This is a genomic window from Phaeodactylibacter xiamenensis, from assembly GCF_000759025.1.
GTDB lineage: Bacteria > Bacteroidota > Bacteroidia > Chitinophagales > Saprospiraceae > Phaeodactylibacter > Phaeodactylibacter xiamenensis.
This window is the reverse complement of the sequence record NZ_JPOS01000020.1, coordinates 1-115,343: the sequence shown is the minus strand read 5'-3', so window position 1 is coordinate 115,343 and position 115,343 is coordinate 1. Positions and strand designations below refer to the sequence as shown.

The window sequence follows — 115,343 nt, the reverse complement described above, 5'->3', positions numbered from 1 at the left end:
AATGATCCGGCTACTCGGGTAGTTGGTGTTGAACAGTAATTCCGGATTGGCCGCTACGAATTCCCCTGCATGCCGGATACTACTACGCAGCAGCAGCTGACCCCAGTTGATGAGCGCTTCCTGATCCTCAAAGCTCAGTTCGACCGAGCGTTGATAAAGATCCTCAGCAATATGCCGGGTGGTGGTGCGAATGAACAGCTGCACTTTCTCATCCTCACTGACTTCAGGTGCCAGCTCGCCGACCGTTTCCGCAGCAGCGGCAAAAAGCCGGGGCAGCAACATGGCATTGAACTGCTCGTACAAAGGCTGCCCTTCCGCAAATTGGATATCATCAAACGCGCTAAGGAAGTGGCGGAGAATGCGCCCTTTGGAAGAGTGCTGATTCAATGCGCCGGGCACATCCAGAAAATAGTCAATCCCAATTTCCACCAGGCTGCCAACCACGAGCTTCAGCGCACTGTCGCGTTCCAGGTAGCCCTCCTGCCACTGCCGGACCCGAAAAAGGTTCCACAGGTCCTGCGACTGCAACTCCAGTACCTTGCCTTCGCCTACCTGTTTGAAGCCCAGATAGTACTGCCGGTAACGCTTTAGGTCTTGTCCCGGGAGCTGTAAGTCCTGCATCGCCTGCTGGTGCAGGCGTTTGAGGTCATCAAAATTGTCCAGGAGCTCCGGCGACCATTCGAAGTAGGCGATCATGGTAGCCAGGTCGATATTTGTATCAAAATCGGGCAGTGGAAGGACCAGAATACGCCCCTGCAGGCTTTGTGCGTAAGCCCGCTGCACATTACGGCTGAGTTTGATGGCCGAATTAATCGCAAAAAGGACAGCCTCAGCGGCCAGAGTGGGTGTGAAAATGGGCATTTGGGGTTGTTTTTTTGGTAATAATTGGTAATTGCAACCGTGATTAGATGCCTAAATATTCAGAACGGGTCAGCCCGAAGAGCATAGTATCGATCAGCTCACCACTGAGCTTTCGGAAGTCACCCCGAAGGTCTCCCTCCCGGCGAAAGCCACACTTTCGTGCCAGCCGCTGGCTCGCTACATTTTCCATAGCCGTACGCAACAGCAGCTTTTCCAGTACCAATTGCCTGAAAGCGAACTGCTGCACGATCCGCAGCGCCTCGGTCATCAGCCCCTGCCCCATGTATTCCCGGTCAATAAAATAGCCGACTTCCCCCTTTGGTGTTTCCCAATCGATATGAAACAGGCGGACCAGCCCAATCAGCTCAGTGGTTTGGTTGTGCCAAATGCCAAAGCAATAGCCTTTCTGCAGATGCCAGTCCGACAGCCTGCGCCGTACAAAAAACTCAGCATGCTCAGGGTCACTGATTTCCCGTAGTGTCCTTGGGAAAGCATCGTACAGCAAGCTGTAATTATCCTCCACCAGTTCGTAAAGCGTAGCCCCATCCCCTTCCTGAAAGCGGCGGACGAGGACATGCTGGCTAAGAAGGGCAGTATCAATATGGAGCAAACGCGCCTGCATAGTGCTGTTTTTCCGAAAGGTACAGCTTTTCAGCCAATGCTCAGGCGGGCTGCTGACCAAAATTCGCAGGAATAGCCCCCTCGCATTTATTAACTTAGCGACGATTGTTTGAACATCAAAAATGAAATACTCGTATGAAAAAACTGTTATTTATTTTATCCTGCCTGATACTAACATCTGGGCTTTGGGCACAGGAACCGGTCAATGAAGAGCTCGTAGAGGCCATCCGCAAGCACGGCCTCGATCAAAGCCAGGCCATGAAGACTGCCCAGCTGATGATGGATGTCTACGGCCCACGCCTGACTGGTTCTCCCATGCTGGAAAAAGCAACTGAATGGGCTGTCAGTCAGCTGGAAGAATGGGGCCTGGAAAATGTGCACACTGAAGAATGGGGCCCCTTTGGCCGCAGCTGGGAACTACAGCACTTTGAGATGCATGCCCACACCCCAACCTACTGGTCCGTTATTGGTGTACCCAAAGCCTGGTCGCCTTCTGTTAAAGCCGATGAAGCCGAGGTCATCTACCTGGAAGCCAACACTAAGGAAGAACTTGATGCCTACAAAGGCAAGCTGAAGGGCAAAATTGTGCTGGTGGATACGCTGCGCTCCATTGAGGAGTGGTTTGATGCGCCGGCCCGCCGGTACGAAAGCGATGACCTGCTCGATATGGCCAATGCCGATATGCCGACCCCGCGCCCGCGCCGGAACTACAACACGACTGGCGGATTTTCCTTCAACAAATACCTGTGGGAAACCCTGGCAGAAGAAGACCCGATCGCAGTGCTTGACCGCAGCTACAAAGGCGATCTGGGTACGGTGTTCGTATCGGGTGCGCGCACCGGCGAGTGGGGCAGCTACCGGGAGGAAGGCACTAAGGTTGTCCCTCAGATCACACTGGCCGTGGAGCACTACAACCGCATTTTCCGACTGTTGCAGCAAGGTATCCCTGTGAAGCTCAGCCTCGACCTGAAGGCCCGCTATTACAACCCGGACGATGGCATGGAGCGCAATATCATTGCCGAGATCCCCGGTACAGACCTCAAGGACGAAGTGGTCATTTTTGGTGCCCACTTCGACAGCTGGCATGCGGCCACCGGCGCTACGGATAACGGCGCAGGCTCCACGGTTATGATGGAAGCCGCACGCATCCTGCAGGAAGTCATCAAAGAAACCGGCGTTAAGCCCCGCCGTACGCTGCGCCTGGCACTATGGACCGGCGAGGAGCAGGGACTGTACGGCAGCCGGGGCTATGTGGGCGAGCATTATGCGGAATTTCCGGAAGGCACCTACAATCCGCAGTCGATCAAACCGGCTCAGGAAAAAGTATCTGCTTACTACAATCTTGACAATGGCACCGGCAAGATCCGCGGCGTTTATCTGCAGGGCAATCAGGCCGTTAGCCCTATCTTCCGTTCCTGGCTGGAGCCTTTCAAGGACCTTGAAGCAGGCACTCTCACGCTATCCAATACCGGTGGTACCGATCACCTGGCATTTGATGCCGTAGGCATTCCGGGTTTCCAGTTTATTCAGGATCCCATGGCGTACTTCACTCGCACCCACCACAGTAATATGGATAATCTGGACCACCTGGTGGAAGACGACCTCAAGCAAGCCGCTACTATCATTGCTTCCTTTGTAATGCACACGGCCATGCGCGATGAACTGCTGCCTCGTAAGCCTTTGGACCTCGAAGAGGCTAAAAGCGAAGAATAAGCTTAGCGCAGCTTATTATCCTACCAAATTAATAGGCATTTAGGCCAAAAAATAGTGGCTTTTCCCAAGGTAACTTTATCTTTAGGGAAAGGCCACTATTTTATTTAGTGAGCAACATTACTGAAGCCGCATGAAGTTACCGCTAACTTGCCTGCCCGGTAATGCCTATACTGAAAGCCAATTTCATTCACCAACTACTACTGACATGCTGCAACGAAAATTTGACCAAATTGTAAAGGCTGTTTTCCCTAACGCTACTGACGCCAAAGACACTTCCGTCCGCTATATGGGCCGGATGCAAGACGAATACGGCCTGGATGTGTCTAAAGTCCTCATGGCCACTTCGCTTTGTTCGGATGACATCAACGTTCCCTCCACCACCTTTTTCAACGTCCTGTTTGGCCCCTTCATCATGGGCGGGCTGGGCGGCATCCCCTTTGCCGGGCAAACCGGTATGACCGCATTCGCCCATCATATTCCGGACGATGGCTCTGCCTTTATTTTTTATGGCCCGCACATTGGAATAACCCTGGAGGGCGAAACGGGTAGAATGTACCGGCCACGTCAGGATAACCCGGGTAACTCCTGTGGTGCACTTATGCTGGCGCTGGACCGGTTCCGGAAGAATGACAACTACAGCCCACAGGTACACGACGATGACTATCAGCAGATGACGCTGGAGAAAAGCCTGCTGCCCTACCGGGAGGAAATACTGGCGGCTGACAATCAGGAGGTCGCTATTACCGAAGCCACCTACAAAATTATTGACCAGAAGATCCATCAGTACATCAACGACACCAAAAAGGAGTTCCACGGCGACCACGTTGCGCTGCTGGGCGGTATTATTATCAATACAGACTACGGGCTTGATGACTACTTTGCCGTTCGGAATTTTGAGGTCATAAACCTGAAAGAATTGTAGGCAAAATCTGCGATGGTGTTGTTATTGGATTGAGGCATACCCAAAACCAACAGCACTATGGCGAACAGTTTGCGCGACATCTTTCACAAGAAACTCATCCCGGTCACCTTTGAGCGGACGGTGGGCCTGTTTGGAGCTACTACGATTGGCGTGGGCGCACTAATGGGCGCCGGGGTTTATGTGCTCATTGGCCTGGCAGCGGGCGTAGCAGGCCCTTCGGTCTGGATATCCTATATCCTGTGCGGAGGGCTTGCTTTTTTGACCACCCTGCTGTTTGCGGAGATGGCAAAGCTCGTCCCCATTTCGGGAGGCGGATACGCCTATGCCTATCAGTCACTGGGTAGTCTGGGCGGCTTTGTGACGGGCTGGTTCCTTGCCCTTGGTAGCATCTTTGCCTGTAGTCTATATGCCATTGGTTTTGCGGAATACTTCACTGCGCTCTTTGGCTATCAGGTGCCTGCGTTTGGGGTTAAAGCTACTGCCGGAGGGCTGGTCCTGCTCTCTTCCTACCTCAATGCCAAAGGTACAGAAGGGGCTGACCGCATTCAAAACCTGCTGACCTGGGGTAACCTGGCAATCCTAATCATTTTACTGCTGGGGGCCGCACTGTTCCTGCAGCCCGAGCTGGCTGTACCTACCTTCCAAACCGGTTACAGCGGCACTTTTAGCGCCATCGGCATCATCTACATTTCTTTCTTCGGTTATCAGTTAATTGCCAATAATGCGGATGAAATCCGGGACCCTACTGTAACCATCCCCAAGGCGATGAAGCTTTCCATGGGAATTGCATTCATCTTTTATCTTTTGGTGGCCGTGGTCAGTATTATGGTCGTGCCCTGGCAGGAGCTGGCGAAAAGCAGTGCTCCTCTGGCAGACGTGGCCACAGCCGTTTTTGGAGGCTTTGGATGGCTGCTGATTTCACTGGGTGGTATTCTGGCGGCTGCGGGAGCGCTAAACAGCACTTTGCTCTCTCAGGGCAGGCAGATTTACGCGATGGGACGAGACCGGTTTGTGCCGGACCTCCTGGGCAAAGTGCACGAAGGGGCGAAGACACCCAGAGCAGCAATTCTGGCCGGAGGTATCCTGATTCTTGTTTTTTTGCTGCTCTTCGACCTTGCTTTTATCGCCAAAGCCGCCAACTTCTGCCTGCTGGTCTCCCTGTTGCCCGTATCGCTGGCCTTACGGCAAATTTACCGCACGCAACCGGAGCGGCGCCCAAAGGCTCTATGGAAACGCATACTGCCGGAACTCACTTTTATCGCCAACCTGGGCCTCCTGTTTACGCTCGACTGGTTGTCCCTGTTCTTTGGGCTGCAGCTCACCCTGATTGGCGCAGGGGTATACTTTTTCTACGCACGCAAGCGGGTGTTCCGGCAGGAGACCGGCTTTCAGCTAACGCTTGCGGATGAAGGGCGGCGGATTCACTTACGCAGTACCGAGCGGATTCTCATGCCGGTAGCGAACCCCAACACCCAGCAAAGTATTTTTGAGCTCTGCCATGCCTTACTGGCCACCAAAGGCGGGGAAATTATAGCCCTGCACGTAGTAAATACGCCGGAGCAGGTCGACTTTCGCACGGCACTTTCTGAATCCGATCAGTCGCTGGAACTCCTCGAACGCACTGCGCTCTGGCCTACTGCGAAAGGCGTAAAAGTCAAACCCGTTATCCGTGCTTCCCATAAGCTGGGCATGGGCATCGTGCATGCGGCTGAAGAGGAAAATTGCGATATTACGGTCATGGGCTACGCGGGCAAGTCTGCCAAACCCGCTACCCTCAACCTACTCGAACAAGTACTCAATAAAGCGCCTACGGACTTCATTTTCTTCCGCCTGCAGGGTTCGGGAACTGCCTTCCAGCCCAAGCGCATCGCGGTCTCCCTGGGTAGTCGGCTGAACCTCAACCTGATGGTGCGACTGGCCGGAGCATTAGCCACGCAGTTTGGGGGAACGGTTACTTTTCTCAATATTCTGCCAAAGGACTTTACCGCTGCACAACAGGCAGAGTCCGGCAAGATTTTCATCGAAGCCATTCAGCGGCACTCCGCACGGGCGCTGTACAACACGCAGGTCATGGCTTCTGACAACCCCATTGATACGCTGGTGGAAAAGTCGGGTGAATTTGACATCCTGATCGTGGGCACTACTAAAGTAGGCTTTCTGCAACGTATGGTAGTGGGCAATTTCACGACCCAACTGACCGAACGGGCACACTGCAGCGTTGCTATTGTCAGGGTCAAACCAATAGCAAGGCGGGTTAGTATCTGAAGCAGCGAAGCTATACGCATTACGAAGTGGTGTGCTACCCCAGGGTATACCGCTTAATCATCGGTATAAAACAGGGGTCTATGTATAAATCAGTATCTCCAAGGGTGAAAATCTGTTGCATCAGCAATGTCCAGGAGGCTCAACTCGCCGTACAGTACGGAGCCGATGCACTCGGCCTGGTAGGTCCTATGCCAAGCGGCCCGGGTACGCTAACGAACAATGCCATTGCTCAAATTGTACTTGACATACCTCCACCAGTTGCTAGTTTTCTGCTGACCAGCGAGACCAGAGCGGAAGCGATCATCGCCCACCACAAAAAGGTCCACACCAATACGCTGCAATTGGTTGATGCCCTGTCTGAAGGCACCTACGCGGACATCCGGGCGGCACTGCCGGCGGTTAAGCTCGTTCAGGTTATTCATGTTCTTGATGAGGGCTCCGTTGAGGAAGCGGTCCGGGTATCGGAATCGGTGGATGCACTGCTGCTCGACAGCGGCAACCCTAGCCTCAAAATCAAGGAACTGGGGGGCACCGGGCGTACGCACGACTGGTCACTTAGCCGCCGGATTGTGGAACAAGCCCGGGCTCCGGTTTTTCTCGCCGGCGGCCTGAATGCTCAAAACGTCCGGCAGGCCATTGAGGCAGTACAGCCATTTGGCATTGACCTGTGCAGCGGAGTCCGCACCGATGGCCAACTTGACGAGGCGAAGTTGGCGGCTTTTTTCCATGCAGTTGCCTGACAGACGTACCTATTTCTTTTCGAACGTCAGTTCGTCATCCTTTTCAGCTACCACGATGGTGTCGCCCGCAACAAAAGTGCCCGCCAGTACATGCTTGGACAGCTCATTGACCACCTCCTTTTGAAGGACCCGCTTCATGGGCCGGGCACCAAACTGCGGGTCGTAGCCCATCTCGGCCAGCAGGTCTTCGGCAGCCGGTGTCAGTTCGATGGACATACCCTGATCGCCAAGCATTTTTTTCACCTTTCGTAGTAGCAAGTGGAGAATCTGCTTGATTTCCTCCCGGGTTAACGGCAGGAACATGATGCGCTCATCAATGCGGTTCAGAAATTCCGGGCGCAGCTCTTCTTCCAGCAAGTCGAAAACTTCATCTTTGGTAGCATCCAGCACTTCCGGCTGTTTGTCTTCAGGCAACTCGATCAGATCCTCAAAATTTTCCAGGATAACCTCGGCGCCCATGTTGGAAGTCATGATGATGAGGGTATTCCGGAAATTAGCTACCCGCCCCTTATTATCTGTCAGGCGGCCATCATCAAGGACTTGCAGCAGGACATTAAAGGTATCGGGGTGTGCCTTTTCGATCTCATCCAGCAGTACAATGGAATAGGGCCGGCGGCGCACCGCTTCAGTCAGTTGCCCGCCTTCATCGTAGCCCACGTAGCCCGGAGGCGCACCCACAAGGCGGGAAACCGCATGCCGCTCCTGATACTCGCTCATATCGATACGGGTGATGGCCTTTTCGTCATTAAACAGGACTTCAGCAAGAGCCTTGGCGAGTTCGGTTTTGCCCACGCCGGTGGGCCCGAGGAAGATAAAGGAGCCAATCGGGCGGTCCACATCCTGTAATCCAGCCCGGCTGCGGCGCACTGCATCGGCTACTGCGCGTACCGCTTCATCCTGACCGATCAGGCGCTTATGCAGCTCATCCTCGAGGCGCAGGAGTTTGTCCTTTTCACTTTGCAGCATCTTGGTCACGGGAATGCCCGTCCAGCGGGAGACAATCTCGGCAATATCATCGCCGGAAACCTCGTCGTTGGTGAAGCGCTTCTCTTCGGAGAGCTCGCCCAACTTTTCCTCAGCTGCTTTGAGCATGGCTTCCTGTTCCTGCATCTGGCCGTAGCGGATTTTGGCCACCAGCTCAAAATCACTGTTGCGTTCGGCTTTAGCGGCTTCCGTTTCCAGTTCCTCCAGGCGCTTTTTAATGCCCTGAATGGTGTCCACGATTTCCTTTTCGTTCTTCCAGGTGGCGCGGATGCCATCCCGTTTTTCCCGTGCATTGGCAATTTGCTCATTGATGGCTTCCACTTTGCGGTCGTTGCCTTCCCGCTTGAGGGCTTCCCGCTCAATTTCCAGCTGACGCACCCGTCGGTCCCACTCGTCTATTTCTTCCGGTACGGAGTCCAGTTCAAGACGGAGTTTAGCAGCCGCCTCATCAATCAGGTCAATGGCTTTATCCGGCAAGTGGCGGTCGGCGATGTACCGGTGGGACAACTCCGCAGCGGCGATAAGCGCACTGTCCAGTATCTCGATTTTGTGATAGACCTCATACCTCTCCTGCAGCCCGCGGAGGATGGAGATGGTATCCTCCACGCTAGGCTCTTCGATTAGGACGGTTTGGAAGCGGCGCACCAGGGCTTTGTCTTTCTCAAAGTACTTTTGGTATTCGTCCAAAGTAGTCGCGCCAATGGTCCGCAGCTCTCCCCGCGCCAGGGCAGGCTTTAGGATATTGGCCGCATCCATAGCACCATTGCCCCCGCCTGCTCCGATAAGCGTATGGATCTCATCTACAAACAGGATGACTTCGCCATTGGAGTCCGCGACTTCCTTAATCACTGCTTTCAGGCGTTCTTCGAACTCCCCCTTGTATTTCGCACCCGCGATCAGGGCAGCGATATCGAGGGTCAGGATTTTCTTTTCGCGGAGGTTTTCGGGCACATCGCCCTGTACGATCCGCCAGGCAATGCCTTCCACGATGGCGGTTTTCCCTACGCCTGCTTCGCCGATCAGGATAGGGTTGTTTTTCTTACGTCGGCTCAGGATATGGAGTACGCGGCGGATTTCCTCATCCCGCCCGATGATGGGGTCGAGCTTGCCGGATTCTGCCCGCTCGTTGAGGTTGATGGCGAATTTCTTTAGAGAATTGTAGCCACTTTCTGCGCTTTGGTCAGTGACTTTTCGCCCCTTGCGCAGCTCTTCGATGGCGGCGCTAAGGGCTTCCTCCGTAGCGCCCTCTGCCTGCAACAATTTACCCGTTTCATCATCACCAAGGGCGATGCCCATAAGCATGAGCTCAATAGAGATATACTCATCACCAAAATCAGGCAGGAGTTTTTTTGCACGGCTGAGTGCTTTATTGGCAGGCTTGGTTAGAAATTGCTTTTCGGTACCTTTCACCTTCGGGGTAGCCACGATGGATTTTTCCAGCCCCTTGCGCAGGGTGGTCATGCTCACACCGCATTTGCTGAAGAGAAAAGTGGCAACATCTTCTTCTATTTCCAGAATCCCCCGGACGAGGTGGGCGGTGCCGACCTGTTGCTGGTCTAAACTACCGGCGATTTGCTGGGCTTTCTGAATGGCTTCCTGGGATTTTGTCGTGAAATTATCGTAGGTCATTTAAGCCTTTTTGGTTTTGAGGGTGAAAAAACACAGAAATTCAAAGATGGGCAATTTTGATCGACCAGTTTCCAAAGAATTCGGATTATTCAGGTAGATAAGTGAAGGTACCGCAAGTCTCTCCGACGGCAGGCTCAAAAGCCCAGGAATTCAGGCTGCGGGCTACCTGTGCTACCCATTGCCGGTCAGCGGCACTCTGCGGAACCGGCATTACTTTCACTACTTCACCGGATGCGGCCACGCAGACTTCGAACACCACAGGTGCAGCAGGCCTTGCCGGCAGTGGGTCCGACCGGAGGATCCTCCGGTTGCTTAAGGCGGCAGACCACCTCACACCTGATGGTAAAGCAACGGGGCGCTCAGTAGGTTCCACCACTTTGCCGGGTACCTCATTAGCCGGATACTGTTCCTCTGCAGCGCTTTTCTCGCCGGTGGAGAGCAGGTACAGCCCGCCAAAGCCAACAATCAGCACTACACTGGCCGCGATGGAGAGCCGGCGGACCAGGCTTCGCCCTTTAGCATTTGCAGGAGCTGGTTGTGGCTGCTGCTGTTGTTGCGCCGTACTCCGTTTTGGTGTGCCTGTCCCTGCTGAAGGCCGGGTTGTCTGCTCTTCTTTTGCAGCCGGGGAAAACGGGTCGGTACGCCGGGGCGCGGAGGGTGCTCCGGGAAATGCACCGCCGCCTGTCATTGTGGGGCTGAGCGGAGGTACGCTGGGTGCAGATAAGGCGACTCCGGCAGCACGGAATGTAGCCGGTTCCGTTATATCAGATTCTGTGACGATCTGTACCTGTTCTTCCCAAGTGATATTTCGGCGTTCGCGGGCGCCCATTACTTCTTCGATGACGGTCAGTTTGAGCAACAGCCGAAAGGTGCCTTCCCGTATGGGCTCCACATAAAACTTCCACTCCGTGTAGGCCCCTACCTCCAGAAACTGCCGCTCATCGTGATAGGTGCGGATGCGGAACGCTGGTTCGCTGTTGGCATCAATCAGCTCCGCTTCCATGACTTCCGAAACAGTTACTTCCTTAACCTCTACGGCTTCTGTCAGCTCCAGATTATCCGCGATGACGGCGCGGTCGTAGGCCAGGCGAATGACACAGACTTCTTCCCTGCCTACTTCCATCTGCCGGGGGATTTTGTGCAGCAGCACACCTCTTCCTTTGGGCTTTAGCCCGGATGCAGCGGCATTAAAATCTGTAATTTCTAATCCGTCAATCCATTCCAGCAAGTGCAAACGGATGCGGTTGTAGTCCAGTTGCAGGTCTTCACTGGATTTGACGCCCATGACTTTAGCCCGGTTGGCCTCATTAAGCTGGGCTTTCAGCAAGAGCAACTCGTCTGCCTTTTCGCTGCCTGCTGGCAAGCGCTCTTCAATCGCATCGAAGACCCTGCCCAGGCTTTCGCTCAGTAAGTGGCGCCAGGCACGTTTCCATTCTGCAAGTTGTGCTTCCGTAGTCATCCTCCAAATATACATTTTTGGCAGCTCAAAAGCGTGGGATCAGGTACGAAAAAGAGGGCAAAACCTCGCGGCCCGGCCCTCTGCATTACACTTAAACAATAAAACGAATTCTTGCTACGGCATCCGGACCAAACGCCCCTGATGCTGCAGGCTTTCTGAAGACAACCGGTAGAAGTAGGTGCCGGGTACCTGCAGCTGGTAAGCGGGGAGGTTCCATTGGTTGACACCTCTGAAGCCCGGCCGGAATTGTGTCAGTACGACTTGACCTTTCGCATTCCAGATTTGAAGTTTTACTTCTTCTGAGGCGGGCAGTGTATACTGCAGCAATAATGTTTCCCGGAAGGGGTTAGGCTGCACCTTAACCTGTGTGTCGAAAGCGGGTGCTCCAAAACCCAGAGCAAGCCCGTAGTCTTCCGCATTTTTCATGGCGCGGCTTTGGGCAGACAACGATAAAGCCTGGCTTACCGGGACCGTTTGCTTTGCCCTGACACTAAGCGTGAAAGCCGGCTGTCCTTGCCCGGCATCTCCCAACCAGCTTAGTGTGGTGGAACCATCGGGAGCAGCGTGAAGGAATACAGCCTCAACGGAAGCGGCTTCCGCGCCAATCACTTCCAAATCCGGATGCGAAAGCTGTAATACTCCCCCAGTCAGATGGGCGCTAATGGAAACTGACAGCTGGTATTCCTGACCCGGCTGAAGCACTTCGTCCCGAATGACGATGTCAGCGGTTTTAATGCTCCGGTTCTCCAGGGATTGGAATGTGGAAGACGTATCCTCCATCGAGCTGCCATTGACATCCCCCAGCTTGATGCCGACGAAGTGCCCATTCATGAAGTCTGCCCCAAGGGTATCAATCAGGATGGCTTCAGGATAGCCCACCGTCACCAAAGTATCATTGGGAAAAACAAAGGACTCCGGGATGAACCGCCACCCTAAGCCTTCAGCCAGATCGGGCTGAACCCCCAGCAGGATGAAGTGGAGCATCATAATATCGTCTGAATCCAGGGTTCCGGACTGGTCCACATCTGCAGCGGCCAGTTGGTAAGGGCTGGTGATGGTGTCTACGCCCATCAGGTAACGGGCGATGGCCAGCAAATCGCCGGTAGTAATGCCTGCTCTTGGGTCATCCGATTTTTGAGCCGTGATTTCGTAACTGCCGCCCATGGGCATTCCGCTAAACCGATAATCGCCCAGGATATCCGTCATTGCCATATCCAGATCATTCAGCCGTACTTCTGTATCCGGTATTTTGTCGCCCTGAAAATCATAAACATGCCCGGCGATTGCCGCCATTGGATCAGTAGAAGTGGTATCAGGATCGCAAACGCCGACGTTGTCCTGCACCACAGCGCTCGTCAGGCAATAGCCCCAGTTCCCTGATTTATCGCCCACCCAGAGAGCAATCACATTCATACCGAGGTTGTCGCAGGTAAAGGTCAGAGCATCGGTTGCAGGTGGTGTGGTTTGCCCCGGGCCAGGCTCGAAGCCAAGGCGCAGTTCGAGGTTTTCGTAATCAGTACAGTTGTCATAGCTGCTGCCTATTTCGATGGCGGATGCAGAAAGTTCATTCATCCCGCCCTGCATCAGGGTTATGGACACCCCTTCGAGGCAGACCGGAGTGGGTGCGGTGCCGTCCTCTACGGTAACAGTGATTTCGCAACTGCTGGTGTTGTTGCAACCGTCCTTCAGTACGTACTTCATTTCATAAACGCCAACGGGCACGCCGGAATACTGGAAGCCGCTGCCAAGGTCACCAAATGCACTCACCTCCACGCCCGGCAGGCAGTCCTGAATGTCTGTTGGCTGGGGCAATGTAAAGCTCGCGGTGCAAGTTGTAAAAGAGGTGGGAACAAGCAGATCGTCCGGGCAGGTAAAAACCGGTGGAAGTGTATCCTGGATTTTCAGGATTTGAGTTTCGCTCCAGATCCCGGTGCTGCCGCCGTATTCGTAGGTACACCAATCAATTACCCGCCATTCGCGGAGGATTTTAACACAGGATTCGGAAGCAGCGGTAAAGACCCAATCCTCGTAGTTGGTAGCGATCAGCTCGCAATCTTCGTATAGGATTTCCGGACGGGCAAAGGGCGCGGGAAGGTTTTCCGGTGCCAGGTCGTCTACTGTAGTGCAATCATAGGTAACGTAATCGGGTGGGAAGTGGACTTCAATTGGGGTATTATCGTAGAGATAAATCGTCTGTGTACAAGTGCTGGTATTACCGTAGTTGTCCGTTGCGGTCCAAATGCGGACGATCTGACCGGAACCACAGGAATTTGTGCTTTCCTGATCGTTGAATACCAGATTGGCAACACCGCAATTGTCAAAGGCATTAGGCGTTCCGACGTAATCCCAATCCGCCGACTGATGGCAGGCTACAGATTGTGTAGGCGGGCAATGCAGGCTTGGGGTCAGTTTATCCTCCACCGTTACTGCGGACCAACAGCTGTTGGAATTGCCAGCGCAGTCGATGGCCAGCAATTCCACCATAACTGTTTGCCCTATATCGGCACAATCAAAAGTAACGAAGGGGCCGAAAGCGGCATAACTCTGCCCCATACGCCGGACCTTCACACCGGCAAAGCAAACGTTATCGTTGCTACCCTCATCAAAAGTGCCGGCGAAAACAATAGCCTCCCCATTCCCCGTCAGGGATACGTTAACCTCGTCATCGCAAATTGCAGTAGGAGCGATGGGATCGTCGGAGGAATGGGTATCAGGTAGTGCAAACATGGAGTGCCCCCAGGAAAGAAGTACGCACAAAAAAAACAGGGTTCGGTTTTTAAGTTTCATATGGGTTTATGATTGTGAACAGGTAAATCAAGTAGTCCTAAGCGGCCATCCGATAGCAGCATGGTGGGGGGAGGCAACCTATGTGTTATCAGCAACCGCGAAGCGTATTCTAAGTTAAGTTAATCGTAAGGGGAAGGCATTGTAAAGCCCGGGTAGACGACCTAAGCGGACGCTAAAAAGTAGCGTTTGCACGTTTTTGAGGCGATTTCCTCAGGTATGGATGCGGGAAGAAATAGGAAGACGGCAGCGAACTGCCATCTTCCTTGTTTTTGGCTTGGTTAAGCTGTAACCTAGCCTCTCAAAGCTCGTGGAGAAATTGAATACTGCGGGGGGGGAACTGCATTCATCGTTTCTCCGAAATAAACAGAAAATACGGGGGGATGAATTTTCGATCACAATATATGAATTAATGCTAAGCCTTGCAAAAAAAATTGCCCCCGCTGGGAAAACGGGGGCGAATTGGGAACATTTTGGGAATGTTGTCAAACGGATCCGGTAGAACAGCCCGTTTGTGCACCCGCCGTACCAGTTGGGAAGTCTGGCGTTTGGGCGGTTGCACAAAGGGTGTTTTGCCGGAATTATTAATTCATAAGAATCATTTTCCTGGTAGCGGCATAGTCAGCGGTTTGCAACTGATAGTAAAGTAACCCTGAGGCCCCCAGTTCGGTGCCTCTGATGATGAGCTCGTGAGCCCCGGCATCGTAATAGCCTTCCTGATGAAAGAGTACCTTGCCTGCCATATCGTATACCGTCACTTTTGCTTCACCTGCAATCGGCAACCTGAAGCCAATCACCGTTTTGGTGCTGAAGGGGTTGGGGCGGTTTTGGTACAATTCATAGCCTTCCACCCGGACACTGCCTGAGGAGGAAATGGCTTCACCAAAGTTGAGCCCCACATCCATAATATTGCCTTCCATATCGTAGGCTTCCTTTGAAGTCGGCACGCTCGTGAAGCTGACCAGCTCTTCCAGCGACTCAATGGGCTGCCGGGCGCGGAAGGTAATCGCGAAGAGTTCTGACTGCCCTTCCCCAGGAAGGGTACTGGTTTGGTTCCAGCTTGTGGTGATCCAGCCGTCGTTCGTTTTCTGCAGGTTGAAATTGGACCCTGACATACCGGGAACCGGGCCAGCCACGAGCTCCATGTACTCTAGGGCTTCGGTATTGAAGCGCAGAGTAAACTGATAGCCCAGTACAGCATGTAGCCCCGTGGTGGTGAATGGAATGGTAAATTCCTGCCCTTCGTTGACGCTCACATCCGGTATATGGACCATCATGCTGCCTTCCGGGTCACGTTCTTCAACTCCGCTAAGGTCGTTGGGTGCAGCCGAAAGGTCTACATCGCCTACCTTAATCGCTACGAAGTTGGCATCCATATGGTCCTGGTCAAAACCATTGATATTGACCACTTCGGGAATCGGGGTGGCGAAGGGGTTGTTCGGGTTTAGGAAGATATGGTTGGCATCTACAAACCGCCAGGAGGTGTTGCCGTTGGGCAGCTCGCTTTCCAGGCCCAGGATCATTTTGCGCAGGGCAATGATATCCAGTGTGGAAATGGAACCGGAACGGTTAACATCCGCAGCAATCATTTTGTAGGGCGTATTCAAAGGCTGCACACCCAGTATATGACGGCTGATAAACATCAGGTCTAGTGTGGAAACGCCATTCAGAGGGTCAGCATTCCGCTCGGGGCGGACCGTGTAGCTACCGCCAAAGGGCACGCCCAGCAGCTCGAAGAAACCATCGTTAGTGGTGTATGCCATCATCGGGTCGCTGCTCATGACTTCTACCATGACCCCTTCCACATACTGTCCTGACTCCGTAGTGACTTCCCCTGCAATCATACCGCTGGCGGCCTGCGGGCATACGCCGTTGTTATCTTGTACCGCAATGACCGTGAGGCAATGCGCACTGTTGCCGGAAGCATCCTCTGCCCAGAATTCAATCATCTGATTGCCCACATCTTCGCAGGTGAACGTCAGCTGTGGTGTGGTAGGCTGCCCGGTGCCTGCGCGGCGGATGGTAAGGTCGATTTCATTGGCGGGGGTACAATTGTCTATGGTACTGCCATCAAAGGCACCAGCGTTGATCATCGCCATAGGCTCTCCATTCATCATAGCCAGATTGATGGACAGACCGACAATACAGACGGGCTGTGGGGCGGTCTGATCTTCCACCGTTACTTCCACGGAGCAGGTCGATACATTGCCACAGCGGTCGTTAGCATAGAAATTTACAACGGTTGTGCCCTCCGGGTAAATGCCGCTGCCATTCGCGCCACCCACATCTGCATAGGGGGAGTCATTGGTAATAAGAATATTGGTACTGCAATCATCTGCAGTCACATCAGGAAGCACCACCGGGCCCTGCCCGCACATGGAGCCCATCGCGACAGTCACATCATCCGGGCAAACCATAACCGGAGGATTAAGATCCTCCACTTTAATAACCTGCACGTCTGAGAAGCGCCCCCCAGCTGATGGATTTTCCGGATCGTACTGACACCAGTCCAGCACTACCCACTCCCTAAGTATTTTGTAGCAGGCCGGGAAGGACACATCGTAGAACTCATCCGTATGGTTGATTCCAATCATTGAACAACCAGGGTCCATAACCACAGGCTCATCAAAACCGGGCGGCAGGTCGTCCGGGTCAGTAGGCGCACCGCAAATGGTGATGGTGTAATCATCCGGGAAATCGATAAGGCCCAGGGTGAGTGGATTTTGATTCACCACTTGTATGGTTTGAATACAGCCTCCTATATTACCGGAAGGGTCCACAGCGGAGAAGGTCCGGGTGATTGTCCCCTCTCCGCAATTATCCACATCAACGGTTTCTTCCAGAGTCGTCTCGGCAGAGCAGTTGTCCATGACCGTAGCGTTCCCAAAAATGCTCAGGTCACTGTAGTCGTCGGTACAGTCTATCGTCTGATTTTGCGGGCAGACGACCACCGGAGCGATCTTATCCTGTACTTCCACATTGACCATGCACTCTGTAAAATGCCCAAAGAGGTCACCACCAGGTAGCTCCCGGGTGGGCTCAACAGGGCCAATACCAGGGTCAATTTCGTAGACCCGCAGAATGACTCTGATATCAGTGGAGTCAATCTCCTCACAACAGAAGCTGACATTATCATCAAACCATTCCTGATAGCCTGGTATGTTCGAATCATCACCATTGAGCCCGTTACAGCTTCCGGTCGTCATACGCCGGGCTTTGAAGAAAAGCTGCTGCGCGCAGTTGTCATTGCTCCCGTCGTTAAAGGTAGCGGCGAATACCGTCCCCTGTCCGTTGTTGGACACGCTGACAACGGTGGTTTCTTCGCATACCGCTGTGGGCGGTTCCTGGTCTACCACATTCAGTGTAGTGGTGCAACTCTGGGAATTGCCACAAAAATCGATGGAAGAGTACTGAATCGTGTGGGTACCTACCGGCACAAAATTATGTGGCCCTACGCCTACAGCACCGAAGGAGGTACTGACAAAGAAGGTAGCATCAGGGTCGCAGTTATCCACTACCGTAGGCGGCGGGAGGGTAACCGTAGCCCAGCAAGCGCCTGTATTTGTGGATACGGTGATGGGCCCGGGACAGGTAATGTCCGGCGCCACGGTATCCACCACTGTTATTAGCTGCAGATCGGTGGCCATAGTGCCTGAACAGGACTCGGTCACCGTCCAGGTACGCTGTATCTGGTATTCGATATTACCGCAAAGGTTGAGGGTGTCGTCATTGAAGGTCACATTGAGGTCGCACTCATTGGTGTTCTCAATGATGATACCAAACAGTTCCGGCTGCCCGGTCATATTCAGGGTTGGGTCCCCCACCTCGCAACTGAGCAGAGTATCCAGTGGGAATTCAATATCCGTATTGAGGTCTGGCCGCTCCAGCAGGATAAACTGGGAGCAGGAAGAGGTGTTGCCCTGTTCGTCGGCAGCACTCCAGACCCGTTCCAGTATTGCTTTGTTGTCGTTAGCACAGGTAAAGTTGGTGAAGTTGTCGAAGTAAGACAGGGAAATATCGTCTGAGCAGTTATCGCTCACGGCAGGTGCACCGAGGACCACCGCCGAAGTATCCGCAATACAACTGATGGTATCGTTTACACAGCTAATTACCGGGGGGCTGATGTCTACTGCACGTATGAAGCTGTTGCAGAAAATTCCGGTTGTGGCATCGGTTACCGTTACCGACAGCACCTGCCCTTCGTAGGGCGCCGGGTCAAATAGGACGAGGTTGGTACCAGACACGATGATGCTGTTCATCGTATCCCGTATGGTGAGGATTTTATCTCCGGGGCAGATGATCGGAACTTCTAGCACATCCTCCGGGGCAAGCTCGACATTGCAATCGCCATTAACCGGGATGTTTAAGGGGAAGTTGGGGTTGCCTCCGTTGCAGGCCAGGTCACACTGAGCGTACAAAGCCGGGCCTGTGAATAAGGTAAAAGCCAACATACCGATGGTTTGCAGTATTCGGGCGTATGTGGCGCGTGGCCAGCCCGAATGTTGGTTGCTTTTTAATAAGTGTTTCATTTTTGATGTAGTTTATGAGTGATACTGAAATACTTTGTTTTGGGGCATAGCACTGCCAGGCTGCATTATGGCAGCTTATGCCGCTGACTAACTATTAGGGGGCTCCGGCTCATGCCGGGCACGTAAAAAGACGGCTTGATTTTGGATGCCCCGGTTGGTACGGTAGCGCATCCAACGAAAGCTCCTGCTCACAGAAGTTAGGAAGGGTTACAAACGGCTACCGTAAGCCCGTTCTCATTCGTTCAGCTATCTCTTTGCAGAAGTGGCATTCAGAGGCAACCTGGCCCCGCTGCGGGTTGCGTGCAGAAGGTACGCTGCATGCGCCTTTACTACTCAGCCCTTTGAAGGGAAGCCTGCCCAACTGAAGGTATACTTCTCCAAAGCCCGTCTTGTCTTCTTATCAATGTGCCATATTATCCTGATTTGGGGTAAAAGTGGCCGGCCCCATGCAGAGCCGGCATCACCAATAACCGTATTGATTGATCGTTTTGCATTTTTCTCCCTCCGTCTCATCGACCGGAAAAAACGTTTTGCCTGTCCAGTCCTTTTGAAACCTGGACCGCATCTGCTTCCCGGACAGGAAGGATATGCTCGCACCGCATACTTCTCAACGTACTCCAACCGATGCTTAAAAAGCCACTACAGTCCCGATGCGGGCAGACCAACACAACTGGACAGACTGCCAGCGCTCTGCTTTCTGCAGCTTCGCATGGAGATAGCCCACCGCCGGCCATTCGCATTGGCTTTCCTTTTTCATGGCATCACAATTTATTCAGGTGCCCGTTACAGTTGATAGCGTGGGGTGCCTGTTTTCAGGTGACGGGGGGCTGACACCTTGTTTAAGTTGCTTACTAAGCCTGCCAAATTTTACTTGCAGTCAGGCCATGTATTGACTGCAGACCAAAGGGCCTTACAGCAATTTCATACCAGAACCTTCACTGGTGCGCAATCCCAGACTACCAGGCATTAACAGCCATTCTAGCACAGTGCTCTCCTATTGACTGCTGTTTTGTTTTACCTGTATCAATAGGGGCTTTAGCATTACGCCAGCCTGCAGGATTATGCAGCTCAGGCAAATGCAGGCTACGCCCGTTATCCCTGGGTTGCCGCGTATGCGCTGTGGCTTTTCGCCTGCTACGGGACAAGGTGTGAACCTGTCCAAACATCCACGGGCCTACTACGTCATTTTCAATAACCCACAGTTACTGAACCTGAGCTCCTATCAGGCAGGTACGGCACAGCAGTACCTGCGCGGCCCGATTCAAAAAACCTGCCCACCAGTCGAAGGCAGAATCCATAAAAATTCCCATTTGGAATATGCCTGGTCTTCTTCACAGGTGGATCCGGGGCTATTCTTTTACGGAACATTCGTACTCGAATCAACTTGTCCGGTGGATGCCAAAGCGAGGCCAGCGGGCAGGCACAAGCCTGCCCTGACCTGAAAAACAATGTTTGAAGGTTTTGCATATTTACTCTTGTTGACCTCAAATAGCACTTCATCTGCTACAGCCCCTTTGATGCATGTATCCCTACATGGCATGAACTGGCAAAACAAATCGGGACAAACGACAAAAGCCCAGGCACTGTCTCTACAGTATCCGGGCTTTGAAGCTGACGCCATGATGGATGGATGCAGTCAGCCTTTCCCAGACACCTGAGACCTTTGCTGATACCCGGATTATGGAAGTTCCAATCTCCGGATACCGGACTACTCCATAGCGCTTTGTGACAGGCAGGCAATCCGCCCAACTGTCAAACTATAGGAGTAGGCACAACTCCACTATTGCTGCATGCACCCTCTTCATCTACGGACGAGGAGCTGTCGGGGCCTGGATCAGGTACCGGAATGACGTAAGCATTCGGGCGTCTCTACCGGGTTACCAAACAACTGATGCACTGTTGCTGCCCGCAAAGGCAGCCCGCAATAGAATCGTTGTACCATAGCACTTTGTACAGTATGGAAAAACGGAGTATCAGGGAATGCACCAGATGCGTCCCTGACTGACCAGGGGCAACATGCACTTTACCGAATCACACCGGGCAGACAGCCGCTCCGAAGCCTTACAGCCTCTAAGAGTACCTGTCCTTTCCTGCTTTACAAAGCACAAGCATACCTAAACGTATGCCGTCTCTAATTTTGTTTTGCCTGTTTGAAGGCTACTGACTCAAACCTATAACTGCGAAAAGCGTGCCAAAAATCAAAAATGGAAGAAAAAAGAAGAGAAAACCGAGAGAAAGTAGAAAAGAGGAGGTGCAAAGAAAAAAGCCCCCCTTCTAATGTTAGAAGAGAGGCCATCCCAAAAACCGATTTAAGTATAAACTTGAAAAACGGTTCTTGTGAATCACATACAATCCAATCGCCTAAATCTTTGCAGCTGATTATGCGCTGCGTATATAGGTTTACGGAATCAAATTTTAAAAGTTTCAATTTGTTTCAGGAAAAGTTTCCCTGATTTCCGAAAACCTACTTCCTCCCCCGGCCCGGATATTCCACGGAAGATTCCGGACGGGGGAGGATGCGGGAAGCAGAAGGCTTAGCCCGCACGCAGGCGAATAAATAACTACATCAAAATTCGTTTTAGGCAATCATTTGCCCGGCAGCATAACATGTTACACGGCCTGTCTTTTTGAAGTGTTTCACTAATATCACCGAATTAAGATGTAGTAGCAAGACGGAGCCACAGCCCAATGACCGGGGCGATCTTAACCTATTCAGTGATTGTATAGCAAACACCTTGCCAAACATTCAACCCTCAGCAGTAAATGCCATTAGTAACGGCGGCGCTTCTTGTTATCCCGCTCAAAACCGAGGATCAGGCTGATTTCGTGGGAGCCGTTATTGTAGCTCTGAAACTGCTGAAAGAAGACGTCGTAGCTGTAGTAAATCTGAATGTTGCTGGTCTCCCCCATAGATAGCTGAGTGCCCAGAAGAATACCCAATGCACCTAGCGAACGGTAAGACAGACCTGTTGTCAGCTGATTGTCCATGAACCGGGCCATCAGATTGATATCAATTTGGGAAGGCACGTCCCGAACGTTCCGCAGCATAACAGATGGCTCAAAGGAGAAATCCAGATCTTCCACCTCCATCCTGTGGCTGGCAAAGAAGGTGTAATACTCCAGAATAGACTCGTCTGTGCCCTGAGAAATGCGGGACCGGACCAGATTAGTGAAAGAGAGCCCTACCCGTGTGTTTTCACCAAACGAGCTGAAGAACCCTAAGGCGGCGTCGAACTCGCCTTCGCCATTCATAAAGTCTTGTACCAGCTGATCGTTAAAATCAACAAAGTTGTTGGTCATAACGCTGTTGTCAAGCGTCATTTGCTGGTATTCTGCCTGGAATCCAGCTGCCAGTTTGATATTATCGCTGATATCAAACCGGAAGGCATAGTTCAGGTGTGCACGCAGGCGCTGCAATTGCGCAGCAGACTCGGTTAGGACGCCTACACCCAGGCCAAAGTTATCTCCCAGCGGACCATTGTACTGCGCTGCATAGGTGGTAGGGGCATCTGAAAAACCCGACCACTGTGCCCGGGCGTTCAGCTGCAGCTGGTAGGAATTGTCGAAACCTACTGCACTGGGGTTGATCAAAACCGGCGTCAGGTTGTAATGCCCGAAAATGGCTTCATCCTGAGCCGTTGCCAACTGCCAGGTCGCCAGGCAGCAAAAAAGGAGGAGTAGAAATTTACTTTTCATCGTCAAATCGGTTGAGGGTTGAAGAATGGAGCAGGGGCAGGAAGCCACCTGCTCCGTATATCTTATTAATCTTCACGAAGAATAGTCAGTGAACCTCGCTGCTGACGAGGGTTGCCTTCCGGGTCGGTATAGTCCAGTACGTAGTAGTACGGCCCTTCCGGCAGTGGTGCACCATCCTGAGTGACACCGTTCCAGGTGTTGTCGTAGTTATTCGCTTCAAATACCAACTGTCCCCAGCGGTTGAAAATCTGCAGGTGGTTATCCGGGAATTCATTGACACAGAGGATGATGAACTCTTCGTTGGCACCGTCATTGTCTGGTGTAAGGATAATGCGGTCTGAGAAACATGGGAAGCGCCGGTCTTCCACCCGAACAGAGGTATTCTCAGAGAGGCAGCCATTACGGTCGCGCACCTGAAGGAAATACTCGCCGAAGCAAAGATCAAGCAGCTGTGCATCCTGTAGGTCAGACTGTCCCCAGTTGAAAGTGTAAGGGCCAGTACCGCCGTCCACGATAGCCTCCACGGAACCGTTACAGCCCTCTGTCGCGGGTTCCGTCTCAAAGGTTACAGTGATCGGTTCCGGATTTTCGACCTCGAAAGTAGCGGTCTGCTGGCAATTATTGCCGTCGAGTACGGTCACGGAGTAGGCGGCCGGCTCCAGTTGAGTAATGCGGTTTCCAAAACCACCATTGCTCCAGAAGTAATCCAGTGGCTCAATACCGCCATCGACATTTGCCGTAATAGCACCGTTTCTGCCGTCGTGGCAAAGCACATCCTGAATGAAGGCTTCTACCTCAATAGTATCGGGTGCAGTGAGCTCGATCTGATTGGTTGATGTACAGCCTACTTCATCTTGTACCATCAGCTGGTAAGTACCTGCAGGCAGGTCTTCAATATTTTGTCCGGTACCGACCAGCATACTGGTTTCCACATTGGTCCACTCGTACAAATAGCCGCTGCTGCCTGTGGCTGTAGCACTTAGTGCTCCGTCCGCAGCATCCGGACAGCTAACATCAAAACCATTGTAGTTCTCCTCAGAAGTGATCGCCACGGCCAGAGCAGACTCTGTCTCGATGACTACCTGACGGGTCAGCATATTACCTGATGCCTCGGTGATGATCAATGTATAGGTCCCTGCGATGAGCCCTGTTGGGTCCTCCATGTTAGAAACCTGATTACCGTTGGCATCATTCCAGACAAAAGTATAGTTCGGATCACCACCAACTACGTCTATGTCAATAGCGCCGTTGGTGTCATCCGGACAGCTTGTAAATTCTACGTCGCCAACCTGCACGTCAAAGTTGTTGATGAATATAGAATCCACTTCGATAATACAGCCATTGGCATCGGTCACTGTTGGCACGTACCACTGATCAGCACAAAGCCCGCCAATACTTGCCCCTATGCTGCCGTTGTTCCAGTTGACTGTATACTGAGGTGTACCACCGGAGATGCTTACGGAAATCTGTCCATTACAGTTCCCCTCTGTTGCATGCCGGTAGTCTGGTGCCTGAACCTGAAGCGGTGCCGGGCTCGGAATCGAAATCGTTGTAGTCGTTTCACTGCCCAGCAAATCAGTAATCACAATCATGGTAGACCCCGGAGGCAGATCATTGACGGTAAAGGTATTATCAGTGGCAGTGTAGGGCGTCACCTGCCCTTCTGAATCCGTGATTTCAATCGTATAGTTTGGTACGCCACCATTGATCTGGATCTCCAGCGAACCGTCCTCTGTGTTAGAACAGGTCGTGCCTACCGCAGTTATCTCTGGCGCTCCCATTGGATCAGCGAAGTACACATTGAAGCAGGTATCCTTGCTACAAATATTGTTGAAGTTATTATCGGTGATTGTCACGCAGTACTCACCAGTTCCCAGGTTTGTAATACTGGGGTCGTTTGCGCTAAAGCCGTTGGGGCCGCTCCATTGGTATGTCAGCGGGCTTGTACCGCCAGTGGCATTCAGTGTTATGGAACCATTGGTATTGGTTGATGAGCCAGTGACCGGGATCAGAGTTGGGTTGAAGTTGATCTCAGGCGACTCGTCCACGATGAAGGTCATACTCGCCGTTTCGTTATTGCTGTCCGTTACAGTAACGGAATAGCTACCTGCAGTAAGCCCGGTTGCCGTTGCTCCGGTTGCCGTTGTGCCCGTCCAGGCATAGGTATACGGAGGCACCCCTCCGTCTGCGTTCAGCTCAATTGCACCTGTAGCTTCACCAAAGCAGGCATCGGTAATGTTGCTGTTGATCCGAAGCACTTGTTCAACCGCAACACAAGCAGTTGTCGTACAATCGTTCGCATCTGTGATGGTGACGCAGTACTCGCCCTGCTCATTGAGGTTGACAAGGCTGGAAGCGGAAGAGTTGAAGTTGCCCGGGCCTGTCCAGCTGTAAGTGTACGGCATAGTACCGCCATTTACCTGCAGGTTTACCGCACCATCCAGTCCCTGATCAATCGGTGTTGCATCAATATTCTGGACGGCGAGCGCAGCGTTCGGTTCATCTATGGTATATACTTCCGATGCGGTACAGTTATTCACATCTGTGACAACAACCGTGTATTGGCCTGCGACCAGGTTGGCCACCAGGCTTTGGTTGCTGGAGAAGTTGTTGGGCCCGGACCAGCTATAGCTGAACCCACCGTTGCCGCCGGAAACAGCCAGGTTAATCACACCTGTTGCTTCTCCTGCGCAGCTTACATCGGTTACTCCTTCAAGCAAGTTGATAGGGCTGGCGTCGTCTATCTGAAAGCTGGCTGTACTCTGGCAGCTCGCGTCATCTAGTACCGTTACGGAGTAAGTGCCGGGAGAGAGGTTGTTCAGGGTTGAAGCCCCCGGAACACCAGGTGCCGTGCTCCAGAAGTAGTTAGCTGTGCCTACCGCACCACTGACAGAAAGTGCAATAGAGCCATCATTTTCGCCGGCACAGCTCTCGTCCTCCACAGTTGAGTTTATGGTGCCGCCCTGACCTGTGCCGTTAGGCACGTTGTAGCAATTTTCAGCAGTACAGCCATTCTCATCGGTAACGGTAACACAGTAGGTGCCGCCCGGAAGGTTACTTGGATTGGTCTGCCCGGATTGAATGCCGCTATCCCATGAGATGGTGTAGCCCGGGTTGCCACCGGAAATATTCAGGTTAATCGCACCATTAGTTCCATTTAAACAAGTGGGTGCGGTAACACCGCCGCTCAAGGAAACCGCGCTGGATGGACCATCTACCGTGTAGGTAGCAGTTGTTGTCAAGCCTCCGCTGCCCATATCGGTAACAGTAACTGTGTAATTACCGGCAGCAAGGTTGTTAATTGTAGCTGTTGTGGCGTTGTTATTCCAATTGTAGCTGTAGGGGCCGCCTGTACCACCATTAACGGTCAGCGCAATGGCACCTGTGTTCTCTCCGAAACAGTCTACATCAGTAATATTCACCTGTGCAATACTTGGAGGTTGCACGGCAGATATCGTAATCGTACCAGGCAGGCTGTTGAATGGGATGACATCGCCGTTGCTGTCTGATATCTCAATGGGGGTCACGCTACTGGAGAATGTAATGTCGGACATATCGCCGTCATCGCCAATAGCGGTGAAACAGATTTCAAACAGTGCCGCGCCATTTGGCAGGTTGACCGGTGTGATAGACTGGCTAAACCAGTTCACCGAGATATTGCCTGCTCCGATTTGGGTGGGCGTACCGAAGTTGCCCGCCAGTGAGAAATCCGGAATTGAGGGGTTAAGGTTGCTTATGTTTTGGAAACTCAGCTGGGTTTGATCGTAGTTGATCGTAAAGGCAAAACCAACCACATCCAGGAAATTCAGCACGTTGACCGGCACGCATACCTGATCGCCGGGCTGTACGGTCTGATCCGGGATAGAAAGCCGGAAACCATCAAAGGCAGAGTTGATACAAATCGTGCCCTCTTCCCCACTAAAGCTGAGGCTACCCAGCGTACTGCTGGTAAAGTTGATAGGCTCGGCCGAGCCTGTTATGACGACGTCTGAGCAAGTATCTTCTGTGCCAATTGCCGTGAAGCACAAATCGAAGAGTACAGTGCCATTGGCTAATGTAGCAGCAGCACCACTCCAGGATATTGAAATGACACCAGGTGTTGACGTGTTGATATTGGCTGCTGTGAAGTTAGGCAGCATGGAGGTAATGGCATTGAGGTTATCGAACTGCAGCTCGTTTGCATCATACTCCAGTGTGAAGCCAAAATCTGTAATATCCGTAAAGGCATCCACTGAAACCGGGACACAAACGGCGGCATCAAGATCTACGGAGGCGTCTCCAACTTCAACCTGCACTTGTCCTGGCACACCATCCTCGATGCAAACGGTGCCATCTTCGAAGAAAGCAGGAATGACATTCTCGTCAGCGTCAGAAAACTCAATAGCTGCAACATCCGAGGTGAATTCCAGGTCCGAACACGACCCGTCTACTCCAAGTGCTGTGAAGCAAACCTCAAAGAGTACTTCGTTGTCGGGGAGGGAAGTGGGGATCAAGCTATTCTCAAACCAGTTGACGGTAATGAAGCCAGCGCTTGGATTACCGATGTTGCCGGCAGTCGTAAAACCAGTCAGATTGGTGGTCAGGTTAGTGACCTGATCAAAAGACAAGTGCGTCTCATCATAATTGAGTGTGAAAGACATACCGACGATGTCCTCGAAATTCTGGACCGTAACCGGAACGCAGAAAGACTCAGCAGGCCCTACATCAATGCTACCTGCGGTGAGCGTCAGGTCCGTTGTTACACCCGTAAAGGTGATGGTACCAGGGTCACTGCCAAAAGGAATAATATCTTCGTTCGCATCCGAGAACTCGATAGCGGCTACATCTGAAGTAAACTCAATATCAGAAGTAATGCCGCTACCGGTTGCGGTGAAGCAAATATCAAAAAGTACTTCCCCGTCCGGAAGGTCCGTGGGAGTCAGGCTGTTCTCAAACCAGTTGACTGTGATAAACCCGGCACTTGGCGTACCTATGTTGGCCGCTTCTGTGAAGCCGGGCAAATTAGAAGTGAGGCTGGTAATATCGTCCAACGCCAGTACATTGGGGTTGTAACTGATCGTAAAGGACATACCGACCACATCTTCAAAATTGAACGCCTTCACGGAAGTACAAAACTGATCGCCGGGGTCAACGGTTTGATCGTCAATTGTCAGGAATAGCCCCGTTGGTGCAGGGTCACCTGAAATAGTAATGGTCCCGTTGTCAATAACCGGAGGAATTACATTTTCATCGGCATCTGAAAACTCAATGGCAGCGACTTCAGAAGTGATATCCACTGCAGCTGAACCACCGCCCAATGCTTCAAAGCACACTTCGAAGAGCACTGTCCCATTTGGCAATGAAGTAGGCGTGAGGCTATTCTCAAACCAATTGACCGTGACTTGCCCGGGCCCGGGGTTGCCAATATTACCAGCTACGCTAAAGCCTGGAAGGTTACCAGTCAGGTTTTGGACATTCGTGTAGGTCAGCAGTGACTCATCATAGCTTACGGTGAAGGACATACCGACCAGATCTGTGAAGTTGTCTACTGTAACAGGCACGCATACTGTTTGGCCTTGATTGGCAGAAGCATTACCAACTGTCAGGGTGAGGTCGCCGGTTGGAGGCGCCCCGCCGTTGATCGTCACGGTGCCATCGTTTGAAACCAGCGGGATCACATTCTCATTGATATCGGAAAACTCGATCGCCGCTACATCTGAAGTAATCTCCACATCAGTTGTACCAGAGCCAATCGCGTCAAAGCATACTTCCAGCAACACACTGCCATTGGGCAGGGTGATGGGCGTCAGGCTGTTCTCGAACCAGTTGATGGTGACAAAACCAGGGCTTGGGTTCGCAATATTACCTGCCACACTGAAGCCCGGAAGGTTGCTGTTCAGGTTGCTCACGCCGGTATAGCTCAGCTGTGATGCGTTGTAGCTCACGGTGAAGGACATCCCAATGAGATCCTCAAAGTTATCGATCTCCAGTGCAAGGCATACGTTGTCGCCCTGGTTGACGGTCGCGTCCTCGACTGTCAGGGTGAGGTCACCGGTTGGAGGCGGCCCACCGTTGATCGTCACGGTGCCATCGTTTGAAACCAGCGGGATCACATTCTCATTGATATCGGAAAACTCGATCGCCGCTACATCTGAAGTAATCTCCACATCAGTTGTACCAGAGCCAATCGCGTCAAAGCATACTTCCAGCAACACACTTCCATTGGGCAGGGTGATGGGCGTCAGGCTGTTCTCGAACCAGTTGATGGTGACAAAACCAGGGCTTGGGTTCGCAATATTACCTGCCACACTGAAGCCCGGAAGGTTGCTGTTCAGGTTGCTCACGCCGGTATAGCTCAACTGTGATGCGTTGTAGCTCACGGTGAAGGACATCCCAATGAGATCCTCAAAGTTATCGATCTCCAGTGCAAGGCATACGTTGTCGCCCTGGTTGACGGTCGCGTCCTCGACTGTCAGGGTGAGGTCACCGGTTGGAGGCGGCCCGCCGTTGATCGTCACGGTGCCATCGTTTGAAACCAGCGGGATCACATTCTCATTGATATCGGAAAACTCGATCGCCGCTACATCTGAGGTAATCTCCACATCAGTTGTACCAGAGCCAATCGCGTCAAAGCATACTTCCAGTAACACACTTCCATTAGGCAGGGTGATGGGCGTCAGGCTGTTCTCGAACCAGTTGATGGTGACAAAACCAGGGCTTGGGTTCGCAATATTACCTGCCACACTGAAGCCCGGAAGTGTTCAGGTTGCTCACGCCGGTATAGCTCAACTGTGATGCGTTGTAGCTCACGGTAAAGGACATTCCAATGAGGTCCTCAAAGTTATCGATCTCCAGTGCAAGGCATACGTTGTCGCCCTGGTTGACGGTCGCGTCCTCGACTGTCAGGGTAAGGTCCGTATTTACCGAGTTAACGTTGATCGTCCCTCCCTGTCCATTGAAGTCGATAGCGGTACCGTTTGCCGTTTGGGCACTTGAAGCGCCACCAAAGGATAGGCTGGCAGTGCCGGCAGCGGTGCCGGTAAAGCAGAGTTCAAATATTGTCGTGCCATCAGGCTCTGTTACGCCCGTTCCGTTTGACCAACTTAGTGTGATCACACCAGGCGTAGACGTATTGAAGTCTGATGCCTGCAAGCCCGGAAGATTGATTCCGGTGATTGAGCCGAAGTCCAGCCGTGCATCATTATAATTAATGGTTAGTTGCAGGGCACCGATGTTTTCGAAGTCAGATACGCGGACATCCACGCAACCTGTCTGGCCTACATTGACTGTGGTGTTGGTCAAATCCAGTGTCACCTGAACGTCCTGCACCACAACCGCGCCGTTTTGTCCTATGAAATCAACATTTTCCCCATCTCCATTTGTAACAGCAATAGCTACGGGGTTGTCAGAAAAAGCAAGGTTTGCTGTTCCCGCCTGTACACCAGTGAAGCATAATTCGAATATGGCTGCTCCATCGATCAGGGAAATACCAGTGGCGTTGGACCAGTCAAGGGTAATCACTCCGGGAGTAGTGGTAGTAAAATCACTTGCATCCAAACCTGCCAGGCTAAAGCCACCGACCGAGCTAAAATTCAGTAAGCTTGCGTTGTAGGTAATGCTGAATGCAACATCTGTGATATTTTCGAAATCCTGTACTTCTACTTCCAGGCAACCTGTTTCGCCAACGTCTAACGTTATGTTATTAATGCTAAAGGTTGTTTCAGGTGTAACAGTGCCGCAGTTGCCGCCGCTAACGGTGACGGTCGCATTTTCGGGGTTGAGGCTAACATTTGTAAAGCTCCCGTTAAGTAATTCAATACCTGGGGTCGGTGGGCCGGAAAACTGTATATCTGAAGTACCACAGCCCACTGCCTGAAATTCGAGGGTAAACAAAACCGTCCCATCGGGAAGGTCAAGGGTTATAAAAGAAGGATGGAACCAGGAAACGCCCATACCATTAGCAGGTACGTTGCTGGAGCCACCGGGGTTTGGTGTACTAAATGCCGCAGCCAGGGTAAATCCCGGGATTGTGGAGTTGACATTTTTCACCTGTTGGAACTCAATAATTGTAGAGTCCCAGGTAACGCCGTACTGCATGCTCAGGATGTTTGTGAAGTCTGACACGGTAATGTCTACTTCAAAAATATCATCCGGTTGTACATCATTAGAGGTTGGTGAGATTGTAAAGGTAGGCTGCTGTGCAGACATTGACACTACACAGAATAATAAGCCCGCCAGAAGGCTGGTAAATACTTTGTCCATCGGTGCTCGGAATTTGGGATGTTAGGAAAATGGCGAATCGGTTTTACGCCAACTTCAAAAAAACTAGAGGACAATCAGTTTATAGGTAACTAAAAAATCGGTTGACTTAATTTCAAGGTAGTAATTGCCTGACTGGCCAAAAACTGTTCGGTCCAGATCAAGCGTGTGTAAGCCCGGGTCAAAGGACTGCTCGCGCTGCATGACCACCTGCCCCTGTGCATTGATGATACGCAGAGTACCGCGATCTACGCGCTGCTTAAAGTCCAGGCTAACCTGAGTTTGCTTTTCAAAAGGATTAGGAGCACAGGTAATTGCTACGGTTTCTCTTCCTTTCCGGTCCAGCAAGTCCGAAATACCTTCGATGCTTATTGCCCCTGAGATGAAGTCGACTTCGAGCTGCTCTTCCTCTGCATTGGCAAATTCCACGATCACTGGAAATCCGGAAAAACGAATAGAATCAATAGTTGATTCTTCTTCAACCACTTCAAGCTCTATGGAAAACAAGGTGGCATCATCCTCAAGTGAGACGGGCTGAATAGCCGGGTCGAACCACAAAAAGCCCAGATAGCCACTATCGACCTGGGCATAGCTGAAGTTTTCTATAGAACTTGTCAGTTCTGCGCCCAGCACAGCACTATCTCCTTTGATTCTAAACAGCTTGGTGTCCCAGTTAACACTGAACTGACAACCTACGACTGAATCGAAGTTCTGCACTTTTATTTCAACAGTAAATTCTTCATCAGGAGTTACCGTGTGGCTGGTAGCATAAACAGCTACTTGTGCAGACACACAGAATGGCAGGAGTAAGAGGAAAGGAACCGCAAGGAGGGTCCTTACAGGAGGTATTGTTTTTGTCATGGGATCATGAGATTATTAATTCCAGTGCAAGGTAGCAATTTTTAAGTACAAAGGAAAGTGACACCTTTAAGTATTTAGTTTGTACGGATTAAATCTCAAAAAGGTTTCACTAAAACCAGAAAGGCCGGGCGCCCTTTCGGATGCCCGGCCTCCCGGTCTGCCCACTGCGGGCGCCGCCTAAGCAGCGCCCGCCGGGCTATATCTCAAAGAGATGGTTACTTGATGATTACCATCTTCTTCGTTGCTGTGTAGTCACCAGTTTCAACAGTGTAAGATACTACGCCTGTCGCCGCCAGCTCAGAAGACTTAACCGTGATGTGGTTGTAGCCCTTAGAGCCGTCCTGGCGGTACAGTTTCAGTAACTTGCCGGTTACGTCGCTGATGGTGATCGTCACCTGTGCTGCCTCTGGCAGGTTGAAGCCGATCACAGTCTCGCCCTTGAATGGGTTCGGCTGGTTCTGGTACAGCTCGAAGCCTGCGCCCGCCACAGTACCGGTGCTGAACTCGATCGCTACGTCCTGGAAGCTGCCGTCTTTGCCGTAAGCTTCTGCCTTCGTAACTGCTGAGCTTACGCCCAGTACTTCGCTCAGCATCACGTCGCTGTTTGCGCGCAATACCAGTGTGAACAGCTCTGCATCAGATGCTTCGCCGTTCCAGCTTGTCGTGATCATGCCTTCGCCCAGGTAAGACAGGCCGAAGTTGTCTTCAGTAGCTACACCGCTTACGATGTCTACCAGCTCTACGCCGTTGCTCAGCGTCAGCGTCGCCTGGTAGCCCTCGATGCGTGCCAGCTCAGCAGCTGTGAAGCTTACGCGGTACTCATTGCCCGCCTTCAGCTCCTGCTCGTCTGTCTGCAGTGCAAAGGTGCCTTCGTAGCTGCGCTCGTCAACTACTGCAAAGCTGTTTGCTGCCGCATCACCGTTCACATCACCAATCTTCACGGCTACGAAGTCCGCATCCATGATGCTTGTCGCAGGCAGGTCGTTGATGTTGATCACTTCAGGGAACTGCTCTGCCCATGGGTTAGATGGGTCTGGGAAGACGTAAGCTTCCTCTACAAAGCGCCAGCTGGTGTTGTTAGAGAACTCTGTATCGATAGACAGGATCAGCTTGCGCAGCTGGATCAGGTCCAGAGTTGTGATAGAGCCAGAGTTGTTAACGTCCGCTGCGATACGCTGGTATGGCGTGCTCAGCGGGCCAACGCCCAGGATGTGCTTGCTGATCAGTACCAGGTCGAACGTAGACACACCGTTGAGGTAGTCGCCGTCGCGCTGTGGCGTGATCGTGTAGTCAAGGCCTGCTGTCAGGTTCGTGAATACGTAAGCGCCGTCGTTCTCTGTTGTCATCTCATCAGATGCCTGGCCGGAAAGGCTGACCTGTACATCTTCTACCGGCTCGTTGTCCTCGGTATTGACCGCACCGGCTGCCATTGGTGCTGCTGCACCGCATACGCCCATGTTGTCCTGTACCAGGATGTAAGTCTCGCAGAAGTCGCTGTTGCCAGCTGCGTCGTACGCCCAGATCTCGATCACCAGCGTGCCTTCGTCGTCGCAAGTCAGCACAAGGCCGGCCTGGTCAGGGTCGTTAGGCTCGCCTACACGGTTGATAGAGTACTTGATCGGCTCAGAGCAGTCAGTGATCGGAGAAGCGATGAAGTCGCTCGCCCAGATCTCAGCCATGCCTGCACCCGGGTCCGGCAGGTTGTCGCCGTCCTCGTCTACTGGCATCAGCTCGATCGCAATGCCGTTCAGGCAGAATGGCGCTGGCGCCTTGCAGTCGATGATGTCGAATGGCAGGATCGCAAGGTCTGAGTTGCCACAGCCGTCCAGTACGTGCACTTCGAACGCGTGGCTGCCGATTGGCAGGTCGTTCACTGTGATCGTGTAGTCTGGGTAAGAACCAGATACCACGCCTGTCAGCTCCACAAGGTCGCCGCTCAGGAATGGGTCAAGGAACACCTTGATCGTCAGGTCGTCTGGCGTACAGTCCTCATCGATGCTGAACGGATAAGTCACGTTCGCATCACAGTTCACGTTGTCCAGTGAGCAGAATGCGTCTGCCTGCGTGAAGCTGATCTCAGGAGCGGTGTCGTCGTATACCTTGATGATCTGAGTGTACTGGTAGTAGCCAGTCTCGTCATACTCGAAGCTGTAGTAGTCGTTCGATACGCCACAGAAGTTGATGCCTGGTACGTTGTTGTCAGGTGTCTCGTCTGTGTCCTGGTCGAAGTAGATCTTGCCGTTCGGGCGTGCAAGCAGCCAGAAGCCGTTGCCGTTGTTCGCAATACGGTCGCCATCGCCTGGAACACCGTTGCAGTCCTCGTCGCGGCCCACGATGTAAGGGTCGCTCTCGCCGTCGTACTGGCACCAGTTGATCACCTTCCACGTACGGAAGATCTTGTAGCACTCGTCGCCGGATGCAGAGAACTGCTCGTCGTTGCTTGTCACTGCAAGCAGGTCGCAGCCAAGCTCGTTGTACTCAACGGTGTCTGGCGTTGGCGTGCCACAGTTCGCCTCAGCGTCCTCTGGGAAGTAGATCTCGTAGTTGTGCACCTCATTGATCGTGATCACCTGCACACAGCTGTTCGTGCTGCTCAGGCCGTTCACGTCAGTGACGCGGAAGATACGAGTGATGGAGCCGTAGCCGCACTCCAGGTCAGCGTTCGATGCTACCTGCTGTACAGATGCTACGCCGCAGTTGTCTGCGCCCGTCGCCATGCCGAACAGGTCTTCCAGCTGGCCTGCGTCAGATGCGTCGAAGCCGTATGGCAGGTCGTCGCAATCCACAACTACGTTGTCTGGCGCGTCACAGAATGGGTTGATCTTGTCCTCTGGCGTAACGCTCAGCCAGCAGGAGTTCTGGTTGCCGTACTGGTCGGTTACAACCAGTGTGATATCAGATGTAACGCCTACGTCACAGCAGAAGAAGTCGACGAAATCGCCGGTTACGCTGTTCTGCGTGCCGCAAGTGTAAGTGATCGGGTTGAAGTTGTTGCGGAAGATCGCGATAGATACATCACCGCAGTTGTCCCATGAGCCTTCGTCCACGTCAGATGCGAACACCCGTGCAAGCGCTGGCTGGCCAGGCACGATGTTGCCGCCGCCGATGCTTACGTTCAGCTGGTCGTCGCATACTGCCACTGGCTCGATCTGGTCGATCACTGAGAATGGGCAGTAAAGCTCTGTCTCATTGCCGCAGTCGTCTTCTGCCACATAGCGGAAGAAGTGGTCGCCGAATGGGATAGAGGATACGAAACGGTTCGCGCCAGGCTGGATTGTGCGCACCACTACGGTGTCGATCACAAACTGTCCGGTTGGCAGGCCGTACTGGTTGATCACCTCTTCCTCTGTTGTCGTCACGATCTCAGTGTATACCGTTACGTTAGAGCAGTTGTCGCTCACGCCTGGCATTGGCACCTCGAAAGACGCACCGCAAGAGAATGGGCTTGTAGAGTAAGCAATTGGTGTGCCTGAAGGGCAGGTTACCGTAGGAGCAGTGTAGTCGCCAACTTTGATCAGCTGGTCGATGATCACTGTGCTGCCTGGGTCGCACCAGTCAAATACGGTCCACTCACGGCGGAACTTGAAGCGGCCTTCGCACTCGTCTACTGTTGGCAGGTCTTCGTAAGAAGCGCCGATGTTGCAGTAATTCGGAGCAATGTCAAAGATGCCGAACGCTGTGAAGATGAACGGATAGCCCGTCAGCTCTGGAGCCGGGTTGCCGTTCGCCAGCGCTGGGTAGTCCTCGTCGCACTCTACCACTACCGTGATCGGCGGGTTCGTCACGTCAGCAAGCGTTGGCTTGCGGAAAGTGATCTGCTGCTGGCACTCGTCTGTCAGGCCCTGGTCGTCAGTAGCCGTGAAGGAGCGCGTGATTACTACGTCGCCGCAGTCGCCGGAAGCTGTGAAGCTGTCCGTCGCTGTGATGCCTACGTTGTTGTCGCAGTTGTCCGTCGCACTTGGCGCGCCTACCCACTGGTAAGTACCGCTGATGAATGCAGTCTCCTGTGCTACAGAACCTGCGTCGCCGCCGTAGATCTGGCCGAAGTCATTGCAGAACAATGGCAGTACCAGCTGCTCGGTAGTCGATGGCAGGGCAGAGAACGTCGTGTCAAACTGGGTCGTCCAGTCTGGCAGTGTCGTCTGCGTGAAGTTCCACGAGCCTACAAGGCCGTTGCCGTCGCTGAAGATCGTGTGCGTGTAAGGGCCTACCTGCTCCGCATCTACTGAAGATACCAGTACAGTGTAAGTCTCGTATGGGCGCAGTGGCAGCGTCATACGGATTGTCGGGTTGATACCGCCGCCCACAGGGCCGAGGTTCGCGCTGTTCAGGTCCGCTGTTGACGCCGTGAGGATATTCTCACATGGGCTGTCAGGGTTGAAGCCGCCCTGGAATACCGCTGTCGCTGCTCCGCCGTTCCAGCCGGCTGGCGCAGTCAGGTAAATTGTATATACATCCTCTTCACTAACCTGGAATTCGATCAGGTCGTAGTACTGTGGGCCCGCCAGTGGCGTGGTTATAGGGCCGAAGATGTTAAACAGGTAGTCGAGGAAGCAAGAGTAGTCCGCCAGCTCGATCTGTGGGTCAGACGCTGTCAGCTCGCCGTCGATCGTTTGTACAGGCACACTGACAGTCGCTACGTCTGTGTCGTCCGGGCACTCAACAACTGGTGCTGTCTTGTCTTCGCCGGTAACAAAGCCCCAGCATGGCTCGAAGCCTGCTACTGGTTGTGTTGACGGCTCAAAAGTGAAGTTAGAAACTGTTGCTTCTGCCCCAAGAGGGAATAAGCCATCAACCTGCAGGATGAAGACAAGTACGTCACCCGCATTCAGGTCGAAAGATTCTGAACCTTCTGCTGTACCATCTGGGCCAACAGTACCAACAGTACCATCGCTAGCTAAGATAGTCTCAGTAATATTACCGTTTGCATCAATTACGTAACCAAACAGCTCAAACAGTGCACCCCCTGGGAACTCATTTGTGAAGAACGTCCAGTCGAAGGATACAGTCCCTGACTCTGGCATGGCGATAGCTGCATTAGCTACACTGGTAGTAACGGGGTCGCCAGGAGAACCAAGCTCAAGTACATCACCGTTGAAGCCAACAGTCATCGCAGGATCGTTAACAATCAGGTCCCAATTGCCTGGCGCAAAATCACCAGTGAAGCCAATCGTTGGCTGAGCCTGGTCAGCAAGTGCAATCTCATAAATGAACTGGCCGTGGCCGTCCAGGATATTGCCGTTCGCAGGGTTGTCGTCGTTTACGATGGTAACCGTAAAGTCAGACTCCTCAAAGCAGCCGAAGTTGCCTTCCAGTACCATATCCGCAGTGATTACGCGTGAGCAGTTGTCGTCAAGCGTAACGTTAATATCATCGTTGCAAGCCAGGTTCTCCTGTGGTGCAGGCGCCTGAGTTACGTTGATAGCGAAGGACTCCGTGCGGCTGTTGCCAGCTGCATCAGTCGCTGTAATTGTAATTGTGTGCACGCCAGGGCCGCCCATGAATACATAGCCGCCTGGGATTGTAGCCACAGAACCTGTACCTGAAGAAACAGTTACAGTCGGGGCAAGATCGCCATCGCAGTTGTCAATCGCTGTGATCTGGAAAACCTGAGAAGCTACTGCGTTCTCAACACATGGGTCCAGTGCAATATTGATATTCTGAGATGGGTATACGATAATTGGAGCAGAGTTGTCAGGCTGGTCTGTTACCGTGAAGGTAGCAGTGCCTTCTGATACTGCACCGTTGCTATCTTCAAATGTAGCAACCAATGTGTAAGAGCCCGCTGGGATACCAGACAGGTTCCATACATACAGACCTGCTTCCGGATCAGATGCACCTGCATCGATTGCTGGAGCAGTCGCACCGTTCAGCGTGAATGTAGCACCGGAAAGGTCAAAGTCACAATCATCTGTGATCTGCACCTGGAAGCTCAAATCAGCACCAGCAGTACATGCAGGCTCCAGGAAGCTCAGGTTACCAGGCATTGTGATTTCTGCAGGCTGGTTGGCATCCTGTACAACAGATACAGAATGATCAACAGATACATCGCGGTAAGAGAATACAACGAAATAATCACCAGGAGTCATCACACCCGCTACCTCAAAGTAAGCGAAATCTTCCTCTGCCTCAACATAAGTCACGAAGAGATCAGCCTGAGCATCAGCGGTCAGACCAACTGCATTAATTTGAATATCTCCAAGTGTTAGACCACCTGGCACAATATCGCAATCATAGATGTTACCAGAGAAAGTAGCCAACACATCATCAGCACAAGCAGGTACTGAGAACTGCCCATTGCCAGAAATGTCTACAATTGGAGCAGGGCTGGCAGCCTGAGTTACATCTACTACAAAGCTGTAGTTAGAGCTGTTGCCGTAGTCGTCAGTAGCTGTGTAAGCTACGTCATAGCTACCCACACCGAGTACACCACCGCTACCTGTGATAGCAGGATCTGTGTTTCCAGCATCGATAACCAGGTCTACGTCAAGGTCACAATCGTCAACAGCAGAAACAGTCCAGTTTACCGGAACGCCGCCATCCTGACAAGCAGGAATTTCCACGCTGATATTGCCTGGGCCGTAAATTTCAGGTGCAAGTACGTCAAGTACTTCGATAGTGAAAGTCAGGGTCGTGTTGTTGCCATTCTCATCGGTTGCGCTAAGCGTAACAACGTTCGTGCCCACTGCAGCGAAGATATTCACAGCATAAGCCACGTCTACTGCATCCTGAGTTACTGAAGCCGTTGGGAATACGCTAGGGTTGTCATTGGTCACACTCGCTGTGAAGTCAATATCAGATGGCCCACCGCAGTTGTCGAATGGGAACACAGACCAAAGCAGCTGTACGCCGCACTCGCCCTCTGGCGGAGTGTACGTAAGCGTCGCGCCTGAGCCCAGATCAACACCACCGGCTGCAGTCACGTCCATACCTGGTGCCTGGCTGTCGGATGGCGTCAGCGTCTGAGTTGCTGAAACAGAAGAAACACAGCCCGTCTGGTCTGTGTTAAACTGGCAGCCGCCTGCTGAAGCCAAGGAAAGGTTCACCGTGTAGACTGTACCACCTACTGCGGCGTTCAGCCCACCGAAGGTTATGGTATTGCCCGCTGGCACGTTGAAGAAAGTGGTCCCGCCTACAGAGATATTGTAGGAAGCGCTACAACCATCATCATTCACCGTAACATCAAAGCTGCCGGAGAACTCGTCGCCTGGGCAAACTGGGTTGTTCACGTTGGTGATAGAAATCGTTGGCTGACGGTTCTGAATGTCCGCGCCATCGATTTGGCCAGTTGCAGATGAAACATTAGAAGCTGCACAGTTCGCAGTAATTGCGTAGTTGTAGGTCGTGCCTGGTGTCAGGGTACCTGCAACAATAGTCAGCTCAGTGGAAGTCATGTTGACAAAGTCGACAACCGGCTGGTTGCCATTCTCGATGTCAACGGTGTAAGATTGTACCAGGCCGCTTGGGTCCGTAATGTCCCAGTCCAGTACAACGACTCCATCACAGTTATAGCTCACATCTACGTTCGACGGTGTTGGACAATCCTGCGCAAAAGCCTGTGGAAGGCCCAGGAAAGTCAACAGCGCGAATGCAAATGCGCCTGCTAGCTGAGATGGAGAAACGAATGTAAACTTCGTTTTTTCCATAAGATCACGATTTGTTTGAAAAAATTAGGTTAAAAAAAAGGTCGTTAAAAATTATTGTGCGACACTTGCAGCAGTGCACCGTTGTACACTTGGCAGGCATCATCAAATGCTTAGGTCTGTTTTTAAAAACGGGGTCGTCGTATCTTGAATATTGAAACGCGGATAAAACCACCGCGGAATCATCTTTAAACAAACAAAGCTTATCGCCCGGAACTGATTAGGGCATAAGCGTCGTTCAATATTTAATAACATCTAGAATGTCAGATGTTTCGTAAGATTAATTGTCTTTTCGTTTGGGCATGAAACATAAAGAGGGAAACCAGTAGAATTACCGATATACTCTTGATTCATGGGATTCTTATATTATTAGGCAAATGTAAAAAGACAAAACAGAAAACCAAACTAAATACCACACTCTTTTAAAATGTAAAATATCCGATTAGTCTTTTGTCTTTCTTTCTAAATATGGCTTAATACGGTACAAATATAAAGCTTTGACCAGAAACTTTTATACCCTAAACAGGGTAAATCTCAAATCAATGCATGATCATGTGCAGCCTTGATTAACCCGGCAGTGTTTGTCACTCCTAATTTGCGCATAATATTTTTTCTGTGCACACCTACCGTTTGGTCACTAATGAACAGCCGTTTACCGATTTCTTTATTGCTGAGTGCTTCTGCGATCAGGTTTAGAATTTCAAGCTCTCTTTTGGTGAGCATATGCTGGCTGACAAACTGATCTGAGCGTTCATAAGAAGCCCCTGCCGTTTTAAACCGTTTGCGCCGGCCAGTCTCATTGAGGAATACGCCGCTTCCAAAATAAGTTTCTTTTTTCCGGAGCGCTGAAATGGCTTTTTTTAACTCTCCCGGTGCCCGGTTTTTAAGCAGGTAGGCATCTGCGCCGGCTTTGAATGCGGTTCGGACCAATCTGGGCTGATCATACATGCTCAGGACTAAAATTTGTATCTCCGTGCCTTCTTTTCTCAGCCGTTTGATCACGTCCGGACCATCCATCTCCGGCATGTTCATGTCTATGAGTAACAGGTCAGGATTTTGCTGCTTTACTTTTTGATAGGCCTCAACTCCATTGGTCGCTACATCAACGACTTCAAGAAAGCTAAATGCCTCTTGCCGAAGTAGGCACTTTAAGCCTTCCAGAAAGATAGGATGGTCATCGGCTATGAGTGTCTTAATACTCATAATAGCATTTTTTTTTAGAGCCTGAAGCGGGCATTAGGCCCTTTTCAAACTCGCTGTTCATGGGAAATTTTACAACGCTAACACCGCAACAACTTCGCACATTCAAGTGCTGCGGGTAGCTCTTGTTTATCGAGATTACTCAAAGGGGGGCTTATAAACAGGCTGTCGAAAATGTTTATAAAAGGCAGATGTGAAATAAATGTACGCAAAAATACAAGTTTTTCCAAGTCCTCAGCCCTGACTTCAGTGGAAGCAGCCAGGACGTGGTGTCATTGATACCCGAGGGTGAACAGCTTATTTTTGAGATACCTGTGGGGAAAAGCGGCCGCTTAGGGGTGAGGGCTTACCAAGTGAGCCAGCAGTGGTTAAGGCGAAAACGCACGGTAGCAAGCCCCTTTTTTGCCGACATTACGCCAGTGCCTTCCTTCTGTCAGGGTTTTGAATGGCTTGTTCGTGGCTCGGCAATGGCATAAACCAAAATATACGAACCAACAGACTGGTAAGTAATGGAAAACTGCCGCTGATATGCCGCTTTGCTGACCTGCCCCCTTACCTTTCCTTCCCGGCCTTCGCCATCTATAGGCCCAATCGCCATATGCTGGCAGAAGTCAAGCTGCCGGCGGCCATAAGCCTTGTACAAAGACTCCTTAGCCCCCCAAAGTACGTGCAACTGAAACAAGCGCTCCTCAGGGTCTGTGGCAAGGTGGTCTAATTCAGAGGCATTCAAGAAACGCTTGGCCAAGCGTTCTATCTTGGGCACCCAATGTTGTATATCTATCCCTACCACCTCTGGGGCTGCAATTGCGGCAGCTTTGTCATGAGAATGGCTGATGGAGATTTGAAAAGGCGAATCTTCTAAATAAGGTTTGCCGTGTTCATCTTTTTGGAATAGTGCCCGTTTATCCCTGCCCGACATCTGATGGACCAATTGCCGGGCGGCCAGCCATTCCAGCCTTCTGCGCCCTTTTAAATTCTTAAACTGAGCTGCTTCCGGAGCACGCAAATCAAGGCGCCCAAGAAACCAATCTTCGGGTTCTTCAATATCCCAGATTCCGATCTCACCAACCGGCTCGATAGCATGATGCAAACTTAGGGGCATATTTTAATAAACTGTGCTTTATCAACTTTACAGCAACAAAAAAAGTACGTATTCTGTTTTTTTTATTCAAAACCCAGCTGATCTATGCCTCGTCTTAAAGTTGCAAAAATTGCTCAACTCACTGGTCACAATGCTTCTGTTTTTGCCCTTGGCGAGGACCAATCGCCAAATACCTTCCTGTCTGGAGCCGGCGACGGATGGATCGTGCGCTGGAATTTAGACGAGCCGGAAAATGGCAGGCTTATCGCAAAGGTGGAAACGCAGGTCTTCTCTATTCTCCATCTTCCGGAACGCAATATGCTGATTGCAGGCAATATGAACGGGGGCGTACATTGGGTAGACCTTGAAAATCCAGAAAAAACCCGGAATATCGCTCACCACCAAAAGGGTGTTTTCGCTATTGAAGCCCTTGGAGACCACATCCTCACCGCAGGCGGACAGGGTATGCTGACCAAATGGGACCGGGCTACGGGTAAGGCCCTGGAAAGCTTACAACTCTCCAATCAGAGTCTCAGGAGTCTTGCGGTCTCCCCTAATCAAAAAGAAATCGCAGTAGGGTCCAGCGATAATAGTATTTATCTTTTAGATGCTCAGACCCTGTCCATCCGCCACCGTATCAAAAATGCCCATAGCAACTCTGTGTTTGCGCTGGCCTACCGGCCTGACGGCGCCTATCTCCTCAGCGGTGGCCGCGATGCCCACCTGAAGGTCTGGCAGTTAACGGATGTACCCAAATGTGTGGAGGAAAAGCCTGCCCATTGGTTTACAATCAACAGCATCGTGTTCAGCCCCTGTGGCCGTTGGTTCGCAACCGGCAGCCGGGACAAAACTCTGAAAATCTGGGATGCCGAATCTTTCGAGCTGCTCAAAGTACTGGAGACCATTAGGGACAAGGGGCACCTCAATTCCGTCAACCGGCTGTTCTGGACACCTTATCAAAACTACCTGATTTCTGCGAGTGATGATCGTAGCCTGATTATATGGAAGGTCAGCCCTGCTAACGACACCAACGTATGAAACGACTTAGTGCCCTGGCGTACTGTAGCCTTATCATAGCTCTATGCTTGCATTGCTCCGATCATAAGCAAATGGCGGCAAAAGCTTCCGTTGCCAACCTGCCACACCTGGATACCCTCAGGCAGCATTTGTGGCAGTCCAGAGCGATCACGGTAGTCTACCCGGCTTCCATGGATTCTACCCTGAAATCACTTTCCACCGCACTGCACCCTTTTAAAGTCCGCATGATAAGTGCGGAACAAGCACAACCGGAAGACCTGAAAGGCAGCCTTTTTCTGATCGGCACCCCGGAAAATAACCCCTGGATTTGTAACACACCCCTCCGCCCGGCGATTCACTTTCAGCCTCCATCCATACTGCTCAATAGCCAGATTATCCCGGAAGACGCTGTAGCCTTCCTCTCTTTTTACCCCAACCCGCACGCGCCTTACTTTCCGCTATTCCTGGCCACTGCAAATGACGAAAGGCAGCTCAGGGAGGCTCTCGCCCGACGAATGAGAGAAGGCTTTTCGGCTTTTGGCTGGGGGGGCTGGCAGTATGAGGTCTACCAGGGGCCTTACCGCATCCGGTGTGGAAAGTACCACCCTACAGACTGGACACTGTTGGCTGAACGACAGTTTCAGGCCGCTTCAACTGTGGTAGCACCACCTTCCGCTGCCTGTTTTGAATACCACTGGCATGGCGACAGCACGAATAGGTCTGATTTTCGGTCGTTTGTGATGGCATGCGATCAGCAGGCAGCTGCTGTTCTGGCATTTTGTGACACGATTTGGCATGAGGCTTCAATTCCGGTTCACGGCTTCCCGGATATGGAAGCCAAAGGGCTTGCCCTAAACAACACGTCCCCCTTACAATTCAGTATTCAGGCCAACAGAATAGATGCTATTGCCAATTCGGTTTACAGTACCTCATGGCTGGGGCCCCAAAATCAATTTCTACTTCGGAGAATATTGGGAGCTCCCCGGTTCCCATTGCTTGAAGCAGGGCTTGCGCTTACTTTTAATCCAAGCTGGCAGAAACACGGGCTATCATACTGGAAAGACCGTTTGGCCCATACCGGGCTATTGCCCGGGCTGGCTGACCTGGAAGCATTCTGGGCCGACGAATACCAGTCGCCTTTTCTCAGGCAGCTCGCCGCAGCGGCCTTTTGCGACTTCCTGCTCCGGCACTGGGGAAAAGCCGCTTTTCTGGAAAACTATGCCAATTGGGCGCCCGATGTGGCGGCACTCCTTTCCATGGAGCCTCAGTGGCAGAGCTACCTTTCGGAAAATGCAATCATGCCTGAACCCCGGGAGGCAGGCACAGTCCCCTACCTGAAAGGCTTCAACTTCGCGCACGAGGGTTATGCCATTTACAACGGCTACGGCTCTAAACTCGCCGCCGGGATGCTACAGGAACAGTTCAGCCTCGGTGCCAATGCTGTGGCGATCGTCCCCTATTCGTATATGCGCTCCCCCAACGCGCCCCAGCCCCTGTCTATCATGAACCGAGCAGGGACTGAAAACGACGAGAGTGTCATCCGCGACCTCGTCTACGCCCGCCGGCTGGGCCTGCAAACCGTCCTTAAGCCACAAATATGGATGGGCGGTGGCCATTGGCCAGGAGATGTAAGGATGGACAACAAAGCGGACTGGGAGGCTTTCTTCAGGCACTACACCCGCTGGATTGTACACTATGCGCTAATGGCGGAACTTTATAATGCTGACGTTTTTTGTGTCGGTGTGGAGTTTGCACAGGCAACGCTCATAGAGCCTGATGCCTGGCGGGAAGTCATCAGAACCGTCCGGGCGGTTTACAGCGGCCGCCTGACCTATGCCGCCAACTGGGGGCCTGAGTTTGAAGAGCTGGCTTTTTGGGATGAGCTTGACCTGATCGGCCTGAATTGCTACTACCCGCTGAGTGAAGCCAAGCAGCCATCAGAGGCTGAGTTATCTGAACGTTTTGAACAGGTGCTTCAAAAGGCCCGGGCGGTTTCCAATACCTTTGGGCGCCCTCTGATTCTTACCGAAATCGGGTTCACAAGCACAGCAACCCCCTGGCAGCAGCCTCACCTTGATGGAGAAGGCGAAGCTTACTTAGGTTCAGCCCAGCTCCGGTGCTACCATATCGTCACACAAGCGCTCGCCAGATCTACTGACTGGTGCCGTGGCGTGCTTTGGTGGAAATACCCCAGCTACCCTACCCTCGGCGGTGAAGGGCATACTGGTTTCACACCGAACGACAAACCAACCGAAGAGCAGTTGCCTGAGCTCTTCGGCCGACTGCCTGAATAAAGCGGTTTACTGCTCCACTTCCGTCACCAGCCACCACAGGTACTCGCTGACCTGATTGAATGGGCCGGGCGCATTGGGGAAACTTGCGTTGCGGCGGTAAATCAGATTGCGCTTCTGTCCATCCACTTCTACCCGGATAATATGATCCTCTCCGTTTTGATGGCCAGGGGCACCGAAGGCGTTCCCATTCAAGGCCAGCAGTCCGGTATTTTTGATCTGGTCCTTGAGTGCCAGCAACTGATTGCCGTTCAATGGTATGCCTTCAAGTACGGTTTGAGCGCTGTACTGTACAGGCTGAGCGTTATAGCCTCCCGGCGTGCTTTCGTGGTAAATTTTGGACTGATGAGAAATGAAGCCATCGCGGACAACAATCAGGTCATGTGGGGTTTCAAAATAAATTTTAAGGTCTGTGCCCGGCTTCTGCTCTGGCCGGGATAGCTCCTGATAGGGAATGACCTGCGCGGCCAGATGCAGGCATGCTGCGAGAAGTGTAAAAAGCAAAACTGCCTTTTTCATAGCGTCGTCAAATTTTGGGTGTTCGAAAAGAAAACGCAATTAGGTTTTCCAAAAAGTCGTGTTTTGAGGTACCATAACGCAGCAGGCTATAGTGCAAATTGTATAAATTGATATTTTTTCCATACGTCCTGCTAATTTTGGTGCTCTTCTCAATAAATACAAAGAACCGCTGCCTATGCCGGAAAAATCCAATACCTTTACGGGCTAACTATCGAGACCACAGCAGGCTATGATCTTATCTGATACGAGTATTCTGGAGAGTATTGAGCAGGGCGAGATTGTCATCGAGCCATTCCGCCCCGATTGCCTGGGCACCAATTCCTATGATGTGCACCTGGGCAAAACACTGGCCATTTACAAAGATCATATCCTTGATGCACGGCGGCACAACCGGATTGAGTACCTGGAAATACCGGAGTCCGGCTTTGTACTTCACCCTAACACCCTTTACCTGGGCGTTACTGAAGAGTACACCGAGACGCACAACTCCGTCCCTTTCCTGGAAGGCAAGTCCAGTGTCGGCCGACTCGGCATTGACATCCACGCCACGGCAGGAAAAGGGGATGTTGGCTTTTGCAATACCTGGACACTCGAAATTTCCTGCACTCACCCGGTCAGGGTCTATGCGGGCATGCCTATCGGGCAACTGATTTATTTTCAGGTGGAAGGCACCATCCAAAACTATTACAACAAGAAAGAAAACGCCAAGTACACAGAACGCACTGAAAAGCCCGTTGAAAGCATGATGTGGCGCAACAAGTTTTAACCCTTAGAGCGAGCACTACATTCATAGTTTTCGTATTTTTAGGCCCTTAAGTACAATTTTCTCTACAATAACGGCTACCCTGAATACCCTCAGCACACCGTTTGCTACTGCCTCAGCACACCCTTTTTGAGAATCGGATTCGAAAAACACCTCCCCCCATTCCGGTAAGCAACTGTTGGTTGCCTGCCTTTTCTATCATTTGTCCCTTCGGGGATGAATGAATAATTGTGAACAACAAACATAATCCCAATGGTATATCGAATCCTCTGCCTGGCACTCGCCGGCATTCTGCTGCAATTTTCAGCTGCAGCACAAATCATTGACGCTGACTTTTCCCCTCTGATCACGCGGCCTGGTGATGTAGAGAAGCTTCGGCTCCTTCCCGATGGCAAATTTATTGCTGCCGGTTCATTCACCATGGCTAACCGAATTGAAGAGTCAAGCGTAGCCCGTTTCAATCCGGATGGCACACTAGACCAGTCCTTTCAGTCCGGCATTCCTTTTTCCGTTACAGCCCTGGCGATTCAGCCCGACGGCAAAGTCATTATCGGCGGCTCCTATACAGACCCCGATACGGATGGGCTCCACATCCTAAGGTTAAATACCGATGGCAGCCAGGACCTGAGCTTCCAGGCCGGAACCATACCAGCTGGCACCATCAACGATATTGAAGTGGAGTTTAATGGCACCATTCTCGTGGGCGGTGCCTTTACGATTTTTGATGGCATGCAGGCTCAGGGGCTGGTACGCCTGAACACGAACGGCAGCCTTAGCCAGATCATACCGCTGAACCCCGGCACCACCATTTTCGTGAGTGACCTGATCACGCAGGTGAACGGGCGCTTTGCCATTGGCGGCACGATTATCGGTGGCCCCAACGGACCGGAAGGGTACATCAGCTACCGGACGTATAACGGGCAGCCTGTTAACAATTTCACCTTCTCCTCTAACCTGCCCGGCGTCAACAATTTCATGACATCTATCCGTGATATCGCCCTGGACAACCTGGGGCGCATTGTACTGACTTCAAGCACCTTCCTGGTCCGGTATGCAGTGGTAGTCTTAAATGTGGATGGCAGCATTAACAACTGGAGCGACATCTTCGGTATCCCCATGGCTCTCGCGCTTTCTCCAGATGGCGACATTATGGTGGCCGGTGAGTTTAACAACACCAATGCCGTACACCGGTATGTACCCAATGCAGGTTTAGACTACTACGATTTTGGTGCTGGTGCAGATGGTGTAATACGGCAGTTGGCCTTTTATCAGGATGGCAGCTACGTTATCGGTGGCAACTTCAGCGCATTCAACGGGCAGCCAACGCTGGGCCTGGCACATTTTGATGAGCAGGGCATTCCGGACCTCGCTTTTGACGCCATGCTTGAGCGCCCGGGCCGCATCAACTCCATCGCCCGCTATGATGACAACCGTGTCTGTATAGGCGGCGATTTTGCGATGGTCGGAGACCTGCACAGCGTCAACGTTGCCCGTCTGATGCTGAGTAATGGCAGTATGGACCCTGCCTTTAACAGCCCGAATATCAGCTACCGAAATACCATTAATACCGTAGCAGTTGATGCTGAAGGGCGTATGCTACTGGGCGGCACTAATAATGCCACAGGCAACAGCATGGGGCAATCCCCCCTGCTCCGGCTTACTTCAACCGGAGCCATCGACCCCGCCTTCACCGTCAGCCCACTCCCCCTGGGCGACATTCTGCACATCTTACCGCTGCCCGGCGGACAAGTTCTGACCGGTGGCGACTTTACGGTATTCGATCCGGGTATCGTTGCACAAAATTTTGCCCTGTATAACTTTAACGGCACGCTTAACGAAAACTTTTCTGACCGGATCAGCGGGGAAGCCGGTGGGCTATTCCGGCGGGCTGATGGCCGCATTCTGGTCGCCGGGGAAAATATCAGCCTGGACGGAGGGCCTGCCTCTACCCTCCTGCAACTCAGCACTAACTTACAGCCTGATCCTGCTTTCAATGCCCCCGCTAACCTGGTTTGCACCGGCGATTGCCAAATCAGCTTTGCAGAGCAGCCCGATGGAGCGTTGCTGCTTGCCGGGCAGTTTGCGGTTGGGCCAGACTCCTGCCTCACACGGCTGTTGCCGAATGGTCAGCTTGACCCTGCCTTCGACCTGCCTGGATTCTTTAGCGCAGCTGACGAAGAAGATGAGGGAGCCCCGGCCTTTGTCGGGCTGCTCGCCAATGAAAGCATTCTAACAGTTGGCCCTGTGGATTCAATCGGGAATACGCCCATCCCGCAAATGGTCCTGCTCGAAAACAATGGCCTGCTCCTGGAAACGCTCGATGAGGAAGGCTTTGAAACGCAGCGCATCCGCACTGCCCTGGTGCTGGATGAGAACACCTTCCTGATCGGCGGCCAGCTGGAAGATGCTGCACGGCCTAACCATTACGGGCTGGCCCGGGTGAGTGTTCCGATTGTCATCGAAGGACTGATTCGCGGGCAGGTCCGCACGAAGACCGGCGAACCCATCGTCGGAGCATTTGTGACCCTAAGCGGCAGTGCAAACGGCAGCACCATAACGGACAACAACGGGGAGTTTGGCTTTATTCACCTCGAAGCCGGGCTGCCTTACACGGTTACGGTCAGCTTGGATGAAGCCCCCTTCAATGGTGTGTCCACTTTTGACCTTATTCTTATCAATCAACATATACTGGGGGTTCAGCCCTTTGATGACCCGTATGATTACCTGGCAGCAGATATCAACAACACCAGCTCGATAACCATACTGGATATGATTGGCATTCGGCGGGCAATACTAGGCCAGGTCAGCACCCTGGGCAACAGCCCAAGCTGGAAGTTCGTAACGGCTGGCTACAATTTTCCTGACCCTCAGAACCCGTGGCTGGAAGATTTCTCAACTGCTATAGAAGTCAATGAATTACCTTCAACCGGTGTTACGGATGCGGACTTCATAGGAATAAAGATGGGGGACATCAACGGCGATGCCGACCCCGGAAACTAAAACACAGCCCAATCACGAGCTTACCGGGCAGGAAATCACGATGTTTTCCTGCCCGGTTTTTAATTTCTCTCCGATCGCGCTATCTTGATCCCGCACAGGCATAAAGCAGCAGGCAAACGAATTTTTATGAATTTACGCATTATCTCCGCCGGCGCAGGCAGTGGCAAGACCTACCGCCTCACACAGGAAATGACAGAACTTCTGGAAAAAGATGTTCGCGCCAGTGGCATCATCGCTACGACCTTCACCAACAAGGCCGCTGCAGAGTTGCAGGAACGGGTACGCGTCAGCCTGCTCGCCAAAGGCCGTACTGCCGAAGCAGATCAGCTGAGCAATGCCATGATCGGGACCGTCCACAGCCTGGGCGTCCGGTTGTTGCAACGGTTTGCTTTTGAAGCGGGCGTTTCCCCACAGGTAGATATTATCGCCGATGAGGACCAGCAGCAGCTTTTCAATCAATCGCTGGCAACAGTACTGACGGAGGAGCGGGTAGACCAGATGGAAGCCCTGAGCGAACGGCTCGGCCTGACTGCCCAAAGCTACAGCGACTGGCGTCATGTGCTCAAACAGCTCACCGAGATCATCCGCTCCAATAATTTCCCGGTGACAGTTATATCGGAAAGCAAAGCCAAATCCGTAGAGACTTTCCTTGCACTCCTTGGCGACCCCAAACCGCTGCAGGGTGAAAGCTATGAGGACCGGTTGCGCACCTTGCTTCAGGCTACCATTTCCAGGCTGGAGCACAACGAGGACCATACCAAGAAGACCCAGGGGGCTGTAAGTACCCTCAAAGGTATGCAACGCACTCTGGAGAACCGCGGGCACCTGTTTTGGCATGAGTGGGCCAAAATATCGAAGCTCGGCGTGGGCGCCAAAAGCCGGGAGGATGCTGAAGACCTTCTCGAATTTGCTTACCAACACTATCAGCACCCGGATTTCCACCGTGACATACAGAACTTTACCTACCTCCTATTTGACCTGGCGCAGGCCGCTATTGAAGAGTTTGACCAATACAAGAAAAAACGGGGGCTGATCGACTACACAGACATGGAGACGCTGGTCAATCAGCTCCTGGACCAGCCCACCATCAAAGAAGTCCTGAAAGCTGAAATTGACCTTTTGATGGTCGACGAATTTCAGGACACCAGTCCCATTCAGCTCGAAATTTTCCTAAAACTTTCCCGCATTGCCCGCTACTCTGTATGGGTGGGCGACCCTAAGCAGTCGATCTACGGCTTTAGAGGTGCAGACCCGGAGCTAATGCAAGCCATCATTCAGCAACAGGGCGGTATTGACCCCAAAGACATTCAGGAATTCTCCTGGCGCTCCCGCGAATTGATTGTCAATACGACCAACGCCCTGTTCACCAAAGCCTTCCCCGACCTCCCTCAGGAGCAGGTAGCCCTGAAAGCCAAGCGCTGCCGGGATGGCAAGAACAACCCTGACTGCAAAAACGACGGCCCGGAACCTGCCGAATTGGGTTATCCGTTGATACACTGGCATTTTATGCAGGAGGAAGGCAAACGCGCGCCCGGCCGCCCCTGGATGGAAAACTGCCTGGCCGACACGCTGCGGCAGTGGCTGGAAAAAGGGCACTACACCGAGCCTAAATCAGGCGGTACGCCCCGACAGGTACGCCCCGGCGATGTAGCCATCCTTTGCCGGTCTAACAACAATTGCCAGGCCATGGCGGAAGCCCTGCACAAGGCCGGGCTCAAAGCGGCGATCTCAAGAGCAGGGCTGTTGCGTACAGCGGAGGCGCGTTATATTCTGGCCTGCCTGAAATACCTGATCAACCCTTATGATGACTTATCGGTAGCAGAGATTTTAATGCTTTACGGAAGCCATGACCTGGAAGCAATAGTGGAAAGCCGGCTCAGTTACGTCGCGGCCCGGGAAGCCCGTGAGAAAGGGCTCCAACCCTGGGAGTCTGAAGCTGATATCATCCGGCAGTTAAAGCTACTGCGCAAAAATACGCTGGAGCTATCCAGCGCAGAAACCCTGGACTTGCTCATGGAACGGCTGCAGATCAGGCGTACCATTGCCCGATGGGGGAACACCCGGCAGCGCCTGAGCAATGTAGACGTGCTGCGGAAGTACGCGCTACAGTACGAATCTGCCTGCAACCGGATGCACTCAGCGGCCTCTACCGGTGGATTTCTGCTTTGGCTCAATGCCCTTGAAAAAGATGGCAAGGACCTGCAGGGTTCCGGCGAAGGGCCTGATGCGGTCAATGTGCTGACTTACCACCGCAGCAAAGGGTTGGAGTGGCCTGTTGTCATCTGCCATGACCTGGAAAACAACCTCAGAGCCGATCCCTGGGGCATTGACATCATCTCAGAGACTGATCATGTGGACCTCGGCAACGTACTCGGAGGACGGTGGCTCCGATACTGGGTCAATCCTTACGACAAACAGTACAAAAATACCTACTGGGAGGAGCAGCTGCAAAGTAGCCCGGCCAGTATCAGAGCCCGAAAGCAGGCACTGGCAGAAGAAGCCCGGCTGCTCTACGTGGGCATTACCCGGGCCCGGGACTACCTGATTTTCCCTACCCGTGAAAGCCCGGCCAAATGGCTCAACCGCACCTGGCATGCCGGAGAGGAAGCCCACCCTACCCTTGAGCCCGGCAACGTGGAAACCCCGTGGAGCTGGGCAGATGAATTCATTAATATCGAAGCAGAGATTTTCACTTACGAAAGGAGCTTTGAACCAGCCGGAGCAGACGCTGCTGAAGCGATAACTTTCCTCAGCCAGCCTGCCGGTCCGTCCAGGCATGAGTATTTTGATTACCTCTTCCCGCAGGATCAGGTGGAAGACGCCCGCGTGCATCCGCTCCCGGCTTATGCCTACGCTACGCCCATGGCGTTGTCAGAGGGAGAAGACCGTATAGCTGCACTGCGCGCGGTTACCGCCTTTTTATTCGCCGATCAGCCGCACCACGATACCGATCGCCGAACGGGCGTTGCACTCCGTTTTCTGCAACGCTACGAACTCGAGCACCTGCCTGCACGCACAATATTGCAACAAGCCGATGCCTGGCATAAAGGGCTGGACCGGCAATTACAGCCCCGGGACCACTACCGGCAGTATCCCTTACATTTCTTCTATAAAGGCCGGCTTTTTCAGGACTACCTGCACCATTTAATAGTAAAGCCTGATGAGGCCATCATCATACAACACCTTCGGCATGACCAGAATGACGGCAGAAAACTGGGTGCTGTGGCACAGCGCAAAATGGGCGGCTGGGCATTTCTCGCTATGCGTGGCATTAAGGCCGTACTTGGGCTGCCCCGGGTCCGCTGCCTCATCCACTTTCCACTGAGTGGCCAATGGGTGGAACTGGAGTAAGCAAAGACCTGAAAACGCCTCTTTTTCTACCAATGAACGCCATATCCCGACAAACAATATTGGTATCTTCTTTACAGGAATAGGTGAATACTAGTAAATTTGTGTCTATTCATTAGAAAGCCGCCCGCTGATTGCCAAACTTTATTGCTTAAAACCGGGACTTTTCCGATGAGCCGTACTCCGTTGAGCCCGGCATATGAGGAGAATTCTTTTAATAAAGCCCTCAAAACAACCCACTGAAAGTAAGACTAAACTGCGCCAGAAAAAGTGCAGCAATTATATCATCAGGCCGGGCCCTGAATTTATGGATCAAGGTCATTACAGAACAACTGTAGAATTATGAAATCACTTTTTACTTTTCTCCTTAGTTTATTTGTCCTCAGCTTTGCCGGGGCACAGTCTGGTTTATGGACAGATGTTAGCGAACAGCGCATCATGCTCCCTGTGGAGTCTGAAGTCGCGATTACTGCAACTCAATACCGTACCCTGGCGCTGGAATACGAGCCTTTTGTTCAACAGATTGCCAATGCACCACTTGCCTTCACAGCAGCAGCTCAGAATGCACCTGCCGAAATTGAACTCCCGCTTCCGGATGGCACTACAGAGAAGTTTGAAGTTGTGGAGTCAAGAATTATGGCGCCGGAGCTTGCTGCAAAATACCCTTACATCAAGGCCTATACCGCCATCAGCAAGGACCGCCCGCTCGTTACGGCACGCTTCGAGGTAACGACCAAAGGGATAAGCGCAGGGATTAATACCCCTGAGGGCCGTGTGCATGTGGAGCCTTATGCTTCTCATCAGAACCGGTACTTTATCAGCTACTACAAACGCCATCAGCAGCTGGAAGAAATGCCCGAGCTTACGTGTGGTTTTGACAATCATGCTGAAGAGATGCTGGCCGAAGTCCATCAGGAGCGCACCCGGGAGTCAGAAGAACTGTCCTTTCGCAGTACAGCTGGTGCGGCTTTACCCTTGCGTACCTACCGCATGGCGCTGGTCTGTACGGGTGAGTTTGCACAGGGACAGGGCGGTACCATGGATGACGTCATGAGTGCCTATGCTGTGGCCCTCAACCGGATGAATGAGGTCTTCCAGTCGGAAGTCTCTGTTACCATGGAGCTCATTCCCGATAACGATGAGTTGATCCACCTTGATCCCGGCACAGACCCTTTCAATAATGCGAACATGGGAGGCGCTCTGCTTGGACAGAATCAGGATTTCCTCAATGGCGCAGTTGGGTTGAACAACTTTGATATTGGCCACATTTTTACCGGTGGCTGTACAGACGTAGGCGGCGTAGTGAGTGGCGCAGTATGTACCCCCGGCAAAGGACGGGGCGTAACCTGTTTTTCCTTCAGCAACGTAGTCGCTATTGTGGACCGGATTGTTACGCATGAGGTCGGTCATCAGTTTTCCGCTGGCCATAGCTGGAATAACTGCCCGGGGATTCTGGAGCAGTTGTCCAGCTCGAACGCCTACGAGCCCGGCAGCGGTAGCACCATCATGTCTTACGCCGGCTCTTGTGGCAACCAGAATATTGTCACCAACAACGACGACTACTACAACATCGGCTCTCTGGAAGACTTCATTGGTTTTTCCCGGGTAGGCACCGGATCCAGCTGTGGAACAGAAACCATTACGGACAACCACGAGCCAGTCATACAGATGGACTATGAAGATGGTTTCTTTATTCCCATCTCCACACCGTTCAGATTAAGTGCGTCAGCTACTGATGAAGACGGGGACAACCTGACCTATGTATGGGAGCAGTTTGACCTCGGACCGGTATCTCCAATTGGCGAGCCTTTTGGCAATGCGCCCCTTTTCCGGACTTTCGCACCTTCACCCTCCGGCCACACCAGGACCTTCCCTCGCCTCAATAAAATTATCAATAACAACTATGATGTTTCGGAGGTACTCCCCACCTACAGCCGGGATATGACCTTCCAGTTTGTGGTTCGCGACAACAACGTCAACCATGGTTCTGCCGTTTGGCAACCTGTTGCATTCAAAGCGGACGAAACGGCCGGCCCTTTTGTGGTGCTGACCGGCAATGAAAACGGGTTTAGCTGGACCGGAGGAGACTATCGCGAGGTAACCTGGGATGTAGCCAACACCACCAACGCACGCGTCAACTGCCAGTATGTGGATGTGCTGCTCTCTGTGGATGGTGGGTTCACCTATCCGTACACCCTGCTGGAAGCAACGCCAAACGATGGCTCGGCTTTTGTAGATGTACCGGATATAGCCACCGAAGATGCCCGTATCCGTATACAGGCCTCTGATAATATTTTCTTCGACATCAATGACTTTGACTTTACGATTGAGGCAGCTACCGAGCCGGGCTACGCCATGAGTGTGGCACCTGCTACTTTCCCATTGGTATGCCTGCCAAGCGAAGCTTTGAGTATCGAAATCAGTACCAGCGCCATCCTGGGCTTAGACACCACATTGATGCTGAGCCTTGTAGGCGAACTGCCGGCGGGTTCTTCTGCTACTTTCACCTCAGATACACTAGCCATAGGCGCATCAACCTTCCTGAACCTCAATATCGCCCCCAACCAGGGCAGAGATACCCTTGACCTTCTTGTGCAGGCAATGATTCCCGGTGTGGATACTTCTTTGCGGGAGATCCGGATCATCACTTTGTCCAGCGATTACTCAGAGCTGGAAATGCTTACGCCCGTTGATGGAGAATCCGGCATCGTCTTCAGTACAGATTTCAGCTGGCTGGACGTATCCAGCGCTGACCGTTATGATATTCAGATTGCTACCAGCCCGACTTTTGAGGAAGGGACGATCTTTGAAGAGGCTTTTGGGCTCACCGAAGCAGCCTACCAGCCGGAAGGTTTCTTTGATCAGAACCAACTCTACTTCTGGAGGATACGCCCGGAGAATGACTGCGGATTGGGAGAGTACCTGGAACCTATTGCTTTCCGGACTTCCAGTGTAGACTGTGAAAACAACCTGCCGGTAGACTTGCCTGTCAACCTCTCCAACAACCCAGGGGTACGGACTTCCAAGATTTTTGTTACTGAAAGTGGCACCATCAGTGATATCAATATAGATGAGCTGGAGATCCCCTACCAAACGGTCAATGGCCTTCGGGTAACCATCATCAGCCCTGCGGGTACCCGCGTAGTCCTGTTTGACCAGTCCTGCTTCGGCTCTCCACTGCTTCGGGCTTCCTTCGACGACGAAGCCCCGAACCCGATTGCCTGCCCTCCTATCACCACTATTCCCGTGAAGCCCCACGAGCCTTTATCTGCCTTTGACGGAGAAGATACCTTTGGGGAATGGACGCTGGAAATTGAAATCCTTCAGCAAGGTACGGGCGGTGGCGCGCTGGAGAAATGGGGGCTGGAATTCTGTGCGGCCATCACGCCATCTTCACCAAGCATTATCAGGAACGAAGTCCTGGCGGTGCCTCCCGGTGGTGGCAATACCATCACAGTGAATGAGCTGGAAGTAGAGGATAGTGAAAGTGCTCCGCAGGATATCGAATATACTATTGTTACCCTGCCTGAAAACGGTCAGCTTTTCCGCGGTGGCGACCTGCTGGGCGTAGGGGACGAGTTTACCCAGCAAACCATCAATCTGTTCAACCTGACCTACGTACACGACGGCAGCGATACGGAATCGGATGCGTTTACCTTCATTGTGGAAAACCCTGAGGGCGGATGGATCCCCACTCAGACCTTCAGCATTCAGATTGACGAAGATGCGACGGTTAGCACTTCAGACCTGGGGCTGGATAAAACACTCAAGGTATTCCCGAACCCTACTCAGGATGTATTGAATGTGACATTCGGGCAAGCTATCGACGGCAGCGTATCGTTGCAACTGATCAATTTGCAGGGACAGGTCGTCAATCAACAGGCATACAACAGTATTAGTGGTACCGTTACGTTAAATGTTGATCAACTTCCAAAGGGCATTTATCTCCTTACCGTTCAGACGAAGAAGGGGTTGGTCAGCAGACAAGTAGCTGTACAGTAAAACAAATTCAAATGTACCGGGCGGCTGACCGTTGCCCGGTACTTCTTTCAAGGCTATACCCTATGTTTTTGATATCGGCCATGACAGCATAACTGTAAAAGTATGAAACCCATTTTCACGATTCTTCTTTGCTTTTTTGCACTCCCTTTTTTGAACGCACAGTCCAGCTTGTGGACTGATATCAGTGAACAAAGCATCATGCTCGCCCCGGGAGCTGAAGTTGCGATCCCGGCAAAGCAATACCGCACGCTGGCTTTAGATTATGCGTCTTTTATTCAGCAGGTTGCTAATGCACCACTTGCCTTCACCGCAGCTGCACAGCACAATCCGGCGGAAGTGGAACTGCCCCTTCCGGATGGTACAGTAGAGCCATTTGAGGTAGTGGAATCCCGGATCATGGCGCCCGAACTGGCTGAAAAGTACCCTCACATCAAAGCTTACACCGCCATAAGTAAGATCCATCCCTTTGTTTCTGCCCGTTTTGAGGTCACGAACAAAGGGCTTACAGTTGGCATCAGAACCCCGGAGGGCAGATTTTACATTGAGCCTTATGCATCCGGGCAGGTTCGGCATTATGCCTTCTACAGCAAAAAGGATGTAGCTCCTGATGCCTTTACAGATGCTTCATGCGGGTTTAATGATCAAATGCACGAGGAACACTTTGGCGAAGAACCCCGCAACAGCAATCCGGAAGCTTTATCCTTCCGCAGCTTCTCCGGTGCCAGCCTCCCGCTTCGGACCTACCGCCTGGCAGCGGCCTGTACCGGTGAGTTCGCTCAGAATCAGGGCGGCACAATGGATGATGTGCTTGGCGCCTATGCCACCATCATCAACCGGTTGAATGAAGTCCTCCAAACCGAGGGCTCAGTCAGTATGGAGCTCGTACCTAATAATGACCAGCTGATCCACCTTAACCCGGGCACGGACCCCTTCCAAAACGCTAATGAAGGCCTGGTGCTTCTGGGACAAATCGCCGGGTATCTGAATGGAGCGATTGGGCTTAACAGCTACGACATTGGTCATATTTTTACCGGTGGCTGCACGGATGTTGGTGGCGTAGCCGGTGGGGGCGTTTGTACTCTCAATAAAGGCAGGGCCGTAACCTGCTTTTCTTCCAGCAACCTCGTATTCACTGCACAGGGCACCCTGGCTCACGAAGTCGGCCACCAATTCTCTGTAGGCCATAGCTGGAGCAATTGCCCCGGGAACATGGATCAGCTATCCTCTGCCAACGCTTACGAGCCGGGCAGCGGAACCACCATCATGTCTTACGCTGGTGCTTGTGGCAACCAGAATATTGCTTTCCGTGATCCTTACTATAATGTGGGTTCCCTTGAAGATCTGATCGGGTATTCAAGAATGGGTACCGGTGCCACCTGTGGTACGGAAACCATTACTGAAAACCATGAACCGGAAATACAAATGCCTTATGAGAGCGGGTTTTTCATCCCCATTTCCACCCCCTTTGAGCTCCGTGCGACGGCTACCGATGAAGACGGAGATAACCTCACTTACATCTGGGAGCAATTTGACCTTGGCCCGGTTTCACCTATAGGCGAACCAATTGGCAATGCGCCGCTTTTCCGTTCCTTCCCCCCTTCTGCAAATGGAAATACCCGGGTGTTCCCCAGAATAGACAAGATTATCAACAACGATCCCGATAACACCGAAGTATTGCCGACCTATAGCCGTGACCTGACTTTTCAATTCGTCGTACGCGACAATAATGTTAATCATGGATCGACTATTTGGCAGCCTGTGGCATTCCGGTCAGACGAAACAGCCGGGCCATTTGTAGTGCTGACGGGCAATGAGACAGGACTGAGTTGGACCGGTGGCGAGTACCGGGAAGTGACCTGGGATGTCGCCAATACCACTAACCCAAGGGTAAACTGCCAGTATGTGGATGTGCTGCTGTCTGTGGACGGTGGATTTACTTATCCATACACCCTACTGGAAGCTACGCCAAATGATGGCTCGGCTTTTGTAGATGTCCCAGACCTGTCAACCAACGATGCACGGATCAAAATCAAAGCTTCCGACAATATTTTCTTCGACATCAACGACTTCGATTTTGCGATCGAGCCGGCTACAGAACCAGGCTATGCGATGAATGTATCGCCTGCCACCTTCCCGTTGGTCTGCCTGCCCAGCGAGGCACTGAGCATAGAGGTAAGTACCACTTCCATCCTTGGTTTTGACAGCACCCTGACGCTGAGCCTTATCGGCGAGCTCCCCGCTGGTTCTTCAGCAAGCTTTACGTCAAATACAGTTACGGCGGGCGAATCTGCCTTCCTGAATCTGGATATCGCACCAAACCAGGGAAGAGATACGATCAACCTGATGGTTCAGGCTGTGATACCGGGTGTCGATACCTCTTTGCGGGAGATTCGCGTGATCACTTTGTCCAGCGATTATTCGGCACTGGAAATGCTCACGCCTGTGGACGGTCAATCCGGTATTGTTTTCAGTACAGATTTTAGCTGGCAGGATGTACCGAGCGCCGACCGGTATGATATTCAGATTGCGACCAGCCCCACTTTTGAGGAGTCGACCATATTTGAAGAGGCTTCCGGACTGACCGATGCAGCATATCAGCCAGCTGGCTTTTTTGAACAAAACGAGCTCTACTTCTGGCGGATACGCCCGGAGAACGATTGTGGCCCGGGCGATTATCTTGAACCTTCCGCGTTTCGGACTTCCACCGTGGACTGTGTAAACAACTTACCGGTTGACTTACCTGTAACCCTTTCCAACAACCCCGGGGTACGGACTTCAAAAATTTTCATCACAGAGAGCGGCACGATCAGCGACATTAATATTGACAACCTGGAGATTCCTTACCAAACCGTCAACGTGCTTCGGGTAACGGTTATCAGTCCGGCTGGTACCCGCGTGGTCCTGTTTGACCAGTCCTGCTTCGGTTCACCACTGCTCCGGGCTTCTTTTGACGATGAAGCCCCGAACTCCATCGCCTGTCCACCGATTACTACAATCCCCGTGAAGCCGCACGAGCCCCTCACTGCCTTTGACGGAGAGGACACCTTTGGGGAATGGACGCTCGAGATTGAGATCCTGCAGCAAGGTACGGGTGGGGGTGCACTGGAAAAATGGGGGCTGGAGTTCTGTGCCGCAGTAACGCCATCTTCACCTACCGTGATCCGGAACGAAATCCTGGCAGTGCCTCCCGGTGGCGGAAATACCATCACGATAAACGAGCTCGAAGTACAGGATAGTGTAAATACTCCTCAAGACATTGAGTACACTATTGTTACTCTGCCCGAAAACGGCCAGCTTTTCCGTGGTGGCGACCTGCTCAGCGTTGGCGACAAATTTACCCAGCAGACCATCAACCTGTTCAACCTGACTTACGTCCATGATGGCAGCGATACCGACACGGATGGGTTCACCTTCATTGTGGAAAACCCTGAGGGCGGATGGATTCCCACCCAGGCCTTTAGCATTCAAATTGATGAGGATGCCACAGTGGGCACTTTTGATCAGCAACTGGACCAAACGCTCAAAGTCTTCCCTAACCCGGCAACCGACCGGCTGAATGTCGCATTCGGGCAAGCGGTGGAAGGGCCGGTGGCACTACGGTTAATCAACCTGCAGGGCCAAATGCTTACACAACAGGCTTTCAATAGTGTCAGCCGCACCTTAGAACTGGACATCAGCCAGCTGCCTGGCGGGATTTACTTTCTCAACGTACAAACGCAGCAAGGCACGGTCAGCCGCAAAATAGCGGTACAGTAGGCTCTAAAAACAAACACCGGGCAGTAGCGTATGCACTGCCCGGTGTAATGATATACAGCCCCGGCCAAAAGAACAAATAAGGTTACTTTCCACTCCGCTGAGAACTGCTACGCTTTGAATTTGTCTATCAATTGAAAAAACATTAAAAATGAGATTTACGCTTACTTATCTGCTTCTGCTTTCTGTGCTTTTTCCAGCCATTGGGCAGCAGAACTTCTGGACCGCCCTTGAATCGCGGTCAGCACTGCAGCAACCCCTGCAGGAACGGCAATACAAAGTTGACAGCTATGAGGCTTTTGACCTCAATTTACAGGGTATCAGAACGGCACTGCGGGCAGCGCCAGCTGAGTTCACGGATGAATCGCCTCTTGAACTCCTGATGCCAATGCCAGACGGCACCCTGAAGGCATTCAGTATAGTGAAAACTCCAGTTATGGCAGCAGGGCTTGCACAACGCTACCCTGCCATCAAGACGTTCCGGGGATGGAACCCTGAAAATCCACGCGAGTCTATTCGGTTGGGCTTTGGCCCGAATAAGGGCTTTTATGCTACCATTTTTTCGGATAATGGCCGCGTTTACATTGATCAGGCTGGCCCGGCTTACATCACCTACGCCACCCGGGAAAACCCTAATACTGAACTGTATCAGGGTTTCACCTGTGAAGTGAAAGACCACACTGCGGAAGCGGGGTTTGCTGAGGATAGCCAGGTGAGCGAACGGGGTTTGCTGGCACAAGCGACCCTGCGCACCTACCGGTTTGCGGTGGCTGCTACCGGTGAGTACACGCAGTACCACGGGGGGACTGTAGAGGATGCCCTGGAAGCCATCGTTCTTAAAGTCAACCGGTTGAATCAAGTTTTGGAACGGGACGCCTCTATCCGGTTGGAACTTGTAGAAAATAACGACCTAATCATCTTTACCGACCCTGAAACAGACAACCTTTCCAACGGAAATACTTCAGAGCTGCTGAGCCAGGTGGGCATAGCCATCAATTCCAACATAGGTCTGCCCAATTACGATATCGGGCACGTACTCAATGTACACAATGATTTTGTAGGCAATGGTGTAGCTTCTCTGAGCTCTGCCTGTAATACCAACAAAGCCAACGGTGTATCCGGCATTACCCTGCCAGAAGGCGACCCGTTTGTGATTGATATCATCGCGCATGAGGTTGGGCACCAATTTAGTGCAACCCACACCATGAACAGCTGTCAGAACGTAACTGCTGCCACCGCATTCGAACCCGGTAGTGGCAGCACAATCATGGCTTATGCGGGCATTTGTGCTCCGGATGATAACATCACCGATATGACCGATGACCACTATCATACCGGATCATTGGAGCAGATATTCAACTACACCCGTCAGGGCAACGGAGATAATTGCCCCACAAAAACCCCAACTACCAATGCAGAGCCTACTGTGGAAATCCCACTGGAAGATGGATTCTGGATCCCTCTGAGTACTCCTTTTGAATTAACCGCAGCAGGTTCAGACCCCGATGGAGATGCGATCACCTACTGTTGGGAACAGTACAACCTGGGCCCTAATGATGTAGGCCTGGGTAACCCTCAGGGGGACAGCCCGCTCTTCCGGTCCTTCTCCCCGGTGGAATCTCCAACCCGGGTTTTTCCACGGCTCAATAAAATCATTAGCAACAACTTCGATAACACCGAAATCCTGCCTGATTACGGGCGTAACCTGACCTTCCGCTGCACCGTTCGGGACAACAACCCTCAGGGCGGAAATGCCGTATGGGATGCCGTAGCCTTCAAATCGGACGAAACCTCCGGGCCATTCCGCGTTCAGATTCCTAACTCCGATACGGTAGTCTGGACTGTAGGCGATTATCAGGAAGTACGCTGGGATGTAGCCAATACCGACAACAACCGGGTGCGCTGCTACCACGTCGATATCAAGCTATCCGTAGATGGCGGGCAGACCTATCCTTTCACTTTGCTGGAAGGCACACCTAACGATGGCAGCGCTTTCATTACCGTTCCCGATGCCGTTTCTACGGACGCACGCATCCGTGTAGAAGCCGCTGACAATATTTTCTTTGATATCTCCAATGCAGACTTCGAAATCGCGCCTGCAACGGTACCGGGTTTCGCATTGACACTCACCCCTGAGTCTGTAAGCCCGATATGCCTGCCTGAGGTGACGTCCATTGATATCAGTACCGAAGCCTTCCTTGGCTTTGATCAGCCGATCACGCTATCCTTAGATGGCGACCTGCCTGCTGAAGCCATCGTAACCTTTAGCGAAAATCCGGTGGCGCCAGGTAACGCCACAACCCTGACGATTGACTGGGGAACTTTTGTGGAAGACACCTTCTCTTTGGAAATCACGGGGATAACAGATAGCCTGCCCCCCGCCGTACGTTTCCTGAATTTGTCTACGATTTCCAACGACTTCTCCGAACTTGAAATGCTGTCACCTGCCAATGGCTCGGCAGATATAGTTTTGTCCACGCCTTTTAGCTGGAATGAGGTCCCGGATGCCGACCTTTATGATTTCGAGCTGGCTACAAGCCCGGCTTTCGGCGATGCCGTCATCTACACCGAAAGCAATATCGTGGAAACGACTGACTTCGTACCTGACGATATTATTTTCGAAAACAATCAGTTTTTCTACTGGCGTATTCGCCCGTTAAGCGAAGAGTGTGGCCCCGGCGAATGGCTTGACCCTTTTGTCTTCCGTACAGCCAGCATTTCCTGTGAAGACTACGCGGCTTCAGACCTGCCGATTAACATCAGCTCTAATGCCAATGTGAAAATCTCACGGTTGGATATACTCGAAAACGGGACCATTAGTGACATCAACCTTTCTGATGTGGAGATTTCCTATCAGCCGGTCAATAACCTGAAGGTATCGCTGATCAGCCCGGAAAACACGGAGGTCCTCCTCTTTGATCAGAACTGCCTGAGTACGGGACTGATCCGCCTTGGCTTTGACGACGAAGCGCCCTTTGGCATCAACTGCCCTCCACTAACAGGCCAGATTGCTCAGCCGGAAGGCAGCCTCTCCGACTTTGACGGACAAGGCACTGCCGGCGAATGGCAACTAAAAGTAGAAGCTGTTGGCAGCGGCGGCGGTGGCGCTATCGAAAGCTGGTCCATCGAATTCTGTGCTACAGCGGAACCTGCTAAGCCGAGCCTGCTGACCAATGAACCACTCAACGTACCTCCGGGGGGTGGCAATACCGTTACCACCGCTGAGCTCAGCGCTTCAGACGAAACCTATGGCGCCGCACAGCTCAAGTACAGAATCATTACGCTTCCGGAGCACGGGCAACTGTTCCGCGGTGGCTTTGAGCTGGCCGTCAATGATCATTTCACACAGGAGACCATCGAGTCGCTCAACCTTGTTTATGTACACGATGGCAGCGATACGCAAGCCGATGAGTTTGTCTTTGTCCTGGAGAATCCGGACGGAGGATTTATCGGTACCGAAACCTTCAATATCGTCATTGACGAAGGCGCTGTAGTGAATACCCGTGAAGAAGGGCTGAACAACGATTTGTCGCTCTTCCCCAACCCTACCCGGGATGAGGTGACGCTTCAACTGGACCGCCCGGTAGAACAGCAGGCGGACGTCATGCTCTTCAACCTGCAGGGGCAACTGCTGCAGCAGGTACGTTTCCCCAGTGGTGCCCGTCAGATGCGCCTGGAAACCGCAGACCTGCCAGGTGGCATCTATGCCGTAAGCCTGCGCACAGCTAACGGACAGCTGACAAAGAAGCTGATTATCCGCAAATAATCCATTTGATAAGGTTGACACCTTGATTTGAAAAATAGTGAAGGGCAATCCCGCCGGGGTTGCCCTTCACTGTTTTCAGACCCCGCGCATATTGCCATAGATAAAGATGTGCAGCCGGCTTGTGAAGTTAAACCCGTGCGCTTTGCAAGCCTCCACCAGCCACGCCTGCTTTTCGGCCAGCCGGTCTGTATTCGTCCCTTCCGGCATCAGATAGACCCGGGAGGGCTTGATGGCGTAGCGATCGATCAAATCCTGCACCTCCTCCAACTCTGCCGGGGTGGCCACTACGAACTTGAAGTGGGCTTTGTCGCTTTGAGCGAAATACCGGTATACCTTTGGCCGCTCCCGAAGCTTTTGACTGTTATTGGAGTTCGACAGTTTAGGTGAAACATTATACTGATGGATTGCCGCTTCGAAGGCAGGGTCCGGCAGTAAAGTCCCGTTGGTTTCCACCTCAAACCAGTAGTTTCTGCCAAGCGCCTGCATCAGCGCGGCAAGCGCAGGTTGTTGCAGCATAGGCTCGCCGCCGGTGAGGATTACGTTTTTGCAGGGATACTGTTGTATCGCCTCCACTACTTCCTCCAGCTTCATCTCTGCAATGACATCCTCCTTTTTGAACTTCCGGTAGCCGGGCAGCACATCGTTATCGTGGGTAAAACGGGTACCCTCCCAGTTCCAGGTGTAATCGGTATCGCACCAGCTGCAATGCAGGTTGCACAAAGAGGTACGGACGAAAATACTGGGCTGACCCATATTTTTTCCCTCGCCCTGAATAGAGTAAAAAATCTCCGGTTCCTTATCCGGTTTCGCTATCTTAATCGTCATGATGAATCAGTTCAGTGTCAGTCCTTTGCGGTGGTAAAGCCAATACTGGAATCCGCCCCGTGCCACCAGGAAGACCAACATCGCCAGCCAGAGGCCATGATTGCCATACCCGCGTGCCGCCGCGTACGCCAGCAGGAAAGTAACAAACGCCAGCAGCATACTGTTCCGCATAGCTTTGGAAGCCGTGAGCCCGATGTATACGCCATCCCAAATGTAACTCGGCGTACCCAGCAGCGGGAAGAGCACCATCCAAAAAAGAAAAGGTTGAGCAGCGAGGATCACATCCGCCTGATTGGTGAATAACCGGAGCAGCCCATTTCCGCCCAGCCCGTATCCCAGGCTGAATAAAGCCGCCAGCCCCATACCCCAGGCAAAGGAAAGCTTGATCGCCCGGCGGGTTTTGGGGTGGTCTGCTGCACCTTTATATTTGCCCACCAGGCTTTCCGACGCGTACGCAAAGCCATCTACGCCGTACGACATCCAGTTGAGGTATTGCAGCAGGATGGTATTTACCGCCAGCACCATTTCGCCCTGCCCGGAAGATTGAGAGTAGAAGAATCCGAAGACACCAGTCAGGCAAAGCGTGCGAATGAAAATATCGGCATTGATACGCAGAAAACCGAGCAGCTTTTCCCACTGACTAATCGCCCGCAACCGAAAGTGCCCCAGCAGATGCCCATAGCGGTAAAACGCCAGCCCAAAAGCCGCAGTCAGCCCGATGTACTGAGCAATCAGTGTGCCGTAAGCCACACCAGCTACGCCCATTTCCCGATATTCTACGAGGTAAACACTTAGCAGGATATTAGCAGCGTTGATGATGATGGTCAGCACCAGCGGAAAGATAGCATTCTGCAAACCAAAGAACCAGCCCATGAGGGCGTAGAGCCCGAGGGTAGCCGGGGCCGCCCAAATCCGGATGAAAAAGTATTGCCGGACCAGGCCAGCCTGCCGGTCTTCCGTATTCATCAGCTGTATACCGGCTTCACCCAAAGGCCATTGCAACAGCAACAGCAAGGTCGCCACAGCAAATACTACCAACAGTGCCCGCCCCAGGGTGTGCGCCACTTCTTCATCCGACTGCTGCCCGTACGCCTGAGCTGTCAGGCCCGTTGTGCCCATGCGCAGAAAACCGAAATTCCAGTAGATGAAATTGAACAGCATCGCTCCGATGCCCACTGCTCCGATATGCAGTTCTGACATGCGCCCCATCAGTGCTGTATCCACGCTGCTCAGGAGCGGCACCGATATGTTGCTGATGATATTGGGAATGGCCAGCCGTAGGATTTCTCGGTTCATAAATGCCCGTTTGAGCTGCAAACATACGCATTCTACGCCTGAGCTACACACCCGATATTCTGACAGACTTCCTTACCTTTACAGCCGAAAACCCACAACGCCGTATGAAAATAGGCATTCTGTTTGGTGGCCCCTCCCGCGAGCGTGATCGTTCCCTGCCGAACGCCCGGTCGGTTTATGCCCTGCTGGACCGTTCCCTTTTTGAACCGGTCCCCTTGCTGATCGATGCCCGGGGGCAACTACTGCAGATGCAGCCTGCTGCGCTCAACGCAACGAGTATAAAGGCTTTGCTTGCAGCCAATCAGGCGCTGCCCGACGGCTTTTCCCTTAGCCAGGAATCTCTGCCGGCCCACCCCGAGTGGCTGCATCTGGAAAAGCCCCTGGATTGGTCTGATTTACCAGCCAGCGTTGACTTCGCCTGGATTGCCATGCAAGGCGCTTTTGCGGAAGACGGGCAGCTTCAGGAGCAACTCGAAGAACTGGGCGTCCCCTACAACGGCTTTACCCCAGCGGCCTGCCGTTACACTGCTGACCGGACCCGCCTGCGGGATTTGCTCGACCTTCACGATTTCTCCACCACCCCGGCGATTGCTATAAACCGGGAAGAATGGACCGGGCACACTTCCGGCACCTTGCCCCAGCGCGTAAACACCGAACTCCAACACCCTGTTTGGGTCCGCCCTGGCGATATTCCCACCCTAGCCGGGCAGACCCAGCTCCAGCACCCCGATGACCTTGAGCGGTTTGAACTCGCCATTAACCGGGCCTTTTTTGAAGAAATTCTGCCAGCTGCAGAATGGCGCGACAGCAACAGTTTTGAACGCCGGGAGACCATTCGCCTGCTGGGTGACTTAGAGGACGGAACGGGCTTTCCGGTAGAAGTGCAGACCACGGAGGAAAAAGTCGTCATTGACGCCCCTCAGCAACTTTTTGAGTACCTCAATACGGCGGCAAGCCACCCGTCAGTTACCGAATTCCGTCTGCGCAGCCACCGGAAGAGCTTGCAGGAAAAAGTCCTCATTGAGCAAGTGCCTCAGGGCATACCTTTCACCTGCAGCGTCCTGGCTGCTCCCGAAAGCGGGCTGCTGGTATTGCCCCCCCAGGTCCCCGAAGTATATGCCAACGCGGGATTTACGGACCATATCCCTCAGCTGGTCACCGAAGTATTTCAGCGCCTGCAACTCCGGGCTTTCGCCCAAATTAGTGGCTATAGCCTGCCGGACGGGCAGTTCATTATCGATCGCGTCAGTAGTCAGCCGGACTGGAATCTTGAAGCTCCGGTTTGGGCGGGGTTCGGACAACTGGGACTCCCCCCAGCTCAGGCACTGACGCTCCTCATACAAGCAGCTCTTAAGTCTGCCAATGATACGGAAGGGCTGCCACCCGCAGAGCCTGTTGAAGAAACCGGTATCGCCCTGGTCTGTGGCGGCTTTGGCTACGGAGGCGGGCTGTCGCTGGAAAGTGCGCGGGAGGTCTTTCAATGGCTGGACGGGATGCAGGGCTTTCGACCTATTCCCATTTGGCAGACGGTTACGGATACCGGCATTCATTACTTTCGGCTGCCGCTCCATCCTTTTCTAACCGCATCGATGCCGGAACTTCACCAGCTATGCAGCCATCCGGGCACACCCCCCCAATTTGACGATGCGCTACAGGCATTCATTGCAAAACACAGCAACCGGGCCTACCCCAAAATGGCAGAGCCCTGCCCGGTCAATCAATGGCCTGCCATAGCCGGGTATGTTTGGCTTACGCTGCCTGCAGCTACCGACGCCCCTATTGCCCTGTTGGACCAATTGGCAAAAGTAAAGCTGCCTCACAACGGGGCAACGGAGCAGGCCGCCCGGCTTTGCGCAGATAAATACCAATTACTGCAGACGCTGGACAGAAATGGTATTGCGGTCCCTAACCAGCTAAGGCTAACCCGGACGGAATACGAAAAAGACGTTGCGGGAGCGCTAAACCGCCTCGAAAGCCAGGTTGGCTACCCTATGATCGTTCGCCCCCTCAACGGACAATACAGCTCAGGGGTACAGTTTTTGTCCACCCGTGCAGAACTGCAGGCCTACACGCGCCTGCTTTTCAGGACGAGCCCGGAGGATGGCCAGGAAGCCCGTCGGATACTACGGCTCTCTCCGGGGACCCTTTTCCCGCAAAAGCCAGCAATGGTCGCAGCTCCGCAAATTTCGCGCAAAGCCGGGTACTACCTTATGGAGATCAGTGCGCATGTTTGCCCGTTATCATCTCCTGAAGGTACCCTATCATATAGCTGGCTGCCCATTTCCGAAGTACGGTCCGGCGGGCACATTATGCGTTCGGCAGAAAAGTATGAGCAGGCTACAAAATACAGCTATACTCCGGCACGTTTTGCCTCCGATGAAGGGCTGAGGTGGAGTATTCAGCAACAGCTGGAAAAAGCCGTACGCCTCCTCGACCTGAAAAGCCCTGCCAATCTCGATGCTTTTGTACATTTGCAGGATGGCAAAGCACCTGAGGTTTGTATTTTTGATGTCAATTTGCAACCACCGGTCACCCCGCACAGCTTATTTGGCGTGCAGCTTGCTGCGGCAGGACAGACCCCGGCCGGCATGCTACACCAGGTGATTAGCAGCGCTTTGCATATACCTGACACCGATATTCAACACGTACCGGCTGAAGCCAAGGCCTCAGCTCAACCGATTCACAATCCGATCACTATGAATGAGGATACCAAGTCTGCCTCTCCGGACCACTCCAACAGCCAACGCCCGGGCTCCGGGCCACCCAGCCCGCTGGCAGAACAGGTAAAGGCTAAGGCTAAAATGTTTATGGCGGAAACCTGGCAGTTTTTGAAGTCCCCCGTTTTTCTCCGCAACTTTGCCGGTATCCTGCTGATGGTCTTTGGTTCCATTTACATCGTGCGTTGGTCCCTCAAAATTTATACCCGCCACGGGGAGTCTATTCAGGTCCCTGACTATACCGGTATGGATATGCGGGACGCGATGCGCAAAGCTGAAAAACAAAACTTTCGGATTGTCGCTATTGATTCCTTTTTCGATAGCAATAAACGCCCCAATACGATTTACCAGCAGGACCCTATGCCCAATCAGCGGGCTAAGGAAGGCCGGACCATTTACGTGAGTAAGTACCGGGCTCAGGCTGATTCCGTGCTGTTGCCCACACTAATGCGTGCCGGGTATAACTTTGATCAATACCGGACCAAGCTTAAACGCATTGACGTGAAGACCCGCATACAAGAGCGGATATTTGACAATAAACAGGAGGAAAACACAGTGCTGCACTTTTTCCACAACGGGCTCAAAATCACGGATGATATGCTGCGCCGGGGCGTCAAAGTCCCACGAGGCTCGACACTTGAGTTCGTGATCACAGAACGTATTACCAATGAAGTAGCCCTGCCGGACCTGATTTGCAAGCGTTTTGACGAAGCAAAATTCCTGCTGACCACATCCAATCTTGCTCTCGGACAAACTTCCGGGGCAGAAGGTGCGGAAAGCAGCGCCTTTGTCTACCGGCAGGAGCCGGAGTTTGTTCCCGGACAGATGGTCGTCAAAGGGTCCTCTATTGATTTATACCTGACCACCTCACGGCCGGACGGCTGCCCTGAGCCGGCAGATGTTTTACAGGAAGGAGAAGAAGATTTCAATTAACAATCTTATGCATACCATGAACCTTACACGAATTTCTTTTTTACTGGCACTTATCGCCATTGCATTTACAGCCTGCACCAATGAGCAGGAGGTTAAGTTTGAAGAGCTGAAAAAGCAGTACGAAGAGGCACGCACCTCCCTGAAGTACTACCGCAACAGCTTCGATCAGACCAAGGGGGAATACACAGCGCTACGGGAGCAGTATGACAGTCAGCCCAACAAAATCGGCACCGACTCCCTGCATAGCCAGCTTCGGGAAAACCACGAAAGGCTGTTGGAAAAGCACGAGGGCTTCTTCGGGCATCAGGCGGAAGTCCTGAAAAAGCACGATGACCTGCTGGAACGGCTTAAAGTGGAAGGATACCCTGTGGAAAACCGTATCGCGGACTTCGAAGAAATGAATGCGGACATTCAAAAGCTGATCCAAGAGTACGAGTATATGAACAACGAGCATAACGTGATGATCGAGGAACAGCGCGGCATGCTCCGGACCATCAAGACACCCAATCTGCCCACACGCCCTACAGAGCGCTAGTAATTAACCTTAATATGCAGTTTTCCATACGGATCGCCCGCCGCTACCTGCTTGCTAAAAAATCAACCAACGCTATCAATATCATCACCGGTATTGCGGTGCTTGGTATTGCAGTAGGGTCAGCGGCGCTCATCCTTGTGCTTTCCGTATTTAATGGGTTTGAAGACCTGATCGCGACGATGTACAGCAACTTCAACCCGGATGTGAAGGTCACTCCTGCGCAAGGCAAGACCTTCGCAGCAGATACGGTGATGCTGGAAGAACTGCTGGCACTGGAGGAGGTCGCCGCCGTCACCACTTCCCTTGAGGAAGTCGCCTTTTTCGAGTACAAAGACAACCAGGATTTCGGCACCCTCAAGGGTGTGGCCCCCAACTACGAAAAGGTGGTGGGTATTGACACTACCGTCCGTGAAGGTATATACCGGTTGAAAGACGGCGAAAAAGACTTTGCCATACTCGGCCTGGGCATGCGGGACAAACTCAACGTCAACGTTGGCGACCCTTTCACTGAGCTGGGCGTGTACATGCCCCGGAGAAGCCAAAGCCGGGGAATGTTCAGCCGGCAGCTTCAGCCTTTCCGCCGCCGGTACATTTATCCGGGCGGCACCTTTGTCATTCAGCACGAGTTCAACAACGAATATGTCCTCGCTCCCATCAGCTTTGCACGCGGGCTGCTTGAAGCGGATGCCAATGAGGTCAGCGCTATTGAAATTCGCTTGCAGGAGGGCGTGGATTCCAGAGATGCAGTCACCCAAATCGGTACTTTGCTTGGCGAAGACTATGAGGTCAAAGACCGTTTTGAGCAGGAGGCGGCTTTCCTAAAGCTTATGCAGATAGAGAAGTGGCTCAGCTACGCCATTGCCAGCCTGATGTTGCTTCTGGTTTCCTTCAACATGATCGGGGCCCTGTGGATGATCGTGCTGGAAAAGCAGCCGGATATTGCTATTCTTCGATCTATGGGGGCGCTGAAAACGACTATCCGCGATATTTTTCTGGCCGAAGGTGTGCTGCTGAGCCTGCTGGGGCTGGGTATAGGTATCGTTTTGGCACTCGGGCTTTATGCCGCCCAAAAGTACATCGGGCTTATTACCGTGCCCGGCAACTTCATTGTCGAAGCTTATCCAATCAGCCTGCGTTTTACAGACTTTGTGACCGTTTCGATTACAGTAATCGCCATTGGTTTTCTGGCTGCTCTGCCGCCCGCGCTTCGTTCGATGCGAGTTTCAGCCCTGATCCGGGAAGAATAAGCCGTCTTTCTGCAAGCCTTTTGTCCAAATCAGGTTTTCCAACCAACCAGAGTGCCAGAATTTTGTCTTATGTTCGTTTCGGATTAATATTGAAACAACGAACCCATGAGGCAACTGCTACTACCCTTCGCCCTTCTCCTCTTTGGAGCACAATTCATTTCAGCACAAACCACTTACCACCGGGTACGTGTCGACCTGTCCCGCCACGGCATTCAGGAAGTGGGCGCACTCGGGCTGGAGACCGACCACGGCATTATCCGCCCGGGCGCCTTCCTCGTGAATGATTTTTCCGAAAGGGAAGTGCAACTGCTGGAAGCCGCGGGCATTCCCTACCAAATTGCCATTGAAGATGTAGGCGCTTATTATCAGCAGCAGCCTCAGCAAACCGGGTTCCGCAATGGTGATTGTACCACTGATGACCCCTTCGCGGATATCCCTACGCCCGAAAACTACGTAGACGGCACGATGGGTGGCTACTTTACCTACGATGAGATGCTAACCGAACTGGAGCGTATGCATGATCTCTTCCCCGAGCTCATCACACCTGTCACACCAATTGATACATTCACGACCTTTGAAGGGCGCCCCATCTACTGGCTCCGCATCTCCGATAATGCAGCTACAGACGAGCCTGCCGAGCCCAAGGTGCTTTACACCGCCCTCCATCATGCGCGGGAACCCAACAGCCTTTCTCAGCTGATTTTCTACATGTGGCATCTCCTGGAGAATTATCACTCCGACCCTCAGGTGCAGTTTCTGCTCAACAACACCGCCATGTACTTCATCCCCTGCCTCAACCCGGATGGCTACGTGTACAATGAACAAATTATGCCGCAGGGAGGCGGGCTTTGGCGTAAAAACCGCCGCCCCTTTGGTGGCAATGTTTTTGGAGTTGACCTCAACCGTAACTATGGCTTCGAGTGGGGTTTTGACAACAGCGGCTCCTCTCCTGACCCTAACAGTCAGGTCTTTAGGGGGGATGCACCTTTCTCCGAACCCGAAACACAAGCGGCAAAAGCCTTCTGTGAGCTGCATAACTTCAAAATTATACTGAACTACCACACCTTTGGCAATCTCCTTATCCACCCCTGGGGCTACAACGATGTGCCCACCAGCGAGGATGCCCTTTTCAAAGGCATGGGCAATGTGATGAACCGTTTCAACGACTTCAGGCTGGGCACCGGCACCGAAACCGTAGGCTACGTGGTCAATGGGGGCAGCGACGACTGGATGTACGGCGAAATGGAAACTAAGGATAAGGCCTATTCCTACACCCCGGAAGTCGGCCCCGGCACTTTCGGTTTCTGGCCCCCTGCCTCAGCCATAGACCGGTTGAATAAGGGCGTGCTTTGGCAAAACCTGGCCATGGCAAACCTCGTCCATTATTACCTTGAAGTCCGGGACGAAACGCCGGAAACCCTCAGCAGTTTGCAGGGTACCATCCCGCTGGAAATACAGCGGTTTGGGCTGGAGGATGGCAGCGCCACCCTGAGCGTTACCGCCGGTAGCTCAAATGTAGTAGTGGCTTCCGCCCCGCAGGTGCTCACCCTTGATCTGTTGGAAAGCACAGGCTACTCCTTCGACTATATGGTGATGCCGGGATCAGCCATTATTGAAGAGTTGCGCTTCGCTATTGCATTGGATTATGGCGGATACATTTACCGCGACACCCTGGAAAAAACCTACCTCAATGGCGAAACCAATACAGTCTTCGCAGACCCTATGGATAGCCCGTCCAACTGGACAACCAGTGGCTCCTGGGCGCTGACCACAGAGGCTTTTGTCTCCGCCCCCAATTCCTTCACCGACAGCCCTTTCAGCAATTACCCTGCCGGAACAACCAACCTGCTGACGCTGAATGAAAACCTGGCCCTGAATGAAGAAGCCGGCAAAGCCTTCCTGCGCTTTCAGGCCCGATGGGCAACCGAAGAAGACTACGACTACGCTCAGGTGCAGCTTTCCACTGATGCCGGCAATAGCTGGACCCCACTCTGCGGCCGCTATACCGTGACCGGCAACGGAGGCTTTCAACCAGCAGAGCCGCTCTATCAGGGCATTCAAAATGAGTGGGTACAGGAAGAGATTGACCTGACCGAATACCTCGGCGAGTCCGTTTCCATCCGCTTCCTGATGGCCTCTGACAACTTCATACAGCTCGATGGCTTTTATGTGGATGACCTGGAAGTGGTTACGTTGGACTCCATCATGGTCAATGCCACAGACTTCCAACCCATAGCAGCTGCGTTGCACGCCTTTCCTAACCCGGTGCAGGAAGAGCTGACCGTGCAAGTGGAGGGCTTGTCAGAAGTCCGAAACTCACAGCTGGTACTCCGCAATGCCCTTGGGCAAACCGTATACCGCAGGGCACTCCCTCCTACACAAAAGCATACCCTTGCTTTGGACATGAAGCCTTACGAAACCGGGCTTTATATCCTTTCATTAGAGTCTGGAAACACCGTATTTCAAAGACAGAAAATCATCAAATAGAAGGAACTGTTCCTTTGCGATAGAGGGGCTAATGATTTTAAGGCCCGGCGAAAACAGGGACCTGAAAATTTCCAGGTATACCTTTAATGGGAATGAGTAGGCTCTGGTCGGGCCTATTCTGATTTTCGAAAATTATGCTTTCCTGTTGTAATTCGCCCATCCGGCTCCATGGCAGTGAAAGTAAGGGTGTGCACACCCGGTTTTAGGTGGTCCGGGAGTGGGGCTTTCCACAGATGGGCACAATCCCTGGCTTTCATCCAATGCGAGTATTCTTCCGGATATTGCTCCAGCATATGCAGAACGAGTGGGTCTTTTTCCACTGTACGCTTCATGGGCACAGGTACGCCATCATCAACCTGACAGGTGACCGCCGCTTCGTAGCTGGCTGCATAAATATTGGCAATAATCTCCTGGCCATCCGTGCAGATAGCTATCGGGCCTGACATGGGCGACCGAACTCCCACCTGCTCATGCGAGGGTTGGCCTGCCGCCTGAAAGCGATAGGTATAAGCCGCCCCATCAAAATCGAAAATCCAGAAGCCATTGGGTGTACCATCCATGCCCAGGCGAACGGGCAACCCCGTCCAGTCTCTGGGGCCCTTCCACCATGCCCCGCAAGCTGCACCACATACCAGATGCTGAAAGGTGCCCTCTCCAGACCAGCCACCTTCGCGCAAATCAACATGCTCTACAAAGTGGGTATGTGCAGCCAGCGCCAGCACTTGCCTGCGGTGGTCCAAAATATCAAACAGATCGTCCCGGTTTTGAATATTGCGGTAGGTATCAGCCGGTAGGATATCGGTATAGATAGGAATGTGCATGAGCAGCACCACCAGTTTTTCCTCGGGGATGGTTTCCAGGTCATTGCGGAGCCATCGGAGTTGTTGCGGGGAGAGGTAACCCTGGGTAATACCGAAGGTATCGTACTCGGTATCCCAGCCGGTGTAGCCGATATCATCGAGCACCACAAAGTGTACCTGTCCGTAGTCGAAGGCATAGTAGGTCGGCACAAAGTAGCGCTGAAAAGTCTCCCGGCTGAATGCCGGGTCTGAAGCCCGCAGGTTGATATCGTGGTTGCCGCAGACCGTGTAGTAAGGCTTTCCAATCCCGGCAAGTGCTTCCCTGATCTCCGGATAGAGCGCAAGTCCGTCCCAGGCAATGTCCCCCAGCGGCACAAAAAAGTCCATGGGCTGATGGAGAAGGTGCTGTACCATAAGCTGCCGGAAAAACCCTACTTCCTCCTCCGTCTTAGGCTGAATATCGCCAAAAAAGACCGCCCGGAACTGCTCCTGCCGCCGGCCCGGCAGCAATTCAAAATCAATGGTTTCGGGCAGGGGTGCAGGTTTGAAGCCCTCGTATTCCAGCTCGGCATTATTGGGGCTGCCCGCTGGCCGGATAAAATGGAAAAACTGTGGTTGATTGTGGGCATTGAGCGGCAGCTCGTACCCGGCGGGCTTGGTAATAAAAATGACACCTTCCGCTTTAGGCCTTGGCAAGGTGTAATACCCATCTGCATCCGTTTCCACCACTACTTTGCCATCGGAAACGCCTACGCCGACGATACCTTTTTGAAGATCGTTTTGCTGTACATATACCCTGCCTGTTATGGTCGCTCGCTCCATGTTCTGATGTTTCGGTATTGGTCAGGGCAACGCAAAGATGGGTATTAAGTTGAAACTTCCAGCTTGTGCGGAAATTAAGTAACAGTTAACTTTTGCTTAAAATACCTTTTCATATCCCTATCCACTCATCTGCCCAAACCCGCGTGCCATTAGCGTGGCACAAAGCGGGATGAAGAACAGCAACGCCAGTTCCAGGCGGATCATGAGCCGGATGCGGGCCGGAATCTCCACCCAGTCTGTTTCTTCTCCCTTCCGGTTTTTAAAGAAAAATACGGTTGGAAAGATCGACAAAAGCCCTAAGGCAGTGAAGAGCCCCAGCTTTAAATGAAAAAGCCAGTTGGATGTGTAGTACTCCGCAGGTTTGCCTACCCCAAACCATAGCAGCAGACCGACGCCCACAATAGCCAGGGCACTTAATCCGTATACACCATCCAGTACAAATAGCTGCTGTACCGTGCGGCGTTGCAGGCGCGGCCGGATGAGCCAGGCTTCTCCGGCAATCGCAAAGGACATGGTCAGAATGCTAATAAAGTGAAAATAGCGGGCAAAGGCTTCAGCTATCATGGCAATGATTTTGGCAACAGGAATGAAACACGATTCCTCCCGAAGTGTTAACTGATTTTGTAATTTCCCCTTCAAAACCAGCATATGCCGGCACGCATTTTATCCATCCCCTTTGTACTCGGGGCCATTCTGTTTCTGTTCCTGGCCTGGGAAGCCCATTCCAGCTACAGTATTTACGTCGTGCCCTTTGTGATTGCGCTGGCCTTTATCTACATCCTGAGCCCACAGATCAACTGGTGGTGGTGGACCCGCCGGCCACCGGATATGCCCCCCAAGCTGCGTGGGTTGCTGGAACGCCATCTGCCTTATTATCAACACCTGGCTGATCCTGAAAAGCTGCGCTTCCGCCGCCGGGTACGCCTGTACATGGAAGCCAATGACTTTATGGCAAAAGGCATGGATGAGGTCACAGAAGACCTCAAGGCTGTCGCTGCCATCTGTGCGGTACAGCTCACCTTTGGCCGCAAAGACTTCTTATTGTCAAAATTTGAGCACCTCATCTTTTTCCCGCAGCCTTTCCCTTCTCCGCAATACCCCAAAAACTACCACGCTTCCGAAATCTACGAAGAAGACGGTGCCATTCTCTTCTCCGCTGAGCAGCTGATGAAAGGCTTTCTGGAGCCTCATAATTTCTACAATATCGGGCTACACGAGTACGCTAAAGTCTTCGAGCGCTCCTACCCGGAATTCGGCTTTCCGCCTCTGACCGAAGACCACTGGCTCGAGCTACAGCAAATCAGCGGCTTTAGCCAGGCCTGGATACAGCAATGGATCAACCTAGACCCCATTCCGCTCCGCCCGGTAAGCATAGTCCACTTCTTCACCTGGCCTGCCGCTTTTCAGGCACAGTTACCGGAGCTTTATGCAGCTTATGCCCGGTTGTTTAATCAGTCGCCGGGGAAGGCAGGCACGCCGGTGCTGGGGGAGCTGGTGTGAAGGATGGGGGGCTGTACCTTTTTTGTCCAGGTAGATCCGGTGCAGTAGTATGCAGCGCGCACAATGGATTGGTGCAAGTGATGAAGCGTTAATGTGAACGGGTAAAATCAGGTCTTTGAGTAGGTGGAGGTAGCACAAGGGCAATAAACGCCCTTTTGCTACAAACAAGGGCAAAAAAAACCTATATTTGCCCTTGTTTTTAAAACGGGTGTAAAGAACGCCCTCGTTATAAAATACATGGATATGGCATATAGCCCTGACCTACCGTACAACGAACTGCCGCTCTTACCGCCCAAAGCGGAAATAGAAACTACAGTCATTCTCAAAAAAACCATTACTGCCAGCCGTGCTCTTTCAGAGCTGAAAGGTGCCATCACTAAGTTACCCAACACTACGCTTTTTATAGATACCATTCAATTGCAAGAGGCGCAGGCCAGCTCGGCTATAGAAAACATCATCACCACCCATGACGAGTTATTCAAGCAATCCATAGCCGATAAAAAAACAGACAATCCGGCTATAAAAGAAGTATTGCATTACAAAAATGCCTTGTGGTATGGGCTGGAAGTAATGAAACGAAAGCCCCTGCTCACCACCAACTTGTTTATCAAGCTGGTGCAGGTGATCAAAGAAAACAATGCCGGCATTCGCAATGCACCCGGCACCCAGCTGAAAAATCCGGCTAACGGCATGGTGGTTTACACCCCACCAGAAGGCGAAGAGGTGATCCGGCAAAAACTTAAAAACCTGGAAGATTTTATTCATGCCGAAGATGAGATAGACCCGTTGGTAAAAATGGCTATCATCCATTATCAGTTTGAAGCTATTCACCCGTTTTTTGACGGCAATGGCCGGGCGGGAAGAATTATTCTTTTGCTCTACTTGAAATTAACCGGCTTGCTGGATTTACCGGCCCTGTTCCTCAGTGGTTATATCATGGAAAACAAAGCGGCCTATTATGAAAAGCTTCGAGCGGTAACCGAACAAAGTGAATGGCAGGGCTGGATTCTCTACATGCTTGACATGGTAGAAACCACTGCAAAAAAAGACCGCCAACGTATTGCGCAGATTGAAACGCTAATGAGTGAAATGGGTGCTGAAATACACGCCAAACTTCCTAAAGTGTACTCCAAAGACCTAATGGAAGTACTGTTTAGGTTACCCTATACCAAGAGACAATTTTTGGAAAAAGCGGGTTTGGGGAATTTAAAAACGGCAGGTAACTATTTAAAAGAACTAGAAAAAGCGGGATTTCTAAAGAGCGAACAAGTAGGTAAAGAGAAATTGTATTTGAACTATCAGTTATTGGAAATACTTAAAAGATGATGCCGGGTATTTAGGATAAATGATTTCAAAAGGGAGTATCCAATTGCCAAGCATACAAGCATATTAGCTGGTCGCTATGGCAACTACTCAAACTAAACCCGGTCAATGAGTTTGCCTATTTTGACCCTGAAGAGATTTAATGAACGTGTCTCTTTATTTGCGTTGCAGAGCACGCAAAAGATGGTATTAAGATTCGATATCGACCGTTGTAAAAAACCTTAGTATTTGCCCACGTATCAGAGCCGACGAACCAGCACTACTTCGCCCGCACTCATTTCCAGCTTCAACAATGCGCTATCCTGAGCCACCCCATCCACCTGACAGCCGTTGAGAAACGGCGTTTGCACAACCAGTGGCTTTCCAAATTTGCTCTCTATTTCGATGCGCTCCACTTGCCCGTTTTTCACCTGGCCGGCGATGACGAAGCCACCTGCGGTGTGCAAGCCTTCAAACTCAAAATCCCGCCACCTCACCGGCAGGTACGGTAGGATGTGCAGGACGGAATCCCGCTGCTGGAAAAACAGGTTATGCAGGGCATCAAGCACCCCAAAGCCGCCGTCCAGCTGCATGACTTCATTATGGGGTGCCATGAATTCCACATTATTCCAGTCCATTGGCTTAGAGGCATCGGGGCGTATGTCAGGCCCAATACCGGGTTTGATCAGGGAAAGGCCTTTGTAATTGGCATCGTGCAGGGTGCCCCGCCCCAGGTTAGTATAGTTTTCCTCCCAATAGTGCAACCAGGAGATCGCGCCATCCGGATTGCCCAAACGGGCGTGGAGGGCAGCCGCCCAGGGCACACACCAGCCCGACCATCTGCCCGCGCCTTCCGCTATCCACTGATTGATGGAATGACGGACGATGGTGGCATGCTTTTCATCAAAAGGATCAAAGGACTGAAAGGGGTATATGCCTGCCAGGTGAGAATGGTGGCGGTGGCTCTCCACCAAGTCCATACCCTCCCAGAGGGCAATACGCTGGTTGACATATTCCGGGTGTTCCTGACTTCCCGGCCCTTCAATGATGGCGTAATCGGGGAGCTTTTCCAGAACCTCCGTCCAGCGCTCATCCATCGGCTGATTGAGAAGAGCACTTGCTTCAATCAAATTCTTTGCCGTCATCTTGTAGGCCGCCAGCTGGAAGGAAGCATTCCGCCCCCACGCATCAGGCCTGGCGCCCTTAAATTCCGGGCTTACGGAAACGGGGAGGCTCAGGGTGCCATCTGCTGTTTTTTCGGTCATCGCGTAGTAGCCTTCGAAGGTGCCCTGCATGAGAGGAAAGGCGACTTCCGCCAGTAGTTGCTCGTCCAGGGTGTGCTGATACTGCAGCCACGCCAGCTGCGCCATCCAGGCCGCACAGGCCTGATCGATCATACCGGTCCAAAAGTTACCCACCACGTGTCCGCGGTTGTCTACGGCGTGGGGCATAAGCAGGGCTTTGTCATTTTCGTAAAAGTATTGGTCGGCGGCCTCCAGCGTAGGCATCCACTCCTCCAGCATGGCCCAAAGCGGATCGAGGTGTTCGTATTTACCGGATGCCAGGACGGGCCAGTAGATCATCTCAATATTGATGTTGAAGTGGTAATCGTTGCTCCACGGAGGGATGCGCTGTGTTTCCATAAAGGGGCCCTGCAAGGTGGCCGCTACGCCATGCGGCGGGTGTACACACCCCATTTTGTAGAGGCCATAATCATAGGCTTCCTGAAGCTTCGGATCCGGAATGGTTACCTTTGGAAGATCTTTGGAAAAGTTGGTCCACCAGGCAGTGGATTGTTTATCCAGCGCTTTCAGGTCGACCGACCGAAAGGAGGCGATCAGCGCAGGCTCCGGCTGTTCGCCCAGTACGGTCTGAAGCACCAGATGGTCTTTGTTTTTCTGATAGGCTACCGAAAGCGGAGCGTCCGCCGGCAGGGACTGCGTAAAACCGGCTACGGATTGGGCAGCATCGGAAAACCGGGTGGGGGGCGCAACGCCAATTTCAGCCAGTTCTTTCCGGACCTTTGGGTGGTCATAGCTCGCGACCAGCTTGATCTCCACCTTCGCCAGCAGGGCTTCTTCCATCTTTATCCAGGCCACTTCATCGGGTACTGCCTGACCGATATCTATCGTTCTTAGCGAGCCATCTGGCAATTGGATCACCACTTCCAACTTGCCAGTCTGTAGATTTAATTCCCCCGTCTGTAGCACGAAGCCTTTGGGAAAATGTAGTTCCAGCCTGCCCCCGCCCAACTGATAGGGCCGGTTGGGTAAACCCTCCTGTTTTTCATTTTTGAAAATGAGCTTCAGGGAATCCTGCTGCCCGGCTTCCAACAATCGCTTCACAGTCTTGAAGTTGGTGGTGGCACCAAACGGCCGGCCTCCCCTGTGGTCCCAGAATCCAGCCCGGCTTACCGTCACATTCAGCTGATTGTCCTGCCCCCAGACCATGAGCCCCTGAATACCGTTGCCGATCAGAATCCCAGTGTGCGTCCTTGGGAGAGGAAAAGTCCAGGTGAGGGTTTTATCGGCTGCCAGGGACGCACATGGCGTCCATCCGAACCATAAAAGGATTAGGAAAAGGGAAATCTGCGAAGTCTTCATCGGAAAAAATTAAGGCCAACAAACGTTGCTCACTCTATGGTAGCCTGAAAGATAAGGATGTAAGGACATACTACGTAGCTGATTTGAGAGCAGACCGGCCATCTGATGCAAAACGCAACGCGAACGCAACTTTCAAAAATGGATGCTATTGCTACTTTATTAGAGTTTATTAACGCAAATTTTGTATGTCTGTGAATGGTCTTTTTTCACCAGCTCTGCATCTCGCCTGCCTGCCGAAGTATCGACACGCAGGCAGGTCCTCACCTTCGTAGCTTAGGCTACGAGGTTCCGGGCGTTCTTTGATCTGGCAAAAAATACTCATCCATACCCTATACAAAACTTACCTTAATAAACTCTATTGTTAAAATGGTTTGCTTTGGTTGTGCAAATTCAAAATCCAAGCTTTGTATTTTTAAAAATTATTTTATGCAAATTCAAAATTTATAGTTTGTATTTTCAAAATTCATTATCTTGTCACTATGAGTATAATCAACCGGCAGCTGACCACTGCTATTCGCAGACAGGTAGAGAAATATCCCATTCTTGCAGTGACTGGGCCAAGACAATCCGGGAAAACCACACTGCTCAAACATTTATTCCCGGAATACCAGTATGTAAGTCTGGAAAACACAGACCTCCGGAGCTTTGCCACAGAGGACCCGGTGGGGTTTCTCACAACTTATGACGGGCAGACCATATTTGATGAAGTTCAACGCGCGCCAGAGTTGTTTCCTTATCTACAGACCAAAGTGGACAAGCAGAGCATCATGGGGCAGTACATCCTCTCGGGTTCTCAGAACTTTCACCTACTGGAGCATATAACCCAAAGTTTGGCTGGCAGAGTAGCCCTATTCAAGTTGCTGCCGTTCGATATTCAGGAGTTAAAGTCTTCGGATCTACTGGCTGAGAATTGGGAGACTATGCTATTCAGAGGATTCTACCCGGCGATTTACGACCGGGGGATAGAGCCTCCTGTATTTTACGCTAATTACCTGCAAACCTATATTGACCGGGATGTATCACAGCTTACCAAAGTGCAGGACTTAAGGCGTTTCCGCAATTTTGTCAGTCTTTGTGCAGCCCGTACCGGTCAGTTGCTAAATATAAGTGCACTGGCGAATGCGGCTGGGATATCTCAGCCTACCGCCAAGTCCTGGCTTACTATACTGGAGCTCAGCTTCATTATTTTTCTGCTTCCGCCTTATTTCGAAAACTTCAGTAAGCGGGTTGTCAAATCACCTAAACTTTACTTTTTTGATCCAGGCCTGGCCGCTTTCCTGTTAGGGCTCAGAACACTGGAGGACCTGACTGACCGCACCCTTGCCGGCGCATTATTCGAAACACTTATCATTTCGAATATCATCAAGCAAAATTACCATACTTATCGACTCAGGGAGTACTGGTTTTGGCGGGATGCCGCCGGGCACGAAATTGACCTCCTCACCCAGCGTGGAGGCAGCTTCGATATTTTTGAAGTGAAAGCGGCCCGCACACTCAAACCCAGGCTATTCAAAGGCTTGCAGGACTTCGTCAAAATCGCCGAAGGGCGTGTGCAATCTCAAACGCTGATATACGGCGGAGCAGACACACAGCACAGAACAGAGGTGAAGGTCTTACCCTGGAACCACTAATCCCGCTCAAATAACCCATCAAACCGTAAACCACTATTGCCCTGCCCCCGGCCATTCTGCTTGCGGAAACCACTCCAAAGGGCGGTCCGGCCGTTGTGCCAACGGGCGCGCTGCCAGGTTCGGGAAACCCTAATACCTGACTTAGGCACTTCTTCTTCCGGAATAAAAAAGGGCTGATAAGCTGATTTATCCAGGCCATATCGCAGCAGGCTCGTGCGGGGGCGGATCCGCTCAATGGGCAGTCCGGGATACACCCGGGGCATCGCCGCCCGCTGTAACCGGATGGTCCCGCCACCATCCGGTACAGGTGCTGCTTTAAAAGGAATCCAATGCTCTGGCACATCCGTTGCCAACCGGTAACGGACCAGGGCTTCATTTTCAAGGGGCGGAGCGGGCGGGGCTCCTCCGATGACTTCCTCCGACAGGGCGCGCAAATAGGTGGCGGTATTCAGGGCGGCAGCATTGCCTTCCCGTCGGCCATCAATGCCATCTGAAAGATAATACTCAATACCCCAAACCATATTCGCCATTTCGTCGCGGGCCAGGTAGACTTCTTCCTGTGCCGGGCTTTCCTTCAGATCGACCACACCGGGCGGCAGCAACAGGTATTTATCGTAAGCACTCTGCGGGTCAGGAATGCCAGTGAGCCCAAAGAAGTTCCAATGGTTGCTGCCGGAACTATCCCGATAGTGATTGGCCTCGGACCACTGCCCAAAGACATCACGGATTTCCACCCCTTCCACCTCAAGCAGCCCTCCGCCGGGAACACGCAGCGGCAGCAAAAACCAATCATTGCTGTACATGAGCCCAAACTCCATAAGCGCCAGCCGCCCGGACTGCGTGGCACCAGCTTCCATAGCCAGTAGGTTGACCTTACCATCTTCCATCTCCCACCATCGGGCAGCAGGCATACCGGGGTAGTCCACTTCTGTGGGGATCAAATGCCGGACCTGAGGCGCTTGCACATCGTCCCGGCTGCCCCGTCCGGATTCAGTAACCTCAAAGCTGTACCAGTCGAGGCGCCCTTCGTAGTACTCCTCGGCTCCCAATTGCATGGGGGCACCGTTTTTGCCCTTGAAATGGGCCTGAAAACGATACTCCATACGTTCAGGCCGCCAGGCATCTTTTGTTTCATCAACCGGCTGATTGTATTGACGGTCAAACCAGTCGACCCATTGCCCACCTACTGTATCCGCTTGAGGATTAGGGCCAGGCAGAAAGTCCGTAAGGGATTGCCCCCCGCGCAGTTTTTTGTACAACGCCCCTCCATCGAGAGCACCGGTCTGCACCGCTGCGTGTACCCAGGTTTGAAGGCTCCTGTTGCTAAGTTCATGTGCATTTTGCATACGGTCTTCCGTAGTCGCTGCAGCGGGGATCTGAAATTGCAGCTCCGGCCTGGCTTTCAAAGTTTGCACCACTCCACCTGCGGCATCACCCAACGCACGGTGTAGCATTCGCTCCAGTTGCCGCCCCATCTCAATGCGAAGGGGGATACCCGGCTCTACCGCCACACGTTCCACTTCCGCTTCCATCGGCTGATGATTGGTATAGTCCACAGGGTGGTTGCCATCGGCCGATAACTGTCGGAAAGGGTACTGCTGCCATTTCACGCGGACCTCCGCCGGGGAACCATTGTCCGTTCCTTCGAATTCGCCGGTTTGCCACTGCCGGCAAAGCATCCAATAGGGGTCATAAAGCTGATTGCCCAGATTCTCGTCAAACCGCTCGCTGCGCGCACGGATCTCCAACCGGTTCCAAAGTATTGAGTCTGCCATAATTTGTTCTGTTATTCAATGGTGTTGCCCAGGTCCAGTCCTGCTAAATCGTCATCCGTAACTTCTGTAGGTGGTGCCTCTACGATACGTTGTTCCCCCGGAGGCGCACCAAACAGTAAGCCGCCGTACGCCCGTTCGCCCCCCTCTTCTGTGATAGACACTTCTCCTAAAACCAGCGGTAAAAACTGATCAAGAAAGCTGTTCTTAAGGATATCCGGGTCCACCCCGCGGAGCTTAGCCAGGTGCAGATTATCGAGAACCGTATTTTGCAAAACGGGCCAGTCCCATGCGGCGCCGCGCCGGGGTGTCATCGCCAACAGTACAGCATTGGGCGGCTCGGTATCGGGCTGATCGTATTGCAGGGCAATGCCTGCGTTCACCTCCGGATCGGGTATCAGCTCCTGCCAGTCATCAATCAGTAGCCCGGAAAAAGTACCGTTGCTGAAGGAAAAGTCTTCCTGAAGCTCAAGTGTCATCGCCATCGTATCGCCGTGGGGAATAAAACTGCCATATTCCTGCCCTACCCATGGCCCGGGCTTGCCTTCCCGCAACGGCAATTGCAGCAGTGACATCCCGTCGCCTTCTTTTGTCCCACCGAAGAGCCCCGTCAGCATCTGGCAACGGAAGTACAAGTCCATTTTGGAGCGCAAGGGGGCTTGTGTCTGAAGCCAGCGCTCAATGGCAAAATCATCAGCAGAGCTCTTCAGTTCAGGGTCTGTCATGGACTGTTGCAGCTGAGCAGCTGCCGGAAGCCGAAAATCAGGGTATATCCGGTAAAACCGGCCAAACAGCAGCTCCGTAAGGGTTTCCAAAAGCGCAACTTCCCCGGCAGTATCCTGACCGGGCGGTGGCTGCCTGAGCATTGCCGAGAGCAGCTGCGTACTTCCCTCCTGCCAGGTATCTATTGCCTGTGCCATACGCTTTCGGGCATCCTCAAGTATATTGCGGCAACGCCGGATTTCCTGTTCCAGCGTAAGCTTGTCCAGACGGTCAATCGCCGGTGGAACCGCTTTCACCCAGCCCAGTCCTGCATAGAAAAAAGTATCTTCCCGGATAGACCGAAGGCGTTGCTCCAGTTGCGGATGCGTACCGTTGCCGGAAATGCTGTTCGCCAGCTCCTGTGCCGTATCCAGTGCATTGGCCAAAGTGGTGTCCATGTCTTCCCACTCCAATGCCACATTCCGCAATTGCCGGCGCAGGAACTCCGGTTCCCAAAATTGCCCGGCAGCTTCCACCGACTCGTCGTTGGCCCTCAGAAAATCCTCAGGGCGCAGGCTGCGGGTTTCCATTAACAGCTTGCCAAGACCGGCGGCAAGAGGCTCTACTGCAAAAAGGGTGTAATCTGATGGATCAAACCCTGTGCGGTCTTGTTCCAGAATCTGAATTCTGGAAGTCAGAGGCAGGCTCCGTTGCCGGCGTACCACCCGCTCGATACGGTACTGAAGCTCACTCGTATCCGGATTTTCGCGCTGCAGGTGCATCATATACACCAGGTCTATTGGTTCAATCGTAATGTTCCGGAGAGGCATAGTCATTGCTTCAAAGACCGGATTGCCATCACTATCCACCCCGCTTTGCCAACGCACCCGCACCTTTATGAAGCTGAGGTCAGGCAACTGATCTTTTAACCAGCGGTTGAGCTTTGGGCTGACTACCGCCCGGGGCGAAAGAGGCCCGCCCCCAGTCACAAACGGGCGGTCCTGCAGCAGTACGCCGATACGAAAAGTCAGGGGCACGCTGCTCTTAGGCTGGTCTACAATTTCCGGACGGGTAGGCTGTTCCCCATCGGTCATAGCATCGAGAGCAGCTTTGGCACGGTCTGCCTGCCCGTCCACCAGCTGGTAGACTCCTTCCGCAGCGAGCAGGTCTTTCACACTGTCAAGTTGCTCTGCCAACCCGGTTACGATGGGCTCCATGTCAGCCACTACAGCCGCGCTAACCACTGATCGCCAACCTTCTGTTTCATCTTCGACGAGGGCCACAGCATCGATCACCCGTTGCGAGAAGTCTTCCTCTGTATCCGGGGCACTGCCCTGATTTTCTCCGATGACCGGGATCACTTCGAAGCGGTACTTCTCGCGCAGGTCCTGTATGAAAGGGGCAAGTGTGGGCACTCCACCACTGCGGAATTCCTGCATGGCGCGCTCCAGCTGGTAGCCCAGCAAAGCGGATAAGTCCTGCCCGTTGCGGACACCTTCCAGCAGGAAAAGAGCGTTTTTCATCCGCCCGGAGCTCAGCCCCACGGCAAAAAGATTATCTCCTGTGCCACTTGATCGGTTGTTTTGATACCCACTGCGCAAGACAGCTGCTGTAGTAGCATGGCGCAGGGAAGGCGCAGGAATGTACTCCGGTTGCACGGCCCGTTGTTCCGGCTTGAGGTGCTCCAGGTAGCCCCAGGCCCCGATGTAAATACCTTCGGCGTTTTCCTGCCGGATTTCCTGGAGCCTGAATGCGGCATAACTGCTCAGCCAGGCATCGAGGCGATACGTACAGCAGTCGAGGTGCTCCTGTACCATGCGTCTCAGGTAGGGCGCAGACCAGTCTTTAATCTCATTAAGCAGGGCCTGAGGAGAAGCAGCTCCCGGTTGGGAAGAAGATGGCAACTGCAACCGCCGCTTAAGCAAATGATATAAAATGGCCGTTGGGGGCGCTCCGTCGGGAAGGGCAGTATCCGGCCCATGCTCCGCCAGCCATTGCAGGTAATTTTGGTCTGAATCGGGCAATGGTGGGATCATGCCGCCTTCCATGCCCAGGAGCGGGTCTTCATCAGTGGCTTCAATCAATCTGCCATCATCGCCGGTCTCCCATAGCAAAGGACGGGCCTGGGTTTCGAAAAGCAACTTTTCGGTATTCTCTACACCGGGCATGCCATTGGTACTAAGCTGGGCTGAGATGCTATCTCCCTCACGGTCAGCTCTGGCATCGCCTTCCGGAATGAGAAACAGGTTGCGCAGTGCTTCATCGCCAGCCACTTCCGGGCGAAGTGCAAACCGTTGCCGGTAGGCCACACTTGTAGGATGAAGCTGAAGTACCGATAACAATTGCAATTGCGCCTGCCGGGGGCTGACCCCTCTTTCGATGTGCGCCACCTGATCCAATTGAGCGCTGTACCAACGGTGCAGCGGCCAAAGGATATGGTCCCAAAGCTGCCGCAGCAAACTGCCTTCCGGATGGGCATGATTGCTATTCAGGGCAGACCATGAAAGCGCAGGAAGTATGCCATAGGGCTGATCATCAATTTGCAAAGCAGGCAGATGCCCGCGCCCGCTTACCCAACTCACAAAATGTTGCCTGATCTGACTGCGGGTGGCAGCGCTCAGGCTCGGCTGCCAGAATTCCAAAGCCTGTCCAAGGGTTACATCAAAGAGTAACTCATGTACTTTACGGGCATCCGCAATACTGCTCAGGCCACTGTTGTCAAGGCCTGCGAAGGTATCTACAGGCAAGCCTAATGCCAGGGCTAACTGCTCCGCATCGCTACCGGTACTACCATCTCGTACGGGCACATCAGAGTCCCGGTCTTCGGGTGCGAGGGTGGAATCCGATTCCCTGGTATTGTTCGTAGGGGTTCCTACACCTGCCAGGTCCATGCCTCCAACTTTATACCGGTGGTTTTCCAACAGGCGGCCGAGTACAGCTGTACCTGATGCGGGTGCTGCTCCGCCCTTCCAACCCAGCACCGTCAGACGGTCAATTTGGTCTTCAGCCCCCCAACTTCCGAGTGGAATACGCAGCGCCATGCCCACTTCCACTGCCTTGGGAAAGTCTGTCATCCACTTCAAATCTTCGGGCACCTGCCGGCCTTCCGGGGTGTCTTCAAACTCATCGGGGCTACCGGGATCGAGCCCCAGCCGTAATGCTCCATCTTCGGTTTTATCAATTGGGGCGCCTTGGTAGTGGCGATGAGCGCCGGCTTGTTCTATGCTTACTACAAAGCGGTCGGGCAGGAGGTACGTGCGTGGTGCATTTGCCCAGCTCTCCTCGGTAGTTTCAAGATCCGGCAGTTGGGGGGCCGATTGTGGGAACCCCTCTGCATCCAATCCCCCTACAGGGCGGGTTTCCCGCAAAATGTAGCGGGCGCGTATTGGGCCGTAATCCTCTGACAGGGAGCGCCAGGCTCCGGCTTGCTGATCCTGCCGGTCGGTCTGACCTGCTGCCGCCCAAAGTGCCGCCCAGTAGTCCCCGGCAGCCGAGCGCTCATCTTCTGTAAGCCGATCTTCGTGGGTATGGACGAAAATATCATCAGGGTAAATCCGAACCCAGAGTTCTACCGGAGCAGCAGCAGGGTCAGGTGCGGGGACGGGCCCATTGCCCAAGGCATCCACCATAGGTTGTGTCGCAAACCGGGTTTGTACCTTAACCGGGAACAAAGCGATAGGTATAGCGCCATTCAGAGCCGACAGGGCATTGTTCAGTTGGTCTGCATTGGTTTCAGGCATCGGTTGGGAGTTTGATCATATCGGTAGCGTGCACGGCTGCCCGAAATGGAAGTTGTAGCAATATGCCCGCCATGTGGGCGCTGTTTTTGCCCCAGGTATAGGTATGAGGCTCTCCTGATTCTGGTGGCAACGGTTCTCTGCTGAGGCCATTTATGCGCAGAAAATCATGGGGTGCTACCCCAACATGAGGCCAGGCCAGGTCATTCCACTCATTGATTGAATCGAAACTACTGCCTGCATCCTCAGCCGTAATATCAAGCCCGAAGCGGGGCTCGCCGGGGCGTTCCTGTACCACAAAGAACCAGCCGGGATCGGTATCGCTGCCCAGTGCTTCCTCAGCAGAAATGGGAAAGCCGAAGAAGGAAATTTCCGGATCGATTTTAGCTTGAAAAACGGGCATTTTGCGTTGATTAGCCGTTGTGCCAGTAGTCAACCCTCTTGGCGCCTTCACATTTTTAGCCTTCTGCATGTACACGAGGGCATTCGGAAACTTCTTCAGCAATTCACTGCGAATGACGAATACCACATTGGGATTGTCCGGATCTGGTGGCGGAATGGGGCGGTCAGCCGGGAGGTTTTGCCCGAGCGGTTGGTCCATTTTGGTCAACAGTTCGATATCGGGAGGCGGAAAAGTAGTGTCCAGATTATCAGTATCGTCCCAAAAGCTGCGGAAATAGCTGCCGCGCTGATCCGTAGGGAACTCCCGCCACAGGAGTTCCCGCGCCATCTCGTGGTTGAGCCCGACCAGGTAAGCTTCAATGAAGCGTTGATTGACCTCAAGCAGGGAGAAGGTGTCCATGGGAATGCGCTGCACATTGGGCAGCATAAGCTCAGAGGAGATTTTTGCGAGTGCCTCGTAGGTAGCCTCCCTGAATTCCGGATAGGCGAGCAAGGGGCGCGTGCGGGTATCGGCTCCAGGCACCATGGTTTCAGGGGGCACCTGGACTAATTGGCGCAGGCGCTGATTCAGTCCCTGATAGGCCTCCATAAATTTTTGGATTTGTGAGCGGACCAGCCCGGGTGTCGTCACTGCAAACCCTTCCACGGTAACCAGCTCCATTTTGCGGAAAGTATCAGCCCCCCATTGCAGGTCTTCCCAATCTTTGCTCACTGATGTATTAGCCACTGCGGTACCCGTAGAAGTCTCATCAACCTGAAGGGAAATTTCCACCATCGGGTCCTGAGCAACCTCGCCTATATCGGCGCGCCGGAGCAAAGGCCCGTTCACCCGCGCCATTTTACGGTAATCCTGCCGCAAAGTGGAGGTGGGCAAGTGCAGGCGGGACAGCCGCAGAATTTCCTGCTCAAGGCTGGCGATTTCGTTTTTAAGCGTTTGAATCTCGTCCCGTTTATCTTCCTCATCATTTCGCAGCCCCACCAACTGATTGTTCAGAACGTTTAACTCATTCTGGGCGGTGATTCGGGCGTTTACTTTGTCATTGCGTGTGGCTTCTTTTTGATCCTTGTCCGCTTCCAGCCCATCCCGTTGGGTTACCAAGGCATCGCGTTCAGCTATGAGCCCATCGCGCTGTGTCACCCGTTGATTGCGCTGTGTTGTAACGGTATTCAACTGAGTCGTAATCGCTGCTGCCTCACTGCTGTTACTGGCATTGGCCAGGTCCTGCTCAAGTGCAGCGATTTCACCATTCAGGGTAGCGATTTCGCTATTTAAAGTGTCAATGGACGTAGTCTTCTCGCTGATTTGGCTATTCAGTGCAGCGATTTGGCCAGTCAGGGAGGTAATATCCTCTTCTAAAGCATCGATTTCTTCATTGAGGCTGTCGATTTGTGCTTCCTTGGCGGTAATGTCCGCTTCTTTCGCTGTAATGGCTTGCAGGATGCCCTGCAGTTCTGTTTCTGCGTTCTCCTTTTCGTTTATTTTTTGTTGCCGCGCATTGCGTTCTGTTGTGAGGCGTGCAGACAACTCTCCGGTTTGGAGTACTCGCTTACGGACAACTTGTGCCACAGCTTTATCCCCGGCATCGCTTTCCGGGAATAACGAGCGGGCATGCATGGATGACGAAAAAGCGGAGTACGTTGCCTCGTCCATATCATTAAAGTAGGAGCGCTGCAATTGCCGGGCCGTTTCCGCCGAAAAGCGAGCCAGCCGAATCCGTCGCTGGGCTTCCAGGATTTCCGCAGCCTGCTCCCAGGCACGGTCCATGTAATCATCCTGGTTTTTGCGGACCACCAAAATACCAAAGCCTGCTGCCACCCGGTTGCGTGGGTCAAGGTTAAGCGAATAAAACCAGGGCTTATCGCCACCTTCTTCCACACGCGTCTTTCCGGCATGCCACTGCCCGTAGAGGGGCGGCAGAACGAAAGGATCGTCCGATTCCCCATCGATATCAAGTGAGGTATCCACCGGAGGGCCACTGCCAGAAGGGTCGTTCAGGTTGAGGATTTGCCGGAGCTTACCTACAAAGCCCTGTGCTTCATCCTGAGCGAGAAAATCAAGGCGGCTTTCATCTGCATCAATAATTTGCAGGGCGCCCTCCACCAGCAACACCCCATCATCAACACCGGTATAACTCAGGTTGTAACCGGCGTCCTGCATATCCATTGGCCGGCGGCCCACGGGGTCTTCCATCACCCGTGCTTCGATGCGGCGCACAAGGTATTCGAAATCGGCCTGATCGCTGGTTTGAAATTCCCATTCGAAATAAACCGGCCAGAGTTGTTGGTATTCGTCATTTTGATGCGCCCCCCAGGAGGGTTGCTGTATGTCTTCATTCAGGATGCGCTCAGGCGGAGCGCCCAGGCCCGATAGCCGCCCCTGCTCAAAAGCAGGGAGGAGAAAAGCGGTGTAGCGGGTGTTGGGCTTGAGCCGGCGGGGGCAAATCAGACGGGAGGAGGCCAGGTTGGGGTCTTTTTCCACCAATTGCTGAAGAGCTACCGTCTCATTACCGGCAGGAAAGGGTTCATTGGCCTGCACATGTGCCCAGGCCCAGGTTTCGGAGGCTGGTGGAAAAGCAATCGGCAACTGCCCGTTGGTAATGGCAGAGAGGGCCGCCCCGGGCAGGAACCGGCGTTCAAATTCGGCTTCTTCCAGTACAACAAGTACCAACCACGGACGCAGCTTGCCATCTACACTACGGGCCGGAGTATAGCGCCAGGGAAAGTCCTCTTCGTAAAATTCGATGTACGGAAAGTAGTTGGGTTCAAAATTGCCCACATTAGCCCGTGGTTCTGTCCGGACCACCGCGTTGGCTTTGATGCCAGTGACATCGCCCGGGCCTACCAGCTGTACTTTTTTGTATACGGGTTTGCCGGGGCGGGCAGGGTCTTCCGTTGCCTCCGTGATGGGCTGCATGGACCAGCCGCCTACGGGTATGCCCTGCAAAGCCAGGCTCACATCAATGGTCGCCCGCCCGGTTCGCCCGGCAGTCCCGCCGAGCGTATCCTGTTCGTTGATATCCCTGCTGATGCCTTGCCGGGCCCAGGGTAAAAAGGTGTATTGTGCTATGCTCATAGTGTTTCGGTTTCAGTGGCCGGGGCAACGCGCAGGCGGTGGCCCAGCTGGGGTTTACGGAATTGAAGGGTCCGGAGGGCTTGCAGTGCCTCTGCCTCAGATTCGTACTTCAGGGCTGTGCCATTTAACTTGAAAGGCCGAAGGTTGCTTTGGTCCACGAGGCTGAAGGCCACAGCACGGGCCTGCACAGCCTGCTGGTTTTCCCTGCGCTTCAGCTCTTGTTGCCGCCCCTGCACAGAACGGCCCACTGCATTCCCTTTCACAAAAGTGTCATAGTCAGCCTGCTCCATGCCTGCTCTGGCCCGGTCTGCCGGACGGACGAAAAAGTCGGGCCCGTCGATGATCATCTGCTCAAAACGGTAACTGCGTTGTACTGCGGCATCAGGCTGCTCAGCGGTAAAGAGGTCCATGTTCCCCTCTACTTTCCTGCCGGACTGCATACGCTCGAAAGCATTGCGGCTCAACCGCTGGCTATCGGACAGCTTAATGAACTCCGCCGGCGCAAAGAAGTCCTTGATAGACGATGCGGCGCCGTATTGTTCTATAGAGAACTGAAAAGCGGTATAGTCATTAGGTTGTTCGTTGCCAATTTTATCAAAGCGCATCCCCAATGGCAGGCGGTCCTGACGTATGGCCAGCTGACCGGCAGGGTGTACAATGAGCTCCTCTTCGGGCAGCTCGCGCAGGGTCACTTGCAGGGATTTGGCTTTGGGCAGGGTGGCTTCCCAATTGCGGGTATCGCGTAAGGCTTCCAAAAGTAGCGGCAGTGCCGGGCGGGGCGGCAGCATTTCCTTTTGCTGTTTTCCGAAGCGCTTGTTGACCCGAACTTTGACTTTGATAAACAGGATTTTGAAACTGGCGGTGCCTTTGATATGCCAGGGTGTAGGGCCCGACAGCGAGCCGCGCAGGTGGATGCCCAACAGCTCCCGGTTGCCCAGCATTACCGAAAGGCCTGCTCCCACTTCCACAATAAAATAGAAGGGGCTAAAGCGGAATAGCGCATCCAGGTACAGGTAGCCAACCACCTTGAACTTACTCACCTTGAAATAAAAGTCGACACTCGCTCCAAACTGTACCGTATTGGAGGTAACCGCGAAGTAAGCCTGAATGGTCAGTCGGGGGTTATCGGTAGGCAGCAGGTTAATGGTAATCCGCTTGAGGTTGCCGTTGATGGCCCGCAGTGGGGGTGGCCTGAATGCCGGGTGGAAACCACCTACCGTAAACAGGAAGTTGGGCGCACTGCCCCAGTTGAGGGCGAAGTACATTTCCCCGGAAATACGGTATTGTGCCAGGTTAGATTCAAAGAGGGCCGCGAAGAAAAACATCTCCCCTTTTTCAAAGTCCACTCCACCGATAAAATTAGCCTGTAGGTTGATAATCGGCGCCCGCTTGTCTGGTAATTGCACCCGCACCACACCAATAATCGCCAGTTGCACGGGGTCAGGCACCTGTATGATCAGCCCCAGTTCCACCGCAATAAGCGTAGGCGTACCCCAGCCGATGATGCCCATCAGCCCGAAGGTGTAGAGCCCTTCCGCTACCGGGAAAAACTGGTTCAAGTCAGCAATAATGCGTGGGGCTTCCGCAATGGGATCATCAGGGAACATGACTGCGTCAATGGCATTGGTGCGTACCCCGGCGGCCAGCGCATCCAGGTTCATGCCCCGGTTGATAGCAATGAGGCCCCCAACACCATTCAGTGTAAAGCCGAAGCCTAATTGGATCGGCTTGAATTCGGCAGTAATCAGCAGCAGGAAGGAAAAGCCCGGGCTGCCGTCCGGTTTTTTGGTTTGGATAATACCGATGGCTTTGACCGCCACCATTTGCTTGATGGTCAGTTCAGCCACACCGGCATACTCTCCCTTTTCAAAATCCAGGAAGAGGTAACCGCCACCTTGTATAGCAGGCGTCTCCAGCGACAGGCCAATGCCTTTGGGTGGTTTGAAATCCATCCCAAAATCCAGCACGCCGAGGTTACCCCCTGAGGGCTGGTAGTTGATCAGGGCTTTGATACCCATCTCCTGCACTACTGCCGTAAACGGACCGAGGAGCAGTTGCACATCCGTGCCCAGTGGAATTTCAAAAGCCGGGGGGGTGCCCGCTTCCAGCTTAGGCTTTAGCCCCAGGCTGATACCTTGTATTTCTATAGCCCCCAATTCAATATGGGCGGGAATTTTCACTTCGAGCCCGGCACTGCCCCGGAAGTAGATCCCCTGTTTGCTGGACCAGCCGATGGTCAGATCGAATAAAGCGGCTATGCCATCTTTAGGAAGGAGGTTATTGAGAAAACCATCACTGCCTGCATTGAGAATCAGGATACGGCCATCTTCAAGGCTCAGCTCCGTGAGCAACTCCAGCGTATCTCCGGTGGCGATACGCAGCCCGGCTTTGGCAGAAAATGCCTGGAGGTCCAGCCGGTTCCCTTCAGCAGTGCCCAGCAGCGTCAAACGCCCCGAGGGCCGGGAGGCTTGGATACCTGCCAGGACTTCACCGGACAGGTTCGTATCTGTTTGTTTTAGTGCAGCCCCATCAGGTGTTACTTCTATGTGAAAGCCGCCCTCCAGCGCGACCGTAGCCTGAAGGAGGAGCTCCAGCAAAAGGGAGGCGGTTTGCGTAAGCGTAACGGTCTGTTCTGCAGCGGCTTCTCCCTGTGGCGTAGCCCTGATACCCTGTTGCCCCAGAAGAGAAAGTTCAAAGCCAAAATTAGTAGCAACCCCTCCGGTGCCAGCTGCCCACATCGGAACGTACAGCTTTTCGCCATCATCCCTCAGTTCAGCATCAGCCGGAGGGAAACCTTTAGAGCGCTGCGCATTCAGCCACTCGCCCAAATGATAGAAAAGAAATGGGTACTGTGCTTCGAAGCCCGCAGTGCCCCAGCCATGCCCTGCTTCAGAAAAGACAGCAGCAGGATCAGAAAAGAACCGCGGCAGACTCTCCCAGTCGATAGGCACTTCGCCATACACCGGTGCATCTTCGAAGAACCGATTCGCTTCATCCAGTTCAAACCGGATCCAGCCCAGCAGGCTGCCTAGCTGATAAAACCCGGACCAGTGATCCCGCAGGTAATCGGCCAGCAAATAATCGTTGAACCGGCGCGCGAAGACCGCCACATCATCAATCAGGCTGCCGGGGTCGATGCTGCGGGCATCCTCCACCCACTGCCGGAGTGCCTGAAGCTGGGCAGGCAATTCCTGTTCCGTAAAGTTGACAGGTAAAGCAGGAAGTTGGTTTTGGATTTCCGCAATTGGACCGCCGGGAAACATGCGTTGCAGTACGCCCTGATATTTGGCAGGGTCATAAACCTTGCCCAGTTCCTGAGCAAGCTGCTGCAATGTGGAAGGAGGATTGTTAGAATTGGTAGGCATAGCAGGGAAAGTCAGAAGTTGTGAAGAGGAATGGTTACATCATTCGACTGTACTTCTGAGTGCTATACTCTCAGGCATAGGTGAGCCCATTTCGGGCCATGGTTTTTGGGCATGGGTGGGTTTTTAGGTGTTGTTCAAATAATACACGAATGCACATTTGGGTTTTAACGCCTACAATTTACTTTTTATTTGGCTAAATATCAACAGATCAGTATTTTTCATCAAATCCTTTAGCTACCTCACAGCTCAGACCTTTTCTTTATATTTTTGAAAAAAAGGGAACATGACCATCGCCATAGGAAGTGACATGGACGCCGCCATCCTCAAAGTAGCCGTTGAAGAACTGCAAAAACGCGGGCACGAAGTGCTGCCCTTCGGTAGGCTGCTCACCGCCGAAGCCCCCTGGCCTAAAGTTGGAATGGAAGTGGCGGAAGCCGTAGTGAGGGGACATGCGGATCAGGGCATTGTATTTTGCTGGACGGGCACCGGTGTCAGCATGGCCGCCAATAAAGTCAAAGGTGCCCGGGCTGCGCTGTGTTGGGATGCGCCCACCGCTGCTGGTGCCCGACAGTGGAATGATGCTAACATACTCGCTATGAGCCTGCGCTATACCTCTGAAGAAATGCTAAAAGAGATACTGAACGCCTGGTTCAGCAACGCCACCAGCACAGAGGAGGAAGACCAGGCCTGTATCCGCTATCTGAAGGAAATGGATGCCTAAAGTTTGTAGTGTAGAATCTACGGTCTGATGACAGGTAAGTTCCTGATGTTGCCTATTTTTGTTTTTTAATAAAAAGTAAGCCTAAACAGGTACAGCACATGTTGATGATCGGGGATATATTGATAAGTGACGATGTGGTCAGTGAGCAGTTCATCTGCAACCTGGATGCCTGTAAGGGCGCCTGCTGCTGGGAAGGTGACTATGGTGCGCCTCTTGAGCAGGAAGAGCTCCGGACTCTGGAGCGTATTTACGATGACATTCGCCCTTTCCTCAGCCCTGCCGGACGAGCAGTCATTGAATCCGAAGGGCCATATACCTATTATGAAGGGGATGCTCAGGAATTTGGCACACCGCTCATTAACAATGGGCCGTGCGCGTACATGACCTACGATGAAAACGGTGTGGCCCAGTGTGGCATTGAACGTGCGTATAAAGCCGGGGCCACTGACTTCAAAAAGCCGATATCCTGCCACCTCTATCCCATTCGGGTGGAACGCCACGGAGCCACAGGAATGGAAGCCCTGAATTACGACCGCTGGGACATCTGTTCCGCCGCCTGCACACTGGGCAAAAAGCACCAAATGCCTGTCTACCAGTTCCTCAAAGAAGCGCTAATCCGAAAATACGGCGAGGGCTTCTACCATCAACTTGATGCCGCCGCCAAAGAATTACCACAGCTAAAAAAATGAATAGTTTGACTATTCCCTCAAAAATACCTACCTTTATCTACTGAAATAGCACCTTAAAATAGGAAACAGCGAATTTTGGCTGTATCTCCACAACAACTTATAGCAGCACTACTACATACCCCCCTGTTAACAGACAATACCTTTGGTATTTCCTAGCCAAAGCTATTACTCAGATGAATCGTATAGATTTTTGGGTAAGTCAGTACTGTTATCCCTGATTATTGATAGTCCGCATCCGGAGTAATCCGTCATATTCCCAAACAGACACTCACAGGACCGAAGACCGCCGGGGTTAAGGGCTTAGGCCTGTGATACCATTCCATAAGATTCACGTTTAACCCCCCTTTTGAAGTTGGTTTTTTGGGCAGCCCCGGAGCTTTATTCGGGGCTGCGCTTTTTTTATCTTCGCACAAAAACCAACTGCATGCGCTTTTTGCTTCCATTCATTATCACTATTTCGCTCGCTACAAGACTGGGCGCTCAGCCCACTGTACCCCTGTTTTCCAACCTGGAGGGCAATGACCTGCTACAGGCCGTGCAGAAACGGTATACCCCAGCTCAGGTACTGGGCTACGGCCCTGCCCGCGACCTGATGTATGGCAAAATTGACAACTACCGCGATACCGTCTGCGGCATCTATTCCGGTCATTGCCTTTACCTGCCACCGGGAGAAGACCCCTCTCAGGCGCTTTATCAGGAAGGCAGTGCAGATGGCATCAATTGCGAGCATGTATACCCACGCAGCAAGGGCGCCAAATCCGGGAATGCGAAGTCAGATATGCACCACCTCTTCCCCACCCGGCTGGCGGTAAATGCCGCCCGCGGCAATGCCCCCTTTGCCGAAATACCGGATGAACTTACGGAGCACTGGTACTACATGGATACAGAGCAAAGCAATGCCCCTGACCAACAGATTGACCACTACAGCGAATCAACCGGCGAGCAATTCGAGCCCCGTGAGGACCGCAAAGGTGACATTGCCAGGGCTGTGTTTTATTTCTACACCATCTACCGGCAAGAGGCCCTGGAAGCGGACCCGCTATTCTTCCAGATACAACGCGAAACGCTACTGCTCTGGCATCAGCTCGACCCGGCTGATGAGCGGGAAATCGCCCGCACTCAGGCCATCGCCCGACATCAGGACGGGAAGCCCAATCCTTTTGTCATTGACCCCACACTGGCGGAGCGGCTTTATCGTACGGAGTAGGTTAGATTTGTCATTGACAGCCAGAACTACTGCTCTTAATTTGAGGGCTAAAAATGCGGGTTTTATACTTTTTTGCCGGTTGTTTATGGCCATTATGCCTGTCAGCGCAGATATGGGGTGCACACCTGATGGCTGCTCATACGCAATGGAAGGACCCTCAGCTCACCCCTCTGATCCTATCAGGATACAGCATAGCCGGCGGGCTCAGCTACGCCCGGCACACCCCCAATCATTACCAGCGATTTCAGTTGCTCTATACCGCCTCAGCGCTGAGCAGTAGCAATAGCAGTACATTCACAGCGTCTTCCAATACGGCCCGCCACAACTACGGGCAGATGAACCACGTTGAACTTTGGGCAATAGGTCCGTCCGGTTCCCTGCAAACACTAGCCGGCATAATGGGGCACCTGACAGTCAGCTACCGGCAGCATCACTACATCGGCGGCATCACAGAGGATCAGTTTGAGGGTGCTCTGGGATTCGGGCCCGCGCTGGGGGCACACTGGCAGCCGCAGGGAGACTTAAGCTACCGGATAGTGCTGGGGACGCCCTTATGGCACTATGCCATTACCAAGCGGCACAGCCCAAGGTACTTTTCCAGAGATTGGATTTGGGACCACCGGAACCTGTACGGCCCAGCCCGCTTTGCCCTCCTGCATGCTGAAGCTGGTACCTCCTGGACAGTTAGCAAAAAAACCAGCCTCTCCCTTGATTATCAGGCTCAGCTCACCTCTGTACACATTGTCCAACCACAACGGTCTTTGCAGCACCGTTTGCTATTGGGCGTTCACCTAAAATGGGCGGAATTATGAGCAAAAAAACTTTCCTGATACTCCTTCTAGTCAGCGTTTGGGCAGGCTGCCTCAAGCCGGATATTGAAAGCAGCAGCACAGGGGTTTTTCAGTCCTTTTGGACCGAAATGGACCGGCACTATGCCTACTTTGACTATAAGGGAACCGACTGGGATGCCATTCACACCCAATACGCCCCACAAGCCGCGCAAGCAGATGAAGAAGCCCTGGGTGACCTGCTTTGCACCATCATTCAGGACCTGGAAGACGGCCATGTCAATCTCTACACTCCGGCAGGCATCTGTGGCTACCCCTTTTGGGAGCGTGGCCCCTCAGATCCGCCTGACCTGGAGCGAATCTCCCTGACAGCGGCGGTTGACTTTAGTACGGTGCTCTACGGTGGCTATCTGCAGCAGCAGCCGGAGCTCGGCTATATCTGGATTAAAAACTTCAGCAGTGAAATTGGTGAATATGCTGCAATCGGGGAGGCTCTGGATTACTTTTCCGGCTCCCGGGGCCTGATTATAGACCTTCGCGGCAATGGAGGCGGCTCCGACCGCAACAGCGAGCTCGTTGCCCGTCACTTCGCTACAAAAGAAACCCTCTACCGGCGATTTCGCTACCGCAATGGCCCCAATCACGATGACTTTACTCCATGGATTGAAGACAATATCGCACCGCTTGGGAATACTTATACCAAACCGGTACTGTTGCTAACCAACCGGAGCTGTTTCAGCAGCACAGAAGACTTTATTTTAGCAATGAAACGCTTTGACCATGTACAAACAGTAGGAGACACTACAGGCGGTGGCTCAGGCAATCCCATTTTCCGGGAACTGCCCAACGGCTGGATATACCGGTTTTCTCACTGGCAGATGCAAACGGCGGACAGGCGCTTTTTTGAAGGCATTGGACTGCCGCCGGACTACTATCAGCCCTCCTCAGCAGAAGACAATACTGACCGGATACTGGAACGAAGCATAGAGCTGCTGAATTAAAATCAACTGACCCGCTTCACCGCCCACTCCAACTTGCCGGAAAGTGGCTCCGGTGCCGGATAGTCTGTTCCGATGCGTACTCCATATTTATTTTGTGTGGCCTCGTCCATCAAAAACGGGGCGTAGCAGTAAGGGGGCGGTACCTTTTCCAACTCAGGCAGCCAATGCCGCACAAATTCGCCTTTTTTATCGTATTTGCGGCTCTGCCAGATGGCGTTGGTAAAGCGCTGTTCAGTAGCCTGTACATTCCAGTTGAGCCAGTTGCTGCACACATCGTAGTCGATGAGCTGCACCTCAAACCAGGCGGCGCCCCAGGTCCAGTCAATACCATACTCCTGTGCCAAAAAGCTGGCATGATTGACCCGGCCACGGTTGCTCATAAAGCCGGTTTGGTTCAATTGCCGCATGTGGGCATCGAGGAAAGGGATACCGGTACGCCCCTCCTGCCATCGGCGGAACAACTCCTCGTCCTTCTTCCAGCTGTGCGCTCTTTCCTTAATCCCTCCCGGGAAAAACATACGGTTGCCGTGCTTCATGCCCAGGTACTGGAAGAACTCCCGCCACTTCAATTCGAAGATCAGCCAGTAGGTGGATACATTTTTTTTGACCTCCCGCTCGTACTTTTTATTTTCCCAGTACACCCGGCGGGGCGAGAGGCAGCCATGGGCAAGGTAGGGCGAGAACTTGGAGCTGTAATCGCTGCCCAGCGACTGATTGCGGGTCCATTTGTACCGGGTCAGCAACTGGCTGTCGAAAAAGTAATACTGCAGGCGCTCCAGTGCCGCCGTTTCTCCACCGGGATAGGCAGGCTGTCCGGCAGTGGCCTTAAAACCGACATCCTCCATGGACGGCACCGGTGCGTAAGTGTATTCCAATAACGGAAAAGTAACCGGCGTTGGCAGTAATGGCCGGACCTTACTCCCCTGCCTCAGGTGTTTGCGGAAGGTTTTGAATGTAGCGGCAGTGTCCTCCGGTGCAAAGGACACATCATCCGGATGGTATAACAAATGGCTCCACTCCCTTTCAAAATTACATCCCAATGGCGCCAGGGCATGTTGTACCGCTTGCTCGTCCTGTTGTTCCTCCCAGGTGATGTCCCGCTGTGCATACACGGTTTGAACGCCATGTGCCCGGACCAGCTTAGGAATAACCTCCTCCGGCTGCCCAATGACGATATGCAAATCGCCACCAATCCCCTTCAGGCGCTTCTTCAGGTCCGTCAGACTTTGGAGCAAAAAAGCCAGCCGGTGGGCACCCGTTTTCCGGAAGCCCAGCGGCAGCTCCCGGAACCAGCGCGGATCCAGGCAGAAGACCGGCAGCAGCGTATCGCTTTCCGCTAAAGCACGGTGCAGGACGGGGTTATCATGCAGGCGTAAGTCTTTTCGGAACCACAGGAGGCCGGGCTTAGACATAGAATGAAGTGTTTTCTTGCCCAACAGGCTGGCTCCCCCAAGGTTTAATTACCCATGATATTGAAGGAAATGCCCAGGAAAAAGCCCAACTCGTAAATCGACTTAGTGGGCAGTATCGTTGCATCGTACACATCGCCAGGTTGATACCCTTGTGCGAGGCGCTCTACCTTCCCGCCGGTAAGGCCAGTGGTGAAGACCACCCGCTGCCCCTGCCCCAGGATCAGGCTGGGGCCGAAAAAGTAAGTTTGCAGCCCCGCGTTATCTCCTCCGATCCCAATACCAAGGCCAAAGGCCCCCCCGACGGAAACCTGCCGCCGGCTCTGCGGGTAGAAATGGAAAAAACTGGAAATAATCGGCAAAAAGGCATCCTGGTCATCCGCAACGATGAAAGAGTCCCGAACGCTATACGACTGCGGGCGGTCAAAGAAGCGGACGAAGCTCACGCCAACACTCGCATTGACCTTTAGCCCACCGTAGGTATTTAGCTTGATAGGGTTCAGCTGCTTGGGCCTTACGCCCTGCTGCAAGGCAGAATCTACCGGATTGAGCCGGATGCGGAAGGTGGTCAGGTCAGCATCCGGGCTATAGACGAACTTTTGTTCGAACCGGTGCTCCTGCATTTCTTCATAGAGATAACCCAATTCGGTCAGTTCCCTGAGCTGAAGGCTCTCCAGCCCAGTGAGCTGTTCCCGGACCGACTGGGCTTTTTCCTCGTACCCTGCCACACGGAGGGCAGCAGATTCATAGGCTACCGCCAGTGCGAGGCGGTCGGTATCGGGCAGGTCAGGAGCTTCGAAGAGGACACTACGGGAAGCCTCCAGTTTTTCCAGTTCCATCTGAAGCTGCCCCACTTCCTGCTCGTAGTCTTCAACCGTCTTTTGAATGGCACTGGACTGATCGGTGCGACGAACCACTTCCCCGATGTTCAAAGGCTCATCCCGGCGGACACCCAGCACGGGCTTGAGGTAGTCCATGGAAAGGGCTTTGATCTTTTTAGGCGATAGTCCGGGATGCTGCCGGAGCTGTCGTACTTCGTCCAGTGCTATCTGTTGAAAAGCCTGGCTCTGCAACTCTTTGTTCAGATAGCCATTAAGCTCCTGAATCTCGCTTTCGATATCCTCCATCGCCTGCAGGTGGCTGGCAAACCGCCTGGCCATAGCTTTAGTAGCGGTAGACACATTCGCCTGGTCCACCATGCCACTGCCCTGATCAACGATGCGGGTACTGTCTAATCCAAAACCCGTGCCCCCCATCCCTCCGGTCAGGCTTCTAAACTGTGCCAGTGCAGAACCGCTGCTGCCACCGCCAAATAAAGGGCTGCCTGAGGCGGGCACATTGAAGTCCTCTGCTTCGGTTTCCAGTTCCAGGTCATAAATATAATCGTTGTAATTAAGCACATGCAGTATGACCTGCTGCCCTTTTTTGACGGCTGGCTGTGCTACAGCTTTCCCGTCAATCTGATAGTAAACCGTATCCTCAAATACGTCGTAAAAAATATGCAGGTCCTGGGCGTAAAGCCAGGCTGTGTTCAGTAACATCAACATAGCTAAACAATACTTAGGTGCGTTCATCGGTAGGTAGATTAAAGATGGAGAAAAAGGGCTGTCGACCGCTCATTAGGGTCTCGTGGCAGGAATAGAATCCCTAAATATAGTGATTTGGCAAGATGAAGAGAGGTTACCCTATCCAAAAACTTTCTATTGAAAGGTAACCAAAAGACAGGCATTCAAATCAACCCAGGGAAAGGCAACCTGGCTTTCCCCGTTGTATTAATTCAAGATTTCCTATTTTGTGAATGTGACCCATGTTTGCAAGCCTTAAATATCATCTAAACCCAACCCGCCATGAAAGCCCCTAGTTTGATCCTTATTGTTTGCCTGGTCTTTGCGCTCAATCTTACAGGGCAGCCCCGTAACGCTTTTAGCTACATCAGTAAGCCTGACCAACTGGAGCAAGAAATGGAAGCACTGGTGGGCCCGAAGTATGAGAAAGCCCTGGCCATATACAACCGGCTTGTGGAGGCCAAAGGCGACCGGCGCTTTCCGGTCCCGGCTTTCGCTATGACAAAGGCCGCAAATAATGCTGCGTTTTTGGTTTACGGCGGCACACAGATTGGGCTGGAAGAAAAAGCCTACGATATCTGCATGTCACTGGGGGAGCAGGAAGGTGAAGCGGCTATCGCCGGGCTGCTCGGGCATGAACTAGTCCACTTTTACGAGAAACACCAGTGGCGGTCAAGTTTCGCACAGGCTTACCGCGAGCTGGAAATCGGCAGGACGCTGGAGGGCATGGTGGACCAGGACAAGATTAACAACGAAACTCAGGCGGACTACCTGGGTGGCTTTCTCGCCTACTCTGCAGGCTATCCCGTTTTTGACAACCGGGCCGCCCTCCTGGATAAAATATACAAGACTTACCCTTTCCCCGAAGTCGATACCACGGGCGCTTACCCCAGCCTAAACGACCGCAAGGCGCTGGCCCAAAAGTCAGAAGAGAAGCTCAAAGACCTGGTCCGGGTATTTGAGGTGGGGAATTTGCTTGCTGCAATCGGCCAGTACGATGATGCCCGGGTATTTTTCAAACACATCCTGATCGACTACCAGGGGCGGGAAATTTACAACAACCTGGGAGTTGTCACCGTATTGGAAGCGCTGGAGTACTTTCCGGAATCCGAACGTAAGTACCGCTTGCCACTGGAACTGGATATGACTTTTGGGGCAGGCAGTAAAGATGGTTTTGGAGATAAAGTGGAACGGCGCAACAAACTGCTGCGCGAAGCTATTTCCTACTTCAACAACGCCATCAGCATGGATCCGGGCTATGCGCCGGCTTACCTAAATAAAGCCTGTGCCTACTACATGTTGGGCGACAACGACCGGGCTGCTTTTTACGCTGGCGTGGAAGCAAAGCGCAATCCGGGGCAATTCCCCAAAACCAAAACCGACGCCCAGGTATTGATGGCTATGCTGACCGCCCGCGGGGGCAACCTGGAAACCGCCATTCAGCAACTGGAAAAGCTGGAAGCGCCCTCGGCTGTGGCCCTTTACAACCTGAGCCAGATGAAGCAAACCCCAATCCCGGACGGTCAAAAACCCAATGGCCCGGATGCCTATGATATCGACAGCGTGGAACCTTACAACCTGACCAACTTTGACCGGCAGTACCGGCGGGAGCGTAAGGAAATTGAGCTGTTTGAAGCCCTCGACTTCAGAATTTGGACCCCTGAACAGGTCGAAGGCCTTAGCGCTTCAACCGTTTATATGGTGAAGTCGCCTAACAATCCCAGCCTCTATCTGCAACTGACCGACGCCGGGCATCCCGGAGAGCTTTACGACGGCTTCAAAGCCGGTACCCCCCGCTCAGAGCTGACGGATCTTTACGGAGAGCCCAAAACTTCACTCGAACTGCCCACCGGAGAGATCATGGTTTACAAGGAAGTGCTACTTTTACTCGACCAAAATGGACAGCTCAGCCGCTGGGCCAATTACCGATTCAAATAAACCTATGCTCAACCGCATTATTCAGCCACACAGCATCATCATTACGGTGCTGATTTTTCTGTTTATCTGGTTTCTCAACCTGATACGGCTGAACATGCACTACATCGACCCTTTCAACAACGGGCTCAAAAACTACGAGATTACGGACATCGTCTATGCCTATCTGAGCGATTCCTCCCGGCAACAACCACTCCGGACCCAGGATTTACTGCTCGTGGACATTGGCAGGCCGGACCGCGGGCGTATAGCACTGCTGATTGACCGGTTAAGGGAGGCCGGTGCGGCTGCCATCGGGGTGGATGTGCTTTTTGAATCATCGACAGTCTCTCCTGCAGACTCCTTCCTGCAAGCCGTCATTCGGCGGACGCCCAACTTAGTCCTTGCCTGTGAAGTCGATCAGGTCAACGCAAAGGGGACAAGGTTTGAGCAGTGGAAAGGCGTGGACACCGCTTTTGCCAATTACAGCACACTCGGCTACGTCAACTTCCCGGCTAATCAGACGCGGGTCATCCGACATTTCAGCCCGCAGGAGCAAGTGGGACAGGATACACTACCCGCCTTTACGACCGCGCTATTGCAAATTTATGCGCCCGAAAAAGCCGCAAAATTACTCGAACGGAACAAACCAGTAGAGCGTATCCACTATACCGGTCCTCAGTATGCCTTCCCGAGGCAGGAACAGGACCGGCTTTTGGACAGCATGAGCCTTGAGGAGGTCCGCTCGGTTGTCCATGGCAAAATAGTGCTCCTGGGCTACCTGCCTGCTCCCTATGAGGGCGACCTGCTGAAAGACCGGCACTACACTCCTCTCAATCAATCTTACACCAACCGGGCCATACCCGACATGTACGGCCTTGCCATACACGCGAATGTGCTCAATATGGCACTGGAAGAACAATTCATCCGTGAGCTCCCCAACTGGCTCAACGTCATTCTACTCGCCATTTTCGGATACCTGAATGTGTTGTTAATCCACTGGGTGTATGATGATTTCAATGAAGTATTCCATGGCATCACGCGGGCTCTGCAGCTTGTTGAGTTTATTCTTCTGTTTTTTCTAATTGCCCTGCTTTTTCATTATTTCCGAATAAAACTCGATTTTGGGGTAGGCATATTGGCCCTATTGCTGGCCTACGACCTCATCATGATCTACGAAAGCCTCATCCGGCGGCGGCTGCCCTGGCTCGACCGGATTCCGGAGGCGATTCCACTACGGCCTACACCTGCTGCTATTGAGGAAGAAGAATAATCCTTGTGCGATTTCTGTATATTGGAAGGTAACCCTTTGAAGGCTGATCAAATTGACTAATAAAGCCTGAGCATACTATGAGAAACAAATGGCTATTTCTGATTTTACTGACTTGCGGCGTGGCAGGCCTCACTGCTCAGCAAGATCTTTTTATTGTTTTGGACGTCAGTTCGGGCAGTGGCCTGACCTACAGTCAGGAAGGCGGTAATGAACGGCGGGTATTTGCCGGCACAACGGTCAAAGCTCCAGGGCGGCTGCGGCTGCTACAGGGCGTGAGTGCCGTTATCGTTTTTGAAGACACCCGGACAACGCTAAAAGGCCCGGCCATGTATGACCTTGAACAGCTGGGCGCTGATATCCGCAGCCAAAATAGTTCTACTTTCTTGAGCCGGTTCTGGTCTTTTATCAGTAATGCCATTAAAGATACCGATACGCCACAGCAGGTGGAACAGTCCCATCGCCGCTACCTGACCAACGCCCGGGCGGGTGTCAGTGGATTCGGCAGTTCGTCCTACGGTATTGAGGCACCGGGTTACCTGACCGGTTTGCTCACCCACCCTGAGGTGACATTTCGCTGGGATTCCGTTACCCACCCATACGGTTATCGTTTTGAGCTACGACAAGAAGGGGCTACGGACCCGATTATTACTGCTACTTTGTCCGGACAACAACTGACCACTGACCTCCGCCAACTCCGCTTCGAGGGCAAAACGCCTGCCTATTGGCAAGTAAGTGCCCTGCAGGCCGATAGCAGTTGGTTAAAGACCGCCCGCATACCAGTGTATTTCGATCAGGAGGCGCTACAAATCTTCGATGCTCAGCTGGAAGCCGACGACGATTTCCAAAGCCTGTCCGAAGCCATACAGCCTATCTACCGGCTTTACGAGCTGGAGGAAGCCGGGCTTCTCCAGGCCGCTTACCACACCTACGCTGCACAACTCCAATCGGATGCCCCCTCCGCAGTGGACCGGCAACTTTTCATCAGTTTTCTCCTGCGCATGAATGCGTTAGAAGAAGCCCAAACCCTAATGAAATGAGCAGGCTCCTCCTGATACTATGGCTGGCGCTGCCTGTCGCATTAGGGGCACAGGACAGCCTGTTCGCCTTTGTGGATAACCCTTTCTCTCGGCGGTTCGCCCCTGTGCCGGTAGGCGGTTACAAGCTGGAAGTGGCGCAGCGTATTTTCGATGACCTGGTGAAGGCCCGGGGCAGCTTCAGAATGCCCGTTCCCGAGCTTGTCATGAATACCGGGCGCCGCTACATGGCCTGGATGCACCCCGGAAAGCGGCAGATTGGGCTGGAGGAGCAAGCTTATGACATTTGCGTCAGCCTGGGTAAAGACTCCCTGAATGCACTGGCGGCTATGCTTTCGCATGAAATCATCCATTACTACGAAAACCACGATTGGAAACGCAACTTCATCAATCAGAATGACGGGCTGGAAGCAGCTGAACAGCTGGAAAAACTTTCTGACGGGCTTAAGTACGAGACGCAGGCCGATTATTTTGGCGGCGTATTAGCGATTTCAGCCGGCTACAATACCTACAGCACGCTTGCACCACTGTTGGAAAAAGCCTACGCGACCTATGGGCTGCCTGATGAAATCCAAGGCTACCCCAGCCTGAGCGAACGCCTGAAGCTTAGCGAGAACACCGCAAGGCGGCTGGAAAAACTCTTTCAGGTCTATCAGACTGCCAATTACCTGAGCCTGATAAAAGGGCATACTGAGGCGCTGGACTATTATCAGTACATCCTCGGCGAGTATCAGGGGTTTGAGTTGTACAACAACGCCGGGGCTACCGCACTGCTGGCGGCACTCGACCTCACCCCGAAAAATGAAATGCCTTACGTTTTGCCTATTGAGCTGGACCTGGAAAGCCGGCTTGGGCAGATTACCACCCGATTGCCCAAAGACGCTGCTGCGCGGCGGGCACAATTACTGGAGAAGGGGCAGCAACTATTCAAAAACGCTTTGCTGCTCAACGAAGCTGAGCCCTCTGCCCACCTCAATCTGGCCAACCTCCATGTGCTAAGGGGAGAATGGCTGGATGCTGAATACCGGGCCCGGAAGGCGTTGGCGCTTGCAGCAAAGGTAAGCAATGCCCCTGCTGCGGCTAAAGCGCAAGTCACTTTGGGCGTAGCGGCTATCCTCCAAAGGGATACTTTTGCCGCTTTGGCCTACTTCCAATCGGCGCAACCAGCAGTGATGAACCTGGCAAAGATCAACCTCTCCATCCTCCAAGGAGGAGCAGAACTGATTGCCCCGCAAAATTATAACGTGAGAGGCGTAGAAGAAATTGATGGCGTTTTCCCGGAAGACTTCCTCGTTGCCCCTTCCTTTACCGCCACCGTAAATCTGCCCGGCAAAATATACTGTGGCTATAAGCATATGCCCACTTCCAATATTTTTCAACACTATGTGGACAACGGCAGCAACCGCTTTGCCTGGTTCCACCGGACCGACCCCGACTACAAAGGGGAAACCCTTTACGGGCTTTCAGCCGGTGCCACCGCAGCCAAAATACGTACAGTTTATGGGGTGCCCAACCGGATATTATCCCTCCCCAACGGGCAATGCCTGGCGTACGATCAACGTCAACTTCTACTCCTCACTGATGAGACCGGACAGCTTCGCAGCTGGATCGTCTTTCGGTCAGGACTAACAGAATAAATCTTCATCTACCTAAAACCTTATCCACATGAAATGGCTAACCCTATTGTTTATCGCCTGCACTTCCTTAGCCCTGAATGCTCAGGACAGCCCGGTTGTTTATTCCGTTGATGGCCCGGCCCGATACTCGCCGGCAAGCAAAGGCTGGTTCAACTTTTCTCCAATTAAAACGGGCATGCCGCTCAGTAAGGAGGGCCGCCTGAAGCTCCGCGCAGGCACTTCTGTCAGCCTGCTTTACGATGAGCAATTTGCCACGATCAACACCAGGGGCAAACATGACATCGCTACCCTGCTCACGGATTATGGGCAATTTCAGGAAAGCCCCTACGCTGAGCTGCTGCAGGAAAGGGTGGAAGAAGCCAGCGACCCTTTCTTTTTTTACCTCGATGACGAGCCGGGGCTGGCCGCCAGTACCAAGCCAACCAAGCCCAAGTACGAAAGTAAAGAGGGTGATGGCCATGGCGATGCCGATGCTGCCCTGCTCCCCATTACGACCAACGGCGGCAAGGTGGCTGGTGAAAGCTTCTTCGTTTCCTGGGCACCGGGAGCCGATGTGAAAGCGCCTGATCAATATACTTTCCGCCTTACCGACGATCAGGGGCAGGTTTTACTGGAAGAGACTACAGCTGAAGGCAACCTCACTGTGAATGCAGCAGATGTCGGGCTCAAAACCGGTGAATTTTACCGATGGAAGGCCACAGCCTCCAACGATGCATCTGTGGGCACGCCATTGATTACCTTTCAGTATGTGGATAAAGCAGAACTCAACAGTGCCCTTTCAGACCTCAGGTCAACGCCTGCCTATTCCACGGCTGAGCCCGCAGCAAAATTGTTACTGGAAGCGGTAACGATGGAAGACAATGGCTTTCAGGAACGTGCGGGTCTGCGCTTCCGTAAGGCCATGGGGCAATACCCCGACCACGATCTCGCAAGAGCGCTGTACAAGGCCTTCCTGTGGCGGCAGGGGTTATAAAAACCACCTGTATTTCTTGTACCAGGGTAGTTTGTAACAGACTGCCCTTTACTTACATCAATCGGCATTTGCTATAAAGTAACTGTACCTTGACCTGGCCATGACCGGCAACGGCCTATACAGTTGACACTACAACGGGCTGGCAATACCGCGTTCAAGCTAAATTATTTATCCGTCGCTGAGGTTAGAGAATACCTTTGCAGGCCCGAACTGCCGACAACCTCAAACAACTCGGCCCCAACGTGGTAAGAGCTACTCAAAAAATAACCTGATGCAAAAAACACTGTTTATCCTGTTCCTCTTCCTTCCCCTCTGCGCCATCGCCCAGCCCGTAGAGCTGGGCCTGCCCGCAGGGCATACCGGAACTGTTTACAACCTCCGTTTTTCACAGGATGGCACCCTGCTGTTCTCTGCCGGAGAAGATGCCAGCCTGATGCTTTGGGATGTGGCGACCGGTAAACTGCTGAAGTCCTCTGTGAAAGCCGGGGGCGCTGTAATGCCTGGGGCCATCGCTTCCCCAAACCTGCAGTACGTTCAGTATAATAAAGGCTGGCAGGACTACCGCCCGCTGTTCTTTAGCTTCCGGAACCCGGAAAACCGGGGGATGAACCTCCGGGATGACCCTTTTCAAAGCTTCTCTGCCGATGGGCAATGGGGCATGAAGCAGTCCGGTGGCTTAGCCCGGCTTGACAACCTTGCCGATAGCCTGCCCGCTCCTGATTTTAAGCCCGATGGCTTTACACCGGATGGGCGCTATTTTTACAAAATCAGGGAAGGGCAGATTCAATTTTGGGATGCGGTTACTCAGGACCCAATGCAGTTTCAAAGCCTAAACGGGCTCTCGCCATACGCCAGGTTTTGGGCGTATGGTAAAATTCTGGGCAATGAGGTGGAATACCAAATTCAGTACAACTTTTGGTCAACCGAAACCGGAAGGTTTCTCTACCGCCTTGAAATACCAGAAGGGTACCAGCTACGGGACATCGCTCCGGACGGCAGCTTCGTAATTTTAGTGGATGAGCAGGGGCAGTTCCGGAAGTACGATCCTGTACAGCAGGTATTCATGCTTACTTACACTACCGGCTCCCCAACTACCAATGCATCGATGATGCCAGAACCGCCCGCTGCCCGGCTTTCCCCTGATGGGCAGATGCTGGCGTGCAGCGGACTCGATGGCACGCTTTATCTGCTCGATGCCAATACCGGGCGAAGGATTCGAACCCTGCGTGCCCACCATCTCATCCCCGCTGATTTGGCTTATCGTGAGAATGGCGAAAAGCTCAGCTTTACTTCAGCATCAGGCCTGGTACATACCTGGGACCTGGAGGCTTGCCGCAAGGAAGCTCCGGGGGCGCCCACCAATATCTACAACAGCATCTCCCTGTCAGAAGGAGCCTTCCGGGAACAAACCCTCACCCAACAAGGCATTAAAGCCACTACGGCAGACGGACAAACCGGAGTGCGCTTCGAGCGTAGCGACAGAGATTACACCCCCGTACTGGTGAATCTACAAAACATGGAGCCCATCCGCTCATTAGCACCGGCCAATTTAGGGCATCATTCGGTAAGAAAGGCCATCTTCTCCAATGATGGCAGACGGTTACTCCTCATCCCCACCACTGAACTGCAAGAGGGGACAACTTGCTACGTTTGGGATGTGCCTTCGGGTAAAATCCTGCACCGCTTCCCGGATCCGGAAGATAGTTATGCCCTTTCCGGTGCATTTTCCTCCGAAGGGAACCAACTGTTACTAGGCACCTGGAACCGTGCCGTCCACCTTTATAACCTTACCAACGGGCAGCTTTTGCATACCTTCAGGGGGCACCGGGGAAAGGTACAAGCCCTCGCCTTTGCACCGAATGGGAACTATTTTGCCAGTGGTGCGGAAGACGGACAAGTCAAAATCTGGAGCATCCCTGAGCGTAAGGAAATCGCCACCCTCATACTTATTGACAAAGACGACTGGATTGTACTTAGCCCGCAAGGGCTGTTCGATGCCTCCCAAAATGCCATGCGCCTGCTTTACTACCTGGTTGAAACCGGCCAGCGCACCGAAATCATAGAACTGGAACAACTGAAAGCCCGCTACTACGAGCCGGGGCTGCTTCAAAAATTACTGGGTTACCTGCCTGAGCCCGTCCGTTCTGTGGAAGGATTGGCTCGTGTAGCCTTGTACCCGGCGCTTCAGGCCGGCATTCAGGGCGATCAGGTAAAGGTGGCACTCGAAGCCCGGTCCGGTGGAATCGGCAGAGTGTCCATTCAGGTCAATGGAAAGGAAGTGGCTTATGATGCTAACCCTGATCGCAAACCCCGCTTTTCCTTTGACTTGCGCCCGGTACATCCCTACCTGCTGCGACATCCGGACAGTACCAACCGTATCAGCATTCAGGCATATAATGCCGAAGGATGGCTGAAGAGCCGACCGCTTCACCTAAGCTATGAGCCGGTCAGCCGGACCAGAGGAAATACCGGCAACAGCAGCAGCTCCTGGACCGGAGAACTCGACCCCAAAATGTACGTCGTAACCGTAGGTACCTCCGACTATAACGGGGAAGCCCTCGACCTGAAGTACGCCACGCAGGATGCGATAGCTATGGCCCGCTCCCTCGCACTCGTCGGCGCTAACCTTTTTGCCAATGGCGATAGCATAGAAGTACACTGCCTGACCACCGCCCCGGCCAACCAAACCGGGCTCGAAGGCACCAACATCTCCTGGCAATACGCCAGCAAAGCGAATATCCAAAGGACCTTGCAAAGCATACAGCAAAAAGCCAAAGCCGAGGACGTGCTACTCGTTTACCTCTCCGGCCACGGGCTGGCTTTCGGCAATGGCGACCGGGAGCAATTCTACTACCTCACCCACGATGTGGCGAATACCGACATGATCATGGATGCAGAAGTCCGCGCCCGGTACACTATCCCGAGCAGCGAGCTTACCGAATGGATTAACGATATCCCCGCCCTCAAACAAGTGCTCGTCATTGATGCCTGCAACTCCGGGCAGGCCGTGGAAGACCTCAGCAGCGGCACCCGCAACCTCAACGCCAGTCAAATCCGGGCATTGGACCGCATGAAAGACCGAACCGGCATGTTCATCCTCTCCGGCAGCGCTGCCGACAAAGTCAGCTTTGAAGCCAGCGAATACGGGCAGGGGTTGCTCACTTATGCACTACTGCAGGGCATACAGGGACTGGCCACTACCCGAACTGCCGATGGGGAATACGTGGACGTGATGACGCTCTTTCAGCATGCCCGGGACGAAGTGCCCCGCCTTGCCGCCTCCATCATGGGGGTACAGACGCCCACCCTGGGCTTCCCTGCTGATGCCAGCAGCTTTGATATCGGAATTGTTAAATACGAACAGGAACTACCCATCGGGCAGAAAAAACCGGTACTCATCCGCACCACCTTCCTCAATGAAGCCACCCTGACGGACGACCTGCAACTGATGCAGCAGCTGGAAAATACCTTCCGGCGGGAAAATGAAAAAGCATCCCATGCCGATTACCTGTTTATTGATGCCAGTGATTATCCGGGGGCGTATGCGCTGAGGGGGCTGTACACTCAGGTTGATGGAGAGATCCGCTTCTCCAAGATACTGCTCTTCAGAGGGCAGTTCACCTCTTTCCCATTGGATATCGCTCCTAACAGTGATCCGGGCCGCATAGTGAGGGAAATAGAGCGAGCCGTCAAAAAGATCATCAAGCGGCAGTCCCGGTAAACAAAAATGAGGCTTGAGCTATTTTAATGTTAGAACATTAAAACAACTATTATGAGTACGCAAAATACCTCTATCAAAATGGTCCGGGCGCTGGGCTTCCCCTGGGCCACACAGGACCCCTTCATTTTCTGTGCTTACCACAATGACCGCTATCCGAAGGGTAATGCCCAGTTGGGCCCCGATGCCTCCCTGGGCGGCCGTGCCATTGGGCAGGACTTTGACCCTTCCAACGACTGGCGGATGTACCACGGGAAGACCGTACCCGGCTTTCCGCACCATCCCCACAGCGGTTTTGAAACGGTGACCATCGGTAAGAAAGGACTGATTGACCATGCTGATTCTCTGGGTGCTGCCGGGCGCTTCGGGAACGGAGATGTACAGTGGATGACCGCTGGTAAAGGCGTACAACATTCCGAGATGTTCCCCCTCCTGCGTGACGATGCGGACAACCCGCTGGAGCTGTTCCAAATCTGGCTCAACCTGCCGAAGAAGAGCAAGCGGGTGGCCCCCCACTTCAAAATGCTTTGGGCAGACACCGTACCAGTTTATGAGGTCGATGGCGTGAAAGTCGACATCATCGCCGGCGAACTAGAAGGGCACAAGGCACCGGCTCCCGCCCCGGATTCCTGGGCCGCCGACCCTGCCAATGAGGTAGCTATTTGGACCATTAAACTGTCAGCAGGCAAGACCTTTACCCTCCCGTCGGCCAGTGCCGGGCTTAACCGTTCCCTCTACTTTTATCAGGGTACTACGGTAGATGCAGATGGACAGGAAATTCCTTCACAAAAGATTCTCGACCTGCACAGTGATCAATCCACGACTTTGAAAGCCGGCGCAGAAGATGCCTACTTCCTGTTTCTGCAGGGCAAGCCGATCAACGAGCCGGTCGTACAGCACGGTCCCTTCGTGGCCAATGACCGGGAAGGCATCATCCAGATCATGCAGGAATACCAGGCTACAGAATTCGGTGGCTGGCCCTGGCCCCGCCCCGATCAGGTGCATGAGCGGTCGCGTGGTCGCTTCGCTAAGCATGTGGATGGAAGGGTGGAAGAGAAGGCATAGCATTGGCTCGCAGAGTAGTTTCCTGGATTTTTTCTAATCCCAGTCGGGAAAATACTGGTCCAGCAGCGCCCGGTATCCTGCAGTGCTCCGCAGCGGCGCCAGCTGATCGAGCCCCTCCAATTTCTCCAAAGAGACTTCCAAACGGGCGAGTAGCGCTTCCAGTGTTGCCAGCCCGTTTGCATTTTGCCCCAGTTGGACCTGACAGGCAGCCAGCTCCAGGTAATGTGCTGCTTCCTCGGGTGCATGCTGCAGGCGCTGTTCCAAAAAGGGCAGGGCTTTATCATAACGCCCCAGCTCGAAGTAAATATAAGCCAGGTATTCATTGCTGTAATTGGAGCCGCCGTCCAGCTCGTACATGCGCACCGCACTGGGCAATGCAGCCTCCAGCTGATCACTGTAGAGGTAGAGGTAAGCCATCATATCGTACCCCTTGAAAGCCTCCGGCTCCAACTGCTGATAGCGGCGCAACAGGCGCAAGGCTTCCTCATGCCGATTCTTCTCATCAGCATAAAGATTGGCAAGGGAGAAAACCGGTGCGGCATAGCTTTCATCCCGCTCCATGGCAGCAGTATACATTTGGATCGCCTCCGCCCGGCGTTCCGTGGATTCATACAGCACGCCCAGGTTGTAATAGGCGAGTGCCAGGCTGCTGTCCTGAGCGATGGCCTGCTTGTACAGCTCCTCAGCCGCACCAAACTGCTTTTGGCGTTTGTAGGTGTAGGCTAGATTGGTAAGCGCCAGCCCCCAGGTCGGCGACAGGGCATTGGCCCGCTGAAAGGCGTTGAGTTCCTCGGCGGGGCGGTCGAGACGGCGGAAGAGCAATCCCAGTTCATTGTAAATATGGGGGGCTACCGGGGTCAGTGCCAGCTTGGTCGATTCCTAAAATAAGTTGACAGATTATCGGATAAAATCCTA

59 protein-coding genes (1 of these 59 running past the window's edge) are annotated in these 115,343 nt (G+C 52.9%); 32 read left to right on the top strand and 27 right to left on the bottom strand.

Going from position 1 to position 115,343, the window contains the following annotated elements; translation table 11 throughout:
* Together IX84_RS09625 and IX84_RS09620 are read right to left on the bottom strand one after the other, a co-directional pair.
* A protein-coding gene (locus tag IX84_RS09625; RefSeq protein ID WP_044219410.1) for a hypothetical protein crosses the window boundary here: on the bottom strand, positions 1–861 show its 5' end (the start). 2,469 nt of this gene lie to the left of the window's left edge; the window shows 861 of its 3,330 coding nt (coding positions 1–861); its start codon is at positions 859–861; the stop codon falls past the left edge of the window.
* Between the two features lie 43 nt (positions 862–904).
* Positions 905–1,483: a GNAT family N-acetyltransferase gene (locus tag IX84_RS09620; RefSeq protein ID WP_044219407.1), complete on the bottom strand. Its 579-nt coding sequence runs from the start codon at positions 1,481–1,483 to the stop codon at positions 905–907.
* Between the two features lie 134 nt (positions 1,484–1,617).
* On the opposite strand from IX84_RS09620, the gene IX84_RS09615 reads away from it, so the two are divergent.
* The 4 genes from IX84_RS09615 (at position 1,618) to IX84_RS09600 (ending at position 7,122) form a co-directional block, all read left to right on the top strand.
* Entirely contained in the window at positions 1,618–3,195 is a 1,578-nt protein-coding gene (locus IX84_RS09615) for a M28 family peptidase (RefSeq protein ID WP_044219405.1), read from the top strand.
* A 205-nt stretch (positions 3,196–3,400) separates the two neighbouring features.
* On the top strand, positions 3,401–4,117 hold the full coding sequence (locus IX84_RS09610) for a hypothetical protein (RefSeq protein ID WP_076650632.1): 717 nt from the start codon (positions 3,401–3,403) through the stop codon (positions 4,115–4,117).
* Positions 4,118–4,174: 57 nt separating this feature from the next.
* A complete protein-coding gene (locus IX84_RS09605; protein WP_044219403.1) occupies positions 4,175–6,382 on the top strand; it encodes an amino acid permease in 2,208 nt (735 codons plus the stop codon).
* 80 nt (positions 6,383–6,462) lie between these two features.
* Positions 6,463–7,122: a phosphoribosylanthranilate isomerase gene (locus IX84_RS09600; protein WP_044219401.1), complete on the top strand. Its 660-nt coding sequence runs from the start codon at positions 6,463–6,465 to the stop codon at positions 7,120–7,122.
* A gap of 9 nt (positions 7,123–7,131) precedes the next feature.
* Here the strand turns inward: IX84_RS09600 and clpB are convergent, their stop codons facing one another.
* The 5 genes from clpB to IX84_RS34325 form a co-directional block, all read right to left on the bottom strand.
* On the bottom strand, positions 7,132–9,735 hold the full coding sequence (gene clpB, locus IX84_RS09595; RefSeq protein WP_044219397.1) for an ATP-dependent chaperone ClpB: 2,604 nt from the start codon (positions 9,733–9,735) through the stop codon (positions 7,132–7,134).
* 85 nt (positions 9,736–9,820) lie between these two features.
* Entirely contained in the window at positions 9,821–11,194 is a 1,374-nt protein-coding gene (locus IX84_RS09590; RefSeq protein ID WP_044219394.1) for a hypothetical protein, read from the bottom strand.
* Positions 11,195–11,308: 114 nt separating this feature from the next.
* Positions 11,309–13,951 carry an HYR domain-containing protein gene (locus IX84_RS09585; protein WP_160213714.1) on the bottom strand — a complete coding sequence of 881 codons (2,643 nt, stop codon included), beginning with the start codon at positions 13,949–13,951 and terminating at the stop codon, positions 11,309–11,311.
* A 611-nt stretch (positions 13,952–14,562) separates the two neighbouring features.
* On the bottom strand, positions 14,563–18,507 hold the full coding sequence (locus tag IX84_RS09575; protein ID WP_081968682.1) for an HYR domain-containing protein: 3,945 nt from the start codon (positions 18,505–18,507) through the stop codon (positions 14,563–14,565).
* A gap of 628 nt (positions 18,508–19,135) precedes the next feature.
* The gene (locus IX84_RS34325; protein ID WP_262501626.1) at positions 19,136–19,264 is read right to left on the bottom strand and encodes a hypothetical protein; all 129 of its coding nucleotides are present in this window, start codon (positions 19,262–19,264) and stop codon (positions 19,136–19,138) included.
* A gap of 304 nt (positions 19,265–19,568) precedes the next feature.
* On the opposite strand from IX84_RS34325, the gene IX84_RS09565 reads away from it, so the two are divergent.
* Positions 19,569–19,949 carry a hypothetical protein gene (locus IX84_RS09565; RefSeq protein WP_044219381.1) on the top strand — a complete coding sequence of 127 codons (381 nt, stop codon included), beginning with the start codon at positions 19,569–19,571 and terminating at the stop codon, positions 19,947–19,949.
* A gap of 1,327 nt (positions 19,950–21,276) precedes the next feature.
* Here the strand turns inward: IX84_RS09565 and IX84_RS09550 are convergent.
* The 7 genes from IX84_RS09550 to IX84_RS09520 form a co-directional block, all read right to left on the bottom strand.
* Positions 21,277–22,203, bottom strand: a complete 927-nt coding sequence (locus IX84_RS09550) for a PorP/SprF family type IX secretion system membrane protein (protein ID WP_044219373.1) — start codon at positions 22,201–22,203, stop codon at positions 21,277–21,279.
* Positions 22,204–22,268: 65 nt separating this feature from the next.
* Positions 22,269–28,925: a cohesin domain-containing protein gene (locus tag IX84_RS09545; protein WP_044219370.1), complete on the bottom strand. Its 6,657-nt coding sequence runs from the start codon at positions 28,923–28,925 to the stop codon at positions 22,269–22,271.
* On the bottom strand, positions 28,915–30,444 hold the full coding sequence (locus IX84_RS09540) for a cohesin domain-containing protein (protein WP_044219368.1): 1,530 nt from the start codon (positions 30,442–30,444) through the stop codon (positions 28,915–28,917). Before IX84_RS09540 ends, IX84_RS09545 begins: the two co-directional genes overlap by 11 nt.
* A gap of 63 nt (positions 30,445–30,507) precedes the next feature.
* Positions 30,508–31,302, bottom strand: a complete 795-nt coding sequence (locus IX84_RS09535) for a cohesin domain-containing protein (protein WP_044219365.1) — start codon at positions 31,300–31,302, stop codon at positions 30,508–30,510.
* A 215-nt stretch (positions 31,303–31,517) separates the two neighbouring features.
* Positions 31,518–38,948, bottom strand: a complete 7,431-nt coding sequence (locus IX84_RS09530) for a T9SS type A sorting domain-containing protein (RefSeq protein WP_044219363.1) — start codon at positions 38,946–38,948, stop codon at positions 31,518–31,520.
* Between the two features lie 531 nt (positions 38,949–39,479).
* A complete protein-coding gene (locus IX84_RS09525) occupies positions 39,480–40,148 on the bottom strand; it encodes a response regulator (RefSeq protein WP_044219360.1) in 669 nt (222 codons plus the stop codon).
* 430 nt (positions 40,149–40,578) lie between these two features.
* Positions 40,579–41,247 carry a 4'-phosphopantetheinyl transferase family protein gene (locus tag IX84_RS09520; RefSeq protein WP_044219357.1) on the bottom strand — a complete coding sequence of 223 codons (669 nt, stop codon included), beginning with the start codon at positions 41,245–41,247 and terminating at the stop codon, positions 40,579–40,581.
* A gap of 84 nt (positions 41,248–41,331) precedes the next feature.
* On the opposite strand from IX84_RS09520, the gene IX84_RS09515 reads away from it, so the two are divergent.
* Complete coding sequence (locus tag IX84_RS09515) at positions 41,332–42,264, top strand: WD40 repeat domain-containing protein (protein WP_044219355.1); 933 nt, start codon at positions 41,332–41,334, stop codon at positions 42,262–42,264.
* Complete coding sequence (locus tag IX84_RS09510; RefSeq protein WP_152604982.1) at positions 42,261–44,537, top strand: glycoside hydrolase family 113; 2,277 nt, start codon at positions 42,261–42,263, stop codon at positions 44,535–44,537. Before IX84_RS09515 ends, IX84_RS09510 begins: the two co-directional genes overlap by 4 nt.
* A 6-nt stretch (positions 44,538–44,543) precedes the next feature.
* Here the strand turns inward: IX84_RS09510 and IX84_RS09505 are convergent, their stop codons facing one another.
* Positions 44,544–45,053, bottom strand: a complete 510-nt coding sequence (locus IX84_RS09505; RefSeq protein WP_044219352.1) for a hypothetical protein — start codon at positions 45,051–45,053, stop codon at positions 44,544–44,546.
* Positions 45,054–45,282: 229 nt separating this feature from the next.
* Here IX84_RS09505 and dcd point away from each other — a divergent pair, with 229 nt between their 5' ends.
* The 6 genes from dcd to IX84_RS09475 all read left to right on the top strand — a co-directional run bounded on the left by dcd (position 45,283) and on the right by IX84_RS09475 (position 63,685).
* Positions 45,283–45,819 (top strand): dCTP deaminase, encoded by a 537-nt coding sequence (gene dcd, locus IX84_RS09500; protein WP_044219349.1) that lies wholly within the window; start codon positions 45,283–45,285, stop codon positions 45,817–45,819.
* Between the two features lie 249 nt (positions 45,820–46,068).
* Entirely contained in the window at positions 46,069–48,816 is a 2,748-nt protein-coding gene (locus tag IX84_RS09495; RefSeq protein ID WP_044219346.1) for a carboxypeptidase regulatory-like domain-containing protein, read from the top strand.
* 126 nt (positions 48,817–48,942) lie between these two features.
* Entirely contained in the window at positions 48,943–52,167 is a 3,225-nt protein-coding gene (locus IX84_RS09490; protein ID WP_052515904.1) for a UvrD-helicase domain-containing protein, read from the top strand.
* Between the two features lie 339 nt (positions 52,168–52,506).
* Positions 52,507–56,166 (top strand): reprolysin-like metallopeptidase, encoded by a 3,660-nt coding sequence (locus tag IX84_RS30880; protein WP_052515903.1) that lies wholly within the window; start codon positions 52,507–52,509, stop codon positions 56,164–56,166.
* Between the two features lie 102 nt (positions 56,167–56,268).
* Entirely contained in the window at positions 56,269–59,922 is a 3,654-nt protein-coding gene (locus tag IX84_RS09480) for a reprolysin-like metallopeptidase (protein ID WP_044219343.1), read from the top strand.
* A gap of 148 nt (positions 59,923–60,070) precedes the next feature.
* Positions 60,071–63,685 (top strand): reprolysin-like metallopeptidase, encoded by a 3,615-nt coding sequence (locus IX84_RS09475; protein ID WP_044219340.1) that lies wholly within the window; start codon positions 60,071–60,073, stop codon positions 63,683–63,685.
* A 75-nt stretch (positions 63,686–63,760) separates the two neighbouring features.
* On the opposite strand, the gene IX84_RS09470 is transcribed toward IX84_RS09475, so the two are convergent.
* Entirely contained in the window at positions 63,761–64,510 is a 750-nt protein-coding gene (locus tag IX84_RS09470; protein ID WP_044219338.1) for a 7-carboxy-7-deazaguanine synthase QueE, read from the bottom strand.
* A gap of 6 nt (positions 64,511–64,516) precedes the next feature.
* Positions 64,517–65,806, bottom strand: coding sequence for an MATE family efflux transporter (locus IX84_RS09465; RefSeq protein WP_044219335.1), 1,290 nt, complete (start codon positions 65,804–65,806; stop codon positions 64,517–64,519).
* Positions 65,807–65,910: 104 nt separating this feature from the next.
* On the opposite strand from IX84_RS09465, the gene IX84_RS09460 reads away from it, so the two are divergent.
* The 4 genes from IX84_RS09460 to IX84_RS30875 all read left to right on the top strand — a co-directional run bounded on the left by IX84_RS09460 (position 65,911) and on the right by IX84_RS30875 (position 73,725).
* Positions 65,911–69,456, top strand: coding sequence for a PASTA domain-containing protein (locus tag IX84_RS09460; RefSeq protein WP_044219332.1), 3,546 nt, complete (start codon positions 65,911–65,913; stop codon positions 69,454–69,456).
* A gap of 16 nt (positions 69,457–69,472) precedes the next feature.
* Positions 69,473–69,991 (top strand): hypothetical protein, encoded by a 519-nt coding sequence (locus IX84_RS09455; protein WP_152604981.1) that lies wholly within the window; start codon positions 69,473–69,475, stop codon positions 69,989–69,991.
* A gap of 14 nt (positions 69,992–70,005) precedes the next feature.
* Entirely contained in the window at positions 70,006–71,238 is a 1,233-nt protein-coding gene (locus tag IX84_RS09450; RefSeq protein WP_044219327.1) for an ABC transporter permease, read from the top strand.
* A 105-nt stretch (positions 71,239–71,343) separates the two neighbouring features.
* Entirely contained in the window at positions 71,344–73,725 is a 2,382-nt protein-coding gene (locus IX84_RS30875) for a M14 family zinc carboxypeptidase (protein WP_052515902.1), read from the top strand.
* A 113-nt stretch (positions 73,726–73,838) separates the two neighbouring features.
* On the opposite strand, the gene IX84_RS09440 is transcribed toward IX84_RS30875, so the two are convergent.
* Together IX84_RS09440 and IX84_RS09435 are read right to left on the bottom strand one after the other, a co-directional pair.
* Positions 73,839–75,347 carry a calcineurin-like phosphoesterase C-terminal domain-containing protein gene (locus IX84_RS09440; RefSeq protein WP_044219325.1) on the bottom strand — a complete coding sequence of 503 codons (1,509 nt, stop codon included), beginning with the start codon at positions 75,345–75,347 and terminating at the stop codon, positions 73,839–73,841.
* Positions 75,348–75,464: 117 nt separating this feature from the next.
* Positions 75,465–75,911, bottom strand: coding sequence for a DUF2214 family protein (locus IX84_RS09435; RefSeq protein WP_044219736.1), 447 nt, complete (start codon positions 75,909–75,911; stop codon positions 75,465–75,467).
* 84 nt (positions 75,912–75,995) lie between these two features.
* Here IX84_RS09435 and IX84_RS09430 point away from each other — a divergent pair, with 84 nt between their 5' ends.
* A complete protein-coding gene (locus tag IX84_RS09430; RefSeq protein ID WP_044219322.1) occupies positions 75,996–76,847 on the top strand; it encodes a zinc-dependent peptidase in 852 nt (283 codons plus the stop codon).
* A gap of 243 nt (positions 76,848–77,090) precedes the next feature.
* Positions 77,091–78,173 (top strand): Fic family protein, encoded by a 1,083-nt coding sequence (locus IX84_RS09425; RefSeq protein ID WP_044219734.1) that lies wholly within the window; start codon positions 77,091–77,093, stop codon positions 78,171–78,173.
* Positions 78,174–78,409: 236 nt separating this feature from the next.
* Here IX84_RS09425 and IX84_RS09420 read toward each other — a convergent pair whose 3' ends face one another.
* Entirely contained in the window at positions 78,410–80,752 is a 2,343-nt protein-coding gene (locus IX84_RS09420) for a glycosyl hydrolase family 95 catalytic domain-containing protein (RefSeq protein WP_044219319.1), read from the bottom strand.
* 479 nt (positions 80,753–81,231) lie between these two features.
* On the opposite strand from IX84_RS09420, the gene IX84_RS09415 reads away from it, so the two are divergent.
* Positions 81,232–82,383, top strand: coding sequence for an ATP-binding protein (locus tag IX84_RS09415; protein WP_044219317.1), 1,152 nt, complete (start codon positions 81,232–81,234; stop codon positions 82,381–82,383).
* On the opposite strand, the gene IX84_RS09410 is transcribed toward IX84_RS09415, so the two are convergent.
* From IX84_RS09410 to IX84_RS09395, 4 genes are read right to left on the bottom strand one after another with little or no spacing between them, the layout of a single operon-like run.
* Positions 82,380–84,158, bottom strand: coding sequence for a hypothetical protein (locus tag IX84_RS09410; protein WP_044219315.1), 1,779 nt, complete (start codon positions 84,156–84,158; stop codon positions 82,380–82,382). The two genes, IX84_RS09415 and IX84_RS09410, sit on opposite strands and share 4 nt — an antisense overlap.
* 11 nt (positions 84,159–84,169) lie before the next feature.
* Positions 84,170–88,597: a hypothetical protein gene (locus tag IX84_RS09405; RefSeq protein WP_044219313.1), complete on the bottom strand. Its 4,428-nt coding sequence runs from the start codon at positions 88,595–88,597 to the stop codon at positions 84,170–84,172.
* On the bottom strand, positions 88,590–92,069 hold the full coding sequence (locus IX84_RS09400; protein ID WP_044219311.1) for a coiled-coil domain-containing protein: 3,480 nt from the start codon (positions 92,067–92,069) through the stop codon (positions 88,590–88,592). Before IX84_RS09400 ends, IX84_RS09405 begins: the two co-directional genes overlap by 8 nt.
* Positions 92,066–95,434, bottom strand: coding sequence for a DUF6603 domain-containing protein (locus IX84_RS09395; RefSeq protein WP_044219308.1), 3,369 nt, complete (start codon positions 95,432–95,434; stop codon positions 92,066–92,068). The genes IX84_RS09400 and IX84_RS09395 overlap by 4 nt, the downstream gene beginning before the upstream one ends.
* Positions 95,435–95,717: 283 nt before the next feature.
* On the opposite strand from IX84_RS09395, the gene IX84_RS09390 reads away from it, so the two are divergent.
* The 5 genes from IX84_RS09390 to IX84_RS09370 all read left to right on the top strand — a co-directional run bounded on the left by IX84_RS09390 (position 95,718) and on the right by IX84_RS09370 (position 99,840).
* Positions 95,718–96,155, top strand: coding sequence for an RpiB/LacA/LacB family sugar-phosphate isomerase (locus IX84_RS09390; protein ID WP_044219306.1), 438 nt, complete (start codon positions 95,718–95,720; stop codon positions 96,153–96,155).
* Between the two features lie 98 nt (positions 96,156–96,253).
* A complete protein-coding gene (locus tag IX84_RS09385; RefSeq protein ID WP_044219303.1) occupies positions 96,254–96,844 on the top strand; it encodes a DUF3109 family protein in 591 nt (196 codons plus the stop codon).
* Between the two features lie 424 nt (positions 96,845–97,268).
* A complete protein-coding gene (locus IX84_RS09380; protein ID WP_052515901.1) occupies positions 97,269–98,051 on the top strand; it encodes an endonuclease I family protein in 783 nt (260 codons plus the stop codon).
* Between the two features lie 128 nt (positions 98,052–98,179).
* Positions 98,180–98,863: a hypothetical protein gene (locus tag IX84_RS09375; RefSeq protein ID WP_152604980.1), complete on the top strand. Its 684-nt coding sequence runs from the start codon at positions 98,180–98,182 to the stop codon at positions 98,861–98,863.
* Complete coding sequence (locus IX84_RS09370) at positions 98,860–99,840, top strand: S41 family peptidase (protein WP_044219298.1); 981 nt, start codon at positions 98,860–98,862, stop codon at positions 99,838–99,840. The genes IX84_RS09375 and IX84_RS09370 overlap by 4 nt, the downstream gene beginning before the upstream one ends.
* A gap of 2 nt (positions 99,841–99,842) precedes the next feature.
* On the opposite strand, the gene IX84_RS09365 is transcribed toward IX84_RS09370, so the two are convergent.
* Entirely contained in the window at positions 99,843–101,252 is a 1,410-nt protein-coding gene (locus tag IX84_RS09365; RefSeq protein WP_044219295.1) for a DASH family cryptochrome, read from the bottom strand.
* Positions 101,253–101,296: 44 nt separating this feature from the next.
* A complete protein-coding gene (locus tag IX84_RS09360; protein ID WP_152604979.1) occupies positions 101,297–102,796 on the bottom strand; it encodes a hypothetical protein in 1,500 nt (499 codons plus the stop codon).
* A gap of 300 nt (positions 102,797–103,096) precedes the next feature.
* On the opposite strand from IX84_RS09360, the gene IX84_RS09355 reads away from it, so the two are divergent.
* The 7 genes from IX84_RS09355 (at position 103,097) to IX84_RS09325 (ending at position 114,428) form a co-directional block, all read left to right on the top strand.
* Positions 103,097–104,752 (top strand): hypothetical protein, encoded by a 1,656-nt coding sequence (locus IX84_RS09355; protein WP_044219289.1) that lies wholly within the window; start codon positions 103,097–103,099, stop codon positions 104,750–104,752.
* A gap of 4 nt (positions 104,753–104,756) precedes the next feature.
* Positions 104,757–106,001 (top strand): CHASE2 domain-containing protein, encoded by a 1,245-nt coding sequence (locus IX84_RS09350; RefSeq protein ID WP_044219286.1) that lies wholly within the window; start codon positions 104,757–104,759, stop codon positions 105,999–106,001.
* A 77-nt stretch (positions 106,002–106,078) separates the two neighbouring features.
* A complete protein-coding gene (locus tag IX84_RS09345; protein ID WP_044219283.1) occupies positions 106,079–107,038 on the top strand; it encodes a hypothetical protein in 960 nt (319 codons plus the stop codon).
* The gene (locus IX84_RS09340; protein WP_044219280.1) at positions 107,035–108,672 is read left to right on the top strand and encodes a M48 family metalloprotease; all 1,638 of its coding nucleotides are present in this window, start codon (positions 107,035–107,037) and stop codon (positions 108,670–108,672) included. The genes IX84_RS09345 and IX84_RS09340 overlap by 4 nt, the downstream gene beginning before the upstream one ends.
* Before the next feature lie 28 nt (positions 108,673–108,700).
* On the top strand, positions 108,701–109,645 hold the full coding sequence (locus tag IX84_RS09335) for a hypothetical protein (protein ID WP_044219277.1): 945 nt from the start codon (positions 108,701–108,703) through the stop codon (positions 109,643–109,645).
* A gap of 271 nt (positions 109,646–109,916) precedes the next feature.
* Positions 109,917–113,366: a caspase family protein gene (locus IX84_RS09330; protein WP_044219274.1), complete on the top strand. Its 3,450-nt coding sequence runs from the start codon at positions 109,917–109,919 to the stop codon at positions 113,364–113,366.
* 51 nt (positions 113,367–113,417) lie between these two features.
* Positions 113,418–114,428, top strand: coding sequence for a pirin family protein (locus tag IX84_RS09325; protein ID WP_044219271.1), 1,011 nt, complete (start codon positions 113,418–113,420; stop codon positions 114,426–114,428).
* A 33-nt stretch (positions 114,429–114,461) separates the two neighbouring features.
* Here IX84_RS09325 and IX84_RS09320 read toward each other — a convergent pair whose 3' ends face one another.
* Positions 114,462–115,250, bottom strand: a complete 789-nt coding sequence (locus IX84_RS09320) for a tetratricopeptide repeat protein (RefSeq protein WP_044219268.1) — start codon at positions 115,248–115,250, stop codon at positions 114,462–114,464.
* Positions 115,251–115,343: the final 93 nt, after the last annotated feature.

Coding starts and splice junctions, on each gene's coding strand:
- IX84_RS09620 (WP_044219407.1), bottom strand. CDS start 1,483: ATGCAGGCGCGTTTGCTCCATATTGATACTGCCCTTCTTAGCCAGCAT.
- IX84_RS09615 (WP_044219405.1), top strand. CDS start 1,618: ATGAAAAAACTGTTATTTATTTTATCCTGCCTGATACTAACATCTGGG.
- IX84_RS09610 (WP_076650632.1), top strand. CDS start 3,401: ATGCTGCAACGAAAATTTGACCAAATTGTAAAGGCTGTTTTCCCTAAC.
- IX84_RS09605 (WP_044219403.1), top strand. CDS start 4,175: ATGGCGAACAGTTTGCGCGACATCTTTCACAAGAAACTCATCCCGGTC.
- IX84_RS09600 (WP_044219401.1), top strand. CDS start 6,463: ATGTATAAATCAGTATCTCCAAGGGTGAAAATCTGTTGCATCAGCAAT.
- clpB (WP_044219397.1), bottom strand. CDS start 9,735: ATGACCTACGATAATTTCACGACAAAATCCCAGGAAGCCATTCAGAAA.
- IX84_RS09590 (WP_044219394.1), bottom strand. CDS start 11,194: ATGACTACGGAAGCACAACTTGCAGAATGGAAACGTGCCTGGCGCCAC.
- IX84_RS09575 (WP_081968682.1), bottom strand. CDS start 18,507: ATGAAACACTTATTAAAAAGCAACCAACATTCGGGCTGGCCACGCGCC.
- IX84_RS34325 (WP_262501626.1), bottom strand. CDS start 19,264: ATGAAAAAGGAAAGCCAATGCGAATGGCCGGCGGTGGGCTATCTCCAT.
- IX84_RS09565 (WP_044219381.1), top strand. CDS start 19,569: ATGCAGCTCAGGCAAATGCAGGCTACGCCCGTTATCCCTGGGTTGCCG.
- IX84_RS09550 (WP_044219373.1), bottom strand. CDS start 22,203: ATGAAAAGTAAATTTCTACTCCTCCTTTTTTGCTGCCTGGCGACCTGG.
- IX84_RS09540 (WP_044219368.1), bottom strand. CDS start 30,444: ATGGACAAAGTATTTACCAGCCTTCTGGCGGGCTTATTATTCTGTGTA.
- IX84_RS09535 (WP_044219365.1), bottom strand. CDS start 31,302: ATGACAAAAACAATACCTCCTGTAAGGACCCTCCTTGCGGTTCCTTTC.
- IX84_RS09530 (WP_044219363.1), bottom strand. CDS start 38,948: ATGGAAAAAACGAAGTTTACATTCGTTTCTCCATCTCAGCTAGCAGGC.
- IX84_RS09525 (WP_044219360.1), bottom strand. CDS start 40,148: ATGAGTATTAAGACACTCATAGCCGATGACCATCCTATCTTTCTGGAA.
- IX84_RS09520 (WP_044219357.1), bottom strand. CDS start 41,247: ATGCCCCTAAGTTTGCATCATGCTATCGAGCCGGTTGGTGAGATCGGA.
- IX84_RS09515 (WP_044219355.1), top strand. CDS start 41,332: ATGCCTCGTCTTAAAGTTGCAAAAATTGCTCAACTCACTGGTCACAAT.
- IX84_RS09510 (WP_152604982.1), top strand. CDS start 42,261: ATGAAACGACTTAGTGCCCTGGCGTACTGTAGCCTTATCATAGCTCTA.
- IX84_RS09505 (WP_044219352.1), bottom strand. CDS start 45,053: ATGAAAAAGGCAGTTTTGCTTTTTACACTTCTCGCAGCATGCCTGCAT.
- dcd (WP_044219349.1), top strand. CDS start 45,283: ATGATCTTATCTGATACGAGTATTCTGGAGAGTATTGAGCAGGGCGAG.
- IX84_RS09495 (WP_044219346.1), top strand. CDS start 46,069: ATGGTATATCGAATCCTCTGCCTGGCACTCGCCGGCATTCTGCTGCAA.
- IX84_RS09490 (WP_052515904.1), top strand. CDS start 48,943: ATGAATTTACGCATTATCTCCGCCGGCGCAGGCAGTGGCAAGACCTAC.
- IX84_RS30880 (WP_052515903.1), top strand. CDS start 52,507: ATGAAATCACTTTTTACTTTTCTCCTTAGTTTATTTGTCCTCAGCTTT.
- IX84_RS09480 (WP_044219343.1), top strand. CDS start 56,269: ATGAAACCCATTTTCACGATTCTTCTTTGCTTTTTTGCACTCCCTTTT.
- IX84_RS09475 (WP_044219340.1), top strand. CDS start 60,071: ATGAGATTTACGCTTACTTATCTGCTTCTGCTTTCTGTGCTTTTTCCA.
- IX84_RS09470 (WP_044219338.1), bottom strand. CDS start 64,510: ATGACGATTAAGATAGCGAAACCGGATAAGGAACCGGAGATTTTTTAC.
- IX84_RS09465 (WP_044219335.1), bottom strand. CDS start 65,806: ATGAACCGAGAAATCCTACGGCTGGCCATTCCCAATATCATCAGCAAC.
- IX84_RS09460 (WP_044219332.1), top strand. CDS start 65,911: ATGAAAATAGGCATTCTGTTTGGTGGCCCCTCCCGCGAGCGTGATCGT.
- IX84_RS09455 (WP_152604981.1), top strand. CDS start 69,473: ATGAACCTTACACGAATTTCTTTTTTACTGGCACTTATCGCCATTGCA.
- IX84_RS09450 (WP_044219327.1), top strand. CDS start 70,006: ATGCAGTTTTCCATACGGATCGCCCGCCGCTACCTGCTTGCTAAAAAA.
- IX84_RS30875 (WP_052515902.1), top strand. CDS start 71,344: ATGAGGCAACTGCTACTACCCTTCGCCCTTCTCCTCTTTGGAGCACAA.
- IX84_RS09440 (WP_044219325.1), bottom strand. CDS start 75,347: ATGGAGCGAGCGACCATAACAGGCAGGGTATATGTACAGCAAAACGAT.
- IX84_RS09435 (WP_044219736.1), bottom strand. CDS start 75,911: ATGATAGCTGAAGCCTTTGCCCGCTATTTTCACTTTATTAGCATTCTG.
- IX84_RS09430 (WP_044219322.1), top strand. CDS start 75,996: ATGCCGGCACGCATTTTATCCATCCCCTTTGTACTCGGGGCCATTCTG.
- IX84_RS09425 (WP_044219734.1), top strand. CDS start 77,091: ATGGCATATAGCCCTGACCTACCGTACAACGAACTGCCGCTCTTACCG.
- IX84_RS09420 (WP_044219319.1), bottom strand. CDS start 80,752: ATGAAGACTTCGCAGATTTCCCTTTTCCTAATCCTTTTATGGTTCGGA.
- IX84_RS09415 (WP_044219317.1), top strand. CDS start 81,232: ATGAGTATAATCAACCGGCAGCTGACCACTGCTATTCGCAGACAGGTA.
- IX84_RS09410 (WP_044219315.1), bottom strand. CDS start 84,158: ATGGCAGACTCAATACTTTGGAACCGGTTGGAGATCCGTGCGCGCAGC.
- IX84_RS09405 (WP_044219313.1), bottom strand. CDS start 88,597: ATGCCTGAAACCAATGCAGACCAACTGAACAATGCCCTGTCGGCTCTG.
- IX84_RS09400 (WP_044219311.1), bottom strand. CDS start 92,069: ATGAGCATAGCACAATACACCTTTTTACCCTGGGCCCGGCAAGGCATC.
- IX84_RS09395 (WP_044219308.1), bottom strand. CDS start 95,434: ATGCCTACCAATTCTAACAATCCTCCTTCCACATTGCAGCAGCTTGCT.
- IX84_RS09390 (WP_044219306.1), top strand. CDS start 95,718: ATGACCATCGCCATAGGAAGTGACATGGACGCCGCCATCCTCAAAGTA.
- IX84_RS09385 (WP_044219303.1), top strand. CDS start 96,254: ATGTTGATGATCGGGGATATATTGATAAGTGACGATGTGGTCAGTGAG.
- IX84_RS09380 (WP_052515901.1), top strand. CDS start 97,269: ATGCGCTTTTTGCTTCCATTCATTATCACTATTTCGCTCGCTACAAGA.
- IX84_RS09375 (WP_152604980.1), top strand. CDS start 98,180: ATGGCTGCTCATACGCAATGGAAGGACCCTCAGCTCACCCCTCTGATC.
- IX84_RS09370 (WP_044219298.1), top strand. CDS start 98,860: ATGAGCAAAAAAACTTTCCTGATACTCCTTCTAGTCAGCGTTTGGGCA.
- IX84_RS09365 (WP_044219295.1), bottom strand. CDS start 101,252: ATGTCTAAGCCCGGCCTCCTGTGGTTCCGAAAAGACTTACGCCTGCAT.
- IX84_RS09360 (WP_152604979.1), bottom strand. CDS start 102,796: ATGTTGATGTTACTGAACACAGCCTGGCTTTACGCCCAGGACCTGCAT.
- IX84_RS09355 (WP_044219289.1), top strand. CDS start 103,097: ATGAAAGCCCCTAGTTTGATCCTTATTGTTTGCCTGGTCTTTGCGCTC.
- IX84_RS09350 (WP_044219286.1), top strand. CDS start 104,757: ATGCTCAACCGCATTATTCAGCCACACAGCATCATCATTACGGTGCTG.
- IX84_RS09345 (WP_044219283.1), top strand. CDS start 106,079: ATGAGAAACAAATGGCTATTTCTGATTTTACTGACTTGCGGCGTGGCA.
- IX84_RS09340 (WP_044219280.1), top strand. CDS start 107,035: ATGAGCAGGCTCCTCCTGATACTATGGCTGGCGCTGCCTGTCGCATTA.
- IX84_RS09335 (WP_044219277.1), top strand. CDS start 108,701: ATGAAATGGCTAACCCTATTGTTTATCGCCTGCACTTCCTTAGCCCTG.
- IX84_RS09330 (WP_044219274.1), top strand. CDS start 109,917: ATGCAAAAAACACTGTTTATCCTGTTCCTCTTCCTTCCCCTCTGCGCC.
- IX84_RS09325 (WP_044219271.1), top strand. CDS start 113,418: ATGAGTACGCAAAATACCTCTATCAAAATGGTCCGGGCGCTGGGCTTC.